The 115,343-nt window shown below is 46.1% G+C and carries 89 protein-coding genes and 4 tRNA genes (1 of these 93 running past the window's edge); 65 read left to right on the plus strand and 28 right to left on the minus strand.

Features of this window, described 5'->3' with window-relative positions:
- Positions 1 to 123 precede the first annotated feature (123 nt).
- Complete coding sequence (locus IEW74_RS00005) at positions 124 to 1,155, minus strand: CobW family GTP-binding protein (protein WP_229734175.1); 1,032 nt, start codon at positions 1,153 to 1,155, stop codon at positions 124 to 126.
- A 188-nt stretch (positions 1,156 to 1,343) separates the two neighbouring features.
- On the opposite strand from IEW74_RS00005, the gene IEW74_RS00010 reads away from it, so the two are divergent.
- Complete coding sequence (locus tag IEW74_RS00010; protein ID WP_188659636.1) at positions 1,344 to 2,057, plus strand: helix-turn-helix transcriptional regulator; 714 nt, start codon at positions 1,344 to 1,346, stop codon at positions 2,055 to 2,057.
- Positions 2,058 to 2,149: 92 nt separating this feature from the next.
- A complete protein-coding gene (locus tag IEW74_RS00015) occupies positions 2,150 to 2,941 on the plus strand; it encodes an acyl-homoserine-lactone synthase (protein WP_188659638.1) in 792 nt (263 codons plus the stop codon).
- A 124-nt stretch (positions 2,942 to 3,065) separates the two neighbouring features.
- On the opposite strand, the gene IEW74_RS00020 is transcribed toward IEW74_RS00015, so the two are convergent.
- The 4 genes from IEW74_RS00020 to IEW74_RS00035 all read right to left on the minus strand — a co-directional run bounded on the left by IEW74_RS00020 (position 3,066) and on the right by IEW74_RS00035 (position 5,726).
- Positions 3,066 to 3,153: transfer RNA gene (locus IEW74_RS00020), tRNA-Ser, on the minus strand.
- 171 nt (positions 3,154 to 3,324) lie between these two features.
- Positions 3,325 to 3,525 (minus strand): DUF2783 domain-containing protein, encoded by a 201-nt coding sequence (locus tag IEW74_RS00025; protein ID WP_188659639.1) that lies wholly within the window; start codon positions 3,523 to 3,525, stop codon positions 3,325 to 3,327.
- A gap of 15 nt (positions 3,526 to 3,540) precedes the next feature.
- A complete protein-coding gene (locus IEW74_RS00030) occupies positions 3,541 to 5,163 on the minus strand; it encodes an FAD-dependent oxidoreductase (protein ID WP_188659641.1) in 1,623 nt (540 codons plus the stop codon).
- A 26-nt stretch (positions 5,164 to 5,189) separates the two neighbouring features.
- Complete coding sequence (locus IEW74_RS00035; protein WP_188659643.1) at positions 5,190 to 5,726, minus strand: VOC family protein; 537 nt, start codon at positions 5,724 to 5,726, stop codon at positions 5,190 to 5,192.
- A 167-nt stretch (positions 5,727 to 5,893) separates the two neighbouring features.
- Between IEW74_RS00035 and IEW74_RS00040 the strand changes: the two genes are divergently transcribed.
- Both IEW74_RS00040 and IEW74_RS00045 read left to right on the plus strand, forming a co-directional pair.
- Positions 5,894 to 6,373 carry a MarR family winged helix-turn-helix transcriptional regulator gene (locus IEW74_RS00040; protein WP_188659645.1) on the plus strand — a complete coding sequence of 160 codons (480 nt, stop codon included), beginning with the start codon at positions 5,894 to 5,896 and terminating at the stop codon, positions 6,371 to 6,373.
- Between the two features lie 403 nt (positions 6,374 to 6,776).
- Entirely contained in the window at positions 6,777 to 24,614 is a 17,838-nt protein-coding gene (locus tag IEW74_RS00045) for a tandem-95 repeat protein (protein ID WP_188659648.1), read from the plus strand.
- Between the two features lie 259 nt (positions 24,615 to 24,873).
- Here IEW74_RS00045 and thiI read toward each other — a convergent pair whose 3' ends face one another.
- Positions 24,874 to 26,367: a tRNA uracil 4-sulfurtransferase ThiI gene (gene thiI, locus IEW74_RS00050; protein WP_188659650.1), complete on the minus strand. Its 1,494-nt coding sequence runs from the start codon at positions 26,365 to 26,367 to the stop codon at positions 24,874 to 24,876.
- A gap of 214 nt (positions 26,368 to 26,581) precedes the next feature.
- Between thiI and IEW74_RS00055 the strand changes: the two genes are divergently transcribed.
- Together IEW74_RS00055 and IEW74_RS00060 are read left to right on the plus strand one after the other, a co-directional pair.
- Positions 26,582 to 27,040: an RrF2 family transcriptional regulator gene (locus tag IEW74_RS00055; protein ID WP_188659653.1), complete on the plus strand. Its 459-nt coding sequence runs from the start codon at positions 26,582 to 26,584 to the stop codon at positions 27,038 to 27,040.
- Between the two features lie 2 nt (positions 27,041 to 27,042).
- Positions 27,043 to 27,480, plus strand: a complete 438-nt coding sequence (locus tag IEW74_RS00060) for a group III truncated hemoglobin (RefSeq protein WP_188659656.1) — start codon at positions 27,043 to 27,045, stop codon at positions 27,478 to 27,480.
- 6 nt (positions 27,481 to 27,486) lie between these two features.
- Here the strand turns inward: IEW74_RS00060 and rimO are convergent, their stop codons facing one another.
- Positions 27,487 to 28,809: a 30S ribosomal protein S12 methylthiotransferase RimO gene (gene rimO, locus IEW74_RS00065; protein ID WP_188659659.1), complete on the minus strand. Its 1,323-nt coding sequence runs from the start codon at positions 28,807 to 28,809 to the stop codon at positions 27,487 to 27,489.
- A gap of 57 nt (positions 28,810 to 28,866) precedes the next feature.
- Here rimO and IEW74_RS00070 point away from each other — a divergent pair, with 57 nt between their 5' ends.
- Entirely contained in the window at positions 28,867 to 29,706 is an 840-nt protein-coding gene (locus tag IEW74_RS00070; protein WP_188659661.1) for a fumarylacetoacetate hydrolase family protein, read from the plus strand.
- A 75-nt stretch (positions 29,707 to 29,781) separates the two neighbouring features.
- Here IEW74_RS00070 and IEW74_RS00075 read toward each other — a convergent pair whose 3' ends face one another.
- Positions 29,782 to 30,630, minus strand: coding sequence for an alpha/beta fold hydrolase (locus tag IEW74_RS00075; protein ID WP_188659663.1), 849 nt, complete (start codon positions 30,628 to 30,630; stop codon positions 29,782 to 29,784).
- A gap of 327 nt (positions 30,631 to 30,957) precedes the next feature.
- Between IEW74_RS00075 and IEW74_RS00080 the strand changes: the two genes are divergently transcribed.
- The 13 genes from IEW74_RS00080 to IEW74_RS00140 all read left to right on the plus strand — a co-directional run bounded on the left by IEW74_RS00080 (position 30,958) and on the right by IEW74_RS00140 (position 45,678).
- On the plus strand, positions 30,958 to 32,331 hold the full coding sequence (locus IEW74_RS00080; protein ID WP_188659665.1) for a cache domain-containing protein: 1,374 nt from the start codon (positions 30,958 to 30,960) through the stop codon (positions 32,329 to 32,331).
- Complete coding sequence (locus tag IEW74_RS00085; RefSeq protein WP_188659667.1) at positions 32,328 to 32,966, plus strand: response regulator; 639 nt, start codon at positions 32,328 to 32,330, stop codon at positions 32,964 to 32,966. Before IEW74_RS00080 ends, IEW74_RS00085 begins: the two co-directional genes overlap by 4 nt.
- A gap of 42 nt (positions 32,967 to 33,008) precedes the next feature.
- Positions 33,009 to 33,758, plus strand: a complete 750-nt coding sequence (locus tag IEW74_RS00090) for an Hpt domain-containing protein (RefSeq protein WP_188659669.1) — start codon at positions 33,009 to 33,011, stop codon at positions 33,756 to 33,758.
- 117 nt (positions 33,759 to 33,875) lie between these two features.
- Positions 33,876 to 34,190, plus strand: a complete 315-nt coding sequence (locus tag IEW74_RS00095) for an STAS domain-containing protein (RefSeq protein WP_188659672.1) — start codon at positions 33,876 to 33,878, stop codon at positions 34,188 to 34,190.
- Positions 34,190 to 34,555: a response regulator gene (locus tag IEW74_RS00100; RefSeq protein WP_188659674.1), complete on the plus strand. Its 366-nt coding sequence runs from the start codon at positions 34,190 to 34,192 to the stop codon at positions 34,553 to 34,555. Before IEW74_RS00095 ends, IEW74_RS00100 begins: the two co-directional genes overlap by 1 nt.
- A 30-nt stretch (positions 34,556 to 34,585) precedes the next feature.
- Positions 34,586 to 36,919 (plus strand): chemotaxis protein CheA, encoded by a 2,334-nt coding sequence (locus IEW74_RS00105; protein ID WP_188659676.1) that lies wholly within the window; start codon positions 34,586 to 34,588, stop codon positions 36,917 to 36,919.
- A gap of 4 nt (positions 36,920 to 36,923) precedes the next feature.
- The gene (locus IEW74_RS00110) at positions 36,924 to 37,463 is read left to right on the plus strand and encodes a chemotaxis protein CheW (RefSeq protein WP_229734176.1); all 540 of its coding nucleotides are present in this window, start codon (positions 36,924 to 36,926) and stop codon (positions 37,461 to 37,463) included.
- A gap of 1 nt (position 37,464) precedes the next feature.
- Entirely contained in the window at positions 37,465 to 40,764 is a 3,300-nt protein-coding gene (locus IEW74_RS17530; protein ID WP_188659679.1) for a methyl-accepting chemotaxis protein, read from the plus strand.
- A 14-nt stretch (positions 40,765 to 40,778) separates the two neighbouring features.
- A complete protein-coding gene (locus IEW74_RS00120; protein WP_229734177.1) occupies positions 40,779 to 41,714 on the plus strand; it encodes a CheR family methyltransferase in 936 nt (311 codons plus the stop codon).
- An 18-nt stretch (positions 41,715 to 41,732) separates the two neighbouring features.
- On the plus strand, positions 41,733 to 42,359 hold the full coding sequence (gene cheD, locus IEW74_RS00125) for a chemoreceptor glutamine deamidase CheD (protein ID WP_188659681.1): 627 nt from the start codon (positions 41,733 to 41,735) through the stop codon (positions 42,357 to 42,359).
- Positions 42,360 to 42,444: 85 nt separating this feature from the next.
- Entirely contained in the window at positions 42,445 to 43,506 is a 1,062-nt protein-coding gene (locus IEW74_RS00130) for a protein-glutamate methylesterase/protein-glutamine glutaminase (RefSeq protein WP_188659683.1), read from the plus strand.
- The gene (locus IEW74_RS00135) at positions 43,490 to 44,392 is read left to right on the plus strand and encodes a hypothetical protein (protein ID WP_188659685.1); all 903 of its coding nucleotides are present in this window, start codon (positions 43,490 to 43,492) and stop codon (positions 44,390 to 44,392) included. Before IEW74_RS00130 ends, IEW74_RS00135 begins: the two co-directional genes overlap by 17 nt.
- Positions 44,393 to 44,490: 98 nt before the next feature.
- On the plus strand, positions 44,491 to 45,678 hold the full coding sequence (locus IEW74_RS00140; protein WP_188659687.1) for a SpoIIE family protein phosphatase: 1,188 nt from the start codon (positions 44,491 to 44,493) through the stop codon (positions 45,676 to 45,678).
- A 31-nt stretch (positions 45,679 to 45,709) separates the two neighbouring features.
- Here IEW74_RS00140 and IEW74_RS00145 read toward each other — a convergent pair whose 3' ends face one another.
- Positions 45,710 to 46,594 carry an ATP-binding protein gene (locus tag IEW74_RS00145; protein ID WP_188659689.1) on the minus strand — a complete coding sequence of 295 codons (885 nt, stop codon included), beginning with the start codon at positions 46,592 to 46,594 and terminating at the stop codon, positions 45,710 to 45,712.
- A 204-nt stretch (positions 46,595 to 46,798) separates the two neighbouring features.
- On the opposite strand from IEW74_RS00145, the gene IEW74_RS00150 reads away from it, so the two are divergent.
- The 3 genes from IEW74_RS00150 to IEW74_RS00160 are packed head-to-tail and all read left to right on the plus strand — an operon-like array spanning position 46,799 to position 48,573.
- Positions 46,799 to 47,410 carry a hypothetical protein gene (locus tag IEW74_RS00150; protein ID WP_188659691.1) on the plus strand — a complete coding sequence of 204 codons (612 nt, stop codon included), beginning with the start codon at positions 46,799 to 46,801 and terminating at the stop codon, positions 47,408 to 47,410.
- A gap of 24 nt (positions 47,411 to 47,434) precedes the next feature.
- Positions 47,435 to 48,172, plus strand: coding sequence for an oxygen-binding di-iron domain-containing protein (locus IEW74_RS00155; RefSeq protein ID WP_188659693.1), 738 nt, complete (start codon positions 47,435 to 47,437; stop codon positions 48,170 to 48,172).
- Between the two features lie 17 nt (positions 48,173 to 48,189).
- Positions 48,190 to 48,573 (plus strand): response regulator, encoded by a 384-nt coding sequence (locus IEW74_RS00160; RefSeq protein ID WP_188659696.1) that lies wholly within the window; start codon positions 48,190 to 48,192, stop codon positions 48,571 to 48,573.
- Here the strand turns inward: IEW74_RS00160 and IEW74_RS00165 are convergent.
- Positions 48,570 to 48,875, minus strand: coding sequence for an Hpt domain-containing protein (locus IEW74_RS00165; RefSeq protein ID WP_188659699.1), 306 nt, complete (start codon positions 48,873 to 48,875; stop codon positions 48,570 to 48,572). The two genes, IEW74_RS00160 and IEW74_RS00165, sit on opposite strands and share 4 nt — an antisense overlap.
- 158 nt (positions 48,876 to 49,033) lie before the next feature.
- On the opposite strand from IEW74_RS00165, the gene IEW74_RS00170 reads away from it, so the two are divergent.
- The 10 genes from IEW74_RS00170 (at position 49,034) to IEW74_RS00215 (ending at position 58,089) form a co-directional block, all read left to right on the plus strand.
- Entirely contained in the window at positions 49,034 to 49,813 is a 780-nt protein-coding gene (locus IEW74_RS00170) for a DUF2189 domain-containing protein (protein WP_188659702.1), read from the plus strand.
- A gap of 9 nt (positions 49,814 to 49,822) precedes the next feature.
- Entirely contained in the window at positions 49,823 to 50,833 is a 1,011-nt protein-coding gene (locus tag IEW74_RS00175; RefSeq protein ID WP_188659705.1) for a COX15/CtaA family protein, read from the plus strand.
- Between the two features lie 3 nt (positions 50,834 to 50,836).
- Positions 50,837 to 51,268, plus strand: coding sequence for a DUF420 domain-containing protein (locus tag IEW74_RS00180; RefSeq protein WP_188659708.1), 432 nt, complete (start codon positions 50,837 to 50,839; stop codon positions 51,266 to 51,268).
- A gap of 6 nt (positions 51,269 to 51,274) precedes the next feature.
- Positions 51,275 to 52,579: a cbb3-type cytochrome c oxidase subunit I gene (locus tag IEW74_RS00185; RefSeq protein ID WP_188659711.1), complete on the plus strand. Its 1,305-nt coding sequence runs from the start codon at positions 51,275 to 51,277 to the stop codon at positions 52,577 to 52,579.
- Complete coding sequence (locus IEW74_RS00190) at positions 52,566 to 53,015, plus strand: cupredoxin domain-containing protein (RefSeq protein ID WP_188659714.1); 450 nt, start codon at positions 52,566 to 52,568, stop codon at positions 53,013 to 53,015. The genes IEW74_RS00185 and IEW74_RS00190 overlap by 14 nt, the downstream gene beginning before the upstream one ends.
- 126 nt (positions 53,016 to 53,141) lie before the next feature.
- Entirely contained in the window at positions 53,142 to 53,984 is an 843-nt protein-coding gene (gene cyoE, locus IEW74_RS00195; RefSeq protein WP_229734178.1) for a heme o synthase, read from the plus strand.
- Positions 53,985 to 54,074: 90 nt separating this feature from the next.
- Positions 54,075 to 54,836 carry a cytochrome c oxidase subunit 3 gene (locus tag IEW74_RS00200; RefSeq protein ID WP_188659720.1) on the plus strand — a complete coding sequence of 254 codons (762 nt, stop codon included), beginning with the start codon at positions 54,075 to 54,077 and terminating at the stop codon, positions 54,834 to 54,836.
- Positions 54,837 to 54,935: 99 nt separating this feature from the next.
- Positions 54,936 to 55,700, plus strand: a complete 765-nt coding sequence (locus IEW74_RS00205) for an SCO family protein (protein ID WP_188659722.1) — start codon at positions 54,936 to 54,938, stop codon at positions 55,698 to 55,700.
- Positions 55,697 to 56,428, plus strand: coding sequence for a cytochrome c oxidase subunit II (gene coxB / locus IEW74_RS00210; protein ID WP_188659726.1), 732 nt, complete (start codon positions 55,697 to 55,699; stop codon positions 56,426 to 56,428). Before IEW74_RS00205 ends, coxB begins: the two co-directional genes overlap by 4 nt.
- A gap of 17 nt (positions 56,429 to 56,445) precedes the next feature.
- On the plus strand, positions 56,446 to 58,089 hold the full coding sequence (locus IEW74_RS00215; RefSeq protein ID WP_188659728.1) for a cytochrome c oxidase subunit I: 1,644 nt from the start codon (positions 56,446 to 56,448) through the stop codon (positions 58,087 to 58,089).
- 151 nt (positions 58,090 to 58,240) lie between these two features.
- Here IEW74_RS00215 and IEW74_RS00220 read toward each other — a convergent pair whose 3' ends face one another.
- Positions 58,241 to 59,917, minus strand: a complete 1,677-nt coding sequence (locus IEW74_RS00220; protein WP_188659731.1) for a long-chain-fatty-acid--CoA ligase — start codon at positions 59,915 to 59,917, stop codon at positions 58,241 to 58,243.
- Positions 59,918 to 59,919: 2 nt separating this feature from the next.
- Positions 59,920 to 62,205, minus strand: a complete 2,286-nt coding sequence (locus tag IEW74_RS00225; RefSeq protein ID WP_188659734.1) for an alpha/beta fold hydrolase — start codon at positions 62,203 to 62,205, stop codon at positions 59,920 to 59,922.
- An 87-nt stretch (positions 62,206 to 62,292) separates the two neighbouring features.
- On the opposite strand from IEW74_RS00225, the gene mnmC reads away from it, so the two are divergent.
- On the plus strand, positions 62,293 to 64,224 hold the full coding sequence (mnmC, locus tag IEW74_RS00230; protein WP_188659737.1) for a bifunctional tRNA (5-methylaminomethyl-2-thiouridine)(34)-methyltransferase MnmC2/FAD-dependent 5-carboxymethylaminomethyl-2-thiouridine(34) oxidoreductase MnmC1: 1,932 nt from the start codon (positions 62,293 to 62,295) through the stop codon (positions 64,222 to 64,224).
- Positions 64,221 to 64,862 carry a DUF1826 domain-containing protein gene (locus tag IEW74_RS00235; protein ID WP_188659739.1) on the plus strand — a complete coding sequence of 214 codons (642 nt, stop codon included), beginning with the start codon at positions 64,221 to 64,223 and terminating at the stop codon, positions 64,860 to 64,862. The genes mnmC and IEW74_RS00235 overlap by 4 nt, the downstream gene beginning before the upstream one ends.
- Here the strand turns inward: IEW74_RS00235 and hisI are convergent, their stop codons facing one another.
- Entirely contained in the window at positions 64,863 to 65,267 is a 405-nt protein-coding gene (hisI, locus tag IEW74_RS00240; protein ID WP_188659742.1) for a phosphoribosyl-AMP cyclohydrolase, read from the minus strand. It abuts the gene before it with no gap.
- Positions 65,268 to 65,358: 91 nt separating this feature from the next.
- Between hisI and IEW74_RS00245 the strand changes: the two genes are divergently transcribed.
- From IEW74_RS00245 to IEW74_RS00270, 6 genes are read left to right on the plus strand one after another with little or no spacing between them, the layout of a single operon-like run.
- On the plus strand, positions 65,359 to 66,126 hold the full coding sequence (locus IEW74_RS00245) for an alpha/beta fold hydrolase (protein WP_188659745.1): 768 nt from the start codon (positions 65,359 to 65,361) through the stop codon (positions 66,124 to 66,126).
- On the plus strand, positions 66,123 to 67,295 hold the full coding sequence (bioF, locus tag IEW74_RS00250; protein ID WP_188659747.1) for an 8-amino-7-oxononanoate synthase: 1,173 nt from the start codon (positions 66,123 to 66,125) through the stop codon (positions 67,293 to 67,295). The genes IEW74_RS00245 and bioF overlap by 4 nt, the downstream gene beginning before the upstream one ends.
- Positions 67,292 to 67,915 (plus strand): alpha/beta fold hydrolase, encoded by a 624-nt coding sequence (locus IEW74_RS00255; protein WP_188659750.1) that lies wholly within the window; start codon positions 67,292 to 67,294, stop codon positions 67,913 to 67,915. Before bioF ends, IEW74_RS00255 begins: the two co-directional genes overlap by 4 nt.
- 3 nt (positions 67,916 to 67,918) lie before the next feature.
- Positions 67,919 to 68,677 (plus strand): methyltransferase domain-containing protein, encoded by a 759-nt coding sequence (locus IEW74_RS00260; protein ID WP_188659753.1) that lies wholly within the window; start codon positions 67,919 to 67,921, stop codon positions 68,675 to 68,677.
- Positions 68,678 to 69,280 (plus strand): dethiobiotin synthase, encoded by a 603-nt coding sequence (bioD, locus tag IEW74_RS00265; protein ID WP_188659756.1) that lies wholly within the window; start codon positions 68,678 to 68,680, stop codon positions 69,278 to 69,280.
- A 47-nt stretch (positions 69,281 to 69,327) separates the two neighbouring features.
- Positions 69,328 to 69,960, plus strand: a complete 633-nt coding sequence (locus IEW74_RS00270; protein WP_188659759.1) for a response regulator — start codon at positions 69,328 to 69,330, stop codon at positions 69,958 to 69,960.
- Here the strand turns inward: IEW74_RS00270 and IEW74_RS00275 are convergent.
- Positions 69,950 to 70,345: a response regulator gene (locus IEW74_RS00275; protein ID WP_188659761.1), complete on the minus strand. Its 396-nt coding sequence runs from the start codon at positions 70,343 to 70,345 to the stop codon at positions 69,950 to 69,952. The genes IEW74_RS00270 and IEW74_RS00275 overlap by 11 nt on opposite strands.
- Before the next feature lie 6 nt (positions 70,346 to 70,351).
- A complete protein-coding gene (locus IEW74_RS00280; protein ID WP_188659764.1) occupies positions 70,352 to 72,298 on the minus strand; it encodes a PAS domain-containing sensor histidine kinase in 1,947 nt (648 codons plus the stop codon).
- A 98-nt stretch (positions 72,299 to 72,396) separates the two neighbouring features.
- Between IEW74_RS00280 and IEW74_RS00285 the strand changes: the two genes are divergently transcribed.
- From IEW74_RS00285 to IEW74_RS00340, 12 genes are all read left to right on the plus strand, one after another.
- The gene (locus IEW74_RS00285) at positions 72,397 to 75,432 is read left to right on the plus strand and encodes an EAL domain-containing protein (protein ID WP_188659767.1); all 3,036 of its coding nucleotides are present in this window, start codon (positions 72,397 to 72,399) and stop codon (positions 75,430 to 75,432) included.
- Between the two features lie 87 nt (positions 75,433 to 75,519).
- On the plus strand, positions 75,520 to 76,614 hold the full coding sequence (locus IEW74_RS00290) for an ATP-binding protein (protein ID WP_188659770.1): 1,095 nt from the start codon (positions 75,520 to 75,522) through the stop codon (positions 76,612 to 76,614).
- 140 nt (positions 76,615 to 76,754) lie between these two features.
- The gene (locus IEW74_RS00295; RefSeq protein ID WP_188659773.1) at positions 76,755 to 77,786 is read left to right on the plus strand and encodes a PstS family phosphate ABC transporter substrate-binding protein; all 1,032 of its coding nucleotides are present in this window, start codon (positions 76,755 to 76,757) and stop codon (positions 77,784 to 77,786) included.
- Between the two features lie 85 nt (positions 77,787 to 77,871).
- Positions 77,872 to 79,254 (plus strand): phosphate ABC transporter permease subunit PstC, encoded by a 1,383-nt coding sequence (gene pstC / locus IEW74_RS00300; RefSeq protein WP_188659776.1) that lies wholly within the window; start codon positions 77,872 to 77,874, stop codon positions 79,252 to 79,254.
- Positions 79,247 to 80,533, plus strand: coding sequence for a phosphate ABC transporter permease PstA (pstA, locus tag IEW74_RS00305; RefSeq protein WP_188659777.1), 1,287 nt, complete (start codon positions 79,247 to 79,249; stop codon positions 80,531 to 80,533). The genes pstC and pstA overlap by 8 nt, the downstream gene beginning before the upstream one ends.
- 17 nt (positions 80,534 to 80,550) lie before the next feature.
- Positions 80,551 to 81,411 (plus strand): phosphate ABC transporter ATP-binding protein PstB, encoded by an 861-nt coding sequence (gene pstB, locus IEW74_RS00310; protein WP_229734179.1) that lies wholly within the window; start codon positions 80,551 to 80,553, stop codon positions 81,409 to 81,411.
- A gap of 15 nt (positions 81,412 to 81,426) precedes the next feature.
- Positions 81,427 to 82,137: a phosphate signaling complex protein PhoU gene (gene phoU / locus IEW74_RS00315; protein WP_188659780.1), complete on the plus strand. Its 711-nt coding sequence runs from the start codon at positions 81,427 to 81,429 to the stop codon at positions 82,135 to 82,137.
- 6 nt (positions 82,138 to 82,143) lie between these two features.
- Complete coding sequence (gene phoB / locus IEW74_RS00320; RefSeq protein WP_188659783.1) at positions 82,144 to 82,833, plus strand: phosphate regulon transcriptional regulator PhoB; 690 nt, start codon at positions 82,144 to 82,146, stop codon at positions 82,831 to 82,833.
- A 46-nt stretch (positions 82,834 to 82,879) separates the two neighbouring features.
- Complete coding sequence (locus tag IEW74_RS00325; RefSeq protein WP_188659786.1) at positions 82,880 to 83,737, plus strand: DMT family transporter; 858 nt, start codon at positions 82,880 to 82,882, stop codon at positions 83,735 to 83,737.
- Positions 83,737 to 84,525, plus strand: a complete 789-nt coding sequence (locus IEW74_RS00330; protein WP_229734180.1) for a sterol desaturase family protein — start codon at positions 83,737 to 83,739, stop codon at positions 84,523 to 84,525. Before IEW74_RS00325 ends, IEW74_RS00330 begins: the two co-directional genes overlap by 1 nt.
- Complete coding sequence (locus tag IEW74_RS00335) at positions 84,522 to 85,244, plus strand: SAM hydrolase/SAM-dependent halogenase family protein (protein ID WP_188659789.1); 723 nt, start codon at positions 84,522 to 84,524, stop codon at positions 85,242 to 85,244. Before IEW74_RS00330 ends, IEW74_RS00335 begins: the two co-directional genes overlap by 4 nt.
- Before the next feature lie 81 nt (positions 85,245 to 85,325).
- Positions 85,326 to 86,147, plus strand: coding sequence for an MBL fold metallo-hydrolase (locus tag IEW74_RS00340; protein WP_188659793.1), 822 nt, complete (start codon positions 85,326 to 85,328; stop codon positions 86,145 to 86,147).
- A 72-nt stretch (positions 86,148 to 86,219) separates the two neighbouring features.
- On the opposite strand, the gene IEW74_RS00345 is transcribed toward IEW74_RS00340, so the two are convergent.
- The 4 genes from IEW74_RS00345 to IEW74_RS00360 all read right to left on the minus strand — a co-directional run bounded on the left by IEW74_RS00345 (position 86,220) and on the right by IEW74_RS00360 (position 91,031).
- Positions 86,220 to 87,014: an OmpA/MotB family protein gene (locus IEW74_RS00345; RefSeq protein WP_188659796.1), complete on the minus strand. Its 795-nt coding sequence runs from the start codon at positions 87,012 to 87,014 to the stop codon at positions 86,220 to 86,222.
- Between the two features lie 24 nt (positions 87,015 to 87,038).
- A complete protein-coding gene (locus IEW74_RS00350) occupies positions 87,039 to 87,836 on the minus strand; it encodes a motility protein A (protein WP_188659800.1) in 798 nt (265 codons plus the stop codon).
- 112 nt (positions 87,837 to 87,948) lie between these two features.
- Positions 87,949 to 89,238: an HlyD family type I secretion periplasmic adaptor subunit gene (locus tag IEW74_RS00355; protein WP_188659804.1), complete on the minus strand. Its 1,290-nt coding sequence runs from the start codon at positions 89,236 to 89,238 to the stop codon at positions 87,949 to 87,951.
- Positions 89,235 to 91,031 carry a peptidase domain-containing ABC transporter gene (locus IEW74_RS00360; RefSeq protein WP_229734181.1) on the minus strand — a complete coding sequence of 599 codons (1,797 nt, stop codon included), beginning with the start codon at positions 91,029 to 91,031 and terminating at the stop codon, positions 89,235 to 89,237. Before IEW74_RS00360 ends, IEW74_RS00355 begins: the two co-directional genes overlap by 4 nt.
- A 181-nt stretch (positions 91,032 to 91,212) precedes the next feature.
- On the opposite strand from IEW74_RS00360, the gene IEW74_RS00365 reads away from it, so the two are divergent.
- Both IEW74_RS00365 and IEW74_RS00370 read left to right on the plus strand, forming a co-directional pair.
- A complete protein-coding gene (locus IEW74_RS00365; RefSeq protein ID WP_188659811.1) occupies positions 91,213 to 93,456 on the plus strand; it encodes a CHASE2 domain-containing protein in 2,244 nt (747 codons plus the stop codon).
- 205 nt (positions 93,457 to 93,661) lie between these two features.
- Positions 93,662 to 95,608 carry a methyl-accepting chemotaxis protein gene (locus IEW74_RS00370; protein ID WP_188659814.1) on the plus strand — a complete coding sequence of 649 codons (1,947 nt, stop codon included), beginning with the start codon at positions 93,662 to 93,664 and terminating at the stop codon, positions 95,606 to 95,608.
- A gap of 54 nt (positions 95,609 to 95,662) precedes the next feature.
- Here the strand turns inward: IEW74_RS00370 and IEW74_RS00375 are convergent, their stop codons facing one another.
- The 3 genes from IEW74_RS00375 to IEW74_RS00385 all read right to left on the minus strand — a co-directional run bounded on the left by IEW74_RS00375 (position 95,663) and on the right by IEW74_RS00385 (position 100,640).
- The gene (locus IEW74_RS00375; protein ID WP_188659817.1) at positions 95,663 to 96,985 is read right to left on the minus strand and encodes a TolC family outer membrane protein; all 1,323 of its coding nucleotides are present in this window, start codon (positions 96,983 to 96,985) and stop codon (positions 95,663 to 95,665) included.
- A 113-nt stretch (positions 96,986 to 97,098) separates the two neighbouring features.
- On the minus strand, positions 97,099 to 99,768 hold the full coding sequence (locus IEW74_RS00380; protein ID WP_188659819.1) for a bifunctional acetate--CoA ligase family protein/GNAT family N-acetyltransferase: 2,670 nt from the start codon (positions 99,766 to 99,768) through the stop codon (positions 97,099 to 97,101).
- A gap of 140 nt (positions 99,769 to 99,908) precedes the next feature.
- Entirely contained in the window at positions 99,909 to 100,640 is a 732-nt protein-coding gene (locus IEW74_RS00385; RefSeq protein ID WP_188659821.1) for a Crp/Fnr family transcriptional regulator, read from the minus strand.
- Between the two features lie 224 nt (positions 100,641 to 100,864).
- On the opposite strand from IEW74_RS00385, the gene IEW74_RS00390 reads away from it, so the two are divergent.
- Both IEW74_RS00390 and IEW74_RS00395 read left to right on the plus strand, forming a co-directional pair.
- Positions 100,865 to 101,593, plus strand: a complete 729-nt coding sequence (locus tag IEW74_RS00390; protein ID WP_188659823.1) for a LuxR family transcriptional regulator — start codon at positions 100,865 to 100,867, stop codon at positions 101,591 to 101,593.
- A gap of 86 nt (positions 101,594 to 101,679) precedes the next feature.
- Complete coding sequence (locus IEW74_RS00395) at positions 101,680 to 101,859, plus strand: hypothetical protein (RefSeq protein WP_188659825.1); 180 nt, start codon at positions 101,680 to 101,682, stop codon at positions 101,857 to 101,859.
- A gap of 251 nt (positions 101,860 to 102,110) precedes the next feature.
- On the opposite strand, the gene IEW74_RS00400 is transcribed toward IEW74_RS00395, so the two are convergent.
- The 4 genes from IEW74_RS00400 to IEW74_RS00415 form a co-directional block, all read right to left on the minus strand.
- Positions 102,111 to 102,575, minus strand: a complete 465-nt coding sequence (locus IEW74_RS00400; RefSeq protein WP_188659827.1) for a helix-turn-helix domain-containing protein — start codon at positions 102,573 to 102,575, stop codon at positions 102,111 to 102,113.
- Between the two features lie 282 nt (positions 102,576 to 102,857).
- Positions 102,858 to 102,933 (minus strand) — tRNA-Asn (locus IEW74_RS00405).
- A gap of 38 nt (positions 102,934 to 102,971) precedes the next feature.
- Positions 102,972 to 103,047, minus strand: a tRNA-Asn gene (locus tag IEW74_RS00410).
- Between the two features lie 9 nt (positions 103,048 to 103,056).
- Positions 103,057 to 103,130 (minus strand) — tRNA-Cys (locus IEW74_RS00415).
- A gap of 265 nt (positions 103,131 to 103,395) precedes the next feature.
- Here IEW74_RS00415 and IEW74_RS00420 point away from each other — a divergent pair.
- The 8 genes from IEW74_RS00420 to IEW74_RS00455 all read left to right on the plus strand — a co-directional run bounded on the left by IEW74_RS00420 (position 103,396) and on the right by IEW74_RS00455 (position 113,980).
- On the plus strand, positions 103,396 to 104,049 hold the full coding sequence (locus IEW74_RS00420; RefSeq protein ID WP_188659840.1) for a protein-L-isoaspartate O-methyltransferase family protein: 654 nt from the start codon (positions 103,396 to 103,398) through the stop codon (positions 104,047 to 104,049).
- Between the two features lie 241 nt (positions 104,050 to 104,290).
- The gene (locus tag IEW74_RS00425) at positions 104,291 to 105,673 is read left to right on the plus strand and encodes a TolC family outer membrane protein (protein WP_188659843.1); all 1,383 of its coding nucleotides are present in this window, start codon (positions 104,291 to 104,293) and stop codon (positions 105,671 to 105,673) included.
- A gap of 97 nt (positions 105,674 to 105,770) precedes the next feature.
- Positions 105,771 to 106,460, plus strand: coding sequence for a DUF2497 domain-containing protein (locus IEW74_RS00430; RefSeq protein ID WP_229734182.1), 690 nt, complete (start codon positions 105,771 to 105,773; stop codon positions 106,458 to 106,460).
- A gap of 105 nt (positions 106,461 to 106,565) precedes the next feature.
- Positions 106,566 to 109,202 carry a valine--tRNA ligase gene (locus IEW74_RS00435; protein WP_188659856.1) on the plus strand — a complete coding sequence of 879 codons (2,637 nt, stop codon included), beginning with the start codon at positions 106,566 to 106,568 and terminating at the stop codon, positions 109,200 to 109,202.
- Between the two features lie 85 nt (positions 109,203 to 109,287).
- On the plus strand, positions 109,288 to 109,809 hold the full coding sequence (locus tag IEW74_RS00440) for a hypothetical protein (RefSeq protein ID WP_188659858.1): 522 nt from the start codon (positions 109,288 to 109,290) through the stop codon (positions 109,807 to 109,809).
- Positions 109,810 to 109,886: 77 nt separating this feature from the next.
- Entirely contained in the window at positions 109,887 to 110,402 is a 516-nt protein-coding gene (locus tag IEW74_RS00445; RefSeq protein WP_188659861.1) for a hypothetical protein, read from the plus strand.
- An 87-nt stretch (positions 110,403 to 110,489) separates the two neighbouring features.
- Positions 110,490 to 112,343: a dihydroxy-acid dehydratase gene (ilvD, locus tag IEW74_RS00450; protein WP_188659864.1), complete on the plus strand. Its 1,854-nt coding sequence runs from the start codon at positions 110,490 to 110,492 to the stop codon at positions 112,341 to 112,343.
- Between the two features lie 251 nt (positions 112,344 to 112,594).
- Positions 112,595 to 113,980 carry a TrkH family potassium uptake protein gene (locus tag IEW74_RS00455; protein ID WP_229734183.1) on the plus strand — a complete coding sequence of 462 codons (1,386 nt, stop codon included), beginning with the start codon at positions 112,595 to 112,597 and terminating at the stop codon, positions 113,978 to 113,980.
- Positions 113,981 to 114,014: 34 nt separating this feature from the next.
- Here the strand turns inward: IEW74_RS00455 and IEW74_RS00460 are convergent, their stop codons facing one another.
- Complete coding sequence (locus tag IEW74_RS00460; RefSeq protein WP_188659870.1) at positions 114,015 to 114,989, minus strand: M23 family metallopeptidase; 975 nt, start codon at positions 114,987 to 114,989, stop codon at positions 114,015 to 114,017.
- 38 nt (positions 114,990 to 115,027) lie between these two features.
- On the minus strand, positions 115,028 to 115,343 hold the 3' portion of the coding sequence (locus IEW74_RS00465) for a protein-L-isoaspartate(D-aspartate) O-methyltransferase (RefSeq protein ID WP_188659872.1). It continues 320 nt past the right edge of the window; the window shows 316 of its 636 coding nt (coding positions 321-636); its start codon lies beyond the right edge, outside the window — the gene reads right to left on this strand; it ends in the stop codon at positions 115,028 to 115,030.

Raw genomic sequence — 115,343 nt, forward strand, 5'->3', positions numbered from 1 at the left:
GTTTACTACCGTTCATCGGGGTTAACCCCGATGAACGGTATCGCAGCATAAATATTAACTCAGGCATCCCACCTTAAATTCGCTGCTAAACTGTCCAACATATAGGGGCCACTTCTATCTTCCTTAACGCGACATTTCCAAAACTTGTTCTGCATCGTAACTCAGCCATGTTTTAAAAAATAATTCGATAGTCTGTTTGGGAATGTTTCGGGTGATGAAAACCAATCGGGTGCGGTGATCCTCGGATGGCCAGTATTCCAATTCCAAGGGTTCATGGAACACATGTTGAACACCGTGCAAAATGATCGGGCGATCAGATTGTTCCTGAAGGTTGACAATACCTTTTATGCGCAACAGGTCTTTCCCCTGATTGGAGATAAGCAATTGCATGGCCAATAAAAAAGCACGGGATGGCAAGGGATCGTCAAATATGAGGCTAAAGGTTTCAATGCCACTATTATTATGATGATGAGAGTCGTGGTGTGTGTGTAAAACGTTATCGTTGAGCCAGCGCGCAATATCATAATGATCATTTTTAGGGTCGTATAACGTTGTATCGAAAAGATTGCTCAGGCTAAAATCTACACCGTGGCGGTCCTGTTTGATTGCCAGCGGGTTTAAATGCTTGATCTCGTTATAAAGATCGTGCAGTGCAGCCTCGTCAACCTCTATATCGGTTTTCATATAAACCAGACGATCAGCAACGGCGATTTGTTTCTGGCATTCCTCATGCTTTGCGAGTGTTGCCAATCCATTGACGGTATCAATCGTGCAAACCACCCCACCCAGCATGTAACGTTTTGCAATACGTGGTTCTGTGACAAGGGTGTGAATAACAGGGGCAGGATCGGCCAGTCCGGTTGTTTCGATGATCACACGATTAAAGGGGGAAATTTGCCCTGTTTCTCGTTTTTCAAACAAATCCAGCAAGGTTTGTGTGATGTCCCCGCGAATGGTGCAACACAGGCAACCGGTTGTCATCGCAACAGTTTGTTCCTTACTATGTGTGACAAGAAAATCATCAAGACCGATTTCGCCAAATTCATTGACGATGACAGCCGCATTGGCAAATTCCTGATCGCGCAGGATTTCAGACAAGAGAGTGGATTTACCACTCCCTAAAAAACCTGTCAGTAAGGTAACCGGTATCAGCATAATCTATTCTCCATTTTCGTACGTTATAACGTTACATATTTAAAGAAGGCAAGAGCAAAAAATCAAACTATAAAGGATTTGTTCAAAGTGAATTCTCAATCAAAGATTATTTACCACGCGCTTCAAAAAGTGACATAATGCAATTCGACCGTTAATTTTATAATTCCAATGTGCGAATTGCGGGTGGCATGAAAAAGTTAGACCATTTTTTGGGCGAGATTGCCGAAGCGAACACGCCGGATGATTTGGCAGCGCTCTTTGCAAAACAAATACAATCGCTTGGCTTTGCAACCTTTGCCTATTTTAATTTTGCTGTTCCTGAAAATGATTGGGTTGCCCATCGTCACAATTATGGATTGAAATGGCAAGATCGTTATCTGGATGAAAATTATGGCGAGATTGACCCGGTGTTCCAACACGGAATGCGCGCAAGGCTGCCTTTTGCATGGGGGTGTCAGGATGCGGAAGGGTTGACAGCGCGACAGGTACAAATGATGCACGAAGCCCGTGATTGCGGGCTGGGGAACGGCTTTACAGTGCCCAATAAAACCATTGGGTTAAAACCCTCCTTTATTTCTGTTGCCAGCGATGAAACGGATGCAGCTTTCCAATCGGCTATCCGTCATAATGCTCCTGAATTACATATTCTATCGCTGCATTTTGATGCCCATTTTGCGGAACTTTCTTTACCCAAACCGTTTGTCTGCGTGCTAACGCCACGGGAACTGGAGGTGATGAAATGGGCGAAAGATGGTAAAACAAATGGTGAAATATCAGATATCTTACATATTTCCGGTAAGACAGTGGAAAATCATTTTACAAATATTTACAATAAGTTAGGTGTGTATTCTCGGACGCATGCTGTGGTTAAATGTCTCACCGAAGGCTTGATCGCCCCGTAAGTGTCAAACTGGTATAGGGGGATTCCCCTATAGGGGCGTGCACAACTAAAAGCGATACTCCATTCAATTTTTAAACGAAGGGGTATCCGAAAATGTTATTTCAAATTGAACCGTCCGACCATCATGTTTTTATGGAACGTTTAGATCAAATGTTTCAACAGCGTGCCCGTGTTTTTAAAGGCCGTTTGGGCTGGGATGTCACGATAGAAAATGGACGAGAGCGCGACCAGTACGATGCAGAAGACCCAACCTATTTGCTTTATTACAGTCCTGATGGATGTTTGCGTGGATCCGTACGTTTTTTGCCTATGACCGGGACCAATATGTTGCGAGATACTTTCCCGCAATTATTGGATGGCCAAATCTGCCCGGACTCTTCTATTTATTTTGAATCCAGCCGCTTTGCCGTGGAAACGGATGGGGATCAAAAAATCAATCGCCTGCTGTCACGCGGTTGTGCGGAACTGTTTCTGGGTGGCATTGAATATGGCCTTGCACATGGCAAGAAGGAACTGATCACGGTAACAGACGTTTTTATTGAACGTTTGTTCAAATTGGCCGGCTGGTCTTCAGAACGCATTGGGGAAGAACACCTGATTGGCGAGTCTCGCGCCGTTGCTGTACGCTTGCCCATAAGCCGTGAATATTTGGCATCCGTTCGTCGCAAAACAGGTATTTATGAGCCTGTCTTATGGTCGCGTGCAACGGGTATGCAAAATGTTGGTTTGGAAACGAATGCTGATGAACGCATTCAAGGCATGCATGCTTCCTTGGAATATCTTCGTGCGCAGGCAAAGGCAGCAGGAATGCCGGATATTGCTGATAAAATAGGTGCGATTGAAAAAGCCATTACCCGTGAAGTTATGAGCCTTGGCCACGCCTGATTAGGTTCAGCCCAATTGCGGATCATGTGTGGTAACTCTGTATGGCAGTTGGTTTTTCAGTTTTAGGAAAATTGCCTCTAAGTGTTTCTTTTCAACAAAAAACCCCGCTTTCGCGGGGTTTTAATGGCGGATGGCTAGGGATTCGAACCCCAGGAACCTCTCGGTTCAACGGTTTTCAAGACCGCCGCTTTCGACCACTCAGCCAGCCATCCTCAGATTGTGTGGCAGGTTATTAGCGTAATAGTTATGCGCTTGGCAAGAAAGAATTTCGTTTTTTTGAAAACTTTTTTTGTATTGCGTAAATGGGACAGAAAAGAGGGGTCGCAGTGTTCTTTTGAACAAGGTGCGCTCCCTCTTTGTAAAGCCAGATGTGAGAGGTTTTCTTATTTGGCTTCAATATCTTTTTTTGCCGCATTCATTGCCTCACTCAGGACCGTCATATCGCCGATATGATTGGCAAGAAGCAGGATGAGTTTGGCATTCAGCTCACGACTTTGTTCTTCGCTCAGGTCGCGGTGAAGGTCGATGAGTTCCTGATAAAAGTCGTCAGGACGTTCAATGTTTGCTTGGGTCTTAAGTGACATTGCAAAGCTTCCTTTTTAGAGTTGAGCCGTGGCGCGTTTAAGGGCGGTTTCGATTTTATGTTGATCGAATGTCCGCCAACGCGCTGCAACGTGTTGGTCCGGGCGCAGAAGATAGGTTGTGCCGTCTTTTGCGTCATAGCGTTCTTTGAGACGATTTTTGATATCCAGCATATCTTTGCCGACGACAATAACATCGCAAGGGATACCGTTGATATCAAGTTTCTTGAAGCCGGGGTCTGTATTGAACGTTAAAACTTTAAAACGAGAGTCCGCAATATGATTGAGGAACCAGCCTTCCGTGCCCTCGACATTAACCGGTGCATCTGCACAGTTTGTACCGGGAACCATCTTTCCATCAAAGGTGTCTTCGTCCGGTGTGTTCAACGAGCTATGAATATAGGGAGTCGGCATGGAGAGGCGACCGGAATTGACCAGAGGTCGCGCAAATTCATAATCGGAAGCCAAATCAAGTACAGCATCACGAAAGGCTTTTGAAACTGCACTTTTTGGCGTGATGAAATCGGTAGAGCGGGTGGAGTTGAGCAGGTTATCCGCTGCGGCGAAAACACGTTCTTCGCTATAGCTTTCCAGCAGTTTTTCCGGTGCTTTTCCGTCCATAACCAGTTTAAGTTTCCAGATCAGGTTATCGATATCCTGCACACCTGTATTTGCGCCACGCGCCCCGAATGGAGAGACTTGATGGGCCGCATCGCCGGCAATAAAGACGCGCCCGCATTTGAAGTCTTGCAATTGACGGCAGGCAAATTGATAAACGGAAACCCATTCCAATTCAAATTCTACATCGTCACCGAGCATGGCTTTCAGACGCGGAATGACATTTTCCGGTTTTTTCTCTTCTTCCGGGTCGCAATCCCAACCCAATTGAAAATCAATACGCCAGACATCATCGGATTGCATGTGAAGCAGGACGGACTGGTTGCGATGAAAGGGGGGATTAAACCAGAACCAACGTTCCGCCGGGAAATCGGCTTTCATCACCACATCGGCAATCAGGAAGCGATCTTGAAAGAACTGCCCTTCGAAATCCAGTCCCAGCATTTTACGGGTATCGGAATTGGCCCCGTCACACGCCACGACATAATCGGCTTCCATTTTATAGACACCGTCAGGTGTTTCGATTTGCAAAGCAACGTGATCGCCCTGATTTTTCAGGCTGATGGTTTTGGATTTCCAACGAAAATCGATCAAATCCCCATATTGTTTTTTGGCTTCATCGATCATGTATTCTTCAAGATAATATTGTTGAAGATTGATAAAAGCCGGGATTTTATGGTCATCCTCCGGCAGAAGGTCGAATTGGTAAACCAGTTCTTCATCCCGAAAAACTTTCCCGACTTTCCAGACCACGGATTTGTCAATCATACGTTCACCAACGCCGAGCCGATCCCAGATTTCCAAAGGGCGTTTGGCATAACAGACGGCGCGTGAACCGATGGAAACGGTGTTGTTGTCATCCAGAATAACAACGGGAATACCTTGTTTTGCAAAATCCAGTGCGGTTGTCAGGCCAATGGGGCCTGCGCCAATAATGACAGCTTTATGGCGTTTTACGGTGCCGGATTTTTGTTCTTCTGACTGTACGTAGTCAAATTCCGGGTATTGGTATGTGTTCAGCATTGTAATTTCCTCCCCTCATATCCTCCTTAGCTGGAGAATTCCTTTTCATGCATCCATTGCGCATGCTGTGGGGCGCGTTTTGTTTTTGCCCATTCTTCCAGCATGTCCCATTTGACATCATCCAGTTTTTTATGCATGTCCGGTGTATCTGTATTGGCGGCTAATTCCAGACGATGACCGTTGGGATCGTAAAAATAGATGGATTGGAACAAGGTGTGGTCTGTCGGGCCAACAACGTTGATGCCATCGGCTTCCATTTTTTTCTTTATTTCCATCATTTCATCAATGGAATCAATCTGTAGGGCAAGGTGTTGGCACCATGCGGGTGTGTTTTCATCACGGCCCATTTCCGGGGAGTTCGGGAGTTCGAAGAAGGCAAGAATGTTGCCGCCGCCTGCGTCTAAAAAGATATGCATATACGGGTCAGGTTCTTTCGTGGAAGGAACTTCATTTTCGGCAATGGCGAGGACGAAATCCATATCCAGATATTTTTGATACCAGAGCACTGTTTCCTTGGCGTCCTTACAACGATAGGCCACATGATGGATTTTTTGAATGGGCATTGGTGCCTCCCTGTGAAGCAGATTTATAAGTTACAAATGAAACTATAATGGTTGCAAGTGAAACTAATCAAGTAAAAAATGCACAAATCTTGAAAAAACTTGCCTCCTTATGCGCTATGTCCTTAAATGGTTATGGATGAAACTAAATTTAAGGGCGTCTTGGCACCATGTTGCGAAAAGATAAAAAATCGATCACTTTTCAGTTGGAAAAGTTCTTTCCTTATCTTGTGCGGATTTATTATCGTGCGGTCAGCCAATCAGTTTCTTCCATTTACGAAAAAGATTACGATTTGACCGTTTCTGAATGGCGGGCTATGGCCGTGTTGGGGAACAGTAAAGATCCCTTATCCGCAGGTGAGATCGTAACACGTTCGAGTATCGATAAGGTGAAAGTCAGTCGCGCGATTGCCGGTTTGACAAAGGCAGGATATCTGGAGAGGCGTGTTGATGAGGGGGACCGCCGTAAAGTCGCGCTGCAATTGACGCGGTCTGGACATTATGTTTTCGAGGAACTTGTTGAAAAAGTACAGGAACTTGAAAACAAGCTGCTGGACGGTTTTTCCCCTGAGGAAAAAGAACTTCTTATTTCATTTATGGCACGTGTGCGCAGTAATGCAGAAGGGCTGGATAAAAGTCAGGACGATTGATTTGCGGTGGTTTAAATATGTCTTCGTTTGGTCTTGCTGAGTTTAGCGCATAAGCCAATATTCAAATATTTTCCGGTTGTATGAATAGGCGAATCTTCAGATGATTTGAGGCTTCAGGATTCTTTCTTGTGATGAAAGATGTCTGCGTGTCGTGTTTTTTATTCCTATACATGTTGTTTAGCAGTTTTTTTGAGCTTTAAAAGTTTAAACAAATCAATGCGTTGTGTTCCATTGCTAAAAGGTTGTGCCATTTAGATGCATTTGCATGACTTTTTTCTCTGTTTTTCTTCTTTGAAGTTGTCCTGCTTGAATTGAAACTGCTAAAATCTACCAAACTATAAATATAAAAATATTTTGCGCTTTTCGAGGGGCATGGGTTAACACAAATTAGGCGGGCAAGCTTATGAATTTCTTTGACAAGGGCAATCCAGAAAACGGGGATACACGCGTTGCAGATTACGTGGTGGATTCAACAAAGGCTGAAGTCAATCTCCCTCCCTCTTTCAATATTGCAACGGTGCAGTTTGATCGGGCTGGTCCCGACCTGATTGTGACGTCGGCAGATGGGGAGGCAATCCTCGTCACCAATTATTTTGCCTCAGGTTCCCAACCCGCAATCACTTTGCCAAATGGTGTGGTCTTGCCCGCGCACATCGTTCATAAACTTGCTGGACCCATTGCCCCCAAACAATTTGCACAGGTTGGACAGGCCCAAGGCCTTGAGCCCATTGGCAAGGTTGAAACGGCGGATGGTCAGGTTGAGGCTGTTCGTGCAGATGGTACCCGCGTTACCTTAAAAGTCGGGGATCCGGTTTTTCAAGGGGATGAACTTGTCACAGGCGGTGACGGGGCGGTCGGTATCGTATTTGCCGATGAGACGACATTTGCCCTTGGTGAAGATGGACGTATGCTTCTGGACGAAATGGTTTATGACCCGGGGGCGCAAGACGGTCAGATCGGCTTGACGTTATTAACCGGGGCGATGACATTTGTATCGGGTGCTGTTGCGAAGGTGAACCCGGATGCCATGCAAATCACAACACCGGTTGCGACAATCGGTATTCGTGGTACCGCAGGCGTTCTGAAGGTTTCCGGTGAAACTCTTGATGCTGTCATGTTGCCTGAATTGGCAGGAAACGGCGAGGGCGTTAGTCCGAACCAAGCCAATAATGGTGGGGCGACAGGTGAATTTATTATCACCAATAACAACGGTGATGTGATTACAATTAACCAGCCTTTCCAAGGGGTGACGAGTACACCAAACGGGAATTCGGCACCCCGCGTGTTCACGATGAACGAAATCGGGGCAATGGCGGGTAAAACGCTGAGCAGCCTTCCCAATGCAGAAAATCTGTTACCGCCAGCTATTGTTGCTGCCGCGACAAACCAACCGGGAAATGAGCAACAGCAGTTGAACCCGGAAGATGTGTTGGTCGATAACAATACGGCAGATGCTTTACAAGAAATTACTCAGCAGACGCAAAGCACATTGTCTAATTTGAGTGTATCAGCGGAAATTGCGAAAATAGCGGTTCAAAAAATTGCGCAAGAGGCAGATGATCGCGCGGCTAACATTGTCGAGAAAATTATTAGTGACAACGCAACGGTTATTGAACAAGCACAAACCTTGTTACAGGTGACGGATAACGCATCAACCTTGTCTTCTCGGGCTTCCCAAATTGAAAATACGGCAGGGACAAATTCCGGTGCAAAAGACGTTGAAACCAACGCGCAACGGATTTCTGTGGAATGGACTTCGGACACGACCGATAAGCTTGAAGACAGTGTAGACAATGTTGCAGAAGCATACGCAACAGCAAACTCAATTGGTGCAATCGCAACAGGTGTATCTGATTTTGCATATGTTGTTGCAAGAGGCTTGAAATCGTTTGCAGATCCCGCAGCCGTTGTTGAATTGGTTAGCCAGGTCGATAACACATTGGCGGATGCGTTGAATGAGGCGGAATATATCGTCTCAGCCATGACGGTTGTACAGGACGCGAATTCAAGTAATCCTGACCTGAGCATGTCAGTCAAAGACCGCATGGTTGAAGCGGTTATTCGGGCCGCTAAATTCGTCAAGGACAACGGTGGTACTGATCTTGAAGCCATTGATTTTGCCCGTGAAGTCGTTGTGAGCGGTGTACCTGCCAATGGGCAGATGACGTTCAAAGGGATAACTGGCGATGTTTATAAATTTTATGACGGCATCAAGACTGAATTGAATAATGCGCTGGCCTTTAGCGGTCATGCGGACGCGTTTACCAACCTTGATAGCAAGCTAAGCACGCTGAATGACTTGTTTGTGTCTTTAAAAGCGGTGGAGTTTAAGAATGGCTCTGCATTTGAGGCTAAATGGGAGTCGGTTGTTGATGAACTGCTGGCCTTGACCAGTTATACGCAAACGGCGGCCACAAAGGCAAAAGCGGTTGTCGATGCCAGTACAATCAACGATATGGATCAGGCCGCAACGGATGCTGCAGCAGCTCAAACAAGTGCGAATAGCAAAGTTCAAGACAGTGCTTTTAATAATTTAATGAATGAAATGGGGGCGTTGGTCGGGAGCAATGCACCAAGTATAGTTTTATCGATTGCAGACCAGTTTTTGTCGAAGGCGAGTGATGCTGAAACCGCCACATTTTCCGGCAATAATACTGTTTTGACTTTCTTTAACCGGATTCAAAAAGATATTCTTGAAAATGAACAAGCCGGTATGAAAGTGACGCAAGCCGATATTGACGCGGCAACCACTCAGTTAAATGAAGTTAATAGTGACCTCGTTGCATCCAAAGCGGATCTGTCATTGGCGCAAACGGCATTTAATAGCGCATCCACTGTGTTGTCCAGTGCTGCTGATAATGTGGTCAGCGCCTTAATTGCGTTTAAATCAGCCGAGGCAAAACGCGATGTCTATATTGCGGGTGCTGAAAAAATCAATGACGGGACGCTTTATAACGGCAGTGATCATTTTAAGGTGGTTGATGGTGAAGGCATTGATGGTTTGCAGGAAGCAAAAGATTTTGTTTCTTACCAGCAAACGCAACTTTCATCCCAAGAAACGATATATAACGATGCCGTGACGGCATTGAATAACAACCCCGGTGATGTCGCGCTTGCACGTGTCGTTCTTGTGGCTCAACAGGCTGTAAATAAATATAAAACCCTGATTGAATACGGCAATAAACTCGTTGAAACTTGGCAAAATTCTTATGATACGGCGCTCGATAAGGCAAATAGTTATTCATCGACGGCTGCAACCCTGCAAAACGATCTGACACAGGCTGAAAATGCAGAACAAACGGCCCGTCAAAATTTGTTGGCGAAGCTGGAAGATTTCATTACAGCACAGGAAGATGTGTCGAATGAAAGTAAACTCTTAGCGGTTTTTGAATCCAAGCTTGCCGCCCTTGAAGCCCGTGCAGTTCAGGAAGCAAAGATAGATTTGGACGATGCTTTCAGCGATGCGCGTGCCTTGCTGGACGAGGCCTTGGCCCAAGCAAAAATTGCGTCTGACAAGGCGATTGAGGCCGATCAAAAAGTCCTGTTGACCAAAGCGGAAAGTGATCCGACTGCACGAGAAACACTTTTAAGTGACGCGCAAACCATTTTGGCAGAGGCTGAAACGGCGAAAAATGCAGCCAAAAACGCATTTGATTATTTCTCTGTCGATAGTGCCAATAGCACGAATGATAACGTTCTGGCGCGTGCCATTGATGTGCGTGATAACTATCCCCGTCCGCCCAGCGAAATCGATCAGGTTATTTCCAGCATGCAGTCTTTGCAGACTTCGGCAGAAAGTGCTTATAACGAGGCCTTAAAACAGTTTGAAACGGCTGGGCATTCGGTGGATATTATTCAGGCGATTGTCAATAATGATGCAGCGGCACAAGCGGCGGCGGAACAGGCCGCACAGACGGCGGCAGATGCCGCGAAAACACAAGCTCTGCAAGCGGCGTTGGAAAAAGCGCAAGCTGCAGAAAAAGATATCGCAGCTGCCCTTCAGGAAGCACAAAACCTGAAATCGGGTGCGGATGTCATTGCCCAAAATAGCGTGGGAACCAGCGAGCAAACGAACGCAGCCAATCAAGCAACCGTTGTTCATAATGAATATGATCAGATTGTGGCCAAACAGGTCCTCGTAGGCGGTGATAGTAACACAACAGGTTTGGTGGAACAGGTACAGGCCGCACAAGCCGCCGGTAATCTGGATTTAGCCCGTAGTTTGGCAGAAACGGCACAAACTTACGCCAAAGATGCAATCGCGATTGTCGAAGGAACGACCCTGACAAATGGCTTGCGTTATACGATTACGACGACAGCGAAAAATGTCATTACTGCGATGGAAGGTCAGGTAGGGGGCCGTGAAGTTAATAGTGATGGTGTTGAAACTCGTACTCTTGTTGATAATGTTGAAGTCAGCAGTCGTACGGGGTTCTTGAAGTTATCAGCGGACCAATTAGACGTTGCGAGAACGGAATACAGCAAGGCTTACGCCAATGAAAATGATACGACAGCAGGAAATGGTGTCGAAAGTGTATTGGAGTTATTCACACCATCTGCCGGGCAATCCATTGTTTCTGCCATTTTGGCGGCAGAAGTTACCGCAGACGAGCTCAGTGAATTTGGTGGAACGGATATTGCCGGATACATTCCGCTTTATACACGTCTTGAGAATTTAAAAGCCGCTGTCTCACAAAGCCTTACAGATGCAAATGATAGTTTGACCTTGACCCAAAGTTATGCGTCTGATTCTGCCAGTCTTGCGGAAAAAGCACGTGCCGTACTGGATGCGGCAAATATGAAAGGTACAGATTTTACGACCTTTGCGTCCAAAGTGGATACGATGGGTAAAGTATCCGGGATGATTGCGGATGAAAGCGGTAAAATATCGGCCGCCGCTCAGCGTATTGAACAAATACAAAAAGCCCTGGATTTGTATGACAAGTTGTGGGATGCCCGCGTACAGGCTGCGAAAAATGCAGCAGATGCCAAGGCCGCCGCAGAAACAGCAGCACAACAGGCAAGCGATGATGTGTTGGCAGAACAACAGCGCCGGGAAGAACAGAAACAGGCCGAAGATGCAGCCGCGACAGAGCAAGCCAAGGATTTTCACGATACGGCTTTGGCGGAACGTGATTTGGCATCGCGCGCCAATGACAAGGCGCAGGAAGCAGCGATTAACGGGGATCAGGAAAGTGCAAGCCAGTATTTGAGCGAAGCGCAAACCCATACAGCCAAAGCTCAATCTGCGGCATCGGCGGCAACAGATGCGGCATCCGGTCATGGGGAAACGGCGGAAGACTATGCTGAAGATGCGCGTGAGTATTACGAAACCGCCAGCGGATACGTTGGGGATGCCAAGGCGGCGGTTAGTGCAGCAGGGGATGCAACGACGGCGGCCAATAATTGGCGCAGTGGTGCAGCAACAACGGCGCGCATTCAGGCAGAAGCCGATAAAGCACAGGCGGTAAGCAACGAGAGTGCAGCCGATACGGCTCTAACCAATGCGTTGACGAAACTGACGTCGGCGCGCACCGCACTGAGCGGCGCAGAAGTGGATAATGCCTCTGCACAAGCGGCTTATAATAGTCTGGTTGAATCTGAAAAAACCGCCAAAGACAAAGCCGCTGCAATTCTAGCGGAAGTTGGCGGTGATACGGATAATGTCATTTATCAGGCGTGGGAAGCTGCCTATCAGGCTGCTGTTGATGCAACAAAAAATGCGCAAGAAGCCGCGAATGATGCAGCCCAAGCCTTAAGCGATGCAACCAGCCGTGTCAATGTCGCACAAACGGCATATGACAGCGCATTCAGTGCCGCTGAACAAGCGAGTGAACAATTGGCAAATGCGGTATCAGACGCTGCATTTGCATCTTCATCCGAACAATTGGGTCGCGCTGTTTCCGAAGCGCAGGTCGAGTATCGATTGGCGACATATCACAGTGAACTCGATAGCGCCCTGTCGAAAATCGAGACAGAAAAGCAGGATGTGAATACGCTTGCAACAACTGCGGCACAACATTCCAAGGATGATAACGAGTTCAATCAGTCTTTAGTGCAAAATGCCTATGATGACCCGAACAGCACAAATGATGCTGTCGGTGCTTTGGGGGATGCGCAAACTGCAAAAACAAGCGCAGATACGGCATTGGCGAATGCACAACAGGTTTTGGCAAATTATCACGTGGATATTGCCGCTGCGAACGCTGATATTTACAATGATGATACGCATACGATTAAGGACTTTAACGTCTTTAATAATGATGCGACATGGGTGAAAATTGATGCAACGACAGTTATCCACAGTTCGACTTTTGAAAAATATAAATCCGCACAAGCAGCCATAGAACTTGCAAGTAAAAAAGCAGAACAGGCCGCGCAGGCTGTTGATGATGTTCAGGCCAAAGTCACTGAAATTGCGCAATCTTTGGATAAAGCCAATGCGATAGCTGCGGAAAATGCCTTGGATAATGCGACCCAATTGCAACAGGTGCAAGATGGTGCGGATGCAGCGCTGGCCCGTGCGGAAGGTTCGGCTGAAAATGCGATTGATTCTGCGGCCAATGCGATTAGTGCGGCGAAAAATGCCCTTGGTAAACTGACGGCTATTGTTGGCAATAATACGGATACGCTAAATACGGACACGCTATTAAACAATGCCTTGCAGAATATTGGAAATATGCAAACCATTGCGAATGATTGGGGAACATCGGGTAAAGCGGCAACATCCGCTGAAATTGCCAATGTGATCAATGCGTTCGGGGATGTAAATGGCGCTGCAGGTGATTTGCTGGTTCAGCTTAAAACTGCACTGGCGTCTTTCGATCCAACGAATTTCACCGGCCTTGCCAATGATGCGGCTTTGCAGGTTCAATCAGCCTTGCAAGCCCTTGTGAACGATGGGGTGAACCCAACGGGCGGGGCAGCCGGGTTTGCCCTAAGTGCCGTGAATTCCTTGTCAAGCACCTTGCAATTTCAAGGGGCTGCACAAGGGAGTGGTGCCACCAATACAGATAACGATAACAACGGTATTGACGATGGGTTGGAAGCATCCGCGAAGACGGCTGCCGGACATGCTTCAAATGCTGCTGGTTTTGCCGAACAGACCGCGTCGCAGACAGCCCTTGTACAAGGGGCCAATAAGAATGTTGCCTCGATCCAATCTGATAAAGCGCAAGCCGATGCCGATGCGGCGGCGCGAACATCTGTCGAAGCAGACTTAAAAGCGATTGTGGCCTCGGCCAATGCCGCTGATAGTGCGGCCACTCAGGCGGAAGCTGATCAGGCAACGGCTGAGGCGAAATATAATCAAGCCGATGATGATGCAACGACTGCCAAAGCCCATAAAGAGGCACTGGAAAATATCGCGCAATTTAGCGAAGATGCGCAAAATCCGATCACGGATTTGGCATCCAAAGCGGCTGTTTTGAACGAACTGAATGATGCAGAACGTGCTTATCAATCTGCCTTGAAAGCATCGGCGGCTGCCGATATTGCACAAAAAGCAGCATTAGCCGCATCAGATGCTGCACGTGCGGCTTCTGATAATATTATTGCAGAAGCGAAAAAGGTTGCGTTAATTCTGGATCCGTCTTTGCCGGATTCAACAGATTTTGTGAGCTATCTGAATACCTATGTAACGAACAATTCGGCTGCGAACCTGAATGCGAGCTTCTTCGTTGATGATACCAGCACAACGAATGTCAATGAAAGCGACCTTGATGGGGATGGTATTTCCAACGTGAAAGAAATCTCCAATGCGCGCACAGAAACAGGCAAACAAGAGGATACGGCAGAAAAACAACAAGATATTGCCACCACGCAAAAAGATAAAGCCGCCGCAGATCAAAGTGAAGCCGCGCAATCGGCAAGTAATGCACAAAGTGATTTGAATGACGCGACAGCCAGTCGTGCGATTTTTGACAAATCCGAACAAATTGCAGACAAGCTTGAACAAGCCAATACCTATGCGAGTGATGCGGATGCTAATGCCCAAGCGGCCCAAACCGCAGCCGCACAGGCCAAAGCAAAATCACAAGCGGCGGCAGAAAAAACCACCGATAGTTCTTTGACGGATGCGGAAAAGATTGCTCAGGCACGTTTTGCGGCAAACGAAACACATGCTGAACAAATTAAGGCGGAAACGTCTGAAAACAGTGCGTTAGGCAATTTCAACCTTGCGTTTGCTGCCCTTATTGCGGCTTATGATGTCATTGGTGATCCCAATAGCCAGTTGAACAGCTTGACGGACGCCTACACCACTATGGCTGACGCAATTAATTCGCATAGTGCAACTGATAGTAAGACGGTTGATAGCGCAACAAACACCGGACTGGAAAATACAGAAACAAACGCGATTAACGCATATGACACGGCTTTCAAGGCGTTCGTTGCAGATTTGGAGACAGAGCTTGATGCGCGCGTTACCAATCAGGATGCTAATACCTTACAGAAAAATTTGATTTTAAATGCGAAGTCCGCTGTTTCTGATGCGTTTGATTCTTTAAAAGGGTCTGTTGAATCACACGCCACGGCCACAAAATCAGCCATTAATGCGGAAGTGACGGCAGATCAGGCAGAAACCAATATTTCAAATGCGATCCAGACAGCCGTGAATGCCTATGGAGCAGAGGCAGACGCATCTGCCAAACAGGCAGAAGCGGATGCGGCAAAAGCTTCAGCCGTCCATGACGATAATAACGCCCAGACATCCAATGATGCCTCAGCGATTGATGCGCAAATTCAAGCTTTGACAGGGAGCATTCAAACCAGATTGGCAACTCTGGAAAATGACCTTCTCGCCAATCAAAACACATTGGGGAATGATCTTTATACGAGCCTGAAAACGCAATTGGATACATTAAAGGCGACTGTAAATGCGGTTGATAGTAAATCAACGCAAATTACCGGGGATGTGAGTACGGCTGCGGATGCTGCATCAACAGCGGCGCAAAATGCCGGTTTCTATGCTGATGAGACGGTTGCGGGTAATGATTTAGCGACTGCAAAAAATTATGCAACGCAAGCGGCAACCTATGCAAAAGAAGCGCAAAATCAGTTGAACATCGCACAAGCGCATCGATCCAAATTGTTTGGTGTTTTAAATGATGCCACAGCTTTGGAACAGGGCTATACGCAATTATCCAATGTGATTGATGCAAAAGTTGAACTGGCACAGGCAGAAGCGGATGTAAATTCAACCCCGATTGCACAGAATGATGCGTTCTCCACGGATGAAGACCAGAGCGTTATTCTAAATAATCATCTGCTGGCAAATGATTATCGTAACGATGGGCAACCTGTTCAGATTTTGGACGTTGGTACACCAAATGTGGGAACGATTGTCAAAAATGCACAAGGCGAATATATCTTCACCCCGCCGCAAGATTATAGTGGGGAGGTCCGGTTTAGTTACCTGATCACGACTGATAACGAAAAAATCGCCAGTGCCAATGTGGTGATGACGATTACGTCTGTGAATGATGCGCCGATTGCGGTCAATGATGTTGCCTCAACCATTAACGAAACGTCGCCAGTTACGATTAACCTATTGGCAAACGACATCAACGTGGATGCGGGTGATATCCTTACCGTCACGTCTATTGGAACGCAACCCGTTTACGGTACGCTTACGATCTTGAATAACGGTGTGGGGGGGCGTGTGATTTACACGCCGGATCCGAATAATCCGATCTTAAAAGCCCTTGGGGATCAGGATGTTAAAGAAGATACTTTTACCTATGTTGTTACCGATAGTTTTGGTGTTTCATCAACAGGGACAGCAACGGTAACGATTAACGGGACCAACGATCTGCCAACGGTAAGTAATACTCAACTATCGGTTGATGAGGATGTCGTTCATACGTTTAGTGCCGCAGATTTTCAGGCCGGATTTAATGATGTTGACGGGGACAGTCTTGCCGCCATTCGCATTACCCAATTGCCACGCATTGCTGTAACCGATGCACAAGGCGTTACGACATTTGTTGAAAGCGGAAGTTTAAAACTGAATGGCACCGCAGTAACCGTTGGACAAGAGATTGCGGTCAACCAAATTGGCAATCTGACGTTCCAGGGGGCGGCGAATTACCACGGGACAGTCACCCTTGGATGGCAAGCTTCAGACGGGGCTGTCTATGACGTTAATAAAACCGTGTTCTCGGAAAATGAAGCCATTTTGACGTTTAATGTGAATTCGGTGAATGATCCGGTGGTGATTGCGTCAGGTTCACTTAGCGGTTCTATTGCCGAGGATACCGTCTTTACGGATAGTCTCAGCGCAAGTGATGCCGATGGTGATAGCCTGACCTATTCTGTGGACGAGCAGTATTTACCAGCAAACGGTAATGTCACAATTAACCCTCAAACAGGACAATTTACCTATACGCCCAATCCAAACTATAACGGATATGATGATTTCATTGTTATAGTGAGTGATGGACAGGGCAGTACGGATAGCCGAACAGTCGCGGTCTATGTCAGCCCGGTAAATGACGGTCCAACCGATATTAGCCTTGATAATCTGACTGTCGATGAAAATACGGATGGAGCTGTTGTTGGTGTTTTAAGTACGATCGATCCTGACGGTGGTAATGAAAGCTTCACCTATACGGTAAGTGATAGTCGTTTTGAAGTGGTGGGCAGCCAGCTTAAACTCAAAGCGGGCCAAGTGCTGAATTACGAAAACCCGGCCGATCAAAACATCTCCTTAAGTGTTACCACAGAAGATTCTGGTGGTTTGACCTATAGCGAAAGCTTCACCATTTCGACGCAAAACCAGAATGAAGCTCCGACGGATATTATCTTGAGTAACTTAAATGTTGCCGAAGATACGGATGGGGCTGTTGTCGGGCAACTCGCTGCCATTGATCCTGATAACGCGCAGGAAGCGTTCACCTATACGGTCGATGATCCGCGTTTTGAGGTGGTCGGGAACGAATTGAAATTGAAAGCGGGTTATACACTTGATTATGAAAACCCGGCAGATCAATCCTTCCAAATTAATATTACAGCACAAGACAGCACAGGGTTGACTTATACTGAAACATTTACGCTGAGCACTCAAAATACGCTCGATATGCCTGTGGTGAGTGGTTTGGCAAGCGAGGTTGTTTCACTTAGCTTTGATGGTGTTTCCACGATTGTTGATGTGGGGCGTGGTAGCGGTGACAGTTTGGAATTAACCGATGATTTGACACTGGAAACATGGGTCAAGTTTAACCAAGTGATAGGTGAGCAAACCATTGTTGCCTTTGGCGGGAATGGGGAAACCAGTTCAACCAATATTGCTTATCAGCTTTACCTCGATGCAGGCGGCGATATTCATTATAAACATGAATATGGGGCTGGTCTGGATGTGGATTTGAGCTTCGACACCAACTTCGTGGCGGGCAATTGGCATCATTTGGTGCTTGTGCGTGATAATAATGTTGGTGGACAAAGCGATGTGACACTGTATGTCGATGGTGTCTCTGTTGGGACATTGAATTACGATGGCGCGTCTCAGGCACCCGCGAGTGCTGCGGATGCGACCCTGACCGTTGGTAACACAATTGATGAAACGTCACCGTTAAATGGTGAAATTACCGAGTCTCGTATCTGGTCTGATATTCGCAGTGAAAGCGAAATTCAAACTTTTATGAAAGAAGTTTTGCCGCAAAGTGAGATTACCGACCCGACCCTTCGGGGATATTGGGATTTTGCAGGACTGGCGAAAGACGATAGCGAATATCTGGAAGACTTATCCTCATACCAAAATCATATTGTTGCCTTTGATGGCCTCCATTTTGACGGTAACGTAACGGCAACGTCTTATTCAGAGATTGCTTTAACAGGGCATTCTGCATCGGTCTGGGCGCGTGTGGAACCTATTAGCGATGGTATAGCTGATGGTGCTGTTACGATATTCAGCATGGGTGATGTATCCTCAACGCTGAATATGTCTCTGTCAACCTATGGCGAGATCACATTGGATTTGACATGGGCGGGCGGTTCACACAGTTGGACGGTTGATTCCGGACTCTATCCGCAATTTGCCGGGCTGGACGATGGGCACTGGCATAACCTTGGGTACAGTTTTGATCCTGCCAGTGGTGTGATGCTGTTTGTGGATGGACAACAAGTGCCATCTTTAATTGATGTGGGAACGGGTGATTATTCAACTTTTTCAATTGATTCAATGGTGACGATTGGCGGGCATTCTTCAAATTCGGCATTGAATATGGTCGGTGACCTTTCGGAACTCGGAATTTATAATCGCGCCCTCAGCGCCGCAGAAATGCAGGAGGTTGTGGAAAATGGTCCGCATGATCTTCCTACCAGCGATGTGGCGGCCTATTGGCATATGGATGATGGCGATGGATATAGTATTTTCAATGACCATTTTGACAGTATGAATGATATTGATCTCAGTGCTTATATTACAGGCACTCCGGTTTGGATCAATGAAACACCGGGATTGATTGATTATCCTTATCAATCTGTTGAGATTACTGGTACAGGGCTGGATATTGGGTCCTATACATTCAACAGCAATGAATTTAGCGCCTCTATGTGGGTGAAGTTGGATGATGCGGGCAACGGTACGGAATTACTGATGGTTGGTGATGGGGATATCACCGTTACCGCGTACAATGATTATGTTGAGGTTGCTGTCGGTAACTCCATTTATGCAACCGTTTATAATGCAATGGAAATGGGGGAGTGGTCCAATCTCTCCGTTACCTTTGATGGGAATGAATTGAAGGTTTATTCAGGTGATAACCTTTTTTATCAGGAACCCGTGGAGCCGTATTATGACCTTCTTGGCGGTCTCGGTTCGGATACATTTGGCGGTATCTTGGGTGGGTTTGGCACGGCGCAATTTGGGGCTGTTCAAATCTGGAATAGTGTTCTCAGCCAAGAAGCGTTAATGACAGCAAGTGAAGGCGGCGTTAATCCGAGTGATCCGAACCTGTTGGCTTATTGGACCATGATGGATGATCCTGCCACGGGTATGATCAGTGATGTTTCCGGTCACCAAAATGATGTCGCGGTCAGCGCGTCACAATTTATGTCCGGTTTGCCTGTTCTGAAAACGAATGCCACAACGATTGAGCTTGAAGAAGATGACAGCTTCGTTAGTCAGATTTTAGTGGAAAATAGCGAAATTTACGGAGATGCGCTGAGTTATCAAGTTCAGAGCCAACCGCAAAATGGTGTGGTTTATTTTAACCCGGACGGCAGTTTTGTATATGTGCCCAATGCCAATTATGTGGGTACCGACACCTTTACTGTGGTTGCCATCAATGCAGGCAGTTTAAGTTCCTCTCCCTTCACGGTTAATCTTAATGTTGTGGAACATAATGCCATTCCGCATGCGGGTTTTGATGATTTGTCTGTTTTGGTGAATTCTTCCAATAACGTCTTGAACGTTCTGGCAAATGATTATGATCAGGACGGTGACCCGCTTAGCATTACGGCGATTGATGGCAAAACCGGTCCCGGCCCACACATGGTTGATGGTGGTACAGTTAGCCTTGTAAACGGTGATGTTACTTTTACACCAGCTTATAATTTCACAGGTATAGTAACGTTTGGATACACGGTCAGTGATGGACAAGGTGGTTCGCATAGTAACACTGTTCATGTTGAAGTGAGTTCCACAATCAATGGGACGAATGCGTCTGAAACATTGCCCGCCGGTTCTGATGCCGATGAAAATTTCTATGCGATGGCGGGTGATGATATCATTCTTGGCAGTGGCGGTGATGATCATATTGACGGTGGGGATGGTATAGATACGGTCAGTTATGCGGGATCAACAGATGGTGTTCATGTTGATTTGGCAAATATGAGCCAACAATTCGTCAGCCTTTCACAAGGTTATGATACGCTTTATGCGATTGAAAATGTGGACGGTTCTGCTTTTAACGATACCTTGATCGGGGATATGGGGGCCAACCTGTTAACCGGTGCCGATGGTGATGATACCTTAACCGGTGGCGGTGGTGTGGATGTACTGGATGGTGGCAATGGCAAGAACCTGTATATCTACAGCAGTGCAATTGACTCAACCCAAGGGGCGGCTGATGTTATTAAAAGCCTGACACCGCAGGATGCCATTCAGTTTATCGGCATGCGTGGTATGACTTTTGTTTCCACGTCATCAACGGATGCGGCAACCTTTATGGCAGGTGGGATGGCGGCAGATACCGTTTATTATGTATCTGTTGGCAGTGGCAATAATTTCATTTATGTAAACGGCGCGGGCACAGGCACAGATTATACCGGAACATTTATTGTGCTGGATACGGGCGTGCCGGCACCGACGGCAGAACAAATTCTGGCTGATGATTATCCGCTTTCCGTTATTCAGGGGACCGATGGCAGTGAAACTCTAACAGGGGATGCAGCAGTCAATACATTAGTCGGCTTGTTAGGCAACGACACCTTGCAAGGTGCGGATGGGGACGATCATTACATCGTTTCCGGTGGGACTGATTATGTAATCGATAGTGTTGGTATCAACCATATTTATGTGGATGAAGATGCGTATTTCATCACGAATATGGAACATACGGTATCGGATGAGTTCCAGATGAGTCTGACAGACGGGATGGGGTCGCACGAGCTGATTATTGATCAACATTATATAAATGCAAATGATGCGTTCTTGCATCTGTTGATCGATGGACAGGATAACGTCTATCAAATCCAGACCAATGTAAACATTGTACCAACGGTTGGTTCTATTCTGGTCAGTGACGGTCTTTCATCAGAAACACTGACGGGCAGTAGCTTTGATGACATCCTTGTCGGTCAAACGGGGGATCTGTTGTTTGGCGGTACTGGCGACGATTTCTTGATTGTCAATGAAGGTGTGGCTGTTATTAACGGTGGTGATACGGCTTCAGAAGATGAAGCTGTCTTTACCGGTCAAATGGGTGGCGTGTTCGTTGATCTGGAAAATGGGGTCGGGACACATAGCGATGGTGTGGCGACCTTCAATATTGCCAATGTTCAGAATGTAACAGGCAGTACTTACGGCGATACGATTGCGGGTGATTCATACGATAACTATCTGTGGGGCTATAGCGGCAACGACACCTTGCTTGGTGGGGATGGCAACGATACGCTGGAAGGCGGAAGTGGCGAAGATTTCCTGTTTGGCGGCAATGGAAATGACGTTTTTGAATTCTACGGGTCTGAGGATAGCGATCAATATATAACCGATGTAATTGCGGATTTTGTATCGGGTGAGGATAAAATTTCAATTGCGCAGTCTGCGGAAAATATGAAATTTTATGGTTCTTACGGATTTGTGGATGATCCTGCGATTACGTTAAGCACGATCGAAAGTGATCCAAATGTGGAACCGGGGCAAATCGTCTGGCTCTATAGTGATAATGCTGCGTTTGTTTATATCAAAAATGATTATTCCCAAAATGGCGGTACGTTTATTGCGCTGGTGGGATATCAAGGTGAGTTGTCGATTGATGATTTCATCGGTGTTGGTGACAACGTGATGGTGGATGCGACATCTGATATTTATGAAAGTGGCATTAACCAGACGGTTGTCATTTCTGCGGCGGAATTCCTTGGGAATGATAAAGGGGCTGCCCTGCAAATTACCCATGTAAACGGTATCGCAATTGCAGAGGTCCAAGCCAACGGGATTAATGATGCTTCCGGTGTTCTCAGTTATGACGGGGCGAACTTCACATTTGCCCCTGCGAATGAGTTTTCGGGGGACATCCACTTTGATGTGACGGTTTCAGGTACAGGCGGAATGGATCATGCCAACCTGACTATTCGTTATGACGAAGCCATCGCAATCGTCGGGACAAGTGGGGATGACACACTTGTCGGTTCTATCTATTCCGATGCGATGATCGGTCTGGATGGGGATGATCAATTCTACGGTGGTATCGGGGATGATTTTATTGTCGGCGGCGGAAATACTGGTGTCGGGGATGTCGCGGCATATGATCATGTTTCCGGTGATTATTCCATCGGTCTACAAGGTTCTGCATTGGTTGTTAGCGATGAATTTATAGGGGATGGTGACGAAGGACGGGACTATCTTCTGGGGATCGAAAAAATCTACTTCAACGATATTGTTGATTATTCACCACATGGTCTGAGCGTCACTTATGAAGGTGACCGAACAGTAGACGATACAAATGTGGTGGCCGATACGGTTTCTGAAATTGCCTATCTGTCCGATGGCACCTATGTCACCATCCATCGCCAATCCAGTAATGATTTCCTGATCAGTCGCTTTAATGAAGATGGGACCCCGTTTGCCGGAATGGCACCTTTTGCGATTGCAAGCGGGGACGCGATGCCGGGTGAAACAGCCACGATCCAAGGGTTGAGCAATGGTAGTTTTGCCGTTGTCTGGTCCAGCAGTTCCGGTGATCTTCTTTATCAACGTTTTGACACGTCAGGTGCGGCTATTGATCCGGATCCATTCTTTGTTTCGGACTCGCTTACAGAAACGAGTCTGGAACGCCCTGAAGTGGTGACATTGGCCAATAATGACGTGGTCGTGTCCTACATCGCAACGGATGTAAATGCCGGGTTCTATATGCGAACACTGCCCGGTGATGACATTGAAGCCAACATGGGTGCATCGGTGTTGCTGAAAAGCTTCAATACCGTTGATGAAACCGTTTCTTCTCTGGTTGCTTTGAGTGGGGGGGGGTATGCCTATGCCCATACGACCGATAATCTGGATGGCACTTATAATACGAAAGTTGTTGTAGATAGTGGTTTGCCAGTCGAAACGATTATTGCCAATTATACGCCCTATGTTGATGATTTAAAGGTTGTCGAGCTTGATAACGGTAATCTGTTGACCGTCTGGAAAACGGAGCTTGTCGAGGGTTTTGATCAAACAAAAATTCAGGCCCGTATTATTGCGTCTGACGGTTCCATCATCACAGATACAAATGTCATTGGTCGTGATGTCTTCGATGTCAATTTCAATTCGCTGGATGGTGGGGATTACAGCCCGGATGTTGCGGTTCTAAGTAACGGCAATTTCGTTGTTGTCTGGACGGATTTTCATGAAGATGGCGATGGTGGCTCAATCTTCGGTCAAATCTTTGATCAGGATGGTTACAGCGTTGGCGATGACTTCCTGATTAATGCAACCACACAAGGCAATCAATATCAGCCGTCCGTTGCGGCCAACGATAACGGAACTTTTGTTGTAAGTTGGACGGATGAACAAACCGATAGCAACACACATCGTGTGATGGCTCAGCAATTTGCAAATGACGGCAGTTTGGCCAGCGGTGTGACAATTGCCGGTGATGGTATGGTGGATTACTTTGTCGGTGGTGATGGTAAACAGGTATTTGTTGCTGATATCGGTGACGATAGCATTGATGGCGGCTTGGGCCGTGACGGTGTGACGTACGCCTCCTTTAGCGAAGGTGTCAATGTGGATCTTGGAACGGGGCAGGTGACCACGTCCAGTTCAGGAACGGATACGTTAACTTCCATCGAAGGGATCATCGGGACCTCCTACAACGATACCTTGATTGGAGATATTGAATCTAACAAACTGAACGGTATGGCAGGTGATGATTTGATCAAGGGTGGTCAAGGTGATGATCATCTGATCGGTGGTGTTGGAACGGATACGGTCAGTTTTGAACTTGCCGGGGTTAGCGTTTCTGTTGATTTGATGAATAATCAGGCAATGGGCGAAGGCAACGATATCGTTGAAGGTTTTGAGAATGTTATTGGCAGTATGTACGCCGATGTAATTACCGGGGATGCATTTGATAATATGATTGAAGGCGGGGATGGTGATGACATGATTTTTGGTGGAGACGGCAACGATATCATCATCGGTGGCTTTGGGCTGGATACGCTGGATGGTGGGGCTGGTAATGATTACTTTGTCTTCAATGATATGGCGGAATTCGGTGACCTGATTTCAACTTTTGAATCTGGTGATGCGGTGAAATTGTCCTCAATGATTGACGGGTTGAACGGGCTTTCCGGTTCAGACTGGGCAATCGAAGGTTTTGAATTTGGCATTCACACCGTAACGGATGTCGGGGAAGGGGCGCAGTTAAGCGGAAGTGGCCCTTCAATTTATGTCTATGCCAATACAGGGGACGATTCAGGGACTATTTATTACGATGCCGATGGTGCCGGTGCGTCCTATACCTCCACGAAAATCGCGGATATTGGTACGGGGGCAACAAGCATTACTGCAGATGCCATCAAAATTACGTATTAATCAACATCTGAAACCAAGAAGAAAAAAGGCAGTTCGTTATAAACGCCCTGCCTCAGATTATTGACAAAGCCCCTAAACTGTCATCCCCGACCCTGATCGGGGATCCATCTTTGCTCAATGAGTAGCATATAATCCATTGACTTTAAATGGATTCCGCATCAAGTGCGGGATTGACGGTTTTTGGTTTGTGAGTTATCCAAAACACTTTGTCAGCAGTCTGAGGAGGTCGTTATAAACGCCCCGCCTTTTTTGCTATTTCTTAGTCGTCATCCGTTTCCGCGCCATTTGGATAAATGCGTTTCAACTGTTTAATGCCACCTTTGTACGAATAGGCCTCGTATCCGGCTTTTTGCATACGTTCTGCTAAAACGGCTGATTGTGTGCCAAACGGACAATAAAGAACATAGGGCTGGGTTTTTTGAAGGTCGCGTAAGTTATTCATCAACTTGCCCGCCGTGTAATTTTTTGCACCTGCGACATGCCAATTGTCATACAGACTTTCAGGCTGACAATCGATGATAATGGCATTCTTTGGAATCTCTTCGATAAAGACTGAATGTTGCGCAACATCTTCGTCGGTTACATCAAACATATCATAAATGCGCGCACCTTCGACCGCTTGGGTCAGAATATCGAAATTCATATGCTTTTCTTCTGTTTCAATCGTTTTACGACCAGATTTAACAGCAGGGCGACGTTTGTTTAAGGCACAATATTCCGGGATTTTTTCAGATAGTTTGTCTGTACCGATTATGCGGGCATCGCGAATGATCTGTTCTTTATCAAACCCGATAAGCGGGCGTAAAACCGGGATGTCGGAAACTTCGTCAATCGTATTCAGGTTGGAAAGGGTTTGCGAGGAAACCTGTCCCAATGCTTCTCCTGTGACAAGGGCATCTGCGCCAATCCGCTTGGCAATTTCGCAGCCTGCGCGATACATTTGGCGTTTCAGGATAACTTGCCACCAGTCCGGGCGGGTATGGGCACGCAAATCATTGATGACATCTTCAAAATCAATGCAATAAAGCTTGGGTCGTGTGCCTGCCCCCCAGCGGTCACACAGGACTTTGGTAATTTCCACGACCATGCGTTCATAGGCAGCGCCCGCGAGATTACAGAAAACGAAATCATTCATCGCACCGCGTTTCATTAAATACCATGCGGCAACGACTGAATCAAAGCCACCGGAAATTAAAGTGATTGCGTTACCTTGAATACCAATGGGGAACCCACCGGGACCGTTGATTTTGCGAGTGTAAAAATAGGCAAGATCGCCAGCAACGTCAGCCTTGATCATCACGTCTGGATTATCCAGGTCAACTTTCTTTGCAAAAGGTCGCAGGCAGCCACCAACTTGGCGTTCCATTTCGACGGACGTGAATTTTTTACGTTGTCCCAGTCGTTTGATGCGGACAGCGAAAGATTTATCCTGAACAAGATCTTTATAAAGCTCTACTGCGGCTTCTTTATGTGCTTCCAAACCACCGTCAATGATTTTGTCGATGGGGGAGAAGGTTGCCACACCGAATGTGCGCGACAAGACGTCCAACGCTTTTTCCTGATTGTCGGTATGGACCTGAATGCGGCCTTGATGACCGATGATTTCAAAATTTATACCCGAACGCTCCAAGCCTTCGTTCATGTTGGAACGGAGCAGTTTTTGAAACTTTTTGCTGGTTGCAGGCGCTTTTAATAAAATTTCCGGAGCCAAACGGACAATAATGACATGCGGGTATCGTGTGGACACTTCCATGACGCACTCTTTCATAAAACCAAGGGTGTAAGGGGTGTGATGCGCCTTGTACGCTTCCTTTTTAAAACTGTCAAATATTCAAAAAGAGTATTGACAATACATTTTTAAAAAATTACGTAGAATGCATTAAGAAATAATGGATATTTCTTGGTTTACTGCCGTACCACTTTATATCTGGTTTATTCTGGAACATACACTTTAAGGAAACGTAACGGTGCATTTGTCGAAATTTACGGATTATTCTTTGCGTGTGATGATTTATCTGGCGGCTAAACCGGATGAGCTCAGCACGATTGATGAAATTTCGGACAAGCATGGGATTTCAAAGGAGCATTTGCGTAAAATTGTCCACAACCTTGCGCAAAATGCCTTGATTGAAAGTCGACGTGGGCGTGGTGGCGGTATTCGGTTGGCTCATGGTGCTGGGGATATCAAAATCGGCACAATTGTTCGTGTTGCCGAAGACGGATTTCATATTGCGCAATGTTTTCGCCCTGATGGGGGAGACTGCCGGATTTCCGGGTGTTGCCAATTAAATGACATGTTTCACGAAGCCTTGAATGCTTTTCTAAGCGTTTTGGATAAATACACACTCGCTGATATTTTAACCGGGCAGCCGGTTTTGTTTCAACGATTGGGATTGTTTGATTTTACACATCAAACGGGACAATAATAATGACAAATGAATATCAAGATGGTGTCAGCGAAGAAATGATTTCTGCGCTTGTGCACAGATTTTACGATGCAATCCGCGACGATACGGTTTTAGGGCCGATTTTTAACGAACGCATTACAGAGTGGGATCACCATTTACAGACAATGTGTGATTTCTGGTCGTCCATTACCTTGAAAACACGCCGTTTTCAGGGACGGCCTATGTTGAAACATCAATTGATTGCGGACCGCACACGCCCTGATAATTTTGCACGTTGGCTGGATTTGTTCAAACAAGTGGTTGAAGATGAAATCCCTTCTCACTTACAGGTGGAATTTCTGGAACCTGCGGCCCGGATTGCACAGAGTTTGCAAATGGGTATGTTTCAGGTGCCCTTTGATAAAAAGGAGGTTCAGAACCAACTGAACCTCCTTGAGGGAAAAAACGAAGTCGCTTAAACCGTCTTAAGCATCGACCAAACTGCCCCAGATATCGTAATCTTCAGCATGTTCGGCCTTAACCTTGACAATATCGCCCGGTTTCAGGTCCAGTTCACCATTGATGTAGACTTCGCCATCAATTTCGGGGGCATCGCCTTTGGTGCGGCCAACAGCGCCTTCTTCATCGACTTCATCAATAATAACATCAAAAACCTTGCCGATTTTGGCTTGCATTTTTTCATCAGAAATTTGACGCTGGAATTCCATTAAGCGGTTCCAGCGTTGTTCCTTGATTTCTTCATCAACAGGGTCGGGCAGGTCGTTGGCTGCTGCGCCTTCGACGGCCTCGTATTTAAAACAACCAACGCGGTCCAGTTGGGCCTTTTCCAACCAATCGAGCAAATATTCGAAATCTTCTTCCGTTTCACCGGGGAAACCGACGACGAATGTCGAACGAATGGTAATGTCAGGACAGATTTCACGCCATTTTTTGATGCGTTCCAACAGTTCAATCTGATTGCCCGGACGTTTCATCAATTTTAAAATACGGGGGGAGGCATGCTGGAACGGAATGTCCAGATAAGGCAGAATTTTACCTTCGGCCATCAAAGGAATAACATCATCGACATGCGGGTAGGGGTAAACATAATGCAGACGGGTCCAGACTTTTTGATCCCCCAAGGCATTACAGAGATCATACATCTTGGTCCGTACAGATTTACCGTAAAAATCACTTTCTTCATAACGCAAGTCGGACCCGTAAGCGCCCGTGTCTTGAGAAACCAGCAAGATTTCCTTCACGCCGCTAAGCGCCAAATTTTCGGCTTCTTTCAATACTTCGCCAGCAGGGCGGGAACGTAATTTTCCGCGCATGGACGGAATGATGCAAAACGTACAGGTCTGATTGCACCCTTCTGAAATTTTTAAGTAAGCATAATGGCGCGGTGTCAGTTTGATGCCTTCTGCCGGGATTAAATCCATGTGCGGATTATGTAGCGGTGGGGAGGCCTGATGAACCGCTTCCATAACCGATTCATATTGATGTGGGCCACTGACAGCTAAAACACCCGGGTGGACCTCGCGGATACCGTCTTCGTCCACACCCAGACAGCCTGTGACGATAACCTTGCCGTTTTCGGTTAAGGCTTCGCCAATGGCGTCAAAAGATTCCTGTTTGGCGCTGTCGATAAAGCCACATGTGTTGACAATGACGGCGTCTGCGCCCTCATAGGAAGGTGAAATTTCGTAGCCTTCTGCGCGAAGCCGTGTCAGGATACGTTCAGAATCAACCAGTGCCTTTGGGCAACCCAGGCTGACAATACCGATTTTTGGAATGTGCGTGTTCATGGCGGCTTATATAATCCTTGTCCATGCACAAGTAAAGAACAGGCAGAGGAAACATACATGAAACTTGTTCGTTTTGGTGAAAAAGGAAACGAGAAACCGGGGGTTCTGGATAATCAAGGCAATATTCGCAGTCTGGAAGGGCATTTGGATGACATTGACGGATGCAGTATTGCAGCCGGTGCGTTTGATCGTATCGCCGGATTAGATATGGACAGCCTGCCTGTGATTGAAGGTGCCCGCCTTGGACCATGTGTTGGCAATATCGGCAAAATCCTGTGCATCGGACTGAATTATTCTGATCACGCCGCAGAAGCCGGGATGGAGGTTCCGCGCGAACCGGTCTTGTTTACCAAAGCGACCAGCGCCATCAATGGCCCAAATGATGATGTCTTGCTCCCGCGTGGATCAGTCAAAACAGATTGGGAATGCGAGTTAGCTGTCGTCATCGGCAAACATGCCAAATATGTCCGTGAAGAAGAGGCATTGGATTACGTTGCGGGCTATTGCATCCTGAATGATGTATCGGAACGAGCCTATCAGATTGAAAGTACAGGGCAATGGGTGAAGGGGAAATCATGCGATACATTTGCCCCCATTGGCCCGTGGCTGGTAACAAAAGATGAAATACCCGACCCGCAAAACCTGTCCATGTGGCTGGAAGTTAATGGAAAACGTTATCAGGAAGGTACAACTGAAACAATGGTGTTTGGCGTGCGTCACCTGATTAGCTATCTCTCACGCTTTATGTCTTTGCAGCCCGGTGATGTGATTTCGACCGGGACACCGCCGGGGGTAGGCATGGGACAAAACCCGCCTGTTTATTTAAAAGCCGGTGATGAAATGGTGCTGGGGATTCAGGGCCTTGGCGTGCAACGTCAAAAGGTTATTGCCGAATAACACGGGGCGGGTGATTGGTTATTCCCGTCCGTCCTTCTTGCAATAATTTTTGATATGGTCATCGTTGCTTATGGCTTATCCGTTCAAAAAGTTTTCAACAATCTGAATTTGTTGATTTTTGTTCAATGCTGGTGCGTGACCGCAGCCTTCAATCTCTATGACTTGGGCTTTGGGGCCGGTTTCGGCCATGCGTTCGGCCCATTGTGGTAACAACAGATCGGACATTTGTCCCCTGAGGACCAGTGTCGGGCAGGGGATTTGTGCATATTCATCCCATAAGTCGTAGTCATCGGGATGGGCGGTAAATTGCGTGACGATTTTTGGATCGTAATGGGTGGTGATGTGGCCATTATCCATACGGCGATAGGATGTTTCACACATCAAACGCCATTGTTCGTCTGTTAAGTAACCATAAGGCTCGTAAATTGTGCGCAGATATTCTTCAAGATCCGACATGCTGTTAAATACAGGCGGGTTACCGACATAGGTGAGGATACGTTCAACCGCACTGGGGGCCAGTTCGGGGGCAATATCATTGATTATCAAATGATTGATATTGTTTTTTAACGGACCGCTTGCCAATCGAATGCCCAAGGCACCGCCCATAGATGTTCCGATATAATCGAAACTATAAAAGCCGAAAATCTCACAGATCTTCAGGGCGATTTTTTCATAAAAATCAAAGGAGTATTGTTGATCTGGATCATTCGCCCATTGGGATAGGCCGCGCCCCAATGTATCAGGACAAAGGATACGGTAATGTTTGGACAAGACCTGTGCAATATGGTCGAAATCACGTCCTGTTCTGGCTAACCCGTGCCACATGAGGATCGCGTGTGGTTTATCCAATCCCCATTCGCTGACGTGAATTTCGCAACCATCGACTTGAATGTAATGTGATACAGGTTCGTTTTGACCTAACATGTCGCCTCCTTTTTTATTATTCTATTGATAGCAAAGAAAGCGCAAAAGAGAAAGGCTCCTCACTGGGGAAGTGAGGAGCCTTTCGTTTGGGAACGTTGCTCGAAAACTTTAATGGCGATGATTCTGCAAGACCTTAAAGGGTGCGCAGATCGGGGAAAGGACCTACGAAATGCATCGCCGTTTAAAAACAACTTGGCAAGAAGGTACTCGCAAAATATCGATGTGAAAATCGCAATGATTACGCAGTGGTCATACCTATTACTACGTAGTATGTTTTTGACGCTTTCGTGATATGCTTTGGAAAAATTCCGCAATGAGAAAATATAAATGCTGCGTCTGAAAATCCTCCTGCTGGCTGTGCTTCCGTTATTTTTTGCGGTCAGTGCCATTATCTTTATTTTGTTTTTTCAATCCGATAACCTGATTGATGAACAGTTGCAGCGTGTGGAAAGCAACGTTATCTCTGCAAAACATGATGAACTGCGCCATTATATGAACATGGCGCTGACGGCTGTAGATCATGTTTATGAAAATGCAAAAGAGGATGATCAACTGGCCCGCGAGGAAGTGAAGGCGATTTTAAATAAGCTGACCTATGGAAAAGACGGGTATTTTTTCGTCTATGACGGCAGCGGTACAGGACTGGTTCATCCCGGTCAGCCGGAAATTGTCGGGCTGAACTGGTGGGGCTTGCAAGACAGCAAAGGCCGCCTTGTCATTAAGGAATTGACAGAACGTGCGCGCAATGGCGGTGGCTATTATCGTTATCTTTGGGAAAAACCGTCCAGTAATACAGTGGGGGAAAAGCTGGCCTATGCCGTTATGCTGGAAAAATGGGACTGGATGATCGGTACCGGCATTTATCTGGATGAGATATACGAGGAAATTGAAGCGCGCAAACGCGAAATTAAAAATCGTATTCAACATACGTTTATGATGATTTTCTGGATTGCAATTTTTGCGTTGGTTGCTGTGTTCGTATCAGGTCTTGTGATCAATGCAAACGAACGCAAGCTGGCGGATACCAAGTTAAAGGAACTCACGCAACGGATTGTGGAATTTCAAGAGGAAGAACGCGGCAGAGTTTCGCGTGAACTGCATGACGGGATCAGTCAGATTTTGGTGTCGGTGAAATATTCCATCGAATTGGCCATTGATAAGATCAAAGCCGGGGCAAGTGATGCGATAAAACCAATGGAAAAAGGCGCCAAGGGATTACAGGAAGCCATTGGCGAAGTCAGGCGTATCTCACGTGACTTACGCCCAAGCGTTCTGGACGATATTGGCCTGTCCGCCGCGTTGGAAGCCATGTGTTTTGAATTTGGGGAAAGAACGGGGATTAAGGCCACCTTTCAAAAGCACTTGTTTACAAAACAACTTGCACCAGATGTAAAAACAACGCTGTTTCGAATTGCGCAAGAATCCTTGACCAATATTGAACGCCATTCCGGTGCATCGGAAGTGCGTCTGGAATTAATGAAACGCGTAGACGGGATTAGAATGGTTATTTCTGATGATGGTGTTGGCTTTGATGTTTTACGGATGGAAGGACGAAAAAATGCATTTCAAGGGATAGGCTTGCGTAACATGCAGGAACGTATAGAATTTCATGGTGGCGAATTGACGGTCTGGTCTTCGCCCGATAAAGGTACGGTGGTTGAAGCCAAGCTTCCTCTGAGAGTGTTACAGGATGAAATATGACAGACGAAAATAATAAAATTCGGGTTCTTCTGGTGGATGATCACCCCCTTGTTCTGGACGGCATTCGATCCAGACTGGAAGACGACCCGGAAATCGCGATTGTCGGGGAAGCCGGGAACGGCGAAGAAGCGCTGCAAATCGCAACGCAACGTAAACCTGATATCGTCTTAATGGATATCAATATGCCTGTGTTGAACGGGATTGAGGCGGCCGAAAAATTTGCAGAACTCCTGCCTGATATTCGATTATTGATGTTAACCATGCATGACAGCCGGGAATATATTACGAAGGTTCTTAAGGCAGGGGCAAAAGGCTATATCTTAAAAGATGTGTCCTCCAGTGAAATGCTCATCGCGATTAAAGCGGTTTATCAAGGTAAGACATATTATAGTTCCGGTGTGACGGATATTTTGGTTAATGAAAGCAGCAAGAAAGAAGTTCCGTTAACGGATCGTGAGAAAACGATTTTGCAGTTGTTGGCTGAAGGAAACAGCAACAAACATGTGGCGCGCGAACTTGATATCAGTGTAAGAACAGTTGAAACACACCGTAGAAATATCAAGCGTAAGTTGGAGGTGAAAACTTCTGCCGGACTTGTGAAATACGCGATTGAAAACGGCATTGTCGAGCTTTAATATCGGTTTGGCTTTGAGATAACGGCGGGTAATGGAATGGATATGAGTGAAATCCTTGCGCAAATGAGTGAAAAATTCATTGAAACAGCGCATGAAAAAATAGCTCGCCTGAATGAAATCCTGATGCTTTTAAATCATGCGGGAGAGGACGAAAAAAGCCTACGCGAAGAATTCCACCGAGAAGTTCATAGCCTGAAGGGCATGGGCGGCACCTTTCAGATGCCTTTGGTATCCAAACTTTGCCATAAATTTGAGGACTTCCTGTCTGGCGAAAGTACGGCTTCTGATAACCTGATAGAAGATTGTTATGCCTACCTTGATCGTCTGAATGATCTTATCGAAAGTGGGCAGGCGGGGGATTTGGAAAAAGCGGATACATGGCTTGCCAATTTGCCGCAGAAAGGATCGGTTGTGGAAACCCGCAGTGAATCAAAACGGACTAAGGTGCTTATCATTTCTTCTTCAACAGAAATGTTGAAGGAGATTGTACCGCTTTTTCAGGATAACGGGTTTGAGGTAACCAGCGCCTCATCCGCCTTTCGCGGTTATAAGGCGGCGGTTTTGCATAAGCCGGATGTTGTCTTGGCGGCGCAAATTCAGGATGAAATGGACGGGGCAGAACTGGTTCGAAGCCTCGGTGCCTTACAAGCCTTGTCACAAACGAAATTTGCGATGATTTGCCCGGACCGCAGACAAGCCCTGTCTGAAAATTTGCAAGGCGTTCAGTTATTGTCAGAAGCAAACGTGGCAATTGATGTGATGAATTTTATTGCGGTTGTCGTTACAGCTTAGAAATTGTTTTATTTTTCCTATTTGCCTGCTAGCATGTAATCGTTGCGATTCTGGTGTTTGCCAGTTTTCAATGCAGGGAATAACGCATTTTCGCGTTTGTAAGTTCGGGGATAATATATGAACACCACCTTTGACATAAAGGTCATTGAGAATGATGTCGTTTTGCGCCTTATCCCAATTCTGGATATGGCCATTGCGGAAGAATTTTTGTCATCTCTGCGCGAGTGTGCCTCCATGATGAAAAACCTTATCCTTGATAGTCAAGACGTTGAACGTCTTTCTACACCTTGTATTCAGGTTATGCTTGCTGCGGCTTCAGAGATGGAGCAACAAGGCCTGACGTTTTCTGTGCGTAATATTAGTGAAGGTTTTCAACGCGGTATGTGTGATCTTGGGCTGGTTGAATATTTAGACAATTGGAGTAAAAGTTAATGGGATTGCGTGTGTTAGCCGTCGATGATTCCAAAACCATGCGCGATATGGTTGGGTTCACCTTAAGAAATGCGGGGCATGAAGTCATTGAGGCGGGCGACGGCGAAGATGCACTTGGAAAATTGGGCAATGATCGTGTTGATCTCATTATCACCGATATTAATATGCCGCGTATGGATGGGATCGCCCTGATTAAAGAATTGCGTGCGCATCATATCCATAAATCGACACCTATTCTTGTTTTGACGACAGAATCCGATAATAGCAAAAAAAATGAAGGCCGTGCCGCCGGGGCGACAGGGTGGATTGTCAAACCTTTCAGCCCGGATAAGTTGTTACAGGTTGTTGCTAAAGTCTGTCCCTAAAACATAGAAAAATAGAAGGGTACGCAAACAGTGCCGCAGGAATTCGATTTAAATCAGTTCAAAGTGACGTACTTTGAAGAATGTCAGGACCTTCTGGAAACGGCAGAAGAACAACTGAGCATACTTCAAGCGCAACTTGGCGATGTTGATGTCGAAACGCTGCATGCGATATTTCGGTGTGTCCATTCCATTAAGGGCGGGGCAGGTGCCTTTAATTTTACGGGATTGATCGAGTTTTCACATATTTTGGAAACAACATTGGATCTTTTGCGCGAGGGCAAAATTCAGCCGGATCATAATCTCGTGGATTGTTTAATCCGCTCAAATGACGTGTTGGGCACTTTGGTCCACATGGCGCAAAAAGAAATCGAACCATCCCCCGATATCTGGAAAACGATTGCTTCTGAACTGGAAAAATATTCGGGCCTAAATATTACAACAAGTGCGGCCTCATTGAATGAGGAAGACGTTTCCCCCCTTTTGGCATCGGTTGCGGGTTATAATTTAACGGCAGAAGAAGAAGAAGAACAAGGGTGGGGCTTGTTCCTTGAAAATATTTTACCGCCTTCGAGCCAGATGTCGTCCGAGATGGAAAAGGATGATCAAGGTTGGGGGCTGTTTGGAGATGAGCCAGAGATTGAAAACAATACAGAGACAGCCCATTGTCCTGAATTAACGAAACCGCATTATCGTATCCGTTTCGTCCCGGAACCGCATTTGCTCCAATTCGCCAATGAACCGTTATTGCTGGCGCGTGAGTTAAAAACCCTGGGGGACTGTATCGCCCATGTAGATGTTTCACGATTGCCCAAGCTGGCGGATATTGCGCCGGATGTGGCTTATTTAAGCTGGTCCTTTGATCTTTATACAGACCGTAGCATTGCTGATATTGAAGAAGTTTTTGAATTTGTTATTGATGATTGCCAGCTGGATATTCAACTTGTCGATAACCGGGAACAAATCGAAGTTACATCTGATGTGGCTGATAGCCCGCAAGATGAGGCGCTAGCCGATCTGGCAGGTGACATACAGCCTCGGGAAAGTACACCTGTGCCGCGTCCTCAAAAGGAACAGTCCTTATCAAAAACCGAAAATAAAAAAGTTGATATGGCGGCGAATGGCAATGTTTCTGCGCCGATGGTGTCTTCTATTCGGGTGGAACTGGATCGTGTTGATCGTTTGGTCAATATGGTGGGCGAATTGGTCATTACACAATCCATGCTGAAACAACAGGCTGATGAACTGGCAAATAATGCGGGATTGCGGATGACGCAAGGGTTTGAGGAACTCAATGCCCGAACGCGGGAATTACAAGAAAGCGTGATGGCAATCCGGATGCAGCCAGTTAAATCCGTTTTTGCACGTATGCCACGACTGGTACGCGAACTGTCTGCGAAACTGGGTAAAAAAATAGACCTTATTACCTCGGGTGAAATGACCGAGGTTGATAAGACGGTTATCGAACAACTAATGGACCCCTTAACCCATATGATCCGAAATTCGGTCGATCATGGGGTGGAAACACCGGATGAAAGACGGGCAGCGGGCAAGCCGGAACGCGCCCGTATATATCTGCGGGCAGAACATAAAAGCGGCCGCATCCAGATCGAAGTCAGTGATGATGGTCGTGGAATAGATCGTGACCGTGTCCTTGCCAAGGCCGAAGAAAAAGGCCTGATCGAACGTGACGTGGAAATAGATGCGCAAGCCATTGATAATCTAATTTTCACACCGGGATTTTCGACTGCAAATTCCGTAAGTGATGTATCCGGTCGTGGCGTTGGAATGGACGTTGTTCGGCGTAATATTATCAGCCTAGGCGGGCGAATTTCTGTTTTTTCAACACCGGGGGAAGGTGCGCGGTTCCTGATGTCCCTGCCTTTGACGCTGGCCGTTCTGGACGGGATGATCGTCAAATGCGGGGCTGAAAAATACATTATTCCGCTGACCTCTATTATCGAAAGTATTCATCCGGTTCGTGAAGAAATTAAAAGCCTGATGAATGGTGGTACACTTGTGTCTGTGCGGGGACAATACATTCGGATTGTCAATCTGCATCATCTGTTTAATTTGAAAGATGCTATTACAGACCCGGCAGAATCCCTTGTGGTGATCGTGGAGACGGAACGCTACGGTTACGTTGGTATTATGGTTGATGAACTTCTGGGGCAGCAACAAGTGGTTATAAAAAGCCTTGAAGAAAATTATGATCCGATTGCCGGTGTCGCTGCGGCGACTATTCTCGGTAATGGTAAAGTCGCATTGATTTTAGATGTAGACGGTTTAGCGGAAATGGAACATGGCGCAGAAAAACGCCGTAAAAATAAAAGCCTGCAACGGCAAGTTTTTTTGACTGGAGAGTAAAGGCATGCCTTCGACACATAATTACCTAATGCCACACGATCAAAAAGGCGCGGATATTTCGGAAAGTGCGTCTGAAACCCGTCAATATATTTCGTTTACGATCGGGCAGGAAGAGTACGGTGTTGATATTATGGCCGTCAGAGAGATCAAGGCATGGACCGATACAACCCATTTACCAAATACACCGGAATATATGCGCGGTGTTTTGAATTTGCGTGGTGTGATCGTTCCTATTTTTGACTTGCGCTGTCGTTTTGGTATGGGCTTGACGCAAGCCACAAATATGCATGTCGTCGTTATTGTGCAAGTTGGGCAGCGTATGGTCGGGATGTTGGTTGACGCCGTATCCGACATTTTGACGATTGCTAAAGACGAGATTCAACAAATGCCGCAAATGGAACGTAATATTGATGATGAATATCTAAGCGGACTTGTCACTGTAAAAGATCGTTTGGTTGCGCTGCTTGATGCAGATTTATTGTTTAATCAACAATCTATCGAAAATGGCGTTGTGCTGGGTAAAGCTGCTTTAGGGGATAAATAAGATGAGTGAATATATGGAATACAGACACTCTTTTTGGCAGTTGTCCCGCAAGATACCCCTGTTTATCGCGCTTTGTTCTGCATTTAGTGCGCTTCTCGTTGTTATTTTCGTTCTTGTTCAAATTGAGAATTTCGAAAAAGCTAAAGTGGAAGAAAGTTTCAGCGTTCTTGCAGAAGAGCGGGTGAAAGAACTTGAAAACTATTTCAGTGGTGTGGCATCCGACCTGCAAATTGTTGCCGATGCCCCGATGACTAAAAAAGCTCAATTGGCCTTTAGCCGGGCTTGGCAGATGATGGATGGGACACCTGCGGAAAACCTGAAAAAACAATATATTGAACAAAATCCTTATCCTTTCGGAGAAAAGCAAAAACTGATTTTTCAGGATGACGATGTGACCGCTTATGGTCAGGTTCACAAAGCCTATCATCCGTGGTTCTCAAGCTTTGCGGAAAAACGTGGTTACCGCGATGTCTTTTTGGTTAATCTGGATGGGAATGTTGTTTATTCCGTCTATAAAGAAACAGATTTTGCCAGTAGTTTGACAGGTGGAAACTCGGAATTCAATCCGTTGGCTCAAACCTTTCAGGCCAGCTTGAAGTTGCGCAAAGGGGAACAAACCTTTACCGACTTCAGTATATACGAAGCAAGTGATAAAAAAGCGGCGGCTTTTATCGGGCAGCCCATTGTTGTTGACGGTTTTACAAAAGGTGTTTTGATCTTTCAGTTATCTGTTGATCCGATCAACCAAGTCATTTCAAAACGTAAAGGTTTGGGGAAGACCGGGGAAGCCATACTTGTTGGCGCAGATCGTCTGGCCCGAAACCAATCTCCTTTATTTGAGAGAGACACTGTCTTAAAACGCGAAGTCGGTGGTGCACATGTTCGCAAAGCCTTGGATGGGCAAACGGGTATTTTGGAAGCTGAAACGGTTCAAGCCGGGCATACAGAACCAAGCAATCATTTCATTGCATATGCACCATTTAATTTTAAAGACGTGAATTATGCGTTTATTGTTGCACAAGATGTGGATGAAGTTCTCGCTTTTCTAGGTGACATTCAAAATATGCTGTTGCTGACAATGGCTGGTGTTGTGGGCGTTGTGGTTGTCATTGGCATCTTTATTGGAAAAAGTATTTCGCGCCCCATTACGGAAATGACGGAACTGGTCTCTGAATTGGCGGCGGGTCGTGTAAAAACCGTAGAAATGCAGGATCGGGGGGATGAGCTTGGCTTAATGGCCTTGTCATTGAACCAGATTTATATGATGAGCGTTGAAAATACGCGCATTCGTACGGCGTTGGATAACGCAACAACATGCATTATGGTTGCGGATGCGGATCGTGATATCATTTACATGAACAACGCCATTATTGATATGTTCCGTGTGGCAGAAAATGATATCCGTGAATCCCTGCCTCATTTCGATGTGAATAATATCTTGGGTCAATCAATCGATATGTTCCAAAGCGATCCGCAATATCAGGCTGATGCATTATCCGATTTAAATACAGCGCAGAAAACCCGCATGACAATGGGACAGCGTACGTTTGATTTGACAATGGCACCTGTTCGCGATGGTGACGGACGGCGTCTGGGCAGCGTGGTTGAATGGCTGGATTTAACCGATGGCTTGGCACGCCGGGAATTGGACGAAACCACGGCGATTGAAAATTACCGTATCCGAACCGCGTTGGATAATGCGACCACCTGTATCATGGTTGGGGATTCGGAAGGGGAAATCGTTTACGTCAATCCAGCCGCACATAAAATGTTTGAAGTGGCGGAAAATGATATTCGGCAGGTTCTCCCCAATTTTGATTCTAAAAACATTCTGGGCCAACCGATCAATGCGTTTAAGAATACGCTTGATGCTCAGGAGAAATACGCGATCAGTGACGATGGTGTCCAGCAGGCACGTATCAAAATGGGCAACCGTACTTTCGATCTGACCGTGGCATCTGTGAAGGATGGGGAAGATACGGATTACGGCGATGTTGTGGAATGGAAAGATATTACAGACCAACTGGCTGTTCAGGAAGAGGTCGATAATGTTGTACGCAGTGTCGTAAACGGGGATTTCTCGCAAGAAATTTCATTGAACGGCAAGCAAGGGTTTATGCTGTCCCTCGCACAAAGCGTAAATGCTTTGACCGATACGGTTCGCGATGTTTTTGACGAAATTGCACAATCCTTATCCGCTCTCGCAAAAGGCAATCTGGAATACCAGATTACGAAAGATTATTCAGGTACGTATGAAGCCTTGAAACAGGATACCAACCAGACATCGCAACGTTTAAGAAGCATTGTTGGTGATATTATGCTGGCCTCAAGCGAGATTACCAACGCCTCACGGGAAATTTCATCCGGGTCTATTGATTTATCGCAAAGAACGGAAACGCAAGCCTCCAGCCTCGAAGAAACGGCGGCTTCTATGGAAGAAATGGCGACAACGATCAAGCAAAATGCGGACAACGCACAGCAGGCCAATCAGTTGGCCCGCAATGCGCGTGATGTTGCAGAAGTTGGTGGTGATGTCGTGGTGCAGGCTGTCGGGGCTATGTCATCGATTGAGGAGTCTTCACAGAAGGTGTCCGATATTATTGGTGTGATTGATGAAATAGCCTTCCAAACCAATTTGTTGGCGTTGAACGCAGCTGTTGAGGCCGCAAGAGCCGGAGAAGCCGGGAAAGGGTTTGCCGTTGTCGCATCCGAAGTCAGAACGCTGGCCCAACGCAGTGGTGAAGCTGCAAAAGATATTAAAAATCTTATTCTGGACAGCAATCAACAGGTTCGAAATGGCGTGAAACTTGTCGGTGATACCGGGGCATCACTGGAAAATATTGTTAATTCAATCAAACGTGTTGCCGATATTGTCTCTGAAATCGCAGCGGCAAGTCGGGAGCAGGCCAGCGGGGTTGATCAAATTAACTCTGCCATCACACAAATGGATGAAATGACGCAGCAAAACGCGGCCCTTGTCGAGGAAAGTTCAGCCAGTGCACGGTCTTTGGAAGATCAATCAGAGAAAATGATGCAGTTGATTTCGTTTTTTGAAACGAGAAAAGAGGTTGCCAGTGGGCTTGCGACACCTGTTGCAAAAAAGACTGAAAACTTGCCCGCTTCAAGTTCGTCGGTGATGTCGCCAACATTAACCTACGATGTCTCTTTCGAAGATGAGTTCGAGGCGGAGTTGGGAGATTTGGATTCACAGCCCCGCGAACGCAAACCCGTTAAGAAAATGGTGAATGAGCCAGCGAAGGCTGATGCAAACAGTGCGGATGCCGACTGGGAAGAGTTCTAAAAGGGTGTCTGTGAATGACTGAAAAGAAGTTCAAACTGATGACGCGCAAAAAAGAGACGTCCGCTGTTGCGTTAAAACCGAAGGTACGCTTTATCGCCAAGCCGAAAGAACAAACACGCGAATTTCCATTTTCAGATAATGACTTTTCAACACTTGCCGATTTAATTCAGTCACGCACCGGCATTGTTATGAAAGATCATAAAAAGAATATGGTTTACAGCCGCTTGGTGCGCCGTTTACGGGCATTAAATATCCGTTCTTTTTCTGACTATTTACATTTTTTGGCGGGCAGTCGGGGTGAGGGGGAAATTGGTCATCTGGTAAACGCGATAACGACCAATTTAACCCGTTTCTTTCGGGAAGAACATCATTTTGAACATTTGGCGGAAGTCGGGCTGTCTGATGCGATGAAGGCAATCAAGCAGGGAAAACAAAACCGTCTGCGTTTATGGTCGGCAGGGTGTTCATCCGGGGAAGAAGCCTATAGTATGGCAATGGTTTTGGATCAAATGTTGAATATGCGATCCATTCCGGAAATTGATGCTAAAATTCTGGCGACGGATCTGGATAGCAATATGCTGGAAAAGGGGCGCTTAGGCGATTATGACAAAGTTATTCGCGAACAGGTTCCTGAACAATATTTAACGTATATTCAGCCCAGTAGTCTGAATGTGGATAAATGCCATATATCCAATCGCTTGCGGGATTATATTGCGTTTAAGCAATTGAATTTGCTCTCTGAATGGCCCATGAAGGGGCCGTTTGATGCCATTTTTTGCCGAAATGTGATGATCTATTTTGATCATAAGACCAAGGTGGATCTGACAAATAAGCTGGTGGACCTTCTCAGGCCGGGGGGCTGGCTTTATCTGGGACATTCCGAGAACCTGCTGGATGTGGATAAACGTCTTGATCTATATGGGCGAACCATATACAGGCGCATCACATAATGTGTGAAAGGGGGATTGATGACTGAAGATAACAAATACCTTTCACAAGGTTCATATGATGAGAAAACATCCCGGCGATATTGGGATCCAACGTTCAAGCATTTCGCTGTCAAAGTTGGGCCGGGGGCACATTATGTGACAACCAGCAAAGATGAAATGATTGTCACGACCTTGGGGTCTTGTGTGTCTGCCTGTATTCGAGACAGCGAATTGGGCATTGGCGGGATTAATCATTTTATGTTGCCTGAAAGCGATACAGGAAACTGGGGAGGTGTCAGTGCCTCCATGCGCTATGGCAACTATGCGATGGAGGTTTTAATTAACGATATCCTTCGTATGGGAGGCGCGCGAAATCGTCTGGAGATCAAACTCTTTGGTGGTGCCAATGTGATGAATTCGCAAAATCTTATTGGTACCAAAAATGTTGAATTTGTTGAAACCTACCTGCGTATTGAACATATGGCGGTGTCTGCACAACATTTAGGGGGCGAACAGGGAAGGCGAATTATTTATTTCCCGGAAACAGGGAAAGTAAAAATGAAACTGCTGGATAGCAAGGGGAATGCTGTTGTTGCAGCCGAAGAGAGCAACTTTAAAAAGCAAATTGAAAAGAGAGATATTGAGGGATCTATCGAACTTTTTTAATGAGAGTATTGAACGCAAATGCGTTATCTCAGATTGAGGAAATCTGTTCGCGATTTGCTTTAGGGGAGAAGGAATAATAAAAAATATGACCCGTGCCATTAAAGTACTGATTGTAGATGACAGTGCGCTGATCAGGGAGATGCTGGCCTCTATTATAAATAGTGACCCGGCGCTGACTGTCGTTGGAACAGCCCCGGATGCATTGAAAGCGCGCGAGATGATCAAGCGGTTAAATCCGGATGTTGTCACGCTTGATATTGAAATGCCCAAAATGAACGGGATTGATTTTTTGCGCAAGATTATGAAGTTGCGCCCTATGCCCGTTGTTATGATTTCGACAATGACACAAAATAGTGCGGCAATTACGTTAGAAGCTCTGGAAATTGGGGCTGTGGACTTTGTTGCCAAACCAAAGCACGATGTGGAACGAGAACTTGGCGAAAAAGCAAAAGAGATTATTGCCAAAGTTAAAACGGCCGCCAATGCAAAAGTGAAACCGTTGGAACAAACAATCTTTCCGGTGGTAAAAGAACCGATGGTGGCCATGCCGGGTTCTGCATTACAATACAATATGATTGTAATCGGTGCGTCAACCGGCGGGGTAGAAGCCTTGCGCACAATTTTTTCTGATTTGCCCAAAGAAATGCCGCCGATTTTTGTCGTGCAACATATGCCGAAACAGTTCACCAAAACGTTTGCACAACGCTTAAATGGATTAGGGCAACTGAACGTCCATGAAGCCGAAGATTATATGATTGCGCGTTCGGGCCATGTATATATTGCACCGGGGGATCGTCACTTGCGGGTTGCGAAAAGTAAAGGGGAGGTTGTCTGTCGTTTGATGGAAGGAAACCCCGTAAGCGGCCATATCCCGTCTGTGGATGTTTTGTTTGATTCTGTTTGTCATGTGGACCCCCGGCGGACAATTGGTGTTATACTGAGTGGTATGGGCAAAGACGGCGCGGAATCCATGTTGAAAATGCATCAGGCGGGAAGCTATACGGTTGGGCAAGATGAACAGAGTTGCGTTGTTTATGGCATGCCCAAAGCCGCATATGAAAAGGGCGGTGTCGATGTGCAGGCTGATCTTAATAAAATAGCAGATGTCTTGATTTCACTTTGTTATAAAAATGAAGAAACGGAGTGAAGTTTTGACGGAACAGGAACTAAGACAGGCAATTTCACATTGGCTGAGCCTTTCCCTTGCGAAACGCCACGGCTTGTCCGCTTTGATAAATGAAGTGGATACAGCAAACCTGTTATTGCAAACAAGTGTTGAAGAATTAAGCCAGCATTTTCTGAAAATGGCAGAAATTGCACAGGAACAGGTCGCGCAAATTGATAAATTTTGTCAGATGGAATGTACGCAAGAGGAAAATGATACCGGACAGCCTCTCTTAAAGTCATTACGAAAATTGGAAAGGGCGTTATGCCAAGAGGCGAAAGAAAATAAAGAAAGACAAAGACGCACGCAAGAACTGGATCAGGCCCGTTTTTTGTTAAGGGCTGAAATTGCAAAAGAGCACGGTGACGAGCCTGTAAATTTTGATATTTTACGCCAAGTGAGTGAGAAACTCACAGATCAAAATAAATCGGCAGAGCATTCATTTGAGGCGGAAGACCCGGATTTTATACGTCATCTATTGGCTGATATTACAGAATTTGAAAAAATGCTGGGCCAATCGGGGCAACGCGCACGTAGTTTACATCAAAGTATTGCCGAGATTGTCGTTAAAATGCAGTTTCAGGACCGCACCAATCAACGTTTCTCGCGTATTGCCGCAGCCTTAAAAGTTATGATTGATATGTTGTCCAGCATGGAAGAGGAAACAATGCATGTTTGTGATGATATAGATTGTATTGATCCCGATCATCCCTGGTTGGAAAAAATGATTGCCGAACTGCATTTGAATGAAATGCGAGAACGGTTTGTAAAGCATATTTTATTGGATGTTGAAGATAAAATGAAAAATGATGTTTCATCAATTGGTGTGGAACACAGTGATGCCTCAGATGACATCGAATTATTTTGACAGCTTGACCAAGATTAATGCATCTTCGAGAGGTCATCTCTAAAATACCTTCTAAATAATTATTTTGATGACAAATTTACTAGCCAAGGATCAATTATATGGAAGAATCCGTCCGGTTTTCTGAAATATCAGATTGTAAAATTTTGATTGTTGATGATGTCGCGGTTTTGAGAACATTGATCCAAACCTGCTTGATGAAAGCAGGGTTCAACAATCTCCATTTGGCAGAAGATGGTGATGAAGCATTGCAAAAACTGGATGAGCTTTCGCCCGATTTGCTCATTATGGATATTGTCATGCCGGGACTTGACGGGTTTGAGGTTTGTCGCCGTATTCGAAGCAGCAAAAAATATGCAAATTTGCCTATCCTCATTCAAACGGGGATGGAAGCAACGCAGGAACGCGCACAGGTTTTTGAGGTAGGGGCCAATGACCTGATCCCCAAACCTTTAAATGTTTATGAGCTGGTTGCGCGTGTGAAGTTGCAACTGCATAACCTTGTTTTGCAACGTCGTGATAAGGCCTATCAGGCACGTATGATTGAGGAACTGGCATCCGCCCGCGTCATTCAGGAAAGTTTGTTGCCCACGACCGAGACCATTAACCAAATTCAAAAGAATTTCAATATTTCTATCCAGTCGCACTGGCAGGCCTCGTCCGAGTTGGGGGGCGATTTATGGGGAATGCAGCAAATAGATGAAAACCGCTTCGGTTTTTTTATTATTGATTTTTCCGGGCATGGTGTTGTTTCTGCCTTGAATACCTTTCGACTGCATACGCTGATCAATGAAAACCATTTAAACTGGGAAGACCCCAAATCCTGTCTGGAGGCCGTGAATGCCCATTTAACCAAGGTTTTAGCTGTGGAGCAATTTGCGACACTGTTTTGGGCCGTTATTGATGAAAATGAAAATACATTGACCTATGCATCGGCGGCTGCACCACCTGTTGCCATCTGTTGTGGTGGGGATGTGCCGGGTATCGACTTTATTGATACGGCAGGGTTGCCCGTTGGTATTATGAGTACGTATGAATATAGTAATAAAGTTATTGATTTTCCGCCCAACAGCTTTGTCTTCGTCTATTCCGATGCGTTGATTGAAGCACCGGATGCGGAGGGAAAAATGTGGGAAGAAGAGGGGCTTTTGCAACGTATTAAAAAATATGCCGTGGAAGGGTTTGAAAATATTCAACCCAGATTGCTGGATGAATTTTTGAAAACGGCCGTTCATCCTATCCCGGATGATTTGACGATTATTAATTTTATACGTCCGAATGAACCATAAAATTTAGATTTTTTGAACAAAGCCTGCCTTATTAAAGATTCACAACGGCTTTTACCCGGTTGCCTTTTTCATTATATTCAAGGTGTGTGAAGCCCATTGCGATCGCAAGGGCTATTCCGCGACCGTGTTTGCTGTTGAACTTAGCAGGGTCACATTGCGTGAACTTCTGCCAAGCGAAGCCGGGGCCTTGATCTTCAATAATGATTTCAATTGTGTCAGGTGTGCGGGAAAACTGAATTTCAACAAAGCGATCTTTATATTTATCTTGTTGGAGCCGTTGCCTGATTTCCTCGTCCCAATGACCGTTTTCCAGCAATTGTGATTTTTGAGAATAGGATATTTCCAGATTGCCGTGTTCGATTGCATTGACCAGCAATTCTGATAACCCGAGTGCAACGGCAGAAGGATCCGGGCAAGCCAGAGAAAGCATTGTGGTCAGTGCCTCTGCTTGCTGCAAGGTTTTGAGGGTGAATGTCCCGGATTGGATTAGCCCAATCGCAGACGTGCGCGATTTTACTTCGTTTAAAAGCGCCTGATAGCGTTTAAAGTCGGAATTACCGGCCTCAATTGTATGGAAAAGAATTTGTTCATGTACAGGCGCAGACATAAGATGAAAAAAGAGTTGCCGGGAAATTTTATTTTTGTTCGAGGCAAGGGGCGAAATGCCGATAATAGGAACATATTTCGCGAAATCTTTTCTTTTAAAAACCCGTAAGGCCGTTTCAAAATGACAATCTTCACCCGGTACATCACAAATGATTGTGGATATTCTGTTTTTTTTATCTTGAAGGAGGTTTTCCGCATCATTGAAAGTGGAGGCGAACGTCAGTTTTATCGGGTCGTTTGATAAAGAAGATATGATCTCTTCTTTAAAACCGATATCTTCAGTTACAACTAAAGTAACCAACTCGCCCATTCGTTGTTACCCTCCACGAGATTTTTTGATCTCCAATTAAATACTATTTTGCCCGATGCCAATAAGGACATCAATAAGTTTTAGGCATGACTACACTTTTTTTAAACCGTATCAAATATTGTTAAACTGTTTTAATCATGTTTAAATCTGGCGTAGTAATCGTTTTCCGTTTAAAGAAAACGTAAATGATTTATTGGATTTCAAATGGCCGCAGATATTGAATTGCGAACAACCTTTTTTATAACAGCCGTGGCGGTGGCCGCAAAGCTCAGTCTGGTTTTAAAAGAGGCGAAAAACATCTCTCTGGAAGCGATGAATGCCAAAGCGTTGGTTGCGCGGGCAGGGGAGAATGTGCGGACGTTTAAGCCGATAACTGATTATATGGTCGAACTCGCCAATGATACCATCCATTTGGTTGAAGATATCAACCGGGAAGCTTTGATGATTTCTCGCTCGTCTCTGACGGCCTTGCGTGGAAAAGACGCAGTCTATCATTTTAATCGGGCCAAAGAAAAATCAAAGGATGCGCTTTATCGGGAAAGCTATGAAGAAGCCGCTAAACTGGCGGAACGGGACTTGAGAGAATTTCAGGAAAAATTACATAAAAATACGCAACGTCTTCATACCCTTTTAGAAGAAATTGAAACAAGGATGTTGGCTGCTAACGTTGTTACCTCCACATCACGGCTGGAAGCTGCAACGGTATCGACCATCTATCGCGCCAATTTCGAAGCGATTGTGGCCAAATTTGAACATGCCGCAAAAAACATTCGTACAATCGTGAAAGATTGTCGTAAAGTATTGAATAAGAGATAAAAAGTACAGGATGTCGGGGTTAAAATGCAAACCGTAAAATTGTTTGAAGGTCACTCACACGAATGGATTGCCTTTGCCCGGGACCCTGAGAAACCCGAAAAAATTATTGATACCAACCAGTATATGATTAAATCGGAACGCGAAGCGATCCTGTTAGATCCGGGCGGAATTGAACTGTTTGCTTCCATGCTGGCTTCGGTTGTGCATTATTTACCCGTTGAGCAAATTACACATCTTTTTGCGTCTCACCAAGATCCGGATATCATTTCCTCACTTGGTTTGTGGGATAAGACGCTCCCGAATGCGACCTTGCATGCACCGTGGTTGTGGGAAGGTTTCTTGCGTCATTATGGTTGCGATCATATTATCTATGATGCCATTCCGGATGAAGGAAGTACGTTAAAATTTGACAATGTAGAAATTCAATTTATCCCGGCCCATTACATGCATGCCTCGGGCAATTTCAGTGTTTATGATCCGGTTGCAAAAATTTTGTTTAGTGGCGATGTCGGTGCGGGCCTGAATGCGCCGGATGATCCTATGTTTGTTGAAGATTTTAACGCACATATCCCGAAAATTAAGAAATTCCATCAACGTTGGATGCCGTCTGAACGGGCAAAAGAAATGTGGATAAAACGTGTCAGACGATTGGATGTTGAAATGCTATGTCCGCAACACGGTTCGATCTACCGTGGTGACGATGTCGGTCGTTTTCTGGATTGGCTTGAATCGATTGAGGTCGGTTCCGGTTTGAGATTGTAAGTCTTAGAGTGAATGCAATGAATAAGCCCTTGAAAAAAGTACTGTACGTCGAAGACGAACCGGACATTCGCGATATCGCCACACTGGTTTTGGAAAATGTGGGTGATCTTGAAGTCTGTGCCGTCGAGGGTGGTCAACTTGCCTTGGATATTATTGATGAATTTCAACCAGATATGGTGTTGCTGGATGCGATGATGCCCGGCATGGATGGGCCAACCACATTTGTCGAAATCCGCAAAATGAAAGGGTTTAAGGATATCCCCATCGCTTTTTTGACCGCCAAGTTGATGGATAGCGATATTGCAACCTTTCTGGACTTAGGCGCAATCGGTGTGATTGCCAAACCCTTTGACCCCATGACCTTATCCGATCAGGTGCGCGAACTTTGGGATCGGGCTTAACCAGTCTGCAAAGCCTCACTTAACAGGGTCGTTGCCTTCTTATACAATTCTAAAGCATGCTCATCTGTGATCTTTTGTTCTGAAATCTCCAGAAGATGTAACTCCAGTTCTTTCATCCGGGGGCTCAGTTCATGGAAGCCATAAGTCCCTGCTGTCCCGGCAAGCTTATGTGATATTTCAATTAATTCGTTTAGATGTTCTGCGTTTTGCCATTGTGAAATATATTCTTGTGTATCGCGTAATCTTTGTTTGAAACGCTCTGTTAAGGCGGCAAGTTTGTCAGTGATTTCGGGGGTGGGCATTCTTTGATCTCGCTTGTTTCAGCAATTTGTCAACAATATTTAAAATATAAAGTTGAAGGCACGTATTGAAAATATTTAGAGCTATTCCAAATTTTTATGTTAGCATTGTTCTAAACTAAGCATATCAACAAGCTTAATATTAACACGGGGGAGGCACAATGTCAGATGCTGTGATACTCAATTCCTTAAATGCACCCCATGCAAATAAGGTTCATATAGAAGCACCTGCCAAATGGCTGCGTGCAGGCTGGCACGATTTTAAAATGGCGCCCGGGGTTGGATTGACCTACGGCGCCATTTTTGTTTTGGCGGGGTATGGTTTGTTTTGGGGGTTAAATGCCCTGAACTTAACCTATCTTATTTTGCCCTTAAGCGGCAGTTTTATTCTTTTTGCCCCTTGGCTGGCATTGGGGCTTTATGAAGTTTCGCGCCTGAGAGAAAAAGGCGAAACCCCGACCTTTGCCAATACATGTATGGCATGGAAAAAGGCGCCACGTCGTTTGGGATTGATGGCATTTGTCTTGCTGCTGATTATGATGATTTGGACGCAGGTTGCTGTTGTTTTGTATGCTCTGATACTCGGCAACGCGTCCCTGTCGCTTGAAAACATCAGTATTGAGCTGCTTTCCCACACGGATGGGATCGTATTTCTAACGGTGGGGTCCGGGGTCGGGCTGATCTTTGCTTGCCTTGTCTTCCTTTTGACAGCTGTTTCTGTCCCTCTTATTCTGGATCGTGAAATCGGTACATTCGAGGCAATGGCGTTTAGTGTGAAAACGGTTATGAAAAATAGCCATGTCATGTGGAGCTGGGCGTTCACAATTGCCATTATTGCATGGTTTGCCTTGGCATCTTTCTTCATTGGTCTTATCGTTGCGATGCCTGTGCTGGGGTATGCCAGTTGGCATGCTTATCGTGATCTGGTTCCCGTTGAATAAAGAGGGCTTATGACACAATCGAATTCGATTGATACCCGACAAAACAAAATTGTCGGATACTGGTTGTTTTGTGTTGCAGCTATGGTTTTTATTATGGTTGTCCTCGGCGGCTTAACCCGCCTGACGGGGTCGGGATTGTCGATGGTCGATTGGCGACCGCTTACCGGATGGTTGCCGCCGTTTGCAAACGGTGAATGGCAACAGGTCTTTGATTTATACAAACATTCACCTCAGTACAAAGAAATCAATTTCGGTATGACTTTGGCGGAGTTTAAGGAAATCTTCTGGCTGGAATATTTCCATCGTTTGTGGGGGCGATTGATCGGTTTGGCCTTTGGCTTACCGCTGGTCTTTTTCTTCCTGCGGGGATGGATTTCACGCGAGATGCGTTTGCCGCTTTTTATCCTGTTTTTGCTGGGCGGGGCGCAAGGGGGGCTGGGCTGGTATATGGTCAAAAGCGGTTTGATTGATGAACCGGAAGTCAGTCAATACCGCCTGATGGCGCATCTTGGGTTTGCGTTTGCCTTATATGGTGCCTTGCTTTGGTGTGGTTTTAAGTTTGTAAAAGAAAAATCGCTAAGGGCGCGTGGGCGTTTTCGACGACAAAGCCGATTATTATGGGGATTAAGTTTCTTAACCATCCTTGCCGGGGCATTGGTTGCGGGATTGGATGCCGGGCTGACCTATAATACCTTTCCTTTGATGGATGGGGATTTGGTGCCTGACGGATTGTTTATGCAAGACCCGTGGTGGATCAATCACTTTGAAAATATTACGACTGTGCAATTCCAGCATCGTGTCTTGGGTATAACAACCTTGTGCTTTACCTTATGGATATGGGCAACAAATACGCCGTGTCTACAGACAAGACTTTGTACTGTTGTTGTTCTGTTGCAAGTGATTTTAGGGATTGCGACATTGTTGCATATCGTTCCCGTTTCGCTGGCATCCCTGCATCAGGCTGGTGGTTTAATCGTCTTTAGCGCGATAACGTGGCTGAACTACGAAATAAAAGGGTGATACATGGATATTCTGGATTTTTTGCCCCATTTTCAGGCCTTTTTAAATGCGACGTCGTTAATCCTGATTTGTTTTGCTTTTGGGGCAGTCAAATCAGGTCATACGATCCGTCATAAACAGTTGATGGTTTCGGCTTTGGCGGTTTCCGGTGTCTTTCTTGTTTCTTATTTATATTATCACGCCCATGTGGGCCATGTGCCTTTCGAAGGTCAGGGCATTGTTCGCCCTATATATTTTACCATTTTATTTACTCATATTGGTTTTGCCGCCCTTGTTTTGGTAATGATTATTATGGCGGTGTGGCGGGCTTTGGTGCGTAAGGATTTTGTCGCACATAAACGAATTGCGCGGATTACCTTTCCCATTTGGGTGTTTGTCTGTTCATCCGGTATCGTTGTTTATGTCATGGCGTTTCATATCTACGCGAAGGTTTAACCGATTATGACGTTGAAGCAAGAATGCAAAGCATGGACAATTTTGTCAGTTGGCGCTTTGGCGATTGCGGGTGTGTTTGCCTTGTTGTTGGTGTTGTCACGCACACCTTATGTGCAGGATCTGTTACCTTGGCCGTGGACGTCTTTCTTTCATAAGGGATTGGTGGTTCACGTTATTTTTTCGTTTGTCGTTTGGTTCTTGGCAACGATGGGGGCCGTTTTCACTCATCGGCTGGTAAAGCATCAAGCGGAACAAACATTCACGAAACTAGGGCCAGTGAGTATCGGCCTTGCGGTTCTTGGCTGTGTTTGTCTGATGATCCCGGCTTTGTTTGATTTGGGAACGGCTGAACTTAACAATTATGTGCCTGTGATGAACCATCCGATTTATTATGCGGGCTTGATCTTCTTGTTTCTTTCGTTAGCGCTTGTTTCTTTACGTCAGCTCAGGCTGCTTGATGCTTCTGCTTGTTGTGCGTTTATTTATCTGATTGCTTGTATTTGTTTTTTACTGGCATGGTACGCGTTACCCGCCGAATTGGCAGAACCCAGTTTTAATGAACAATTGTTCTGGGGTGGGGGGCATATTCTGCAATTTGTTAATACGGCCTTGCTGGTACTCGTTTGGTCTGCTGTTGTTAAAAAACGACTGATTGAGGGACCATATGAATGGGCAGTTTTTGGCATCTTGCTTGTCTTTGCGGGCAGCGGGCCATTTGTTTATATGTTCAGTGATATTTTAAGTCAGGCAAACCGTGATTTTTATACCGCCTTATTGCGCTATGGCTTGCCGCTGCCTTCTGTTATTGCCAGTGTCTTTTTGATACGTTTTCTTTTGTTTGAACAGAACGAACATAAAGACCGCTTGATGGCAACGGCCCTGTGGCTGTCACTCCTGACCTATAATCTCGGCGGCCTTTATGGCTTGTTTCTGGATGGAACCGATACCCGCGTACCGGCGCATTACCATGCGGTTATCGGTGGGATAAATCTGGGGTTCATGATTTTTTATCACCGTATTGTTCTGCCATTCATCGGTATTCATCCGGTGAATGGGCGTTGGTTGACATTGCAATATTGGTTCTATGGTTTGGGGCAAATCATGCATGCCAGCGGGATGTTTCTTGCTGGTCTGCAAGGCGTTCCCCGGAAAACAGCGGGTACGGCACAAGGTCTTGATAATATAGATAAAATTTTGTCTATGGGGCTGATGGGCATTGGCGGGTTGATTGCTGTTGTTGGGGGCGTGCTTTTTGTCGTTATGACCCTGAACTGGATTGTGAAGGGAGGGCGCATTCATGAAACGGCATGATTACGCGATCCTTTCGTTAATTGCACTTGTTGCGCTTTTCTTTGGATATCAACTTGCATCCAGTTTTGGGAAGACGCAAAAGAATGTCACATACCGTGCGATAGAAAACTGGTCTGATTTCAACAATAACGCCAACACGCAATCACCCGATGATGAGGATATCTATCTGATCGCGCGCCAATGGGAATGGTCACCCGTATTGGAATTAAAAGCGGGACAATCGTACCTCCTCCACGTTGCCAGCGAAGATATTCAACATGCCTTTCATTTGGAAAAGGGCGCAACGGGACAATCAATTGACGTTCTGTTACAACCAAAAACCGAATACATTATTCCCTTGAAAATTGAACAAGAAGGCCAATATGCCATAGGGTGCACGCAATATTGTGGAATTGAACACAATAAGATGCGTAGTCGTATAATTGTACGTAAGTAATTGGTAAGTATAATAAAAAATACCAATTGATTTATCTTAAAATACCTGTAACATAAAATTATAATAATTATAAAGTTCTTAGTATAACCTGATGCAAAGAGGTATATTATGGGAGGATACTTTCAATTGGCGAAGCCTCGTATTGGGGTTATGATCGCCTTGACGGCAGTGACCGGCTATCTTGCGACGGTGGCGCCGGGTGAGATTAATTTGTCTCATCTTTTGGTGTTAAGTCTCGCAATGATGATGGGCTCTGCTTCTTCCAGTATATTCAATCATTTCTACGATAGAGATATCGATCGACTGATGAAACGGACCTGCCAGCGGCCTTTTGCTGTACGCAGTGTCGCCAGTCCTCAGCTCGTACTTTGGATTGCCGCAAGTTTGCTGGTTTTTGGCTGTGCTATGGCCACTTATGTTTTTAATCCGACTGTTGCCGCGCACCTCTTTTTGGGTGCGTTTTTTTATGGGGTTGTGTACACGATCTGGCTGAAACGGCGCAATTGGTTAAATATCGTCATTGGTGGTTTGGCTGGCAGTTTTGCCGTGTTGGCAGGCGCTGCGGCCGTTAACCCGGATCAATGGTTTTTGCCGATGTTACTGGCGATTGTCCTGTTCTTCTGGACACCGTCACATTTCTGGGCCTTGGCAATGCGTTTGAAAGACCAATACGCTGCGGCCGGTGTGCCGATGTTACCCGTTGTCGTCGGCAACGTACGGACATCGCGCTATATCTTAATTAACAGCCTTTTGCTGGTTTTTTCCAGCTTGTTACCTTGGTTCTTGGGGGAACTTGGGAACATTTACGGCATCGGTGCCTTGGCACTGGGTGTCTACCTTTTGCGATGCAACTGGGCCTTGATAAAAGAGCCGGACGAGAAAACGGCCATGACCAACTTTTTTGCATCTATGAAATATCTGGGGGGGCTTTTCCTTGTCGTCATAATGGATGTTCATCTTCCTCTGTAAGGGAGGGGATGACCAAGCCGCATAAGAATAGTCAAAGACGATTTTGCCCTAAGTTTATTGGTTAAACAACGACATCTGGGAGGTAACCGTATGTCGGCAGAGAGTTCACATGCACATGAACATCATTGGGAATGGAGCCAAGCGCCATTCTGGGTGGTGGCGGGCGTTTTCTTTCTCGTCCCCTTAACATTTGCAGCCTATTTTCAATATCAAAATCCACTTTTGGCCGCCATTTTTGCAGGTCTGGGTACGCCCATGCTTTTGGCCGGGATTGCGATGTGGGTCAACGAAGGATTGACGGTCAAACCGTTGATTGCTGACGTGGCCGGGATCGGTCTTCCGATCTTTATTATTTCTGAAATTTTTATCTTTCTTTCCTTTTTTGTCGCTTATTGGATGATGCGATTGGGGGCGGATGTCTGGCCACCGGAAGGAACGCCGGAATTCCCGGTCACATTACCGTTGATTATGACTGTTGTGTTGCTGTCTTCGTCCGTAACCATTCATATCGCGGAAGAAAAATACGCCCATAATGATCATGGCGGTTTCGTAAAATGGCTGATTTTCACCATGCTTTTGGGGTTGATGTTTATCAGTATGACTTTTTACGAGTATAACCACCTTTTCCATGAAGAATTTTATCCAGATACAAATGCATTTGGCACGATCTTTTTCAGTTTGACGGGCTTTCATGCCAGTCATGTGATCGGCGGACTTGGGATATTTGTTTGTGTGTTGATCCCGGCATTACGGGGGCTGACAAACAAAACGTTTATCACTTGTGCATCAATTTATTGGCATTTTGTGGATGTTGTCTGGTTCTTCGTCGTTTCTCAGATTTATTTCTGGTGACGTATGAAGAATGTGTGTCGCATAGTCAGCGTTTTGGCGGTTACTGTGGTTTTACTGCTGGCTTTTCAATCTAATGCAATAGCTACGCAGGTTTTTCGGGTGCCTGATTCTGATATCGATCCGGAGGCCTTGCGCATTAGCGAAGCCAAAGTTCTGGGGCTAAAACCGAAAAAAGGATTTTCCTTTTTAAATCAGGAAGGTGAGACTTTTACCTTTGACGATTACGAAGGCAAACCGCTGGTTTTGGTTTTGTCCTATTACAGCTGTGATGGCGTTTGTTCCTCCGTTAATATTGAATTGGGCGAACGTCTGAACCAACTGGAAAAGGATGGGCGCTTGAAACCGGGCAAAGACTTTAACGTTGTCACGCTGTCTTTTGACAAAAATGATACGTTGGAAACACTTGAACGTTTTAGAAAGAACGTTGGACTGGACAAGGGCGTTGCGCAAGGATGGACTTTTTCTGTCGTGCGCCCTGAAGATCGCGAACGTATCAAAGTTTTTACAGATCGTTTTGATTTTCGTTTCTTTTGGTCCCCGCAGGATAGAACATTTTACCATCCAACGGTCTATATGATCCTGTCCCCGGAAATGCGATTGGCACGCATTCTATACGCACACGACATTGATAAAAGTGACATTGAACTCGCCGTACTGGAATCCCGAAACGGGGATTTCAAGCCCGGCGAGATAATCAATTACGCGGTCTCTTTGTGTTACAGCTACAACTACAAAGAAGGGCGCTATGTTTTCAATATTCCCATGTTTGTGGCTTTTGGTTCGTTGTTTGTTGGCATCAGTGCCTTGGGAACATCGGTCTTTGCCTTTAAGCGCAGACAGAAGAAAAGGGAGGATAAGGCATGAGGACGTTTTTAGGGAAAGCTGCAGCCCTGTCGGGTATTTTTGCAGTTGGACCCGCGTTCGCGCAAGACGAGGGGTACGAGAGAGATCCGGCAGCAGGCTGGGATCATCTCTGGCATGAAATCATTGTCGATATTACGGTGATCGGTGTGATTTTCAGCCTTGCTGCTATTTATATGGTTTGGAAGTACCGCGCTAAAAATGAAAATGAAGTGGGAAGGGGGCCGAAGTTAACACCGGCAGCCGCCCTTGCCTGGGCTTTGATACCGGCATCCATATTTATGGCGGACGATTTTTTCCTGTCTGCGAAGGGCTGGACATTGTGGAATGACTATCGCCGTATCCCCGATGATGCCAAGGAAATTCGGGTAACAGCCTATCAATGGTATTGGGAATTCGATTATGGTGACGAGATTGTATCTGAAGAACTCGTTGTTCCCAAAGGCCAACCGATTGTTTTGCGAATGACATCGGAAGATGTGTTGCATTCTTTGTACATTCCTGAATTTCGCGTCAAAGAAGATGTCATGCCGGGGCGGGTGACTTATGTTTGGTTTAACCCGAAAGAAACCGGCGAATACGTGCATACCTGTACGGAATTTTGTGGGACAGCGCATGCCGAGATGTACACAACCGTTCGCGTTCTGGAGCAGGACGAATATGACGAATGGTTCAATCAAATCAAGGAAGAAGCAAACGCCAATTCCTTACCCAACAACACACAAAGCTGAGGGAGGATGCACATCAAATGAGCATGCAGACTTTCAAAGAATGGTTCTTTACAACAGACCATAAACGGATCGGGATCATGTATCTCATCGGGTCCATGACAGCCTTTGTGGTTGCCGGGATGATGGCGTTGTTGATCCGTCTGGAACAGTCCCAATTGGGACCAACCATTACCGATAACCCCAATGAATATAACCAATGGCTCTATTTTCATGGCGCGGCTATGGTTCTGGCTTTCCTTATTCCGGGGTTGACCGGTTTTTTTGCCAACTATTTTCTGCCTTTGATGATTGGCGCACAGGATGTTGCCTTTCCGCGCATTAATGCCTTTTCCATCTGGTTGTTTTATGGCGCGATTATTCTGGCGTTACTGAGCTTCGTGATCCCGGACCCGCCGGACATTATGTGGACAGGCTATCCGCCTTACTCAATCACAACGATGGGCAATACGGCTTATTATGTCTTCACCCTTCATTTGTTGGGATTCAGTTCCGTATTAGGTGCCGTGAACTTCCTTGTGACCGTTATTTATATGCGCGCACCGGGGATTGGCTGGAACCAGTTGAATATCTTCACTTGGACAACTGTTGCCGCGTTTGTTTTACAGCTCGTCTTTATTCCGGTTCTGGCCTCTGCCGTAACCATGTTGCTGTTTGATAAATACCTTGGGACGAATTTCTTTAATCCTGAGGCGGGCGGTGATGTCCTTCTTTATCAAAACCTGTTCTGGTTCTATTCGCATCCGGCTGTTTACGTTATCTTTTTACCGGCAGTCGGGATCTTATTCGAAATCTTTACCACCATGTGTAAAAACCGGGTCTTTAACTATAAAGCCTGTGTTTATGGTGGTATTTGGGGCATTGTCGGGATTTCCGGCTTTGTGTGGGTGCATCACCTTTATGTATCCGGGATGCCGGATTGGTTGCGTATCGGACAAATGGTCACGACCTTGTTAATCTCGGTCCCTGTGGGGTTGATGGTCATGTCCATGTGGGGCACACTTTATAAGGCCGCGATTACGTTTAATACCGGTATGCTTTATGCGATATCGTGTTTGTTCCTTGTGTTATCGGGTGGATTGACGGGGATCCCCTTGGCCTTGACGGCGATTACGGTTCATTTGTCTGAAACGTCATTTGTCCATGCACACTTCCATTTTATCATGGCGATGTTTTCTGCCTTCGCTATGTTTGGCGGGATTTATTACTGGTTCCCAAAAATGTTTGGACGCTATGCTGATGGCAAATGGGCAACGACTGGCTTTATCCTTAATATCGTCGGGGTTCATGTGACGTTTGTCCCGTTGTTCATCATCGGGGCACAAGGCATGCCACGGCGCTATTGGGATTACCAAATGTTCCCGCAGTTTGAACCTTATCATCAGGTGGCAACGCTTGGTGCCTTTATGGTAGCCGCTGGTATGTCGGTGACGATCCTGAACTGGATTATCTGTGCGTTCAAAGGCAAGGTTGCGCCTGAAAACCCGTGGAAATCATGTTCGTTGGAATGGACGCATGCACCGAACTGTCCGCAAGCCGGGAACTTCCCTAATCCGCCAACCGTCACGGCCGATTGGTCACCTTATGGCTATGCAGATCGTGAAGCTAATCTGAAGGCAACGACCGATCCGGGCTTTCCCGGTGCGGCAAAACCTGCGGAGTAAGAAATGAGGGAACATGCAATGAGTGAAAAACCCAATTTACCCTCCAAAACCAAGGTTGCCCTGTTGTTAGTGGCAATCGCATTGGCGGCGTATATCGGGGTTTACGTCAGGGTCTATTTCTTTGGACCCTGAGGAGGGGGTGAAGAAAGGGTCATTTTTTGGCCCTTTCTTCTGCCACCAGTTCTTTTTTCGAGAGCTTCCCGATCATGGTCTTGGGCAGTTCGTCGCGAAATTCAATATGGCGGGGCCGTTCGATCGGGGACAGATAATCGCGTAAAAATGCTTTGAGGTCATCTTCGCTGATATGTTGATTTTCTTTTAAACGGACAAAGGCCTTGGGGGCCTGTCCGCGATATTCATCATCAATACCGATGACCGTGACTTCGGCCACGGCTGGGTGTTGATAAATCGCTTCTTCGATTGTGCGCGGAAAGACGTTATAGCCGGAACAAATAATTAAATCCTTGGCTCGGTCGATCAGGAAAATATAGCCGTCTTCATCCATATACCCGACATCACCGGTTCGCAATTCGTCCCCATGAAAGGTTTCTTTTGTGGCGTTTGGGCGATGATAATATCCGGTCATAACCTGTGGACCTTTTATACAAATTTCACCCGTTTCCCCCCTTGGGATGGGATCATAAGGCGGTTCCATATTTCGAATGATAATTTCGGTGGATGGCAGTGGCACACCGATGGATCCTTCTTTTGAAAGACCGCCAATGGGATTACAGGTGGCCACGGGGGAACTTTCGCTCAGGCCATAACCTTCGACCAATGCACAACCCGTCAGACGTTCAAATTTTTTGCGGGTTTCAAGGGGCAGGGCTGCACCGCCACTGATACAAAAACGAATGGAAGTCAGATCATAATCATCAATGTCATTATGATTGGCAATCGCTGTATAGATTGTGGGAACAGCGGGAAATAAAGTCGGGCGTTTTTCATCGATTAATTTGAGTACGCTATTCAATTCAAAGCGCGGCACCATGATGAGTTCCATACCGCTCATAAGTCCCAGATTTAATTCTACCGTCATGGCAAAGACATGGAAGAAGGGGAGAACACATAAAATGCGCTCATGGCCTTTATGAACATCCGGGAACCACGCGCGGACCTGTTTTAAATTGGCAACAAGGTTGGCGTGGCTCAAGACAGCCCCCTTGGGGACACCCGTTGTCCCACCAGTGTACTGGATGACGGCTGCATCTTTTTTAGCATCAACGGAAACCGGGTCCGGTTGACCATCATTTTTGATCAAGTCATCAAAGGTGATGTGTTGCAGGTCTTTTTCAAAGGGGGAAATTTCACTGCGTTTGAAAACACTGAACAATACACTTTTCATCGGTGTGAGAATATCGCTCATGGAACATACGATGACTTTTTTAAGCGGTGTGGTGTCGATCAGTTCATTGACCTTGGGATAAAGCTGTTGCAGGTCCAATGTCACCATAATTTCTGTTTGGCTGTCTTCGACCTGAAACTCCAATTCCTTGCGAACATACAGCGGATTGTAATTAACCACCGTTCCGCCCACAGTCAGGATGGCGTAATAGCAAATAACGTAATAAGGACAGTTTGGCAGGCATAGGCCGACTTTTACGCCACGGCGTACCCCAAGAAGCTGAAATCCTTTGGCGGCCCGGCCAACCAGGTCAGCAATGTCGTTATAGCTATATTTACGGTCTAAAAAATCCAGACAGGGACGCTCATTATATTCGGTACAAGCCTGTTCAAAAAAGGCGTGCAAGGGGCGCATGTCCTGCGTGATTTCAGCGTCCACACCATCGGCATAAGCCTTTAACCAAGGAAAACTATGTTCAGCCATGATCACAAATTCCTTTCAATGCGGTTGACGAAATCAATAATGTGCTGACGTGTCCCGCCGATATCTTCGGTCACAATACCATGTCGGGTTGACGCTACCATAACAAGTTCCGGCGTTGTGCCCGCCATTTCAGCACGGATCAGTCGCGCACTTTCCGGTTTTACGACTTTTTCCTGATCGCCTTGTATTAAACGGGTGGGGCATTTTACGCGATAAAGGTTTTGTTCCATATCATCGACCAGAAGGCGCAATTCATGTAAGGCCCGGATGGGGATATGTTTGTAATTGATATCGGGATGTTCGGACTCGTTGATGATGTAGGGCAGGATCCCTTCTTGTGCCGCCAACCATTTTGCCAGTCGGTTGGCATGATGGATCAGGGGCACAAACATCAGGTTGGGGTTGGCAAATCGCAAAGGGGTGGAGATTGCGCATATCCCCGCAAGTTTTGGGTCGTGTTCTGCGGCAAAACGCAAGGTCAAGGCGCCGCCGGTTGAAAATCCGACAATGATTACTTTTTCGCTGCGCATGGATAAAAGATCGTACCCGAGCTTGAGGGAACGCATCCAGTCTTGCCAACCTCGATCACGCAAATCACAAGGTGACGTTCCATGTCCTTCAAGACGGGGACCATAGACCCAGTATCCTTCTTCCGCCAATTGATGCCCCAGACCGATCATTTCTGCAGGTGAGGCCAAAAAACCGTGAACCAACAGGACGGAAGCCTTTTTGACCTTTTCCCCGACAGGGGCAAGATAAAACGGGCTGGCATCTGCCGTGGCAGTCTGTTGAATGTTGATTTCTTCATAGGCCGGGGCGCTAAAACGTTCTTTTGCCTGACGATAAGCATGTACTTCATCTTCAAAAAAGTATTGCGCCCAATGATCCAGTGTAAGTTCCTGTTTATGATTAAGGGCACGATGAATTGCTGTTTTAATCCCACCGACAGGGGCGCATTCGTTGGCATAAACACAAATCGGGTTTTCCATACGTACATCGTGAAAATCGTGTTCAAGCTTAAGCTTGGGTAAGAAATGGATATTGTCGTCTTTGATTTCGACCAGGTTTGCGCGCTGTGCCGATGTCAGAAATTGCTTGATTTCCTCGCAATGCCCATCGCGCAGATTTCTGTATGTTTCGGCATATAAAAGGGATCTGTGCAAATGAATGCCTTGTTCATGGCTGACGTAACGCGCTGCCAGATACAGTACATGCAGGAAATCCGATTGAGGCAGAGTGTCTGTGCCCCGATCCAGAAATTCCAGAATAAGGGCTGAGGCGATATGGGAAAGATTGACCGTCACCAGACGATACATATCTTCCATAATCTGATCACGCACCTGTTCTGTTTTATGGCGAAGACGTGTTCCGGCAAGACGTTTAAGGAACTGTTCACTTTGCGGTCCCATTGCAAATAAATCGTTCAGTCCGGTGATGTCTTCGACAGCTTGGCGAACAACGATCTTTTCCCACCATGTCCAAAATTGTGCCATTTCAATTGGTTTGCCCATGCGGATATCCATATCGGTATCCTTCAGCATCAGGTTTCCTTCAATCAGCAATTCCTCGGCATATTTCTTGGGAAGTTTACCGGTTAATCGTTCGACGCTGTTTTTAAGGAAGTTTTCGGTGATGCGGATGGGGTAAAAGGTGATGTTGCTGGGAACGATGCGTGTGGGTTCGTGGCAGCGTTCCAGCAATGTTTCAACACTGTCCAGACCGATTTCTTCCACCCAATGCTCTAAAAGGTCATGGTCATTGCGTTGATGGGCGCAGTGTACGGCTTGTTTGAATTGATCAAGTACAAGGGCAAGACGGGCCGCCCCGCTGTGATGTTTTCTGCGTTCAAGGGCGGTTGGGGAAAAGACGGAATAATCCCCTTGTGCCGACATGATTTTTTTGTCTTTGATCATGCCGCCTTCAGGGAAAATAATGACCTTGCGCCCCCTCAGAATATCTTTTGCCAGTACGGATAACAGGTTTGGCATATTGTTGGGCAGGGCACCGACGGCATGCAGATAATTGGTGAACCGTTCATCCCCGCTAAAGAATTCAGCCGCAGCGACAGAGCGGCAATAGGCTTTTTGCTCTTGATAAATCAGGTATTGGGGAATAAAGGTTTCAAAGCGGGCAAAATGATTGAACAGAAAAATATGCCCCTGTTCGACCTGATTGCGACCGGCATGAAGTTTGATGTTAACCCCAAGCATACGCTTGACCGTGGAAAAAGCACGCACGGACCAGCCATAGGTTTGCGGATTAATATCGGGCGGGCTGAAATGTTGCATTCCGGGATTGACCCTTTCCATAGTTCCCCTGTGTTAGTATGTAGGGAGGGGAGCTATAAAAACAACATATTTTTGAGTAAGATAGCAATGAAAGAACTGGGTTCTGCACAATTGGGCTGGAAAGAAAACAAAACCCCTGTATCCGGGCGCTTTGATGATGTTTATTTCAGTGTGGATGATGGCCTTGCGGAATCTCTTTATGTTTTTGTGCATGGTTGCGGTCTTCCTGGGGCATTTGAAGATAAACAGGTTTTTAACGTTGCAGAAACCGGGTTTGGGACAGGGTTAAATTTCCTTTTGACGTGGCAAGTCTGGAAGGAAAGTAAAACAGATTGTCAGTTAAACTATTTTTCGGTGGAAGCTTTTCCACTGGATCAGGAAGAATTGAAACAGGCCTATGCAAACTTTCCCGACCTCGCTCCTTTTGCGGCAAAATTTCTGGATCATTATCCAACGCTCACCCCCGGGTTCCATCATATCGTATTGGAAGGCGGCAAGGTTAAACTGACCCTGATGCTTGGGGATGCCGCCGATATGTTTGCACAATTGGACGGGCAGATTGATGCCTGGTATCTGGATGGTTTTGCCCCTGCAAAAAATCCTGAAATGTGGCGCGACGATGTATTTCAACAAATCGGACGTTTGTCCAGATATGGAAGTGTTCTTTCGACCTTTACAGCGGCAGGCTTTGTCAAACGAGGTTTGCGCGATGTGGGATTTGATATGTCAAAACGCCGGGGGTTTGGGCGCAAACGTGACAGTTTAATCGGTGTGTTTGAAGGGAACGAAAAAAGACAACCTGCACCATGGTTCGCCAAACCGCAAAAAGAATTTAAAAAACAAAAAATTGCGGTCATTGGGGCGGGGATTGCAGGATGCACAACAGCGCGGCGTTTAATCGCAGATGGTCACGATGTCACTTTGTTTGATCGAAATGATCGGGCAGGGCAAGAAGGGTCCGGTAATCGGTTAGGTCTGATCAAACCACGATTAACGCAGGAAGGTTGGTTTAATGTCCGAACGTACCTGCATGCGCTTTATTACTATGATCATCTTGATGTTACATCGTGGCAAGGTGCGCGCGGCCTGTTTCAGATGGAACAGGATACAGCAGACCGTTTAAAATTAAAATTGCTGGCGGAAAAAGAGATTTTGCCACCGGATCATATGCGTCTTGTCACGGCACAGGAAGCCAGTGCGTTAATTGGTGTGTCTGTGCCGCGCGGCGGGCTATGGTTTACCAAAGCAGGATATGTGGAACCTTCCGCCCTGTGTCAGGCCTTGAGTGCGGATATGCAAACAAGATTTAATACGGATATTACCGCCTTGATCCGTCATACAGACGGCTGGCAACTGAAATCGGGGGAGGATGTCGTTTTTGAAGGGGATAGCGTTGTGTTGGCAACGGCGGGCGAAAATGCGGCCCTTAACCCCTATAGTAAAATGATTATGCGGGGTCGGCGCGGGCAGGTGTCTTATGTGCGTGCGACAAAGGAAAGTGAAAAAACACAATGCCCGTTGACCTGCGGCGGTTATTTTATCCCTGCCAAAAATGGACAGCATATTGTCGGAGCGACTTTTGATCATTGGCCCGATTTCTTTGATAAAAGTTATCGCGAGGTAACAGAGCAAAGCCACGAAAAGAACCGTAATAAATTACGTGATTATTTCCCCGATATGGATTTTGCGGTTGAAGGGGGGCGGGCCTCGATCCGCGCCATGACGCCGGACCATATGCCGATTGTCGGGCCTGTTTTTGATGAGGCCTGGTATAAAGAGGCTTATACCCATTTGAAACATGGCCCCAAAGGAAAGGCTTTCTCAGATGCGCAATATGTTGACGGGCTGTATACCCTTTGTGGTCTTGGTGCACGTGGTGTGCAAACTGCGCCCTTGTTGGCGGATGTGATTGCCGCTTATATTTCCGGCACACCCTGTCCGCTGGAAAACAGTTTTCGTGAGGCCTTGCACCCGGCCCGTTTTCTTATTCGTGATATTCGAAAGGACCGTTTGCAATGACCCTTCGTCCCAGTGTGGTTTCCCCGCAATCCATGAAAAACTTACGTCCTCGTAACGGTGGTGCGCAGCCACAAAAAAGGATGGTGATTGATTGCCGACATGAAAGCCACTGGAAAGCAATCCATGATGTGCAAGTCAATGGTGTGGTTTTGCGCCGCCGCCCGATACGCGCGATAGAAACCTTTTTTAACAATGCATTGGAAGATGTTTTTAAAGTAAAAGATTTAGTTTGCGCACAAAGCCGTTTGCGCAGTGAATTGATCAAGTGCTTGCCCATTGCTGATGACGCGGACGATCTGCGTCGGAAATTTTTGATCAATGATATCGCAAATTGGATGCGGGTTATGATCACCCAATCAAGATCACGCGATTATCGGATCCGGGTTTGTGACGCGTTACCAACCGATTTTCAATCTGATCCAACTGCCTTAAAAATGATCATCAGCTATCGTGGATTGGATGTGACCTTTCGCCAACCCAAAGACAGTGATGAGCGCACAGTCAGCCCCTATGGCGTGATGTTATTTCGGGGGAAATCTTATGAAGGCCCCGTTGAATGGCGTACAAAAACAAGTGGGGAACAACCGTTTTATTTGACGATTGAACCCCATTCAAAACGCCGCCGGATCGGCATCTAATTATTTTTTATAAAGCTTGTCAGGGGAGACGATAACTTCTTCAACAGTTTCAATTTTGCCGTCACGCGCTGCCCATGAAAAACAGCTACGTCGTCCGGTGTGGCAGGCAACACCGGTTTGGTTGACGCTGACAAGAACGGTGTCCTTGTCGCAATCGGTGCGAAAATCGATAAGTTCCTGTTGTTGACCGGAACTTTCCCCTTTGCGCCATAATTGTTGGCGTGAACGCGAATAATAACAAACACGACCTGTTTTTAAGGTTTCTGCAACGGCTTCTTTGTTCATCCATGCCATCATCAGGATTTCGCCGCTATCATGTTGTTGTGCAATCGCCGGAATGAGGCCGTCACTGTTGTATTTCAGCGCATCAACGATATTTTCGGGACTGTCTGTTTTCGAACACATGATATAAAACCTTTGAAAGAGAAGGGTTGGCGAATAAGTATCTATGTTCTAAATAGGACAAGAGCATGATTGAGACAAGGCAAAACCATCTATGGAACTGGCATATCAAGATATAGGCGAAGGATACCCGGTCGTTATCCTGCATGGGTTGTTTGGTGCGGCTAAAAACTGGAATTCTATTGCCAAACAAATGGCGCGTAAGTACCGCATTTTAACCCTTGATTTGCGCAATCATGGATCCAGCCCTTGGACAGATACAATGTCATATACGGAAATGGCTGCTGATGTTGTGGAATTTCTAGATCAACGCGGTTTAGACAGGGCGGCAATTGTCGGTCATTCAATGGGCGGAAAAGTTGCCATGACTGTGGCGCTGAAATCACCGGAACGGGTGGACCGTTTGGTGGTTGCCGATATTGCCCCGGTCAAATATCCGCGCATGACGTTTAAATCCTATGTGGAAAAATTACAGTCTGTGGATTTAACCGGGATAAAACGCCGCAAGCAGGTTGATCCCTTGATTGCCGATGTGATTGAAAGCCCGGCGGTTCGTGCCTTTTTGCTGGGGAATTTGGAAACAACAGCCGATGGTTTACGCTGGCAGGTGAACCTGGAAACCTTGGGCCGGGAAATGGAAACCATCGGTGGTGTACCCGCCATTCGACCAGATCGCACATATACGGGTGAAACCCTGTTTATAAACGGGGCGCAATCGGATTATGTACAATCTTCTCATCATCAATTGATCCGCCATTTATTCCCGCAGGTAAAATTTAAAACGATTGAAGACGCTGGCCATTGGGTTCACGCCGAAAAGCCGCATGATTTTATGAACGCACTTTATGATTTTCTGCCATGAGCGATACATTCAACAATAAGCTGTCGGCTTACGTAAATGGGCTTGATGTACAAGGCTTGCGTCGACATTTGCGCACAGTTGGCCAAACCCGCAATGGTCATACGCAGTTAAATGGGCGTGATATTATTAATTTTTCGTCCAACAACTATATGGGGCTGGCCCAACATCCTGTGTTGATTGAACGCGCGTGTCAATGGGCGCAGAACTGGGGGACGGGATCTATGGCGTCACGCCTTGTTTGTGGCACGATGGAACTGCACGAACAGGTGGAAGATCGATTGATTGCGGCCAAGGGGGGGGAAGCGGCCCTGATCTTTAATTCCGGTTTTCAAGGAAATTCTGCAATTTTATCAGCCTTGTTTGATAAGGATATTCTGGGGACGGAGCCGCTGGTTTTTTGTGATCGTTTAAATCATGCCAGCATGCATCATGGATTAAAGGCCGCTGGCGTGCGCCAAATTCGCTATCGTCATAATGATTTGAACCATTTGGAAGAACTCCTGAAAAAACACGAAGGCAAACCGGGGGACCGTTTTATCCTGAGTGAAAGCGTCTTCAGTATGGACGGCGACCAAAGCGATGTCGACGCATTGATTGCCTTGGCAGACCGATATGGTGCGCAGCTTTATCTGGATGAAGCCCATGCAACAGGGGTTCTTGGTCAGCGTGGTTTTGGTTTATGTGCCGGAAAAAATGTTGCTTTCAAGATGGGGACCTTTTCGAAAGCATTAGGTGGTTTTGGGGCTTATCTGGTTTGTTCAAAGGCGGTGAAAGACTATCTTGTGAACCGATGCACCGGATTTATTTATTCCACCTCGTTGCCGCCTGCGGTTTTGGGGGCGATGGATGCAGCCTTGGAACTGGTCCCAAGCATGGATGAAACGCGCCGTTGTTTATTGAAAAACGCACAAAAAGTACGCGACAGCTTTATCGAAAGTGGATTTGATATCGGTGGATCGACAACGCAAATTATCCCCCTGATTGTCGGGGAAGAAGACCGCACATTGGAAATGGCAAAAGCTTTGGAAGACGCGGGTATTCTGGGGATTGCCATACGCCCGCCAACCGTACCGCGCGGAACAAGCCGTATCCGCTTTGCCCTGAGTGCCGCCCATAGCGAGGATGATATCGACAGACTGTGTGCTGTTGTGAAAAGTTTTGTCCGATGAAGAAGCTTGTTTTCGTTCATGGCTGGGGCTTTGCAGCTGAATTTTGGCATGGGTTGGCGACAGAATTACCAGAGTTTGCAAGTGAGTTTGTTAATCTTGGATTTCTAGGGGATGTTCACCCGATCAATGATCCTAATGCCGTTTATATTACCCATTCAATGGGGCTGGCGTGGGTTGTTGAACAGGTGGCGAACTGTCAGGCAATCGTTGCGATTAATGGTTTTACCAAATTTTGTCGTGATGAAAACTGGTCGAACGGTGTGCCCCCACGGATGCTGGAACGTATGATCCGTCAATTTGACCGTACACCAGAAACGGTATGGACGGAATTTATGAAAAATTGTGGTGCGATTGATCCGGTTTATCCAACTAAGGCAAACACGGAGGCTTTGTCAAAAGGACTTCGATGTTTGCGTGATTGTGACATCCGTTTAAAATTTAAAAATTTAACGGCTGATAAATTGATAATTGCCGGGGATCAAGACAGAATCGTTCCTGAAAAATTAACACGTGCCTCTTTCGGTGAGGATGTAATCTGGTATAAAGGGGGCAATCACCTGCTGCCCCTGTTTGAACAAAAAAAACTGGCTGTAGATATCCGCCGATTTTTGGACCGTTAATCCGTGAATAAAAAACTTATTGCGCAGTCGTTTGGCAAGGCGTCAAACACATATGAAAAAGATGCACCGGTTCAGAAATGGACGGCTGGATTTTTGGCTGAGGTGATTAAGGGATTGGACCTTGATCAGCCGGTTGATTGTCTGGAAATCGGTTGCGGGACAGGTTTTTTAACGCAAGAAATGAAGACTTTATTTCCGCATGCGAATTGGCTGATTACAGATTTGTCAGCGGATATGTTGGAAAGCTGTCGCGCGCGTATTGGTGATAATGTTTCTTATCAGGTCATGGATGGCGAACATCCCGCATTGGATCGGAAATTTGATCTAATCGTCAGTAGTTTGGCATTTCAATGGTTTCAAGATTTGGAAAGTGCCTTAAAAGGCCTGAGTGACTTATTAAAACCGGGCGGGCGATTGGTTTTTACAACCTTGGGTCAAGAAACGTTTCAGCAGTGGCGCGATAATTTAAATCAACAGGGCATGGCTGTCGGGTTGCACGATTATCCTCCGCTGGAAGATATGCAAAAAATTGCCATTAAAGGCTGTCAGGTGAATTTTGATCGTCAAAAGCGCCTGCAACCCTATGAAAACGGTATTGCCTTTCTACGGGCGTTAAAAATGATCGGAGCACAGGCACCGCAGCCCGGTTATCAACCGTTATTACCGGGGCAAATGAGAAAAGTTATCAAGGCATTGGAAAAAAGCGGAAGTTGCGCCATGACCTACGATATTCTGGTTGGCACAATTACCAAAGAGGCATAAATGACGACTTATTTTGTAACGGGTACAGACACCGATGTCGGTAAAACGATTGTGTCCGCACTTTTAACCCAGCAGCTTGATGGCTTTTACTGGAAGCCTGTACAGTCCGGCATTATCGATATTGAAGATAAAGAAACGGTGCAAAAGGTCGGGAATATTGCCCCTGAGCGGATTTTGCCTTGTGCTTATGAATTACGTGAACCGCTTTCACCGCATGAGGCCGCACGGCGCGATGGTGTGGAAATTGATCTGGCAAAAATTATCAAGCCACAAGTCAATGCACCACTCGTCATCGAAGGGGCCGGTGGTGTGTTTGTTCCGCTCAATGATCAGGATTTAATGATCGACTTGATCAAGAAAATGGATTGCGAAGTCATCGTCGTTGCCCGGAGTGGTTTGGGGACAATCAATCATACGATGTTAACGCTACATGCGTTGCAAAATTACAAAATACCCGTAAAAGGCGTTGTTTTGAACGGTCCATTAAATCCAGACAATAAAAATGCCATTGAACAATTTGGCAAGGTGCGTATTCTAGGGGAAATTCCGTATATTGAAGAACTGAACTTTTCAGGAATAGAAAAACCGATCTTCGATATCTGACGTATCAGGATAACGAATAGCATATCCGGCTTAGAAGGATAGGATAAATGAAATTTTTATTGGCAGACGACCATGGTCTCTTTCGAGAGGGGATCAAGTTGATCTTCAATAAACTGCAACCGGACATTCAAGTTGTTGAGGCAGAAACCCTTCCTGAAACGGAAGCCAAGTTGCGGGCAGGCAATGATTTTGACCTGATTTTGCTTGATTTGAAGATGCCGGGTGTTTCCGGTCTGGATAGTGTGCAAAAGGTTGTGAGCCTTGCCGGTAAACAGCCCGTTGTGGTGATGTCCGGGGCCTATCGCCGTGTGGATGTGCTTACCTGTATTGATAAAGGAGCCTCGGGTTTTATCCCTAAAACGTTGGGCGGGCAGGCCATGATCAATGCGATTAATCTGGTCTTGCACGGTGAAAAATTTATCCCGTCTGTGATCTGTTCGACCGAAGAAGAATTAATCGAAGACGATACCGATTCCCATATTTTTGATGAATTAACAACCCGTGAACGGGAAGTTTTGAAATATCTGGTCGAGGGGCATTCCAATAAAGTGATTGCCAGTATTCTGGAACTTCAAGAAGTCACGGTTCGCGCCCATTTGAAAGGCGTGTTCAGGAAGCTGGGCGTTTCCAGCCGTACCCAAGCTGTTGGTCTGGCTTTGAGAAGCGGTTTTACCGGCTAATTTCTAAAGCCGTTGCGATTGCATCCAGTAATTGCTGCTTATTTACAGGTTTTCGCAAAGTCAGGCAGGCACCGGATTCTATTGCCTGACTGGATAGATTTTGATGTCCAACGCGTGCGCCTCCGGTAAAGGTAATAATCGGGGTTGTGATCCCGTCTGCACGCAACGCCTGAATAAATTCAACGCCGTCCATTTGTGGCATAACCAGATCGGTTAGAATAATGTCGAAGGTGTTCTTTCGGCAGGCTTCCCGTCCTTGTTCACCCGAAGAAACGGCGATTGCCTCAAATTGATTGCGCCTTAAGACCATCGCAACGGCATTGCGTACCAGATCTTCATCATCCACGATTAAAGCTTTAAGGGGGGGCGGGGGCGTATGTGTCACGGGTGGCTATTCCTTTAACAGGGGCAAATAAATACAAATACAGGCACCTATGGTCGGTTCATTGCTGTGACTGGTATAGAGGCACCCCCCATGAGGAATGGCTTCGACAGCGCCGCCGTGATTTTCAACAATTTGGCGGACGACCGAAAGACCCAGCCCGGATCCATCTGTTTGCGTTTTTGTCGTGAAGAAAGGATCAAAGATTTCATTGAGAATATGTTGAGGAATACCGGGGCCCGTGTCGCTGATGCAGAGGGTGACATAGTCGCCTTCCGGGATTTCAAATCGACTGATTAATTCGGAATTCTCATCAACATAGATTTTTCTCATTTCAAAGGTGATGACGCCTTTTTCTTCACCTATGGCTTGTGCGGCATTCATGCCGGTATTCATAATGACCTGATGAATTTGGTCAGGGTCGGCAAAACTGTAATAACTTTCGTGATCACAGATTTCTTCAATTTTTATCGTTTGCGGAATGGAGGAACGTAAAAGCGCGAGGGTTTCTTCCATTTCATGTCGCAGTTCAATGCGTGTCGGTTCGCTTTCTTCCGGTCGTGTGTAGGTCAGAATACGATGAACAAGGCGGCGCGCACGTTCAGCCGCCTGATGAATATTTCGTAAATTGCCATGAAGGAAAGGATCATCCTGTGCGTCTTCCATCAACATTTCGCTGACCAGAAGAATAGGGGAAAGCAGGTTATTAAAATCATGCGCGAGGCTGCCGGCAACTTGACCCAGCAATTCTTGTTTTTGTGCCTGAAATAATTGTTTTTGCAGTTCCAGCCGATCTTCTTCACTGGAACGCACATTGGTCAGATCATAGGCGGTTACAATAAATTGAACCTGCCCCTGATCCTTGTAACGGGCCACATTAAAACCGGTTGGCAGAAGTCTTCCATCTGCAGTCTGCAAGTTGCCTTCCATATGGATTGAGGATCGTGTGTTGGCTTCCATGAGGATTTCGGTCGGGCTGATCTCCATATCGAAATCGGTTATGTCGCGAAAATTACTTTGCAGCAGGACTGAGCGTTTCAATCCTGTGCTTTCACAAAGCTTGGGATTGACGGCAAGAATATTACCATCGGATGTTAATAACATAATCCCTTCGCGGGCTTCATCAACAAGGCTGCGGTAACGTTGTTCGCTGCGGATCAGGGCATTTTGGGCCTGTTGCTGGGCCGTAATGTCACGCATGATGACCACAAGCATCTGCTGAGAGCCGATTTCGATTGAACGTCCCGAAATTTCAACAGGTGTTCTTTTACCTTTTTTGCCGATTATAGTACTGCGTGCAGACTGGTCCTGCCCCCATAGAAACCCCTGATAATATCCCATCATTATATCAAGTTCTTGTTGATCATGGATATCGTCAACACTCAACTGAGAGAGGTTATCCGGTAAAACTTCCAAGAGTTCGGCAGCTTTTGGGTTGCCTTCAATGATATTGCCTTCGTGAGAGAGTAATATGATGGCATCACCTGCACCCGACATAACCCCGCGATATTTTGCAAGCGTTTCGAGCAGAGATTCCCGCTCTTCAAAGTCGGTAGCGACATCCTGCACAAAGCCAATCATTTTATGTGTTTGTGCATCCATTTTCGCCATGAGAAGCACAGGAGTTTCCTGACCTTGTCGGGATAAGGTATGTGTATAAAAACGAAAACTACCGCCTTGCTGAGACAGAGTTTCAAAATGTTTTTGCACCTTTGCCTGATCACTCGGGCGGAAAAGTCCGATTAACGCATTTAAAGAAGGTGGCAGGGTTTGAATATCGAGATTGACAATTTTATATAGATTTTGGGACCACCAAAACTCACCCGTTTCAATATCCCATTCCAACCCGGCAATTTTGGCACAATCTTCGATTTGTTTGCGGCGTGATATTTCTCTATCCAATATATAGGACGTTTTTTCTTTATTTAATATCGCATTATTGTTTGTAGAATTCATTGTTCCCACATATTAATAGAGATTGAATAGTTTATCTGCGAATTATTCTTTGGGGAAGCAGTGTAGCTTATCAATCCGTTTGATAAAAGGGGAACACAATGATTTTCCGGTTTACTCCGGTTGTTTTGTTTTTATTTTTTAGTGCTCTCTTCGGGGTGAGCATTTTGCTGTTACAGGTGTCCTATAAAAGTGCCAAGGAAGCCTTGCAGTTTGAACAGATTGAACAGCTTTCCCGGACGCATGAAATTGCGCAACAATATTTGAATTTTCGATTGAAAGAAGCCCGGCAATCTCTTTTAACGATTGCTTCTGTTTCCAATGATGAGACAATACTTACCTCTTCACCAAATATTTTGAAAAACACAATCCTTGATTACGCCCTTTGGTTTGAATTGGAACAAGGTGGGGTACCTGTCTTAAAGAAAACATTCGGTTCCCCATTTGAAGGGGCACAAACTCTTTTATTTAAAAATGAACATTGGGAAATAGAGCAAACCCCGAAGGGCCCCGCCCTTGTGATTCAAATACATGTTTTTAGCGAAAATGAGAATGAGGACCAGCCGAGCAACCTCATAAAAGGCGGCATATATCTCAAGAATAATTTTTCACTTGTGCATGGCTTGCGTTCGGCCAGCCATGCCTATGCCCATTATATTATTCTGGAGAATACGGTCCTTGTGTCCTCCTTGTCTCTGGAAGAAGGGGTTGAAGAAACGGCAAGGCTGGTTTTGGAACATAAAGATCCGGTCTTTGCAGAACTGGGGGAATTTTTTAGCGGCGATATTTTACCCCTGCGATTGGAAGACGGGCAAAGCGGCTTGTATCTGGTAACGGTATCGACAACACAAGGGAGCCAGAACTGGCAGGAAAGCTTTAAACAAACGATTTTATTCGGGCTGTTTTGTTCGCTGATTATTTGCATTTGTGGAACTTATTTTCTGCATTTCTGGACGCACCATTCCATTCGCAAGCTTTTGGATTATGCAACAGGTGTACGAATGGGTCGTCAGGACATTCGCTATAAGCCGGGCACGATTTATGAATTTAATAGTGTCGGTAAAGTTATCGAGGAGATGGTCGGCGAATTATCTGAGCAGTCAAAATATATTACGGATTTGTTTGAAGCTGGAAATTCTCCCATCATTTCCTGGGATAAAGACGGTACGATTCGTGTCGTGAATAACGCGATGCAACGTATTTTTGATTTGCAATCGGTTGATCAAATTAAAAGTATCGATGATTTCTTTAAATGTTATCCGCATAACGATGCGCGCAAGGCCTGCGAAGATGCCCTTGCGGGCAAAACAACGGCGGCGCTGGAAACAGTTACGAAAAATAATGGGCGTACCTACTATATTGTTTGGAGTGTTACCCCGCTCAGAGATACGCAGGAAAATGTATCCGGTGTGATTTGTATGGGACAGGACGTGACCGAACGCCGTATTGCGGAAGGTAATTTACGGTTATCTTCCACTGTCTTTGATAACACGGCGGAAGGCATTATCATTACCGATCATAATGCAGAAATAATTGATGTTAATACCGCCTTTAGTGAAATTACCGGATTTAGCCGCGAAGAAGTCATCGGACAAAACCCGCGCCTTATGAAATCAGGCCGTCATTCTCCGAAATTTTATGATGAGATGTGGCGCAAACTAAATACCAATGGATTTTGGCAGGGTGAAATTTGGGACCGGCGCAAAAATGGCGAGGAATTCCCCAAATGGCTATCCATTAATGCCTGTCGGAATGAAAAGGGGAAATTGACGCATTATGTTGCTGTTTTTTCCGATATTACGGATAAAAAAGCAGATGAAGAAAAATTGGAGCAACTGGCCCATTTTGATCATTTGACAGGCTTACCAAACCGCATTCTTTTTCAGGATCGATTGCACACGGCGCTGGCACGTTCGCGTCGTGAAAAAGCCCATCTTGCCGTTTTGTTTGTCGATCTAGATCGTTTTAAACAAATCAATGACACTTTAGGCCATCGCGTTGGGGATTTACTTCTGAAAGAAGTGTCAAAACGTCTGTTATTTAGTATTCGTGAAATTGATACGGTGGCCCGTCTGTCGGGTGATGAGTTTACGGTGATTTTGACCGATATATCGTCGATTGAAGCCGTGGAACTGATCGCCTCTCGTATCGTTAAATCATTGGGGGCACCGTATTTCTTTGAAGGACACGAACTTTTTGTGTCTGCCAGTGTCGGTATTGCGATTTATCCCACCGATGGTGAAAACAGCGTGGATTTATTACGTCACGCCGATGTTGCGATGTATCACGCAAAAGAAAAGGGGCGCAATAATTATCAATTCTTCAATGCGGCCATGAACGAAAAGGCGCAATCCCAATTGTCTTTGGCAAATAAATTACGTGTTGCGCTTAATCGAAAGATTATTCATCCCCACTACCAATTGAAAGTGGATACGCAGCTCGGAAAACCAGTCGGTCTGGAAGCGTTGGCCCGGTGGAATGATGAAAGAGGAAAACCCATTTCCCCCGTTCATTTCATTCCCGTGGCCGAAGAACATGGCTTAATCGCAAGATTGGGGAAATCCGTTCTTAATCAGGTCTGCATTCAAATCAGAATGTGGCAGGATATGGATGTTGAATTTGGAAGTGTTGCCGTCAACCTATCTGCGCAACAGTTTCGGGACGCCAATCTGCTGAATGATATCAAAGAAGCGATTGAAGACAACCGGATTGATCCAACGTCACTTGAAGTTGAAGTGACGGAAAATATGGTTATGGATGATGTGGAAGATGCTATTCGCATTTTAAATGACATCAAGGAGATGGGCCTTAAAATCGCCATTGATGATTTTGGAACCGGGTATTCTTCGCTCAGTTATTTGAAACGTTTCCCTGTGGATACATTAAAAATTGATCGAACGTTTATTCGGGATTTGAGCATTGACAACGACGATGCCGCCATTGTTTCAGCGATTGTATCAATGGCACAAAAACTGGAAATAAACGTTGTCGCAGAAGGTGTCGAAACACAGGAGCAAGTCGAATTTTTGCGATCAATTAACTGTAATGTGGTGCAAGGATTCCTATATGCAAAACCATGTGCAGGCGGGGAAGTCCCGCTTGTGTGGCATCGCATGATTGAGGAATTCGAAGAATAAAGCACGCACCGTCACAAAAATGTAATAAGAATTACATATATTACGGTGCATTCATTTATTTTTGCTCAGTTATCACACGAGGATATTGTGCTTTTTCGTAAAAAAAAGCCGGTTGTACAGGCTCGGCTACCCGAAATTGAAGAAAGAAAGCGCGTTGATGAAACGGCTGCTATTTTAGCATCGCTGGCAGAACCCATTATTGTTCTGGACCGCGAACGTGTTGTTAAATATGCCAACAAAGCCGCAATGGATTTATTCGGTCGTGTTTTAATCGGGCGTAATATTGTGCAATGTTTACGTCAACCTCATGTGGTGGAGGCGGTCGAACATGTTTTCAATCACAAAAAAACATGGGTCGGGGATGCTAAATTCCCGGCACCGGTGGAACGCCATTTAAGTTTGCATGTGGCCTTGTTTGGCGATGGGGACGGGGTGACGATTACGGTGCACGATACCACGTTGGAAAAACGTACAGAAGAAATGCATTCTGATTTTGTCGCCAATGTCAGCCATGAGTTGCGTTCTCCCTTATCCGCGTTGTTGGGGTTTATCGAAACGCTGCAAGGTCCGGCGCAAGATGACAAAGAGGCCCGCGTACGCTTTCTGGACATTATGATACAAGAAGCCAACCGCATGGCGCGTCTGATTGACGACTTACTCTCCTTATCACGCGTGCAGATACAGGAACACGTTGTGCCTGCGGAAGCTGTCAATCTGACGCTGATTTTGCAAAATATTGTGGATATTCTCAGCCTGAAGGCCGAGGCACGCGATATGCCGCTGATTTTAAATGCGGTGGATCGTGCGTATTGGGTTACAGGTGATTCTGACCAGATCACGCAAGTTTTTCAAAATCTTATTGATAACGCGATAAAATATGGTCGTTCGGGGACACCGGTTGAAATTACCTGTAATTTTCTGGACCGAATGCCGGACCGTGCCGTTCCCGGCATCGCTGTCAAAATCAAAGATCACGGCGAAGGGATTGAAGAAGAACATCTACCCCGTTTGACCGAGCGTTTCTATCGTATCGATAAGGCGCGGTCCCGAACATTGGGGGGGACTGGATTGGGACTCGCAATTGTGAAACACATCATCATGCGCCACCGTGGGCGCCTGAATGTGGAAAGCAAGATCGGTTTCGGGTCCACCTTTACAGTTATATTGCCGCAAAAAGTCTGAAAATTTCGCAGTGTCACAAAAGCGTAATGTTAACGTAATAAAATCGTATCCAAGTAAAAATACTGTGGGATCACTGATGTAAACGAAAAAGCGTTTACAAACTGAATCTCAGTTCACTTACTTTGTTTGGAGAATTCCTTATGTCACTTAAGAAGACTCTTGCTGTCGCAGCTTTAGCTTCTGTTGTTGCCGCTGGCGCTGCTGAAGCACGCGATCAAATTCGTATCGTTGGTTCTTCTACTGTTTATCCGTTTGCAACAGCTGTTGCGGAAACATTCGGTAAAACAACAAATTTTAAAACACCGATTATCGAGTCAACCGGTTCTGGCGGTGGTTTCAAATTGTTCTGCGCCGGTGTTGGTGAAGAACATGCGGATATCACAAACGCGTCTCGCGCTGTGAAAAAATCCGAAATTGAACGTTGTGCGGAAAACGGTGTTAAAGAAATTACCGAAGTTAAAGTTGGCTACGATGGTATCGTGATGGCAAACTCCAAAAGCGGTAAGCGCATGGAAATTACCCGCAAGCAGATCTTCCTGGCTTTGGCCAAGGATGTTCCGAACGCGGAAGGCAAACTGGTAGCCAACCCGTATCAAAAATGGTCCGATATTGATCCGTCTTTGCCTGATTTCAAAATCGAAGTTCTCGGCCCGCCGCCGACCTCTGGTACACGTGACGCGTTTGCCGAGCTGGCGCTTGAAGGTGGTTGTAAACAATTCCCGGATATTAAAGCACTGAAAAAGTCCGACAAAAAGAAATACAAAGCTGTATGTCATTCTGTTCGTGAAGACGGCGCTTACATTGATGCCGGTGAAAACGACAACCTGATCATCCAGAAATTGAACGCAAATCCTGATGCATTCGGTGTATTTGGTTTCTCCTTCCTTGATCAAAACTCCGATACTGTTCAGGGTTCTTTGATCGATGGTAAAGAGCCGCTGTTTGAAGCGATTGCTGATGGTTCTTATCCGGTTTCACGTCCGTTGTTCTTCTACGTCAAGAATGCACATATCGGTTCTGTACCGGGCATTCTGGAATATCTGGCTGAATTCACCAACGACAAAGCCTGGGGTGATGAAGGTTACCTGACAGACAAAGGTTTGATCCCGATGCCGACTGAAGAACGCGCGAAATATAAAGCCGCCGTTCAAGCACTGGGTGCTGGCAGCTAATCTACCGTTTCTTGTGAAAGGCGGCGGTGTTTGAACGTCGCCTTTCCTTTTTCTGTTCATTTTAATTGATTGTGATCGCTGAGATATGCAAACCACGATTTTTACATTTACCGTTCTGCTTCTGGCTTTAATCGGCTTCTATATGGGACGTGCGCGTGCGGTTTCTTCCGTTGGGGGGGATATCCGTCAGTTGCATTCTTTGCCACGCCATTATGGATATTACGTCTCTTTATGGTGCGGACTCCCGACATTATTTTTATTTATTCTTTGGTTTATTTTTGAACCGCAGATTATTAACAGTCTGGTTCTCCATAATGTCACGGCTATCAATGACGAGACATCAAGCGCGATGGTCGCCCGTATCCTTAGTGATATTAAATTCATCGCTGCAAACGGAACCAACGTTAAATCTGCTACACCGGAAATGATTGCCGCAGCCGACCATTACCTTGAACTGAAAAAGATTGGCATTGCCTGTCTGGGTGTGGCCGTTCTGGCCTTTGCGATTGTCGGTTTGGTGATCGGCAATAAAAATATCGGTGAAAAACTCAAGGCGCGTGATCAGGTTGAAAAAGCCATTCGGGTTTTACTGCTGGCCAGTTCCATTGTTGCGATTCTGACGACCATCGGGATTGTGTCTTCCTTGTTATTTGAAGCCATTCGTTTCTTTGGAAAAGTTCCCTTAAGCGAGTTTCTGTTCGGATTGGAGTGGAGCCCGCAAATCGCGTTGCGTAAAGATCAGGTGGCAAGCCAAGGGTCCTTTGGTGCCGTTCCGATTTTTGCAGGCACAATGTTGATTTCCTTCATTGCAATGTGTGTGGCTGTTCCGGTTGGTTTGTTATCTGCAATCTATATGTCTGAATATGCAACGCCCAAAGTACGCGGTCTTGGGAAACCTATCCTTGAAATTCTGGCAGGCATACCCACGGTCGTGTATGGCTTCTTTGCCGCCCTCGTCGTTGCGCCGACCATCCGCAATATTGGCGAAGGATGGGGACTCGAAGTGGCTTCTGAAAGCGCATTGGCTGCCGGTCTGGTCATGGGGATTATGATTATCCCGTTCGTTTCCTCTTTGTCCGATGACGTTATCCGTGCGGTACCCCAAGCATTGCGGGATGGCTCTTATGCGTTGGGTGGGACAAAATCAGAAACGGTTTTGCAAGTTATTCTTCCTGCTGCGTTGCCGGGGATTGTTGGCGGTATTATGCTGGCGATTTCTCGGGCGATCGGGGAAACGATGATCGTGGTTATGGCGGCTGGTTTATCCGCGAATTTAACCGCCAACCCGCTGCAAGCTGTTACGACTGCGACGGTGCAGATGGTCACCCTGCTTGTCGGTGACCAGGAATTTGATAGTCCCAAAACATTGGCAGCCTTTGCCCTTGGTTTGGTCCTGTTCTGTGTCACCCTCTGTTTGAATGTCATCGCGCTTCGCGTTGTCGCAAAATACCGAGAGAAATATGACTGAGTTAAAAGAATCTATGCAAAAAGCCCATGCGCGTTTGAAAAAACGCCGGGCGGCAGAAAAACGTTTCAAGATGTTTGGTGTTGGCGCTCTCGCATTTGCTTTTCTTTGCGTCCTGATGTTGTTTACCAGCATCATTTCAAATGGCTACACGGGCTTTAAGCAAAGCTACATTCAGCTTGATGTCGTGATGGATGAGACGGTCGTCGACCCGGATGGTTCGCGTGATCCGGCAAAGATGATGTTTTCGAATTATAATGCCTTGGTAAAAACGGCATTGAAAACCAAATTCCCGGATGTGACCAACCGCCGCGACAAACGCAAGCTCTATGGTTTGATCAGTTCAAGTGCAGGTTATGACCTTCGCGATATGGTTTTGGATGATCCCTCGATTATTGGGACGACACAAACTGTTTGGGTGATGGCTTCTGATGAGGTTGATATGCTGATCAAAGGTGTTTTTGATCGCACACAGCCCGAAAGTACGCGCCCGATCACCAATGATGAAATTGCATGGGTCGAAACTCTGGAAAAAGAAAATCGTGTTGAAAAACGTTTCAATACCAACTTCTTTACCGCAGGCGATTCCCGTGAACCGGAACAAGCCGGTATCCAAGGCGCACTTGTCGGCTCAGCCCTGACTATGCTGGTCACGTTGGCCCTGTCCTTCCCTTTGGGGGTTATGGCGGCGATTTACCTTGAAGAATTTGCACCGAAAAACAAGTTTACCTACCTTGTTGAAGTGAACATCAATAATTTGGCGGCTGTTCCCTCGATTGTATTTGGTTTGTTGGGTCTTGCCATTTTCCTGAACCTGTTTGGTATGCCACGTTCGGCACCTGTGGCAGGTGGTATGGTTCTGGCCTTGATGACCTTGCCGACCATCATTATCGCCGCACGTGCGGCCCTCAAATCCATTCCACCGTCCATTATGGAAGCGGCGATTGGGGTTGGGGCCTCTAAAATGCAAGCGGTCTTTCATCATCAACTGCCTTTGGCCTTGCCGGGTATTCTGACAGGTACGATTATTGGTATGGCGCAGGCCTTGGGTGAAACCGCCCCCTTGCTGATGATTGGTATGGTTGCCTTTATCGCCGATGTGCCAAGTACACCGTTTGATCCGGCAACCGTCTTGCCTGTACAGGTTTATTTGTGGGCCGATAGCCCCGAACGAGCCTTTGTTGAAAAAACTTCCGCCGCAATCATGGTCCTGTTGGGCTTCTTGATTACAATGAATGCTTTGGCCGTCCTCTTGCGTAAAAAGTTGGAACGACGTTGGTAAAAATGGAAATGAAAGCTATGAAACCAATGACAAAAGATAATGCAGTTGATATTGAGAAGGAACTCAATCTCAGCAATGGAAATGTCTCGAAAGGTGTCAATTCCGTGAAACTGTCGCAAGACGAAGTCAAAATCTCCGCCAAGGATGTGCGCGTCAAGTATGGCGAAAAGGAAGCCTTGTTCGGTATTAACCTTGATATGCCAAAGGGTAAGGTAACTTCCTTCATCGGTCCGTCCGGTTGTGGTAAGTCAACGTTTCTGCGTTGCTTAAACCGTATGAACGACACAATTGATGGCTGTTCCGTCACAGGCCAAATCATCGTTGATGAGGTGGATATCCTTTCAAAACAAGTAGATACTGTTTTGTTGCGGGCCAAAATAGGCATGGTTTTCCAGAAACCGAACCCGTTCCCCAAATCGATTTATGATAACGTGGCCTACGGTCCGCGCCTTCATGGCTTGGCAACCGACAAAAACGAACTGGACGAGATCGTTGAAATCAGCCTTGAGAAAGTCGGTTTGTTAAAAGAGGTCAAAGATCGTTTGTTAGAACCGGGAACAGGTTTATCCGGTGGGCAACAGCAACGTTTGTGTATTGCACGTGCCATTGCCGTTGATCCTGAAATCCTGTTGATGGACGAACCCTGTTCAGCCCTTGATCCGATTGCAACCGCAAAAATTGAGGAATTGATTGATGAGTTGCGCGGATCTTACACGATCGTAATTGTGACACACTCCATGCAGCAAGCGGCGCGTGTGTCCCAGCAAACAGCCTTTTTCCACCTTGGTAATCTGGTGGAATATGGCGAAACTGAAAAAATCTTCACTTCACCGGTTGATGAGCGCACTAAAGGCTATATCACAGGGCGTTTCGGCTAAGGCGAGTATAAAAAAATGAATAACGTAGAACATACTGTAAAATCCTACGACAGCGAATTAACCAAACTGGACAATGCGATTGCCCGCATGGGCGGTATGGCGGAGTCTCTTCTGGGTCAAGCATCCGAAGCGTTGGTCAAACGTGATACAGCATTGGCCGCAGATGTCATTCACGATGATCTGAAAGTGGATGAGTTGGAAACAGAAATCAATGCCGAGGCAACCCGCATTTTGGCCTTGCGTCAACCGGTTGCCGATGACCTGCGCACGGTTATTTCTGCCCTGAAAACATCTTCAGATCTGGAACGTATTGGTGATTTGTCTAAAAACATCGCCAAACGAACCATTACATTGTCCAGTGGAACGCCGATCGGGGCGGTTCATACAATTGCGCGGATGGCCTCTTTGGTTCAGTCTATGGTGCATAATGTTCTGGATGCCTATCTGGAACGTGACGAGCGTAAAGCTCTGGATATCCGCCAGCAAGACGAAGTCGTTGATCAACTGCACACCAGCCTGTTTCGCGAACTTCTGACCTATATGATGGAAGACCCGCGCAATATCACATCCTGTACACATTTGTTGTTTATCGCGAAAAATGTGGAACGTGCAGGCGACCATGCAACCAATATTGCAGAAAATGTTTATTTCCTTGTGACGGGAACGCACCCGGAAGACGAGCGCCGCAAGGATGATGAAACCAGCTTTACCGGTCTTGAAGGATAAAAGACGATGGAACCACTTGTTTTAATCGTTGAAGACGAACCGCCTTTGGCAGAGTTGGTCCGTTATAATATTGAAAAAGAAGGCTTTCGCACCCTTTGTGTCGGTGATGGCGAAGAAGCCATGTTGCTGGTTGAGGAAGAAGAACCCGATCTGGTTATTCTGGATTGGATGCTGCCGGGATTAAGCGGCATTGAAGTGTGCCGCCGTTTGCGCGAACGCAAAAGCACAAAATCTTTGCCGATCATCATGTTGACAGCACGCGGTGAAGAAAGCGACCGTATTCGTGGTCTGGATAGCGGGGCAGATGATTATATCGTGAAACCGTTTTCCCCGAATGAGTTACTGGCCCGTGCAAAGGCGGTCTTACGCCGATCCAGCCCGGCCTTGGCGCAGGATAAATTGAGCTATGAAGATATCTCAATGGACTTGACGGAACATAAAGTTTTGCGCGATGAAATACCTGTTCACCTTGGCCCGACAGAATATCGCTTACTGCGTGTTCTGATGGAACGACCGGGTCGTGTATTTTCACGTGAACAGTTGTTGGACAAGGTCTGGGGACGTGACATTCATGTGGAAGTCCGTACCGTTGATGTTCATATCCGGCGCTTGCGCAAAGCGCTGAGCATTAATGACCGCCCTGATTTTATTCGGACCGTTCGGGCCGCAGGTTATTCATTAGACTCAACCGTTTAAAACGTGCCATAGTCTGCGTCTTATTTGCAGGCTAGGGATAGATAAAATGAACCTCCGTGATACATTGCAGGCGTTATGCGTTGTGATTATCTGGGGGTTTAATTTTGCCGCCATCAAAGTCACGGTCGGTGAAATCCCGCCTTTAACCCTGACCATTATACGTTTTGGCATAACGGCGATTTTATTGTTGCCGTTTTTTCGACTGTCTTTCGTTCAATTAAAGCAGGTTGTTCCTGTCGCCCTTGTTCTTGGTGTCGGGCATTTTGGCTTGTTCTTTGTCGGTTTTCGCGGGGCAGATGCCGCAACGGTCGCCTTGTTATTGCAACTGGGTGTTCCTTTCAGTTGCATTTTAGCCGCAATCTTTTTTAAGGATAAGCTTGGTCCAAAACGAATAGCGGGTCTGACAATGGCCTTTGTCGGGGCTGCTTTTCTAGCGGGGGAGCCACAAGGCGGAACGGTCCTAAGTGTGGTATCTGTTATTGCTTGTGCCTTCTGTTGGGCATGGGCGAATATCCTTATTAAAAAACTGAAAGGTATCGCACCCTTGGCGATTATGGGGTGGATGAGCTTGCTTGCGATCCCTGTTCTTGGTCTTATGTCCTGGTTTTGGGAAGAAAACCAAATTCAGGCTGTGCAAGAGGCCTCAATTGTCGCATGGATGCTGCTGTCCTATACGATCATTGGTTCTTCCATTTTTGCCTATCACCTTTGGTATCGCCTCATTGATCGTCTGGATGTAAATCAGGTTGTTCCCTTTACCTTGATCGCCCCGGTGATCGGTGTGGGGGCCGGCGTGGTTCTTTTGGGGGAAAGCTTTACTATATATAAGCTGTTGGGTGGTCTGATGACGATCACGGGGGTTGCAATTATTCAGTTCCGACAAATGAGAAGGCATAAGATATAATGCAGTTCATTTTGGAAAATGAAGGGGTGATACGGCTTTCGGTTTTTGCAGGGGTGTTTTGCCTTATGGCGGTTTTGGAAACGGTTCGCCCACGTAGAAAACGGTCTTTTGCCCGTCAAAAACGCTGGTTTTCCAATTTTGCAAATCTGGCTATCGGTGCAGTTTGCGCACGCCTAATCCTGCCTTGGGTTCCGGTAAGTGTTGCGTTCTACGCTCAACAAAACCCGGTCTTGTTTGAACCGGTTCTTCCCGTTGTTGTCGGTATCCTTCTTTTGGATTTTTGTATTTATCTACAACATGTCGCCATGCATAAAATCCCCGTGTTATGGCGCTTACATCGTTTGCATCATGCCGATCTGGATTATGATGTGACTACGGGCATTCGGTTTCATCCCATTGAAATTATTTTATCCTTGTTATTTAAAATGGCAATAATTTTGATCTTTGCCATAGACCCCTTATCGGTGATCCTTTTTGAAGTTATCTTAAATGCAATGGCGATGTTTAATCATGCGAATTTCAAATTGCCTTTAAAATTGGACGCTGTTTTACGATTGTTTATCGTGACACCTGATTTTCACCGGGTTCACCATTCTTCCATACAGGCTGAGACAAACAGCAATTACGGTTTTAATATCAGTTTGTGGGACCGTTTGTGCCGGACCTATACCGCGCAGCCGCAAGACGGACATGAAACCATGCAAATCGGTCTGGAATATTTTCGGGATCCTGCCCAATTGCGTTTAGGAAAAATGATTATTCAACCTTTTTGTAAAAAAGAACCATGATTGTTACCTTTACTGATTTTGGTATTACTGGCCCTTATATGGGTCAAATGAAAGCCCGTTTACTGCAATATGCCCCATGCGAACCAATCATTGATTTAATGGTCGATGTTCCCGCTTTCCAAATCGCATATGGCGCAAAATTGCTTGCGGGCCTTGTTGAAAATATGCCGGAAGAGGCGGTTTATCTATGTGTTGTTGATCCCGGAGTAGGGGGGCAACGCAAACCCATTTGCCTGCAATGTGATGGAGGTTGGTTTGTTGGTCCCGACAATGGCCTGTTTCAATATGTAATTCAATCAAATGAGAATGTGCAGGCTTTTGAAATTCTGTGGCGAGGCGAGACGCTTTCAAAGTCATTTCATGGGCGCGATCTTTTTGCGCCGGTTGCTGGAATGCTGGCACAGAATATAGATTTTGATAAAGCCGCTGTGCCGGTTGACGATCTTGTGACTTTATCGGCAACAGTGTCGGGGGAAGTTATCTATATTGATGGTTATGGCAATTGTTGGACGGATATTCGTCATAATGACATCACAATATCTGAACCCTTAATGATCGGTACGCAGACATTAAAATATGCAGATGTGTTTTGTGACACAGAAGAAGGGCATGCCTTTTGGTACTTTAATTCATCAGGTTTTGTTGAAATCGCGGTTAATCAAGGAAATGCGGCGCAAATTTTAGGTCTGGTGCTTGGAAGTCAGATAAAGAGAAACTAAGTAAGAATGAGAATATTTCACTTTTGTTTAAAGATTTTCACTTTATCATCTAAATGTTGAAATAAAATGAGCCAAAGAACGATGTCTTTCGCAGTCAAATTTTGGGGCGTACGTGGATCGATTGCTTGTCCGTCACCGGAACATATCGAATATGGTGGCAATACAAGCTGCATTGAAGTCTGTGCGGGGGAATATCGTTTTATTCTGGATGCAGGCACGGGCATTCGCTGTTTGGGGCAAGAATTCCTGAAATCAGGCATTAAGGAAGCGCACCTTCTTCTGACACATACCCACTGGGATCATATTAACGGTTTTCCGTTTTTTGCCCCGGCTTATGTACCGGGAAACAGTTTTCATGTTATGGCTGGACATTTGATGGATGTAGGCGGTATTCGCCAAGTTCTTGCCAGCCAAATGGCAAACCCGACATTTCCTGTGCCTTTGGAAGTTATGCAAGCGAATTTGACATTCGAAGATTTTCGCGCCGGCGATAGTTTTATGTTGAATGACCAAATTAAAATTGTGACGGCACCTCTACATCATCCAAACGGTGCAACAGGTTACCGTATTGAATTTGATGGAAAATCTGTTTGTTATGTGACGGATACAGAACATATTATCGGCAAGCCGGATCAAAATATTTTAAAGCTGATCGAAGGCGCCGATCTTGTTATTTATGACAGCACCTACAGTGATGAAACGTTTGAAAGCAAGATAGGGTGGGGGCATTCCACCTGGCAGGAAGGTATTCGATTATGTCGTGCTGCACAGGTGAAAAAACTGGCTATTTTCCACCATGACCCCGAACATACCGACGATATCATGCATGAGGTTGAGGAAGCTGCAAAGGCGGAATGGTCATCTTGTTTTGTCGCAAAAGAACGCATGGTTGTTGAGGTTTAGATAGATCTTAGCCCCATAAAAAAAGCCTCTGACCCAATTGGATTAGAGGCTTTTTTTATAGTCCGTTATTTCTTATTGGTTTTGTGTTGCCGGGGTATTAGAGGGCGTTTCGGCTGGGGCTGCGGGTTGCTCGCCTGTTGGCTCTGCTTCTGTGCCTTCACGGGCAATAGAGGTAACGGGAACATATTTGGGTGGTGAGTATTCAAATGGTTTTTGATGAATACGCATAACAACACGGCGGTTTTTTGCTTTATTTTCCGCAATTGGTGTACCGTCTTCCATCCGGTTTGGGGCTTTGGGACGGGTGGAGGCATAAGATAAGACACGCATGCGATCAATCTTGGTCCCATTTTCATTCATAACCCGTAACACAGATGCAGCCCGTGCCGCCCCAAGTTCCCAGTTGGATGGGAATTGAACGGTACTGATCGGGTCGTCATCTGTGTGACCTTCCAGATCGAGATTAAACATTTCATATTGCGGGGCGTTTACCAGTTCGGCAACGGCTGTCAGAACAGGGTAGGCAGCCTCCACGATTTGCGCTGTACCGGGAAGGAAAAAGGTGGAACTATCAAATTCCAGCACAATCCCGCTATCATCAACGCCGAGTTTTAGAACCTTGCCATCGGTCAATTCCTGAACAACTTCGGCAGCATCTTCCTTGAAATCCTTAATCGGGGCTTTGCGTTCCTTTTTATTGACCTGTTCGTTGATCCCTTCGGCAACCTGTTCATAAAGGGCGAGGTCAACTTTGGACACAGCAACCATAAGAACGAAAAATGCCATCAGCAGGGTAATCGCATCCGCATATGTGGCAAGCCAGGACTCGTCGGCTGGTTCTTCTTGTGGTGGTGGTGGAGGTGCCATCTCGGTTCCCTCAGTTCAATGAAATTATTTTCGCATCATCTTATCAAGATTGTAATGAATAGCCGGATCAAGAAAGCTGTTCATACGGTCTTGAATATAACGCGGGCTTTTTCTGTCCGCGAGCAAACACAACCCTTCCGCGACAAGGTAGTTTCTAAAACGTACAATTTCCTCACGCTGCTGAATTTTATTGGCCGCAGGAAGGAAAATCATGCGGGCAAAGATCACACCATAAAGTGTGGTCAACAAAGCAACGGCAAGACCCGCACCAAGCTGAGTGGGGTCGCCTCCCATATTATCCAGCATAATGATAAGACCAATCAAGGTCCCGATCATACCGAAAGCGGGGCAGGTTGCGGCGATTTCGCGCAGAATTCTGGCCTGAATGGTGTTACGCACAAAGGTGGTTTCAATTGTATTGGTCAGAATTTCGCGGACTTCCTGTCCGGTATATCCGCTGATCACCATATCCATACCAAAACCAATAAATCGATCCGAACGGGCGGCTTTCTTGGATTCTTGTTCCAAAGCCGGAATGCCGTTTTTCTGAACGGTATAACCCCATTTGATAATACGCCCGACTTCGGCCGTCAAAATGTTACGGGCCACTTTGGGTGCAAAGACCAGTCGACCAATGAGTTTGAGCGCCAGCATGACATAGCGTGGTTCATAAGAGACAAAAGTTGCTGCGAACGTGCCGCCGATGACCATGATGAAACTTGGTAAATCCAGGAACATCAGGAAATTGTCCGTACTGAGCAAAATAGCCCCGACGAAAAGCCCAATCCCCCCAAGGATCCCGATTATTGTTGCAAACGACATTTTTTAGCCTCTGCCCTATTTCGTTTGTTATTCGTATTTAGCCATTCATAGAATAAGCTATTAAACCTCATTTTGGCGTAAAAATCCTAATAGAATCATAACAAGTTGTTATTTATCTTTCTCGAAAGGCCTCATGTTTCATTTTCAGGACCGGTTTGACCATATATTCGATAACGGATTTTGTCCCGGTATGAATATCAACCGTTGCTTCCATACCTGGTGTAATTTCATACAAGCCTTCTTTTTCACCCAAATAGGTTTTTTCTGTTTGGACGATAACGCGAAAATACGTTTCCCCTTCGGGCGATGTTGTCGAGTCCGGGGCAACATGGATAACTTTACCGTCAAGGCTGCCATATCGAATAAAGTCATAGGTATTGATTTTTACAACGGCAGCCTGATTTTCTTCAACATAACCCCGGTCGATGGGTTTTAAGCGGGCCTCAATGACCAAATTCTCACCTACAGGGACAATTTCCATAATCGGTTCACCGCCAGTGACCACCCCGCCGATGGTGTTATAGGTCATATTTTTAACCACGCCATCAATCGGGCTTTTAATCAGGGCGCGCAATCCCTGATCCGTTGCTTTGCTCAATAATTCGCGTGTTTGTGCAATGTTTTGCTCCACGGTCCCCAGTTCTTCAATTGCTTCACGTTGAAAAGCTGTTTTTTCTTCGTTTATTGTGCTTTGTGCTTCTTTAATCGCTGCTTTTGCTTTCGGGATCGAGTTTAATAAGCTGCTTCTCTCGCCTTCCAGTTTCTGCGCCTCGGCTTCCAGTTTCAGGTGATCCATTTTGGACGTCAGCTTGTCTTTCAGCAAATCGGTAGACATGGCAAAACGTTGTCGGGCAAGCCTGAGGTTACGTTTGGCACTTTCCAGCTTGTCTTCCAACTCATCTACGGTTAATTCTTTTTGGCGTAATTTGTCATTGAGCACGTTTAAGCGGGAGTTTAAATCCCGCAGGCGCGCTTGATAGGACTGTTTAGCCGCAGCGGCCATTTGGGGGCGGGCTACGACAATATCTTGTGGAAATTCGACTTCGGTCCCATTGGCTTCGGCAAGAAGGCGGGCACGATTTAACAATAATCCATCAAGGCGGACTTCCAGTTCTTCTTTATTGACTCCGCCTGTACCGAGATCAAGCTGGACCAACTCACTTCCTGTTCTGACAAGATCGCCTTCCTGAACGTAAATATCCGTGATGATCCCGCCTTCAAGGTGTTGAACGACTTTGACTTTTCCCTGCGGGACAACTTCACCGATGGCAACGGAGACTTCTTCCAACTCGGTAAAAACAGCCCATGTGGTGAATATAACAAGGGCGAACATAATCCCATACGCAACGGGCTTAAATGTTTGAACCGGGTTTTCTTTCACCAATTGATCAAGGCGTGTCATGGTTGCGGTTCTCCCTTTTTATCGGTAGCTGCGGGAGGAGGGGAAGGATTGGATTGGGGGATAGGCGGTTGTGCCGCATTGGGCGTGGCTTTTTTCTGCTGTGTGCTTTGTGCCAGTTTGGGTAAAACATCTTTGGTTGCTCCGGCAAGGGCAATCCGTCCCTGATCCATAACGATCATATTTGCGCATGCCCCCAACAGGATCGGGCTGTGCGTGACGAGAATGATTGTATGATCCTTGGCAAGCTTGACGAGAAGATCTCGCAATTCTTCTTCGGCTTGACGGTCCAGACTGCCCGATGGTTCATCCAGCAAAAGTACAGGGGGGTCCCCAAGAAGTGCGCGTGAGATGGTCAGGCGTTGACGTTGGCCACCTGAAAGACGCCGTCCGGCTTCGCCGATATCACTGGCATAACCATCGGGTAAATCAATAATGGTGTCGTGCACACCCGTTGCTTTACAGGCGGCGATAATTTCTTCATCACTGGCTTCGGGACGGGAAAAGGCAAGGTTATCTCGTACACTGCCATGTAAAAGCGCACATTCTTGCGGGACATAACCAATCCAGCTTGCCAACTGGCTGCGTGTAAATTGTTTGATGTCCGCTTTATCCAGCAACACCCGTCCGTTTTGCGGGATATAAAGGCCTTGTATCAATTTGACCAAGGTGGTTTTGCCACTGCCGTTTCGACCAACAAGGGCAGTTAAACCGCCGGGCTTAAGTGTAAAGCTGACCTCGCTGACAACGGGGTCCAAGTCTTGCCCATAAGAAAATGAAACTTTATCCAGACTGATCAAACCTTGAGGGCGGCCCATTTCAACCGAACTTTCCTGACGTTCGACCGGGAGTTCAAAAAGTGTGCCTAACCGTTCAACAGATTGCTTGAAACCGCCAAAGGTTCGCCACGACCCGACCAACTGGTTCATCGGTCCCAACAAACGCCCGGATAACATATTCGTCGCAATAAGGGCACCCATCGTCAATTCCTGATTGATGATGGCAATGGCACCAACTGTGGTGAGGGCGATTGTTGTCATTAAAGTCAACGTCATGCCGAGATTTGTGTATGCGTCAGCTTTACCGCCGCGAATAATGGAATTTTCAATATTGTCGGCATGGCGGTCTTCCCATGTTTTTTCCAACGTCTTGTCCATTGCCAAGGCTTTGATTGTGGTCCGTCCGGCAATCACACCTGCAATCAAATCGTCCCGGCTGAGGGCGGTCTTTTTTTCTTCCTGACTGGCATTGCCGATCACTTTCCCGGAACGCCAGGCAACCAGCAAGAATAAAGGTAAAATAATGAGGAAAACCCACGCAATCGGTAAGGCCAGAATAAGGATAAGACCAAGGAAGAGAAATACAAAGGGCAGATCAACCAGCAGAATTGCCGTGCCGCCACTGAGTGTATTACGAACGGTATCCACATCACGAAACATGGTTTGCCAATAGGCCGCCGGTTTGCTTTCCAGCGTATGCAAAGGGACTTGTGTAAATTGCTTAAATAATTTTCGCCCGACATCCACATCAATTTTTAACGCAACACGCTGCATGACTTTGGATCGGGCTTGGCGCAAGGAATAATCAAAGACCAGAACAAGGACGATACCGATAAGTAGTCCTTTTAACGTTTCAATGCCTCCATTGAAAACCACACGATCATAGACCTGCAAGACAAAAACCGGGACTGCCAAGGCTAACATGTTGATAAAAAATGACATGCCCATGACTTCGCGAAAGGTCTTCAGAAGTGGTTTTACGATGGGTTTTAACCAGTTGAAACTCTGCGGCAGCATTTGCGATTCCATTTGCCCGATTGATTTATAAACGTAAAAGTAACTTAAATCCGTCTGAAAAACGACTGTATATATCTGTTTTTTGTAGCATTATTTCAAATAAATGCCATGATTTCTTGACCTGTGATGGCTTAGCTGGTGTCATACCTATAAGTTGGCACGATTACGAGGGGATTGTCACGTGGCTGAAGATGTGTCTAAACAACAAAAGAAACCGGGCAGAATACGTAAGTTTTTCTCGATGGCGCGACTGGTCGGTTTTTTGCTTCTCCTCGGTTTACTGGGTGTTCAGGTCATTAATCCTTATCCGGTCGAATTTTTACGGGTTAAAACCTTTGATATGTATCAACGCGCCCAGCCGCGTGAGGTCAAAACCCGCCCTGTCACCATTGTGGATTTGGACGAAGAAAGCCTTGCGACAGTCGGGCAATGGCCGTGGCCGCGCACAATCATTGCCGATATGGTTGCCAATTTGTTTCGGATGGGGGCGGGGGTTGTCGCCTTCGATATTGCATTCCCGGAACCGGATAGACTTTCGCCTAATATGATCGCTGATAACGTCAGTGGACTGGACCCGTCGATTGAAGAAACCATTCGACAATTGCCCAGTAACGATGCCTATTTCGCCAATATCATTAAGCAAACACGCGTTGTGTTGGGACAAGCAGGCTTTGACCGTAAGATCGAAGATCAGGTTCACCGTCCGCCTGTTAAAAAATCAATTGCTTTTCGTGGTGAGAAACCACACGCATTTGTGCCTTCGCTGCCTTCACTTGTGCGCAATATTCCTGAAATTGAAGAAGTCGCCGCTGGTCATGGCTTCTTTTCATTATTCCCGGAACCGGATGGGGTAGTTCGACGTGTACCGACCCTTTTCCAATATGAAAATGAAATCTATACAGGTTTAGCTGTGGAAATGCTGCGTGTTGCAACGGGCAGACGCACGATTTTGGTAACCTCCAACGAATTAGGTGTTGAAAAAGTCGCCATTGCAAAAGGTTTAATTCTTCCAACCGATAAAAAAGGGCGCGTCTGGCCGCATTTTTCCAAGCGCGATAAGGCAAAATATGTTTCGGCACGCGATGTTTTAAGCGGTGTTGTTGATCCGGCTATGGTGCGCGGCAAGCTTGTGATCGTGGGTACATCCGCCGTTGGTTTGCTTGATATTCGTTCTACACCGGTGGAAGAAACCTTACCGGGGGTGGAGGTGCATGCAAATGTTATTGAGGCTGTGGTCGATAATGCGTTTCTCAGTCGACCGCCTAATATGGATGGTGCTGAATTCCTGCTTACCCTGTTTGCCGGGTTGATTATGATTATTCTCGTGCCGATGATCGGGGCGAAATGGACATTGGTCCTTTTTCTCTTCATTGCAGGTGGTTCGGGTGCCTCGTCATGGTATCTGTTTAGCGAGAAAAAACTGCTGTTTGATGCCGGCTTTGCAATGATTTCGACACTCGGTATTTACATACAATTGACCTATATGGGATATGCCGCCGAAGAAGCGCAGAAGAAACAAGTGCGATCCGCGTTTTCACACTACATGTCACCGGCCTTGGTGGAACGATTGGCGGAAGATCCCGGTCAATTGAAATTGGGGGGCGAAAATCGTGAAATGACGCTGTTGTTCTGCGATGTGCGTGGCTTTACCTCTATTTCAGAACTGTTTGATGCCGAGGGGCTTACCAAACTCATCAATAAGTTCCTGACTCCGCTGACAAACGTGATTTTGCAAAGGCAGGGAACGATCGATAAGTATATGGGCGATTGTATCATGGCGTTCTGGAATGCGCCGCTGGATGATCCTAACCATCAACGCAATGGATGTCTCTCCGCCCTTGAAATGATTGACTCCCTTGTTGCGGTTAATGAACGATTGGAAAAAGAGGCCGAAGAAGAAGGACGGCCTCATATCCCGTTGAAAATCGGTATTGGTTTGAATACAGGAACCTGTTGTGTGGGCAATATGGGGTCTGATCAACGTTTTGATTATTCCGTTCTGGGCGATAGCGTAAATCTGGCCTCGCGTCTTGAGGGGCAATCCAAAACATATGGTGTGACAATTGTTATTGGCGAAAACACCTATAGGAATGTGCAGGACTTGGCCTGTATTGAACTGGATTTGATTAAAGTAAAAGGAAAAACAGAAGCCGTTCGGATCTATTCCGTTCTGGGTGATGACCAAGTTGCACAGAAACCGGAATTTATTGAATATGCCAAACATCACGCGACACTGTTAAAAGATTATCGTCAGCAAAATTGGGAAAAAGTACGCGAGGATATTAAAACAGCCCATCAAATGATTGATGCATTGGGAATGGAACATCACGGGCTCTATGATCTTTATGAAGAACGTATGATTGCTTATGAAGCCGAACCGCCGGGCGAGAATTGGGACGGTGTCTTTGTTGCCACCACAAAATAAGCAATGAAAGCCGATAAATCACAAAGTTCAACGCCCCTGCGCCGTATCCGATAGAGATACGGCGTTTTTTTTAATTAATAAGCTTATATTGAATATGGTTTCTCGTTACCTACATATTTTAAATTAGGGGTAGATGATCAAAGAAGAAAATAAACTATTTACAGGTCAATTCGCTACCTTATACAATTTTATGTGAGGGTGAGTCATGTTTGTCAACATTGGTAGCCGGTTGTTAACGGTCGCAGCATTGATTGTTATTGTGACCTTTACGGCATTTATTCTCTATTTTGATTTTAATCAACGTCAGGCGATCCGCAGTACTTTGACATCTGATTTGGCAGAAACATCGGAACTTGCAACCAATACCATTTCAAACTGGATTGATATTCGGCGGCGACTTATTGAAAATTTTGGACAAGTCATTAACGAAGGCGACAGTGTTGATCGGGTCATGAATTTGGCCGACCGCCCGGTCATGGCCCGGACTTTCAAATATGCCTATTTTGGGGATGCCCAAGGGGTGATGACAATGGCACCTCCAGATGATCTACCGGAAGGCTATGATCCACGTCAACGCCCGTGGTATAAAGATGCCGTTGCCGCCCAAAAGGCCACCCTGACGGAACCTTACGTTGATGCATCCTCCGGCAGCCTGATTGTCACAACGGCATATCCAATCGAAAAGGATGGAAAGACCTTAGGGGTTGTCGGTGGTGATATTGATATTACCGACTTGGGGGATTTAATTCGCAGTGTTGATCTTGGCGGTATGGGCTATGCCTTCCTTGCCAATGATAAAGGGACCGTCCTGATCCACCCGGATGTGAAAAATACCTTAAAACCTATGACGGAAGTCTTTCCTGAAAATACGCCGCAGATTCAGGAAGGCAATGATCATATTCTCGATAGTGATCATAAAGAGCTTTATCTATTTAAAAAGGTAACAGGCTTGCCCAGCGTTAATTGGTATCTCGGTTTTGCGATTGATCGCGACAAAGCCTTTGCAGCCCTGTCCTCGTTTCGCAAAACCGCGATTATTATGACATTGATTGCTGTTGGTGCGATTATTGGCTTGATGGGTATTTTGGTTAGAACATGGGTCTCTCGCCCTATTCTAAAAATGGCTGGCGCGATGAGTGAACTGGCCAATCGTAACCTTGATATATCCATCCCCCAAAGTTCGTTTAAAGATGAATTAAGTGAAATGTCGGAGGCACTTGGTGTGTTCAAGGAAAATGCCAAAAAGATGGAGGAACTATCGCGTGAAAATGAACAAGCCAGCGCCCGGATGGCAGAAGAACGTCGTAGAACATTAAATGACATGGCTGATTCTTTTGAAAGCAAAGTACTTTCAATTGTTGAAAATGTCGCAAAGTCATCAGAACAGACACAAGATGTAGCCCGCCGTGTTCAGGAAAGTGCAGAAGAGTCCAGCCAAAGAGCCAATGTTGTGACCAATGCAGCCGAGGAAACAACACAAAGTGTACAAACTGTCGCAGCAGCAACAGAACAACTGTCCGCAGCCATTCGTGAAATTGGCGGACAAGTGACCCAGTCTATTGAAATTGCCCGACAAGCTGTTGAAGATGTGGAAAATACAAATTTAACCATTACTGAACTGGCAGGAGCCGCCGATAAAATTGGCGAAGTCGTCAACCTTATTCAAAACATTGCCGGGCAAACGAATTTATTGGCCCTTAATGCAACGATTGAAGCGGCGCGGGCAGGCGAAGCCGGTAAAGGATTTGCCGTGGTGGCCAGCGAAGTTAAAAACCTTGCTACACAAACTGACCGGGCAACAGGCGATATTCAATCCCAAGTCAGCGGCATTCAGACAAGCAGCACAAATTCTGTCAGCGCAATCACGGCGATCAGTCAAATCATGGGACAGATCAGTGAATATGCCAGTGCAATTGCGGCTGCGGTTGAACAACAAGGCGCAGCAACACAGGAAATATCCGATAGTGTTCAACGTGCCGCCTCCGGTACGCAGGAAGTTTCCAGTAATGTTACGGCGGTTTCCGAGGCATCCAATGCCCTGCGCGAAGAAGCAAATAGTTTATTGACAGCATCCAACGAGATGCTTTCTTTATCAAACCTGTTAAAGACAGAGGTTGTTGATTTCTTGTCTACTGTGCGACAAAACGAGTAAATATCGCACTAACATAAAAAAAACCGCCTGATGAGAGGCGGTTTTTTTAAATCACTAGGAACCAAGCCCCAAAACATCGGGGGTAAGCTGACCTGTTGTATAAAGGACTGTGTAAATTGCAAGACGATGGTCGTAAAACAGTTCAGCGTATTTAATCTTGGTTTCGTAAACTTCTTTTTCACGATCCAAAACATTTAAAACATCTACACCTTCGGCACCGTTTTCGCGTTGCTTACGTGTATCCAGAAAAATTTCTTCCTTGAGGATGACATCGTTTTCTTTAAGGGCAAGGCGTTCCTGATTGGTTTCCAATGTATGCCATGCCTGTCTGGTCGCTTCTATTGTTTTACGCGAGGTATAATCATAAGTGCTTTTGCTGGCGGCGTAATCGAATGTTGCTTTCTTCATTGCATATTCAGTTGAAAACCCACTGAAAAGGTCCCAGTTTGCTTCCACCAGAACTGAATAATCACGGCGAACGCCGATGGTTGCGTTCTTGTTTTCTTCAAAATTCATTGATCCCACAAGATCGACACTGGGCATGTATTCGGCATAAATGCCGCGTTTATTTTCATTGGCGATTTCAGAAGTTAAATCTGCTTTTTGCAGGTTTGGATTCTGCTTCAATGCTAATTGAACCGCTTCATCCAGACTTGTCGGCAACAAATTCATCGGTGGATTAGGGTCCAACATAGCGGCAATATCCGGGGCATGGCCGAACACCTGCATAAACTGGTCTGCCGCCCGCGCGAGATCACCTTCATAGCCGACACGTGTGTCTTTCGCTGTTTGTAAACGGGATTTCGCATTCAGGACATCAATGCCAATACCGGAACCACGTCTGACGCGTTCATCTTCCAGTTCCATCTGGGTTTTGATGTTTGCTTCATTTTCGCGCGCATATTCGATACGGCGGGCCTGTTTAAGGACTTCCAGATAAACCGTGATACCTTCGATCAAAAGGTTTTGGCGCGTTGATTCTTCGCCTTTCTCTGTCTCTTCCTTGGTCAGGGTTGCACTGCGAATAGCTGAGTCTGTTGCAAAACCGTCGAACAGGTTTTGGGTCACTTTTACGCCAGCTACAGATCGCATCAGGGAGGAATCATTCTTTCCGTCCGAATTGGCCCGTTCTGTCGGGTTGGTTATCCATTCGTACCCGTAATCCCCGGTAAAGGCGACTGTGGGCAGGTTTGCAGACTGTTGTACTTCTATTTCTTCTTCGGCACCTTTGGTGGTTTTTGTGGCTGCTTTCAATTGCGGATGTTCAACCAGCATGTTGCTGAGCTCTGTTTCCAAACTTGCTGCATGTGATGTGGTTGCGTTTACAACACAGAGCAATGCCCCTAAACACGTTCCTAAGAAATAATGAGCCCTCACAGGACTTCCCTCCAGCCAATAAGTACATTTTGACGACAGATTTTAGTGCGATACATTCAATCCGTCAAACCTTATTGGTGTAATAGGTTATGGTTTCATGTTTTAAAAAGGGTTTATAGTTTGAGTTTTACTTCCACGATATCTTCTTCGATGATTGTTTTTGCTTCAAAGCCCATTGCTTTTACCATTTCAAGCATGGTTCTGTTTTCCCGTAAAATTTGACCGGTAAAGTAAGTCGTACCGCGAGAACGGCAATAATCGATCATTTTATTGAGGAGCTTCCATCCCAGTTTCTGACCTTTAAGGTCGGATCGAACCAAAATGGCATATTCGGCATTTTCGTTGTTTGGATCAGTCCCTGTGCGCACAACGCCAAGCGTTTCCATATGTCCGTCTTCCTCGTTTGGAGCTTGTGCAATAAAGGCCATTTCCCGGTCGTAGTCAATTTGGGTCAGACGCGCCATTTCGGTATGTGGCAATTCACGAACAGAACCAAAGAAGCGGAAACGAATATCTTCCGGTGACACATGAGTCATAAATTCATTATGGGCGGGTTCATCTTCCGGCTTGATCGGGCGGATCAAAACTTTACGCCCGTTGCGCAAGGTAAATTCTTCTTCCAGAGATGCCGGATAGGATCGAATAGCCAGTCGACGGTTTGGGTGCTTATGGGTTATTTTTTTGATACGCATTCGGCAATCAACCGCCAACGCCCCATCCTTGGATGCAAAAATAGGGTTCACGTCAAATTCTTGAATTTCCGGAAAATCAATACAGATTTCAGAAAGTTCAATTAAGGCCTGACATAAGGCATTACGATCAATTGGCGGTGTGTCCCGGTATCCCTTCAGCAATTTATTGATTTTTGTTCGGGAAATGAGATCGTCAGCCAATCTCATATTCAAGGGCGGCAAGGCAATGGCACGGTCCGCAATGATTTCGGTTGCGGTCCCGCCTTCACCACAGAGTAAAACAGGCCCAAATACAGGGTCGTGCGTCATGCCCGCGATTAATTCGTGGCAACGGGGATGATGAACCATTTTCTGAATGATAAAGCCCGTAATTTGTGCCCTTTTATCGAATTTATGGACGCGGTTACTAATGGCTTTAACGGCCTCTTCGACGGCGCGTTCGTTTTCAAGGGACAGAACCACCCCGCCTACATCGGATTTATGAACAATGTCAGGAGACAGGATTTTAACAACAACGGGGAAACCAATCTCGCTTGCGACTTTTTGGGCTTCGGTTGCGTCTTTTGCAAGTCGTGAGTCAACAGTATGAATGCCATAGGCCCGCAATATTTTTTTTGTATCCGTTTCTTTTAGCCATGTTTCACCGTTTTCAAGGGCTTCATTAATAATTTGGCGCACTTCCGCACGGGCTGGCTTAATCTCGGCGGGGACACGTTCGGGGATTTCCATCAATGTGGTCTGGTTTTTCAGATACTCTACAATATGCATAAAGGCGGTAATTGCCATGCGGGGAGAGGAATAAGCCGGAATGGCATTTTCTTCAAAAATTTGATGGGCTTCCTGAACGGTTTTTTCGCCAACCCAACAGGTTAAAATATTGCCTTTCAGTTTTTTATGCGTTGCGACTAACTGACGGGCGCTTTCTGTGCTGTTTTCCTGAATGTTGGGCGAATACAGAAATAAGATACAATCTGCTTCCTTGCTTTTTTTCAGAACTTCATAAACCTGTGGAAAATCCTGCGCACGACAACGAATGCCGGTATGGTTGGTTTTGGATAATACATCGCATTTGCCGATGATATTGTTCAGTTTTTGGTGGGTTTCTTCTGACAGGGTCGCAAGCTTGCCATTGCTTTCCAGCAGATGATCTGCTGCAATGAGGTTAAGCCCGACACCGTTTGACACAATGGCAAGCTTGTTGCCTTTAAAAGGTTTTGTAACCGACAGGGTTTCCGCACCTGCAAAGAGTTCGGCAATGCTGTTTACCCGTAACATACCGGCCCGTTTAAAGGCTGCGTCATAGACCAAATCACTGGCCGCCATTGCGCCTGAATGGGATTGCGTTGTCAGGTTTACAATCTCGTGACGACCGGATTTCATAACAAGTATGGGCTTGTTGCGCGCTGCGGATCGGGCGGCTGACATAAAACTTCGTTGATCCTGAATGGATTCCATATAAAGCAGGATGGCACGGGTGAAAGGATCACTGCCGAGATAGTCGATAATATCGCCGAAATCGAGTCCGGTGCATTTCCCGATAGAAATAAAGTGGGAGAACCCCACACCATGTGCGTTGGCCCAATCCAGAACCGTGCTCGACATTGTTGAAGATTGGGAGACATAGGCGATTTTCCCCCCTTTAATGGGAAGGTGATGGGTACTTGCATTCAAGTTTTTACCCGGAACAACAGCGCCCATACTGTTGGGACCCAAAATACGCATACCGTATTTTTTGTGTAATTCACCCAGGAAGGCCGGTGTTTCTTCATCAATACAGCTGGTCTGATGGCTTACAAGAATAGCCGCTTTTACACCTTTCTCGCCAAGAGCCTGCATAGTCTCTTCAAGGGCGGCAACTTCGGTACAGACGATGGCAAGGTCAGGTGTTTCGGGCAGGGCAGGGATATCGCGATAGGTTAAAATGCCGCCAATGGCCTTATAATCAGCACTTACCGGCATGATAGGGCCTTGAAAGCCACCCGTTATCAAATTTCGAATAACAACGTTGCCGCACTGTCCTTCCTCGTTCGTTGCGCCAATAACGCAAATTGATCTGGCGGCAAACATTTTATCGAGATTACGGATTCCCATTGCTCTTTTCCCCCATTTGAAAAAGCAAACATTCTACAAATATATATTCGTGGTTCGGAGCGTATCTAAAATCAGGGTAAAAACAAGTTACAAAGATGGGACAGTGCTGCGCGTAAAGCGCATGGCTATCTTTAATCTATCTATGCTTCCGCCTCAAAATCTTCCTGAAGAAGATCCAGACTTGGGATTGTCACCTGGCGCCCTTTAAAGAAAGCCAACTGGTCTTCTTCCAGCTTCTTGATTGTGCGGGCAATTGTTTCCGGGCGTGTGCCAATGGCAGCGGCCAATTCCTGACGCGATAAGGGAAGCTCAATGACAACTTCATCGTCTTCGCTTTCGTTACTTGAATAACGCGTTTTAAGGCTGAGAAGCAAATGCGCGAGTCTTTTGCGAACAGGTTGTGTGGTCGTCAGCAGGTATAATTCTTCAATTTCACGTAAATCACGCGCAACGCGTCGGGTAAAACGAATGGCAACATCGGGTGATTGAGACAATAAATGTTCAAGGCTAGCACGCGGGATAAAACAGAGTTTGCTTTTCACCAGAACCTCTGCCGTTCCGGCATGGCGTTCATTCGCCAAAAAAGAACGGTGACCAAAGGCTTCCCCCGGTTGAACCAGTCGGACAACGGCAGAGTTACCATTTACATCGGTTTTACGAATGGCAATCAAACCGGCTTTCAGGCAATAGACACCTTCGCAATTGTCCCCTTCAAGGTAAATATTTTGTCCGATATCATAACTGCGATGCGTGCGTTGCAAACGATCAGATTCAAGGCCGGAACGGGCGAGCCCGCATAATGAGGAATCGTCTTTTCCTCCTCCGCAGGTACCGCATTTTGTAACAGTGATCGGTTTGCCTTCTATACCCACTTTGCCTCTCAACGACGCTCAGCTAATTTTTTCAATGCCTTGAATGACTTCTTTTAGTCATTCTCCTTATTGGTAAATTACATCTTACTAACAATTTGGCGAAATGAAATAGAAAATTGATCTATGTCACGTAAAACCTTCAATCTGAAATTGGAAGGTGAACAATTTTTAATTGCCTCTATCAATGTTAAATGGAATAATCAGCATGTAGATAGGACTTAAAGATGCTGACAACTTCCATTCAAGATTCCGTAACTCAATTAGACAAAATTGATAACTTACAGGATTTTAGCGACTTTCTATTGACGCTAAAAGACCATCTGGGGTTTGACCATTTTACCTATGCTATTTTCAACTCTCCGAATGTTAAGGTTCGGGATCCCTTGGTTGCATGTAGTTACCAAAATGAATGGCTGGATTATTATTTTTCCGAAGACTGTATAAATTGTGATCCGATTGTGCGCGCAGCTCAAAAATCGCATACGCCCTATATTTGGGAAAGCCTGAAAAAGAATAAGACGGAACAGGCCTTTATGCAACGTGCTCAGGATTTTGGTATTTCAAAGCGCGGCATGACAATTCCCATTCGCCGTGCGAATAATGAATTGGCGCTCGTCAGTGTATGTGCGAATGCAAATAGAAGACAATGGAACGACCTGATGAATTACAGCGTTCCTGTCGTTCGTTTTATTGCTGATTATTGCCACGATGCGTTTATGGAGAAATTTACGGAAGCAGCCGGAGGGAACGCAGAGATTAAATTAACCGCACGTGAACGAGAATGCCTGTTGTGGACGGCGCGGGGCAAGAGTAACTGGGAAATCGCAAATATCTTAAATATCGCTGAACGCACAGTAACTTTTCATATTGGAAATGCGTGTACAAAGTTAGGTGTGAATGGTCGTTTTCAAGCGACCGTCAAGGCGATTGCACACCATATTATTTATCCATAAAAAAACCTGTAGGATTCTACAGGATGATTTCTATATCAAAATACTGTCTAATTTCCCTTAAATTTATGAAGCTGGGGAGCGGATAGATGACAGTTGTACATATTGATGATTATCGCAATTATACGCCGTTTGAGCGTATTTCAGCAGATGAACTCGTCAAATGCATCGGGTACCTTCAAAAAGAAGCTGAAAAATCTGGATTTAGCGAAGTTTCCGATCTTTTGTCACTGGCAAATATGGCAACAACAGACTTGTTGCATAAGTAGAAACAAAGGAACGGTTTTATGACCGTTCCTTACAGATTATTGACAAAGCCCCGAAACTGTCATCCCCGACCCTGATCGGGGATCCATCTTTGCTCAATGAGTAATATATAACTCATTGATTTTAAATGGATCCCGCATCAAGTGCAGGATGACGGCTTTTGGTCAATTATTTACTAAAAACACTTTGTCAGCAGTCTGAAAGGAACGATTTTTGTGACCGTTCCTTATGTTCTTTAATCTTCTTCTTGTGATTAACCGTTAACGGTTTCACTTTCGGCAATGGCGCGCACGACATCAATAACACGTTTGCGGATAACTGGATCCTGAAGACGTGAGAACGTGCGAACCAATTCCAAAGTCTGACGACGGTGAAGTGTCAGGTGTTCTTCAGGAATGTCGCTTTCTGCGGTTTCCCCTTGATAGCCCGGGAATGATTCGCGCACGCTCTCAGGCATATCTTCAAAAAAGAAAGAGATCGGCACATCCAATACATTGCCAAGCTGCCAAAGCTTGCTGGCACTCACGCGGTTCGCGCCACGTTCATATTTTTGGATTTGCTGGAATGTCAGACCGATACTTTCACCCAGTTTGCCTTGTGTCATCCCCATGAGTGTGCGGCGCAACTTAACACGTTGCCCCACATGTACATCAACCGGATGAGGGGTATCGCTTCCGCGTGTGCCCGGCAAAATATCTTTTGTAGCAGTTTTTACCATTTAATTTTTCCTTTTGGTTACTCGGCTGTTTTCAGTTCTCTATACCCTAACGATAGTAAGTAACAACCTCTATCAACTCGGGTTGGGTTGTATTATAGCGAGACATTATTCGTTTGTCTCGCAGAAAACGCAATCACAAGTGGTTTATTACCTATTTTTTTGGGCGTTGATGCTGCGCTAGGTGTATATACGTAGCGATTTCCGATCAAAAGGACTGTTAAACACTATTCATGGGGGTAACAAAAAAGCACTCCCGCATAATGCTGAGAGTGCTTTTAGTATTGGCTCCGCCTGCTGGGCTCGAACCAGCGACATATGGATTAACAGTCCACCGTTCTACCAACTGAACTAAGGCGGATCAGAGCTATAGCCGATGATTACATCCAGAACCAAAATTGGCTCCGCCTGCTGGGCTCGAACCAGCGACATATGGATTAACAGTCCACCGTTCTACCAACTGAACTAAGGCGGATCGGAGATGTGGAGGCGCGGAGCGGATTCGAACCGCTGTTCACGGATTTGCAATCCGCTGCATAACCACTCTACCACCGCGCCAGATCCAATCACTTCGGTTTGGCTGTAACCATCGGCGGAGCGGAAATTAGTCGGATGACCTCTCGCGGTCAATCCATTTTTTTCATTTTTTTTCATTTTTTATGAATTGTGGCTAAAAAACTGGGATTTATTCGTTCTACACCATTGTCATAGAGGCGAATGAGGATTATAAAACGGCACATGAGATGCGCAGGGTACTCAAAATTTTAGTGATCCTGTTCGTCATCGACGAGTTTATTGATTTAACACTTTTTACGGTGCCACTATGGATTATGCGCTTTCCCGTTCGAATATGATTGAAGGTCAGATAAAAACCAACCGGGTCGCCGACCCTTATGTTTTGGATGCGATGGGTGCGGTTCCCCGTGAGGTGTTTGTGCCGACATCCAAAAAAGGTGTCGCTTATATTGATGATGCGCTTGAGGTTGGTAACGGGCGTTTTGTTCTGGAACCTATGGTTCTCGCCAGAATGCTGGAAACTGCCGAACTGGATGAAAATGATATCGTTCTCGATATTGGATGCAATACCGGATACTCAACGGCTGTTCTGGCCAAGATTGTCAGCATGGTTGTCGCTATCGAAAGTGATGAAGAACTTGCAACGGCTGCTACAAAAAACTTAAGCCAAATCGGCATTGATAACGCAGTGGTGGTTACCGGTGACATGAAAGATGGCGTTGAAAAACAGGCGCCTTATAATGTCATTCTTTTTAACGGTGCTATTTCCCAACTGCCGGATTCCATTAAAAATCAATTGGCTGATGGCGGGCGATTGCTGGTTATCGAACAAGGCAAGGCAACGATGTCCAACGTCTGCGTATATACACGCAATGGCGATATCTTTTCAAAACACGACATTATGGAAGCGGGCGTAGCGACTTTGCCGGGCTTTGAGAAAGAATCGGCTTTTACTTTTTAAGTCTTTGAAAATAATGTTTTTAATGCCTTGTTCGACAATGATCGGGCGAGGCATTTTTTTTGAAAAAAAGATTTATCTATATGTGAGGTAATTCACTTTTTTAGCCTTGTAATCGGTTGTAAAGAATTAGTTTAGATAATTCTGTTAAAAAACATTAATTTACAAGTGTCTGAATCCTTTGCCTTTCATGTTGCAGATGGTTAGACTGTGCGAAACTTATATAAGTGTTATGGGTAATAAAATGAACCTGAGAAAAAACTTTCTAATCGGCGTTGCCTTGAGCGCGATGGCTTTTAGTTCGCAAGCGAATGCCGAAACTCTTAGAGAGGCCCTCGTTAAAGCCTATATGAATAATCCCGCGCTGAATTCTGAACGGGCAACTGTACGCGCAACAGACGAAGGCGTTTCTCAGGCGTTAGCCAATTGGCGCCCGGAAGTAACTTGGACGGGGACCGTTGCCAAGGAACGTAATGACAATAATTCGCGCTCGGGTTCAAATCGGGAGCAAACGCTCACCCCGATGACCAGTTCTTTCTCTGTAACCCAGCCTTTATTCCGTGGTTTCCAGACCGAAGCGGCCACGGCGGAAGCCGAGTCAAAAGTGGATGCTGCGCGCGCCCGCTTGCTGGAAAAAGAACAAGAAGTTCTGATGGATGCGGTTTTGGCCTATTCTAATATTGTACGCGATGAAGCCGTTCTTGAACTCAATCGTAATAACGAACAGGTTTTGCGCCGCCAGTTTGAAGCAACAAATGATCGTTTTGAAGTCGGGGAGCTTACCCGGACGGATGTCAGTCAGGCAGAAGCGCGTTTTGCAAAAGCAACCGCTGATCGGATCCAATCCGAAGGGGATCTCGAATCGTCCCGGGCGACCTATCAAAGAGTCATTGGTGAAATTCCGACTAAACCGATTCCCTCTCCTTTGCCGAGTGATATCCCAACAACAGTGGAAGAAGTGATCGAACGGGCACAGCAGAACAACCCGACTTTTCTGGCGGCTGTTGCGGATGAAAAAGCAGCAATGGAGAATATCGAGGAAATGGCAGGTAAGTTATTGCCGGAATTAAACCTAACCGCATCTACGGATACGGCACTTGAATCATCTTCGCGAAACAGCCGGACCGAGTCGGCAAGCATTGGTCTGTCCTTGAAAGTTCCGTTCTATCAAAAAGGGACGGTATATTCTCAAGTTCGCGAAGCTAAGCAAACCGCCGCCGAAAAACGCATGGATATGGAAGAAGCCCGTCGCAGTGCTGTGGAAAGTGGTCGGACAGGTTGGGAAGGGCTCGTCACCGCAAGAGCGCGTATCCAGTCTTTCTTGGCACAAATTCGCTCTGCTGAAGTGGCATTGGATGGGGTGCAACGTGAGGCCGCTGTCGGTTCACGTACCGTTCTTGATGTCCTTGATGCCGAACAAGAATTGTTGGATGCTAAAGTAAGCTTGGTACGGGCACAACGTGATGAACTGGTTGCCGTTTATGAATTAAAGCAGGCTGTCGGTGAATTGACAGCGGAAAAACTAGGGCTGGACACCGGGATTTATGACCCGAAAGTCCATTATGATGAAGTTCGCGATGCATGGATCGGCACATCGTCTGTCGGCGATGTTGACGAAAAAGAATAAGTCGATAACAATTCATTAAGGTGAGGACGCGTATAATATTTACATTGGAAACTTTTTTGATGAATATATACGCAAAATATAATCGGGTGAAGTTGAGATGAGTGACGAAAATACAGAAGCAGGTGACGGCGCAGAGCCGTCGATGGAGGATATTCTAGCCTCTATCCGGCGTATTCTTTCTGAGGATGATGAAGAAGGTGCCGAGGCTGCTCCGAGTGAAGAAGCAACACCCGAACCGGAACCAATGCCTGAGCCGGAACCAGAGCCAATGCCTGAGCCTGAGCCTGAGCCGGAACCAATGCCTGAACCCGAACCGGAACCAATGCCGGAACCAGAGCCGGAACCAATGCCTGAGCCCGAGCCGGAACCCGTGATTGAATTGGAAGACCCCGAACCAATCATTGAAGAGATTGAAGAAATCGATATCGATGATGATATCCTAGATTTAACATCTGATATGATGATTGAGGAAGAAGAACCAGAGCCGGAACCGGAACCTGTTTTTGAACCACAACCCATTTTGGCATCCGATGTTGCCAATCGGATTGTTTCTCCACCGACGGCTGATGCATCGACTGATGTTTTGTCAGAACTGGCAAAAGCAATTTTGGATCAACGCGATATTGCAGTTGGGACACGCGATATTACGCTGGAAGGCTTGACCCGGGAAATGTTGCGGCCCTTGCTGAAAGAATGGCTGGATCGCAATTTGCCTTACTTGATTGAACGATTGGTCAAAAAAGAAATCGATATTATGATTAACCGCGCGGAACGTCTGGAAGACTAAAACACGATTAATCTTGCGAAATTACAGCGCCCGGGCTTGTCCTCGGGCGTTTTCGCGTTTATTAAAGCTATAAATTTTCATTTAGATAAGAGGCTGTGTCTTAAAATGCTCGACAAGACATTCAACCCGGCGGCAGTTGAAGAAAAACACTATACGCTTTGGGAAGAGAAAAATGCATTTGCCGCCAATCACGAAGCTGGCAAAGAACCCTATACAATTATGATGCCGCCGCCCAATGTGACAGGTAGCTTGCATATGGGACACGCCCTGACATTTACTTTGCAGGATATCCTGATCCGCTATAACCGGATGAAGGGTAAAGATGCTCTGTGGCAGCCCGGAACCGACCATGCGGGGATCGCTACACAAATGGTTGTGGAACGCCGTTTAGAAGCCGAAGGTGTGACCCGCCATGATTTGGGGCGCGACAAATTTATTGATAAAATTTGGGAATGGAAAGCGCAATCAGGTGGGACAATTGTTAATCAATTGCGCCGCCTTGGTGCCTCTGCCGATTGGGCGAAAGAACGCTTTACAATGGATGAAGGTTTGTCCGAAGCTGTCCGTAAAGTCTTCGTCGAACTTTATAAACAAGACCTGATTTATCGCGATAAAAAACTCGTCAACTGGGACCCGAAACTGCATACCGCAATTTCAGATCTGGAAGTGGAACAACGCGAAGTCAACGGTAAAATGTGGTACTTCAACTACCCGCTGGAAGGCGAGGACGGTAAATTTGTTACCGTTGGGACCACACGCCCGGAAACCATGCTCGGTGATACGGGCGTTGCGGTTCATCCCGATGATGAGCGTTATAAAGATTTGATTGGTAGAAATGTTATTTTGCCGATCGTAAATCGTGCAATCCCGATTGTTGCCGATGAATATGCTGATCCTGAAAAAGGCTCGGGGGCTGTAAAAATTACACCGGGTCACGATTTTAATGACTACGAAGTTGGTAAACGCTGCAATCTGGAAATTATCAACGTTCTGGATCTTAACGCACATTTAAATGAAAATGTGCCTGAAAAATATCAAGGTATGGATCGCTTCGAAGCCCGTACAAAAGTTGTCGCCGAAATGGAAGAACTCGGCCTTTTGGTGAAGATCGAAGAAAACCCGATGACGGTTCCTTATGGGGATCGTTCCGGGGTTGTGATCGAACCCTGGTTGACAGACCAATGGTTTGTAAAAGCCGATGTTTTGGCAAAACCAGCCTTGGAAGCGGTCGAAACCGGCAAGACCCGGTTTGTTCCCAAACAATGGGAAAATACCTATTATGAATGGATGCGCAACATCCAGCCTTGGTGTATTTCCCGTCAAATCTGGTGGGGGCATCAAATCCCGGCATGGTTTGACGAGGATGGCAATGTCTATGTTGAAATGACCGAAGAGGCTGCGCAGAAAGCAGCAGGCGAGGGTGTTAAGCTGACCCGTGAAACCGATGTGCTTGATACTTGGTTCTCTTCTGCACTTTGGCCGTTCTCTACATTGGGCTGGCCGGAAAAAACACCGCAGCTCGATCATTATTATACAACGGATGTTCTGGTCACCGGGTTTGATATCATTTTCTTCTGGGTTGCCCGGATGATGATGATGGGCATTCATTTCATGGGCGAAGTTCCGTTCAAGGACATCTATATTCATGCACTTGTTCGCGATGAACAAGGGGCGAAAATGTCCAAATCCAAAGGGAACGTTATTGATCCGTTAGAATTGATTGATCAATACGGCGCGGATGCCATGCGCTTTACACTGACCGCAATGGCTGCACAGGGGCGTGATATCAAACTTGCCACCAGCCGTGTCGAAGGATACCGCAATTTTGCAACAAAGCTTTGGAATGCGGCCCGTTTCTGTCAAATAAACGGGTGTAAACCGGTTAAAGGACTTGATGCGGCCAGTGTTAAGCACCCCGTTAACCGTTGGATTGTTGGCAAGGTTGGCGAGGTCGCTGGCGAAGTTGGCACAGCAATTGACGGCTATCGTTTCAACGAGTCGGCCAATGCGATTTATGGATTTGCCTGGGGCACATTCTGTGACTGGTATCTGGAATTCACCAAACCCATCTTAAATGGCGATGACGAAAGCGCGATTGAAGAAACGCGGGCCACAACCGCATGGGTTTTTGATCAAATTCTCCATATTCTGCATCCGATGATGCCGTTTATTACAGAGGAACTGTGGGAATCGATGGCTGATGAGCGCGATATGCAGTTGATCAGTGCCGCATGGCCGGAAAAATTGTTAGATGATAGCGATGCCAACGAGGAAATGGATTGGCTGGTTCAACTGATTTCTACAATCCGTACAACGCGTTCGGAATTGAATGTGCCCGGCAGTGTCGCCCTTTCTGTATATCTGCAAGGTGCCAATGAAAAGACGGCCCAACGTTTGGTGCGCAATGAAAACCTGATCAAACGCATGGCCCGCCTCGGATCGATTAATCTGGTTGATGAAGCCGTTGCACACGGCTGTGTTCAGGAAGTCGTGGGCGAATCTACTGTCTTTATCAATGTGGTTGATCATATGGATGTGGCGGCGGAAAAAGCCCGTTTGGAAAAAGAAATCGCCAATCTGGATAAAATCATCGGTGGCAAAGAAAAGAAACTCGCAAACGAAAAATTTGTTGCCAATGCACCGGCTGATGTTGTTGCAACAGAACGTCAAAAAGTCCAAGAACTCAGCGAGAAAAATGCTAAGTTCAAAGAAGCCTTGGCACGTTTGACATCGGCACTTTAACCGATTGTTTGCAAGTTCACACTTATGATAGAAGCCTCACCAAAATTTGGTGGGGCTTTTTCATGTTGAGTGAACGAAAATTAAGATGGCAAAAAACGATCCTACCCCCGATGAACGTGCGGAATATATTGTAAAGCGCCTTGAATTGTTTATTCGGGAAAACCGCGAACCTTTTAAAGGAATGAATTTTAACAAGTGGCAACAACTTGCCCGTAGTGAAATTTCCAACTCCTTGCGCGATTACGAAAAATCACAATATGATCAAAACCAAGTGACAAGACGGATGCTTTTTATTATCGGTTCCTCCATTGCCACCATCGGTTTTTGGGGAGTCGCCGCTGCCTTTGGCCGGATTGATTATATGCTGGCCGGAATGATTTGCCTGATTGCCGGGATTATCGTCATTGCCCACGCCGGGGAATGGATGACGCGTTCCATGTGGAAAAAAGCCCAAGCCAAAAAAAGGGAACGTGCTTATAACAATGCCGTTTCCTTGGATCGACAGATCAAACAAATGGAAAAAGAATTAAAAAACAAAGCCAAAGAATTGGAAAAAACCTTAGGGGCAATGGGCCGGGCCGTTCCTCAACCCTCTGACAAAAAATAAACACGTATCACATATTGAAATATCAACTACGTCTTCTTACTTAAGGGGTACGCTTAAGAAGGGGAGGCGATATCTATATGCATGATCGATTTGGCCTGAGAAATGACTTGGGCACAGAAGAAGTTGGCTTTCTTCAAGATGACGACACCCTGACTGTTAAGGTCGACGGGGTGATGGATCTTGTGCGCGATTATGATGTTTTTCTGTTTAGTATCCATGCAACTTTGATCCGAAATGGTTTAACGGTCCCATCCGGTGCGTCTTTGGTTCCTCAACTGCGCAAACTGGATAAACGGGTTGGTGTTTTTTGTTTAAGCGGCGATGCGTGCCGCGATGATATGACGGCCCAAATGAACCGGTGCGGTTATTCCATTACCAATAATCGTGTTCTTCTGCGCGACGATTTGGATAATCTGGAACGCCCCTTTCCGTTTGTAAGCACGGAACGTGTTCTCATGGTTTGCAGTGATGTTTTAAACGAAGTTGCACATGCTAAAGTCAAGGGCCTCAAATCCTTATTGATAGATGGTAATTGTGATCTCGATAAAAAAACGTTCAGACTTTCACCGGACTTTGTCGCAGCCAGCGTATAAACCTTTCCAAATCTAAACGATATGTTTATGTTAGTTGCCGCACTTCTTAGGGAAGCGTTCTGATTATAATACCAAAAGGATTGGATTATGCCCGAATATCGTTCACGTACATCGACAGCAGGCCGCAATATGGCAGGTGCGCGTAGCCTTTGGCGCGCGACAGGGATGAAAGATGCCGACTTTGAAAAACCCATTATTGCCGTTGTGAACTCATTCACCCAATTTGTACCGGGCCATGTCCACCTTAAAGACCTGGGGCAAATGGTCGCCCGTGAAATTGAAAAGGCCGGTGGCGTTGCCAAAGAATTCAACACCATTGCCGTGGATGATGGGATCGCAATGGGCCATGACGGTATGCTTTATAGCTTGCCGTCTCGTGATTTGATTGCCGATAGTGTCGAATATATGGTGAATGCGCATTGCGCCGATGCGATGGTTTGTATTTCAAACTGCGACAAAATCACGCCGGGGATGTTGATGGCGTCCATGCGCCTGAATATCCCGACTGTTTTTGTATCCGGTGGTCCGATGGAAGCCGGTAAAGTCACCATTGATGATATTGAACATTCCCTTGATCTGGTTGATGCAATGGTCAAGGCGGCTGATCCCAATGTATCGGATGAAGAAGTCGATGCGATTGAACGTAGCGCATGCCCGACTTGCGGGTCATGTTCCGGCATGTTTACGGCCAATTCCATGAATTGCCTGACCGAAGCGTTGGGCCTGTCTTTGCCGGGGAATGGAACCGTTGTTGCCACCCATGAAGACCGCAAGGAATTGTTCCTGCGTGCCGGGCGGTTGGCGGTTGATCTGTGCAAACGTTATTATGAAAATGATGATATCAGTGTGACACCGCGCGGCATTGCAACATATGATGCTTTTGAAAATGCAATGACATTGGATATTGCAATGGGCGGGTCCACAAATACCGTTCTTCACCTGTTGGCAGTTGCACAGGAAGCCGGCGTTGATTTTACCATGAAAGACATGGACCGTTTGTCCCGCAAGGTACCTTGCCTGTCTAAAATCGCGCCGTCCGTTCCTGATGTTCATATCGAAGACGTCCACCGGGCAGGCGGTATAATGTCTTTGTTGGGGCGTCTGGATGATGCTGGTTTGTTAAAACGCGATGTATCCACAGTTCACGCCAAAACATTGGGCGAGGCAATTGATACGTGGGATATCAGCCGCACTTCAGATGCCGAGGTTCATAAGTTTTATAAAGCTGCACCGGGTGGCGTTCCGTCACAAACGGCCTTTTCACAGGCCGCGCGTTATCGTGATCTGGATCGTGATCGCTCCAAGGGCGTGATCCGCAGCGTTGAAGATGCCTTTACAAAAGACGGCGGCTTGGCTGTACTTTATGGCAATATTGCCGAAGATGGTTGTGTCGTAAAAACAGCAGGTGTGGATGAAAGTATCTGGACTTTCACTGGGATAGCCCGCGTGTGTGAAAGTCAGGACGAAGGGATTTCGCGCATTCTGGGGGGCGAAGTCGGTGCCGGTGATGTTGTGATTATCCGTTACGAAGGGCCGAAAGGCGGACCGGGCATGCAGGAAATGCTTTATCCGACCAGCTACCTGAAATCTATGGGATTGGGTAAGGAATGCGCCTTGTTAACCGATGGTCGTTTTTCCGGTGGTACGGCTGGTCTGTCCATTGGCCATGCCTCACCAGAAGCCGCCAACGGCGGGGCAATCGGCTTGATTGAAGAAGGTGATACGATTGAAATCGATATTCCCAATCGTTCCATTAACCTGAAGATTTCAGATGCCGATCTTGCAAAACGCCGCGAAGCAATGGATGCCAAGGGCGCGGATGCATGGAAACCTGTAAAACCACGTCAACGTCATGTAAGTGCAGCCTTACGCGCCTATGCCGCAATGGCAACCAGTGCCGATAAAGGTGCGGTTCGCGATGTCAGCAAGCTTGAACGTTAATTCAAGCCAGCTAAAGCAAAAGAAAGCCCACCATTTGAGTGGGCTTTTTAAATACATCTAAAGATTACAAATTTAAAATCTGAATATTTGCATCCGTTGGGCACAATATATGTATTGATAAAATTATATATCCCGGCAATCGCTATATCATTATAATACGAACCCTGACATGAACATAAAATCAAAAGAAGATGGTTAATTTACGAGCGACATATCCCATTATTGGATGGATTATCTGTTGGGTTGGGGCAATGCTCCTGATACCTGCTGCAACAGATGCAATATATCACAATATTGACTGGCAAGTTTTTTTGCTTTCAGCAGCAATTTCATCATTTATTGGTGTGTGCGTTGTTTTAGGTGCAAAAAATACCGATAATCATCGATTGAGTTTTCCTCAGGCCTTTTTCCTGATTACTTCCGGCTGGGTTGTTGTGACAATATTTGGCGCCATTCCCTTTGTCATTAAGGGAGTTTCGCCTACGGATGCGGTGTTCGAAACGATGTCGGCAATAACAACAACCGGTTCCACAATTTTTACTGAAATCGACACTCTTCCCCCAGGTATATTGTTTTGGCGTTCAATTCTTCAATGGATTGGCGGTATAGGAATTATTGCTATTGCAGTTCTCATCCTTCCAATACTTAGAATTGGCGGCATGCAGCTCTTTAAAATAGAAAGCTCTGGAACCGAAAATGAGTCTGATCGTTTTACAAAAAGCACAATTTACAGATTAAGTGGCGTTTATTTGGTCTTAACCGTCTTGTGTGTTCTGGTCTATTACATTCTGGGAATGGGCTTTTTTGACGCTGTTAATCACGCGATGACAACCATTTCAACAGGCGGTTATTCAACTCATAATGCATCATTTGGATATTTTGAGAATTTAAGCCTTCACTGGGCAGGCACAATATTTATGATATGTGGCGCAATTCCTTTCTTTTTGTTTGTAAAGATGACTTTGGGTAATTACCGTGCCATCGTTTCAGACCAACAGGTTAAGGGATTTCTTTTGTTTCTCTTGATAAGCTGTACCTTTATGACGATCTGGTTGGTTAATGAAAGGGAAATCGGCATTTTTCATGCTCTTACCTTAACGTCTTTCAATATAACGTCTGTTGTTACAACAACCGGTTATGCGACTGATGATTATACCGCATGGGGGCATGGCGCTGTCGGTATGTTTTTAGTTCTTATGTTTGTTGGTGGCTGTTCAGGATCAACCGCAGGGGCAATCAAGATCTACCGATATCAGGTATTATGGATTTTTGTTCGAAGCCACCTGAAAAAGCTTTTATCACCTAATCGTGTGGTGATTATGAAATATAATGGTCGCACATTAACAGACGATGTGCCGTCATCCGTGTTGGCTTTTCTTGCTGTTTTTATTGCAACAATAGCTGTGTTTACCGTTGTTTTATCATTATTGGGACTTGATATTATTACGGCTTATTCAGCCAGCGTTACAGCGATCACCAACGTTGGCCCCGGGATGGGGCATATTATCGGGCCTTCAGGCACTTTTCAGCCTTTATCTGATGCTGCAAAATGGGTTTTAACAGTTGCAATGCTTGCAGGGAGACTTGAAGTCCTCGTCTTGTTGATCTTTTTCGAAAAAGATTTTTGGATCAATTAGGTATTTACGCAAAATATAAATACTTCTTATCCAGTTACCCTTTTAAGAACCCGTTGGGGTTAACCGGGTTCATACCCCGGCGGATTTCGAAGTGGAGTTGAGGAGTGACCACACTGCCGCTGCTGCCTACGCTTGCGATGGATTGCCCGCGCGTTACTTTTTGGCCGCGTGTGACCAATATTTTATCAACATGGGCATAAGCCGTAATCCAACCGCCGCTATGTTTTACAAGGATCATATTGCCAAACCCGCGCAGTTCATTGCCACTGTAAGCAACGACACCGTTTTCAGCAGCTTTTACAGGGGCACCGCGTTTGGCAGAAATATTGATACCGTCATTGCGTAATCCATCGCGTTTGGTCCCAAAACCAGAGATAATCCGCCCCTTGATCGGCCATGCAAAACGGCTACTGGATCGTGGTGCCGGTTTGGGAATGGCTTTGCGATTGAGGTGCGGCTCCGCTTTCGCTTGCATTGTGGATTTATTTTTGGGCTTGGTGGTAACTTCGGCATTGACCCGTGGCGGTACATCCAGATTTTTAGACGCCGTTGTTAAATTCCCTGAATTGGGCAGTTTTAATCGCTGTCCCGGTGTCAGGGTAAACGGGGATTTTAGATTGTTGGTTTTGGCCAATGTATAAACATCGGTGCGATACTGTCTGGAGACCGAATAAAGTGTATCACCGGGTTGAACAACATGAACCGGACCTTGCGGCAGATAAAGTCGTTGGTCGATCTTTAAATGAAAAGGCGGTTTCAGGGCATTTCTTTCGATAAGTCCCCGCACAGAAACATCGTGTTTGCGCGAAATGGCATAAACGGTATCGCCTTTTTGAACCACAACTGTTCCCGGTATCGCTTTGGGCTGTTCTGCCTTTTCTTTTTCAATTGATTGTGTGGCAGGGGGGCGATAGCTTCCTTGCCCTTCAAAGGGGACTTCCACCCAACCACAGGCAGCAAGGCTGAAAAGCAGGGCGAAAACGCCAATATGTCGCGATGTTCTAAACATGATGCGGATTATGCCCAAGCTTAATCAGGGTTTCAAACTTATTCTGGCAAACCGGGAAGAAGAGGGACAAAACGAACCTTTTCCAATTCTTCCACATCAAAACCATCTTCGGTACGCGTCACGCGAATAAGCCATTGTGCAGAGGTATCTTCCCCAATCGGTAAAACCATAATACCGCCAACAGATAACTGATCGGCAAGGGCAGGGGGAACATCTACGGCCGCAGCGGTGACCATGATACGATCAAACGGGGCTTGTTTGGGCCAGCCTAATGTTCCGTCCCCGCAATGGGTTGTAATATTGGTTTGCCTGAAATCATGGAAGCGTTTTTCAGCCTGTTCCAATAAAGGCTTG

This window comes from Terasakiella brassicae, assembly GCF_014641495.1.
In the GTDB taxonomy this organism is placed as follows: Bacteria; Pseudomonadota; Alphaproteobacteria; order Rhodospirillales; family Terasakiellaceae; genus Terasakiella; species Terasakiella brassicae.

What these genes read in the sequence shown, in the direction of transcription:
- IEW74_RS00005 (WP_229734175.1), bottom strand. Translation starts at nt 1,155, where the DNA reads ATGCTGATACCGGTTACCTTACTGACAGGTTTTTTAGGGAGTGGTAAA.
- IEW74_RS00010 (WP_188659636.1), top strand. Translation starts at nt 1,344, where the DNA reads ATGAAAAAGTTAGACCATTTTTTGGGCGAGATTGCCGAAGCGAACACG.
- IEW74_RS00015 (WP_188659638.1), top strand. Translation starts at nt 2,150, where the DNA reads ATGTTATTTCAAATTGAACCGTCCGACCATCATGTTTTTATGGAACGT.
- IEW74_RS00025 (WP_188659639.1), bottom strand. Translation starts at nt 3,525, where the DNA reads ATGTCACTTAAGACCCAAGCAAACATTGAACGTCCTGACGACTTTTAT.
- IEW74_RS00030 (WP_188659641.1), bottom strand. Translation starts at nt 5,163, where the DNA reads ATGCTGAACACATACCAATACCCGGAATTTGACTACGTACAGTCAGAA.
- IEW74_RS00035 (WP_188659643.1), bottom strand. Translation starts at nt 5,726, where the DNA reads ATGCCCATTCAAAAAATCCATCATGTGGCCTATCGTTGTAAGGACGCC.
- IEW74_RS00040 (WP_188659645.1), top strand. Translation starts at nt 5,894, where the DNA reads ATGTTGCGAAAAGATAAAAAATCGATCACTTTTCAGTTGGAAAAGTTC.
- IEW74_RS00045 (WP_188659648.1), top strand. Translation starts at nt 6,777, where the DNA reads ATGAATTTCTTTGACAAGGGCAATCCAGAAAACGGGGATACACGCGTT.
- thiI (WP_188659650.1), bottom strand. Translation starts at nt 26,367, where the DNA reads ATGGAAGTGTCCACACGATACCCGCATGTCATTATTGTCCGTTTGGCT.
- IEW74_RS00060 (WP_188659656.1), top strand. Translation starts at nt 27,043, where the DNA reads ATGACAAATGAATATCAAGATGGTGTCAGCGAAGAAATGATTTCTGCG.
- rimO (WP_188659659.1), bottom strand. Translation starts at nt 28,809, where the DNA reads ATGAACACGCACATTCCAAAAATCGGTATTGTCAGCCTGGGTTGCCCA.
- IEW74_RS00070 (WP_188659661.1), top strand. Translation starts at nt 28,867, where the DNA reads ATGAAACTTGTTCGTTTTGGTGAAAAAGGAAACGAGAAACCGGGGGTT.
- IEW74_RS00075 (WP_188659663.1), bottom strand. Translation starts at nt 30,630, where the DNA reads ATGTTAGGTCAAAACGAACCTGTATCACATTACATTCAAGTCGATGGT.
- IEW74_RS00080 (WP_188659665.1), top strand. Translation starts at nt 30,958, where the DNA reads ATGCTGCGTCTGAAAATCCTCCTGCTGGCTGTGCTTCCGTTATTTTTT.
- IEW74_RS00085 (WP_188659667.1), top strand. Translation starts at nt 32,328, where the DNA reads ATGACAGACGAAAATAATAAAATTCGGGTTCTTCTGGTGGATGATCAC.
- IEW74_RS00090 (WP_188659669.1), top strand. Translation starts at nt 33,009, where the DNA reads ATGAGTGAAATCCTTGCGCAAATGAGTGAAAAATTCATTGAAACAGCG.
- IEW74_RS00095 (WP_188659672.1), top strand. Translation starts at nt 33,876, where the DNA reads ATGAACACCACCTTTGACATAAAGGTCATTGAGAATGATGTCGTTTTG.
- IEW74_RS00100 (WP_188659674.1), top strand. Translation starts at nt 34,190, where the DNA reads ATGGGATTGCGTGTGTTAGCCGTCGATGATTCCAAAACCATGCGCGAT.
- IEW74_RS00110 (WP_229734176.1), top strand. Translation starts at nt 36,924, where the DNA reads ATGCCTTCGACACATAATTACCTAATGCCACACGATCAAAAAGGCGCG.
- IEW74_RS17530 (WP_188659679.1), top strand. Translation starts at nt 37,465, where the DNA reads ATGAGTGAATATATGGAATACAGACACTCTTTTTGGCAGTTGTCCCGC.
- IEW74_RS00120 (WP_229734177.1), top strand. Translation starts at nt 40,779, where the DNA reads ATGACTGAAAAGAAGTTCAAACTGATGACGCGCAAAAAAGAGACGTCC.
- cheD (WP_188659681.1), top strand. Translation starts at nt 41,733, where the DNA reads ATGACTGAAGATAACAAATACCTTTCACAAGGTTCATATGATGAGAAA.
- IEW74_RS00130 (WP_188659683.1), top strand. Translation starts at nt 42,445, where the DNA reads ATGACCCGTGCCATTAAAGTACTGATTGTAGATGACAGTGCGCTGATC.
- IEW74_RS00135 (WP_188659685.1), top strand. Translation starts at nt 43,490, where the DNA reads ATGAAGAAACGGAGTGAAGTTTTGACGGAACAGGAACTAAGACAGGCA.
- IEW74_RS00140 (WP_188659687.1), top strand. Translation starts at nt 44,491, where the DNA reads ATGGAAGAATCCGTCCGGTTTTCTGAAATATCAGATTGTAAAATTTTG.
- IEW74_RS00145 (WP_188659689.1), bottom strand. Translation starts at nt 46,594, where the DNA reads ATGGGCGAGTTGGTTACTTTAGTTGTAACTGAAGATATCGGTTTTAAA.
- IEW74_RS00150 (WP_188659691.1), top strand. Translation starts at nt 46,799, where the DNA reads ATGGCCGCAGATATTGAATTGCGAACAACCTTTTTTATAACAGCCGTG.
- IEW74_RS00155 (WP_188659693.1), top strand. Translation starts at nt 47,435, where the DNA reads ATGCAAACCGTAAAATTGTTTGAAGGTCACTCACACGAATGGATTGCC.
- IEW74_RS00160 (WP_188659696.1), top strand. Translation starts at nt 48,190, where the DNA reads ATGAATAAGCCCTTGAAAAAAGTACTGTACGTCGAAGACGAACCGGAC.
- IEW74_RS00165 (WP_188659699.1), bottom strand. Translation starts at nt 48,875, where the DNA reads ATGCCCACCCCCGAAATCACTGACAAACTTGCCGCCTTAACAGAGCGT.
- IEW74_RS00170 (WP_188659702.1), top strand. Translation starts at nt 49,034, where the DNA reads ATGTCAGATGCTGTGATACTCAATTCCTTAAATGCACCCCATGCAAAT.
- IEW74_RS00175 (WP_188659705.1), top strand. Translation starts at nt 49,823, where the DNA reads ATGACACAATCGAATTCGATTGATACCCGACAAAACAAAATTGTCGGA.
- IEW74_RS00180 (WP_188659708.1), top strand. Translation starts at nt 50,837, where the DNA reads ATGGATATTCTGGATTTTTTGCCCCATTTTCAGGCCTTTTTAAATGCG.
- IEW74_RS00185 (WP_188659711.1), top strand. Translation starts at nt 51,275, where the DNA reads ATGACGTTGAAGCAAGAATGCAAAGCATGGACAATTTTGTCAGTTGGC.
- IEW74_RS00190 (WP_188659714.1), top strand. Translation starts at nt 52,566, where the DNA reads ATGAAACGGCATGATTACGCGATCCTTTCGTTAATTGCACTTGTTGCG.
- IEW74_RS00200 (WP_188659720.1), top strand. Translation starts at nt 54,075, where the DNA reads ATGTCGGCAGAGAGTTCACATGCACATGAACATCATTGGGAATGGAGC.
- coxB (WP_188659726.1), top strand. Translation starts at nt 55,697, where the DNA reads ATGAGGACGTTTTTAGGGAAAGCTGCAGCCCTGTCGGGTATTTTTGCA.
- IEW74_RS00215 (WP_188659728.1), top strand. Translation starts at nt 56,446, where the DNA reads ATGAGCATGCAGACTTTCAAAGAATGGTTCTTTACAACAGACCATAAA.
- IEW74_RS00220 (WP_188659731.1), bottom strand. Translation starts at nt 59,917, where the DNA reads ATGGCTGAACATAGTTTTCCTTGGTTAAAGGCTTATGCCGATGGTGTG.
- IEW74_RS00225 (WP_188659734.1), bottom strand. Translation starts at nt 62,205, where the DNA reads ATGCAACATTTCAGCCCGCCCGATATTAATCCGCAAACCTATGGCTGG.
- mnmC (WP_188659737.1), top strand. Translation starts at nt 62,293, where the DNA reads ATGAAAGAACTGGGTTCTGCACAATTGGGCTGGAAAGAAAACAAAACC.
- IEW74_RS00235 (WP_188659739.1), top strand. Translation starts at nt 64,221, where the DNA reads ATGACCCTTCGTCCCAGTGTGGTTTCCCCGCAATCCATGAAAAACTTA.
- hisI (WP_188659742.1), bottom strand. Translation starts at nt 65,267, where the DNA reads ATGTGTTCGAAAACAGACAGTCCCGAAAATATCGTTGATGCGCTGAAA.
- IEW74_RS00245 (WP_188659745.1), top strand. Translation starts at nt 65,359, where the DNA reads ATGGAACTGGCATATCAAGATATAGGCGAAGGATACCCGGTCGTTATC.
- bioF (WP_188659747.1), top strand. Translation starts at nt 66,123, where the DNA reads ATGAGCGATACATTCAACAATAAGCTGTCGGCTTACGTAAATGGGCTT.
- IEW74_RS00255 (WP_188659750.1), top strand. Translation starts at nt 67,292, where the DNA reads ATGAAGAAGCTTGTTTTCGTTCATGGCTGGGGCTTTGCAGCTGAATTT.
- bioD (WP_188659756.1), top strand. Translation starts at nt 68,678, where the DNA reads ATGACGACTTATTTTGTAACGGGTACAGACACCGATGTCGGTAAAACG.
- IEW74_RS00270 (WP_188659759.1), top strand. Translation starts at nt 69,328, where the DNA reads ATGAAATTTTTATTGGCAGACGACCATGGTCTCTTTCGAGAGGGGATC.
- IEW74_RS00280 (WP_188659764.1), bottom strand. Translation starts at nt 72,298, where the DNA reads ATGAATTCTACAAACAATAATGCGATATTAAATAAAGAAAAAACGTCC.
- IEW74_RS00285 (WP_188659767.1), top strand. Translation starts at nt 72,397, where the DNA reads ATGATTTTCCGGTTTACTCCGGTTGTTTTGTTTTTATTTTTTAGTGCT.
- IEW74_RS00295 (WP_188659773.1), top strand. Translation starts at nt 76,755, where the DNA reads ATGTCACTTAAGAAGACTCTTGCTGTCGCAGCTTTAGCTTCTGTTGTT.
- pstC (WP_188659776.1), top strand. Translation starts at nt 77,872, where the DNA reads ATGCAAACCACGATTTTTACATTTACCGTTCTGCTTCTGGCTTTAATC.
- pstA (WP_188659777.1), top strand. Translation starts at nt 79,247, where the DNA reads ATGACTGAGTTAAAAGAATCTATGCAAAAAGCCCATGCGCGTTTGAAA.
- pstB (WP_229734179.1), top strand. Translation starts at nt 80,551, where the DNA reads ATGAAACCAATGACAAAAGATAATGCAGTTGATATTGAGAAGGAACTC.
- phoU (WP_188659780.1), top strand. Translation starts at nt 81,427, where the DNA reads ATGAATAACGTAGAACATACTGTAAAATCCTACGACAGCGAATTAACC.
- phoB (WP_188659783.1), top strand. Translation starts at nt 82,144, where the DNA reads ATGGAACCACTTGTTTTAATCGTTGAAGACGAACCGCCTTTGGCAGAG.
- IEW74_RS00325 (WP_188659786.1), top strand. Translation starts at nt 82,880, where the DNA reads ATGAACCTCCGTGATACATTGCAGGCGTTATGCGTTGTGATTATCTGG.
- IEW74_RS00330 (WP_229734180.1), top strand. Translation starts at nt 83,737, where the DNA reads ATGCAGTTCATTTTGGAAAATGAAGGGGTGATACGGCTTTCGGTTTTT.
- IEW74_RS00335 (WP_188659789.1), top strand. Translation starts at nt 84,522, where the DNA reads ATGATTGTTACCTTTACTGATTTTGGTATTACTGGCCCTTATATGGGT.
- IEW74_RS00340 (WP_188659793.1), top strand. Translation starts at nt 85,326, where the DNA reads ATGTCTTTCGCAGTCAAATTTTGGGGCGTACGTGGATCGATTGCTTGT.
- IEW74_RS00345 (WP_188659796.1), bottom strand. Translation starts at nt 87,014, where the DNA reads ATGGCACCTCCACCACCACCACAAGAAGAACCAGCCGACGAGTCCTGG.
- IEW74_RS00350 (WP_188659800.1), bottom strand. Translation starts at nt 87,836, where the DNA reads ATGTCGTTTGCAACAATAATCGGGATCCTTGGGGGGATTGGGCTTTTC.
- IEW74_RS00355 (WP_188659804.1), bottom strand. Translation starts at nt 89,238, where the DNA reads ATGACACGCCTTGATCAATTGGTGAAAGAAAACCCGGTTCAAACATTT.
- IEW74_RS00360 (WP_229734181.1), bottom strand. Translation starts at nt 91,031, where the DNA reads ATGCTGCCGCAGAGTTTCAACTGGTTAAAACCCATCGTAAAACCACTT.
- IEW74_RS00370 (WP_188659814.1), top strand. Translation starts at nt 93,662, where the DNA reads ATGTTTGTCAACATTGGTAGCCGGTTGTTAACGGTCGCAGCATTGATT.
- IEW74_RS00380 (WP_188659819.1), bottom strand. Translation starts at nt 99,768, where the DNA reads ATGGGAATCCGTAATCTCGATAAAATGTTTGCCGCCAGATCAATTTGC.
- IEW74_RS00390 (WP_188659823.1), top strand. Translation starts at nt 100,865, where the DNA reads ATGCTGACAACTTCCATTCAAGATTCCGTAACTCAATTAGACAAAATT.
- IEW74_RS00395 (WP_188659825.1), top strand. Translation starts at nt 101,680, where the DNA reads ATGACAGTTGTACATATTGATGATTATCGCAATTATACGCCGTTTGAG.
- IEW74_RS00400 (WP_188659827.1), bottom strand. Translation starts at nt 102,575, where the DNA reads ATGGTAAAAACTGCTACAAAAGATATTTTGCCGGGCACACGCGGAAGC.
- IEW74_RS00420 (WP_188659840.1), top strand. Translation starts at nt 103,396, where the DNA reads ATGGATTATGCGCTTTCCCGTTCGAATATGATTGAAGGTCAGATAAAA.
- IEW74_RS00425 (WP_188659843.1), top strand. Translation starts at nt 104,291, where the DNA reads ATGAACCTGAGAAAAAACTTTCTAATCGGCGTTGCCTTGAGCGCGATG.
- IEW74_RS00430 (WP_229734182.1), top strand. Translation starts at nt 105,771, where the DNA reads ATGAGTGACGAAAATACAGAAGCAGGTGACGGCGCAGAGCCGTCGATG.
- IEW74_RS00435 (WP_188659856.1), top strand. Translation starts at nt 106,566, where the DNA reads ATGCTCGACAAGACATTCAACCCGGCGGCAGTTGAAGAAAAACACTAT.
- IEW74_RS00440 (WP_188659858.1), top strand. Translation starts at nt 109,288, where the DNA reads ATGGCAAAAAACGATCCTACCCCCGATGAACGTGCGGAATATATTGTA.
- IEW74_RS00445 (WP_188659861.1), top strand. Translation starts at nt 109,887, where the DNA reads ATGCATGATCGATTTGGCCTGAGAAATGACTTGGGCACAGAAGAAGTT.
- ilvD (WP_188659864.1), top strand. Translation starts at nt 110,490, where the DNA reads ATGCCCGAATATCGTTCACGTACATCGACAGCAGGCCGCAATATGGCA.
- IEW74_RS00455 (WP_229734183.1), top strand. Translation starts at nt 112,595, where the DNA reads ATGCTCCTGATACCTGCTGCAACAGATGCAATATATCACAATATTGAC.
- IEW74_RS00460 (WP_188659870.1), bottom strand. Translation starts at nt 114,989, where the DNA reads ATGTTTAGAACATCGCGACATATTGGCGTTTTCGCCCTGCTTTTCAGC.